At 63.1% G+C, this 114,645-nt stretch carries 97 protein-coding genes, 5 tRNA genes and 1 pseudogene (1 of these 103 only partly in view); 41 read left to right on the top strand and 62 right to left on the bottom strand.

Annotated features, from left to right (window positions below; all coding sequences use genetic code 11):
- The first annotated feature begins 241 nt into the window (after nt 1-241).
- The 3 genes from LQK81_RS20395 (at nt 242) to LQK81_RS20405 (ending at nt 4,165) form a co-directional block, all read left to right on the top strand.
- Entirely contained in the window at nt 242-1,420 is a 1,179-nt protein-coding gene (locus LQK81_RS20395) for a low temperature requirement protein A (RefSeq protein ID WP_230808227.1), read from the top strand.
- 155 nt (nt 1,421-1,575) lie between these two features.
- Nucleotides 1,576-3,528, top strand: coding sequence for an elongation factor G (locus tag LQK81_RS20400; protein WP_230808383.1), 1,953 nt, complete (start codon nt 1,576-1,578; stop codon nt 3,526-3,528).
- Between the two features lie 214 nt (nt 3,529-3,742).
- Complete coding sequence (locus tag LQK81_RS20405; RefSeq protein ID WP_230808228.1) at nt 3,743-4,165, top strand: DUF4864 domain-containing protein; 423 nt, start codon at nt 3,743-3,745, stop codon at nt 4,163-4,165.
- Nucleotides 4,166-4,244: 79 nt separating this feature from the next.
- On the opposite strand, the gene tgt is transcribed toward LQK81_RS20405, so the two are convergent.
- From tgt to coaD, 5 genes are all read right to left on the bottom strand, one after another.
- A complete protein-coding gene (gene tgt, locus LQK81_RS20410; RefSeq protein ID WP_230808229.1) occupies nt 4,245-5,384 on the bottom strand; it encodes a tRNA guanosine(34) transglycosylase Tgt in 1,140 nt (379 codons plus the stop codon).
- Entirely contained in the window at nt 5,381-6,466 is a 1,086-nt protein-coding gene (queA, locus tag LQK81_RS20415; protein ID WP_230808230.1) for a tRNA preQ1(34) S-adenosylmethionine ribosyltransferase-isomerase QueA, read from the bottom strand. The genes tgt and queA overlap by 4 nt, the downstream gene beginning before the upstream one ends.
- Nucleotides 6,467-6,577: 111 nt before the next feature.
- A complete protein-coding gene (locus LQK81_RS20420; RefSeq protein ID WP_230808231.1) occupies nt 6,578-7,087 on the bottom strand; it encodes a peptidylprolyl isomerase in 510 nt (169 codons plus the stop codon).
- 25 nt (nt 7,088-7,112) lie between these two features.
- Nucleotides 7,113-7,682, bottom strand: coding sequence for a peptidylprolyl isomerase (locus tag LQK81_RS20425; protein WP_230808232.1), 570 nt, complete (start codon nt 7,680-7,682; stop codon nt 7,113-7,115).
- Between the two features lie 25 nt (nt 7,683-7,707).
- Nucleotides 7,708-8,202: a pantetheine-phosphate adenylyltransferase gene (gene coaD, locus LQK81_RS20430; RefSeq protein WP_230808233.1), complete on the bottom strand. Its 495-nt coding sequence runs from the start codon at nt 8,200-8,202 to the stop codon at nt 7,708-7,710.
- Between the two features lie 248 nt (nt 8,203-8,450).
- On the opposite strand from coaD, the gene LQK81_RS20435 reads away from it, so the two are divergent.
- On the top strand, nt 8,451-8,591 hold the full coding sequence (locus LQK81_RS20435; RefSeq protein WP_230808234.1) for a hypothetical protein: 141 nt from the start codon (nt 8,451-8,453) through the stop codon (nt 8,589-8,591).
- 2 nt (nt 8,592-8,593) lie between these two features.
- Nucleotides 8,594-8,734, top strand: coding sequence for a hypothetical protein (locus LQK81_RS20440; RefSeq protein WP_230808235.1), 141 nt, complete (start codon nt 8,594-8,596; stop codon nt 8,732-8,734).
- Between the two features lie 180 nt (nt 8,735-8,914).
- On the opposite strand, the gene gyrA is transcribed toward LQK81_RS20440, so the two are convergent.
- Nucleotides 8,915-11,731: a DNA gyrase subunit A gene (gyrA, locus tag LQK81_RS20445; RefSeq protein ID WP_230808236.1), complete on the bottom strand. Its 2,817-nt coding sequence runs from the start codon at nt 11,729-11,731 to the stop codon at nt 8,915-8,917.
- Between the two features lie 239 nt (nt 11,732-11,970).
- On the opposite strand from gyrA, the gene LQK81_RS20450 reads away from it, so the two are divergent.
- On the top strand, nt 11,971-12,600 hold the full coding sequence (locus LQK81_RS20450; protein ID WP_230808237.1) for a MarC family protein: 630 nt from the start codon (nt 11,971-11,973) through the stop codon (nt 12,598-12,600).
- A 113-nt stretch (nt 12,601-12,713) separates the two neighbouring features.
- Nucleotides 12,714-13,049, top strand: a complete 336-nt coding sequence (locus LQK81_RS20455; RefSeq protein ID WP_230808238.1) for a hypothetical protein — start codon at nt 12,714-12,716, stop codon at nt 13,047-13,049.
- A 34-nt stretch (nt 13,050-13,083) separates the two neighbouring features.
- Here LQK81_RS20455 and glcF read toward each other — a convergent pair whose 3' ends face one another.
- The 3 genes from glcF to LQK81_RS20470 all read right to left on the bottom strand — a co-directional run bounded on the left by glcF (nt 13,084) and on the right by LQK81_RS20470 (nt 17,257).
- Complete coding sequence (gene glcF, locus LQK81_RS20460; RefSeq protein WP_230808239.1) at nt 13,084-14,382, bottom strand: glycolate oxidase subunit GlcF; 1,299 nt, start codon at nt 14,380-14,382, stop codon at nt 13,084-13,086.
- 251 nt (nt 14,383-14,633) lie between these two features.
- Nucleotides 14,634-15,824, bottom strand: coding sequence for an FAD-binding protein (locus LQK81_RS20465; RefSeq protein ID WP_230808240.1), 1,191 nt, complete (start codon nt 15,822-15,824; stop codon nt 14,634-14,636).
- Nucleotides 15,821-17,257: an FAD-linked oxidase C-terminal domain-containing protein gene (locus LQK81_RS20470; protein WP_230808241.1), complete on the bottom strand. Its 1,437-nt coding sequence runs from the start codon at nt 17,255-17,257 to the stop codon at nt 15,821-15,823. The genes LQK81_RS20465 and LQK81_RS20470 overlap by 4 nt, the downstream gene beginning before the upstream one ends.
- A gap of 107 nt (nt 17,258-17,364) precedes the next feature.
- Between LQK81_RS20470 and LQK81_RS20475 the strand changes: the two genes are divergently transcribed.
- A complete protein-coding gene (locus LQK81_RS20475; RefSeq protein ID WP_230808242.1) occupies nt 17,365-18,267 on the top strand; it encodes a LysR family transcriptional regulator in 903 nt (300 codons plus the stop codon).
- Nucleotides 18,268-18,270: 3 nt separating this feature from the next.
- On the opposite strand, the gene LQK81_RS20480 is transcribed toward LQK81_RS20475, so the two are convergent.
- On the bottom strand, nt 18,271-19,548 hold the full coding sequence (locus LQK81_RS20480) for a DUF3422 family protein (protein WP_230808243.1): 1,278 nt from the start codon (nt 19,546-19,548) through the stop codon (nt 18,271-18,273).
- A gap of 176 nt (nt 19,549-19,724) precedes the next feature.
- Between LQK81_RS20480 and LQK81_RS20485 the strand changes: the two genes are divergently transcribed.
- The 6 genes from LQK81_RS20485 to LQK81_RS20510 all read left to right on the top strand — a co-directional run bounded on the left by LQK81_RS20485 (nt 19,725) and on the right by LQK81_RS20510 (nt 26,077).
- Nucleotides 19,725-20,534, top strand: a complete 810-nt coding sequence (locus tag LQK81_RS20485) for a FadR/GntR family transcriptional regulator (RefSeq protein WP_230808244.1) — start codon at nt 19,725-19,727, stop codon at nt 20,532-20,534.
- Nucleotides 20,535-20,679: 145 nt separating this feature from the next.
- Nucleotides 20,680-21,189, top strand: coding sequence for an NUDIX hydrolase (locus LQK81_RS20490; RefSeq protein WP_230808384.1), 510 nt, complete (start codon nt 20,680-20,682; stop codon nt 21,187-21,189).
- A 64-nt stretch (nt 21,190-21,253) separates the two neighbouring features.
- On the top strand, nt 21,254-22,756 hold the full coding sequence (locus LQK81_RS20495) for an inorganic phosphate transporter (RefSeq protein ID WP_230808245.1): 1,503 nt from the start codon (nt 21,254-21,256) through the stop codon (nt 22,754-22,756).
- A 12-nt stretch (nt 22,757-22,768) separates the two neighbouring features.
- Nucleotides 22,769-23,506, top strand: coding sequence for a 16S rRNA (uracil(1498)-N(3))-methyltransferase (locus LQK81_RS20500; protein ID WP_230808246.1), 738 nt, complete (start codon nt 22,769-22,771; stop codon nt 23,504-23,506).
- A 172-nt stretch (nt 23,507-23,678) separates the two neighbouring features.
- Nucleotides 23,679-25,052, top strand: a complete 1,374-nt coding sequence (locus LQK81_RS20505; protein WP_230808247.1) for a glutamate--cysteine ligase — start codon at nt 23,679-23,681, stop codon at nt 25,050-25,052.
- A 155-nt stretch (nt 25,053-25,207) separates the two neighbouring features.
- A complete protein-coding gene (locus tag LQK81_RS20510) occupies nt 25,208-26,077 on the top strand; it encodes a DUF937 domain-containing protein (RefSeq protein WP_230808385.1) in 870 nt (289 codons plus the stop codon).
- Between the two features lie 120 nt (nt 26,078-26,197).
- On the opposite strand, the gene LQK81_RS20515 is transcribed toward LQK81_RS20510, so the two are convergent.
- On the bottom strand, nt 26,198-26,494 hold the full coding sequence (locus LQK81_RS20515) for a DUF1127 domain-containing protein (protein ID WP_230808248.1): 297 nt from the start codon (nt 26,492-26,494) through the stop codon (nt 26,198-26,200).
- A gap of 273 nt (nt 26,495-26,767) precedes the next feature.
- Here LQK81_RS20515 and LQK81_RS20520 point away from each other — a divergent pair, with 273 nt between their 5' ends.
- Complete coding sequence (locus LQK81_RS20520; RefSeq protein ID WP_230808249.1) at nt 26,768-27,721, top strand: LysR substrate-binding domain-containing protein; 954 nt, start codon at nt 26,768-26,770, stop codon at nt 27,719-27,721.
- 102 nt (nt 27,722-27,823) lie between these two features.
- On the opposite strand, the gene LQK81_RS20525 is transcribed toward LQK81_RS20520, so the two are convergent.
- Both LQK81_RS20525 and katA read right to left on the bottom strand, forming a co-directional pair.
- On the bottom strand, nt 27,824-28,894 hold the full coding sequence (locus LQK81_RS20525) for a D-alanine--D-alanine ligase family protein (RefSeq protein ID WP_230808250.1): 1,071 nt from the start codon (nt 28,892-28,894) through the stop codon (nt 27,824-27,826).
- 212 nt (nt 28,895-29,106) lie between these two features.
- Nucleotides 29,107-30,591 carry a catalase KatA gene (katA, locus tag LQK81_RS20530; protein ID WP_230808251.1) on the bottom strand — a complete coding sequence of 495 codons (1,485 nt, stop codon included), beginning with the start codon at nt 30,589-30,591 and terminating at the stop codon, nt 29,107-29,109.
- A gap of 195 nt (nt 30,592-30,786) precedes the next feature.
- On the opposite strand from katA, the gene LQK81_RS20535 reads away from it, so the two are divergent.
- The gene (locus LQK81_RS20535) at nt 30,787-31,686 is read left to right on the top strand and encodes a hydrogen peroxide-inducible genes activator (RefSeq protein ID WP_230808252.1); all 900 of its coding nucleotides are present in this window, start codon (nt 30,787-30,789) and stop codon (nt 31,684-31,686) included.
- 120 nt (nt 31,687-31,806) lie between these two features.
- Nucleotides 31,807-33,162 (top strand): FAD-containing oxidoreductase, encoded by a 1,356-nt coding sequence (locus LQK81_RS20540; RefSeq protein WP_230808253.1) that lies wholly within the window; start codon nt 31,807-31,809, stop codon nt 33,160-33,162.
- A 157-nt stretch (nt 33,163-33,319) separates the two neighbouring features.
- On the opposite strand, the gene LQK81_RS20545 is transcribed toward LQK81_RS20540, so the two are convergent.
- The 5 genes from LQK81_RS20545 to LQK81_RS20565 form a co-directional block, all read right to left on the bottom strand.
- Complete coding sequence (locus tag LQK81_RS20545) at nt 33,320-34,066, bottom strand: F0F1 ATP synthase subunit A (RefSeq protein WP_230808254.1); 747 nt, start codon at nt 34,064-34,066, stop codon at nt 33,320-33,322.
- Nucleotides 34,067-34,330: 264 nt separating this feature from the next.
- Nucleotides 34,331-35,212 (bottom strand): dienelactone hydrolase family protein, encoded by an 882-nt coding sequence (locus LQK81_RS20550; protein WP_230808255.1) that lies wholly within the window; start codon nt 35,210-35,212, stop codon nt 34,331-34,333.
- Between the two features lie 175 nt (nt 35,213-35,387).
- Complete coding sequence (gene adhP, locus LQK81_RS20555) at nt 35,388-36,416, bottom strand: alcohol dehydrogenase AdhP (RefSeq protein ID WP_230808256.1); 1,029 nt, start codon at nt 36,414-36,416, stop codon at nt 35,388-35,390.
- Nucleotides 36,417-36,703: 287 nt separating this feature from the next.
- Entirely contained in the window at nt 36,704-38,203 is a 1,500-nt protein-coding gene (gene guaB / locus LQK81_RS20560; RefSeq protein ID WP_230808257.1) for an IMP dehydrogenase, read from the bottom strand.
- Nucleotides 38,204-38,382: 179 nt separating this feature from the next.
- Complete coding sequence (locus LQK81_RS20565) at nt 38,383-39,369, bottom strand: MBL fold metallo-hydrolase (protein WP_230808258.1); 987 nt, start codon at nt 39,367-39,369, stop codon at nt 38,383-38,385.
- 276 nt (nt 39,370-39,645) lie between these two features.
- Here LQK81_RS20565 and LQK81_RS20570 point away from each other — a divergent pair.
- Nucleotides 39,646-41,050 (top strand): annotated as a pseudogene (locus tag LQK81_RS20570) (DHA2 family efflux MFS transporter permease subunit).
- On the opposite strand, the gene LQK81_RS20575 reads toward LQK81_RS20570, so the two are convergent.
- From LQK81_RS20575 to LQK81_RS20585, 3 genes are read right to left on the bottom strand one after another with little or no spacing between them, the layout of a single operon-like run.
- Entirely contained in the window at nt 41,043-41,441 is a 399-nt protein-coding gene (locus tag LQK81_RS20575; RefSeq protein WP_230808259.1) for a VOC family protein, read from the bottom strand. The pseudogene LQK81_RS20570 and the gene LQK81_RS20575 overlap by 8 nt on opposite strands.
- The gene (locus LQK81_RS20580) at nt 41,441-42,172 is read right to left on the bottom strand and encodes an RlmE family RNA methyltransferase (RefSeq protein WP_230808260.1); all 732 of its coding nucleotides are present in this window, start codon (nt 42,170-42,172) and stop codon (nt 41,441-41,443) included. The genes LQK81_RS20575 and LQK81_RS20580 overlap by 1 nt, the downstream gene beginning before the upstream one ends.
- A complete protein-coding gene (locus LQK81_RS20585) occupies nt 42,169-43,818 on the bottom strand; it encodes a Ppx/GppA phosphatase family protein (RefSeq protein WP_230808261.1) in 1,650 nt (549 codons plus the stop codon). Before LQK81_RS20585 ends, LQK81_RS20580 begins: the two co-directional genes overlap by 4 nt.
- A 304-nt stretch (nt 43,819-44,122) precedes the next feature.
- Between LQK81_RS20585 and LQK81_RS20590 the strand changes: the two genes are divergently transcribed.
- Both LQK81_RS20590 and LQK81_RS20595 read left to right on the top strand, forming a co-directional pair.
- A tRNA-Gln gene (locus tag LQK81_RS20590) sits at nt 44,123-44,196 on the top strand.
- 154 nt (nt 44,197-44,350) lie between these two features.
- On the top strand, nt 44,351-46,438 hold the full coding sequence (locus LQK81_RS20595) for a DUF6538 domain-containing protein (protein WP_230808262.1): 2,088 nt from the start codon (nt 44,351-44,353) through the stop codon (nt 46,436-46,438).
- A gap of 226 nt (nt 46,439-46,664) precedes the next feature.
- On the opposite strand, the gene LQK81_RS20600 is transcribed toward LQK81_RS20595, so the two are convergent.
- From LQK81_RS20600 to LQK81_RS20635, 8 genes are all read right to left on the bottom strand, one after another.
- On the bottom strand, nt 46,665-46,979 hold the full coding sequence (locus tag LQK81_RS20600) for a hypothetical protein (RefSeq protein ID WP_230808263.1): 315 nt from the start codon (nt 46,977-46,979) through the stop codon (nt 46,665-46,667).
- Between the two features lie 319 nt (nt 46,980-47,298).
- Complete coding sequence (locus LQK81_RS20605; RefSeq protein WP_230808264.1) at nt 47,299-47,544, bottom strand: hypothetical protein; 246 nt, start codon at nt 47,542-47,544, stop codon at nt 47,299-47,301.
- A 275-nt stretch (nt 47,545-47,819) separates the two neighbouring features.
- Nucleotides 47,820-48,227: a hypothetical protein gene (locus tag LQK81_RS20610; RefSeq protein ID WP_230808265.1), complete on the bottom strand. Its 408-nt coding sequence runs from the start codon at nt 48,225-48,227 to the stop codon at nt 47,820-47,822.
- Between the two features lie 42 nt (nt 48,228-48,269).
- Complete coding sequence (locus LQK81_RS20615; RefSeq protein ID WP_230808266.1) at nt 48,270-49,046, bottom strand: ATP-dependent Zn protease; 777 nt, start codon at nt 49,044-49,046, stop codon at nt 48,270-48,272.
- The gene (locus LQK81_RS20620) at nt 49,043-51,040 is read right to left on the bottom strand and encodes an AAA family ATPase (protein ID WP_230808267.1); all 1,998 of its coding nucleotides are present in this window, start codon (nt 51,038-51,040) and stop codon (nt 49,043-49,045) included. Before LQK81_RS20620 ends, LQK81_RS20615 begins: the two co-directional genes overlap by 4 nt.
- Nucleotides 51,033-51,566 carry a hypothetical protein gene (locus tag LQK81_RS20625; RefSeq protein WP_230808268.1) on the bottom strand — a complete coding sequence of 178 codons (534 nt, stop codon included), beginning with the start codon at nt 51,564-51,566 and terminating at the stop codon, nt 51,033-51,035. Before LQK81_RS20625 ends, LQK81_RS20620 begins: the two co-directional genes overlap by 8 nt.
- A 113-nt stretch (nt 51,567-51,679) precedes the next feature.
- Nucleotides 51,680-52,747 (bottom strand): hypothetical protein, encoded by a 1,068-nt coding sequence (locus LQK81_RS20630; protein ID WP_230808269.1) that lies wholly within the window; start codon nt 52,745-52,747, stop codon nt 51,680-51,682.
- A gap of 332 nt (nt 52,748-53,079) precedes the next feature.
- The gene (locus tag LQK81_RS20635) at nt 53,080-54,324 is read right to left on the bottom strand and encodes a hypothetical protein (RefSeq protein ID WP_230808270.1); all 1,245 of its coding nucleotides are present in this window, start codon (nt 54,322-54,324) and stop codon (nt 53,080-53,082) included.
- A gap of 512 nt (nt 54,325-54,836) precedes the next feature.
- Here LQK81_RS20635 and LQK81_RS20640 point away from each other — a divergent pair.
- Nucleotides 54,837-55,079 (top strand): hypothetical protein, encoded by a 243-nt coding sequence (locus LQK81_RS20640; protein WP_230808271.1) that lies wholly within the window; start codon nt 54,837-54,839, stop codon nt 55,077-55,079.
- Between the two features lie 104 nt (nt 55,080-55,183).
- Nucleotides 55,184-55,615 carry an HNH endonuclease gene (locus LQK81_RS20645; RefSeq protein ID WP_230808272.1) on the top strand — a complete coding sequence of 144 codons (432 nt, stop codon included), beginning with the start codon at nt 55,184-55,186 and terminating at the stop codon, nt 55,613-55,615.
- 284 nt (nt 55,616-55,899) lie between these two features.
- On the opposite strand, the gene LQK81_RS20650 is transcribed toward LQK81_RS20645, so the two are convergent.
- From LQK81_RS20650 to LQK81_RS20660, 3 genes are all read right to left on the bottom strand, one after another.
- Nucleotides 55,900-57,603, bottom strand: coding sequence for a hypothetical protein (locus tag LQK81_RS20650; RefSeq protein WP_230808273.1), 1,704 nt, complete (start codon nt 57,601-57,603; stop codon nt 55,900-55,902).
- Nucleotides 57,604-57,676: 73 nt separating this feature from the next.
- Nucleotides 57,677-60,691 (bottom strand): autotransporter family protein, encoded by a 3,015-nt coding sequence (locus LQK81_RS20655; RefSeq protein WP_230808274.1) that lies wholly within the window; start codon nt 60,689-60,691, stop codon nt 57,677-57,679.
- Between the two features lie 165 nt (nt 60,692-60,856).
- Nucleotides 60,857-62,086, bottom strand: coding sequence for a hypothetical protein (locus LQK81_RS20660; protein WP_230808275.1), 1,230 nt, complete (start codon nt 62,084-62,086; stop codon nt 60,857-60,859).
- Nucleotides 62,087-62,376: 290 nt separating this feature from the next.
- Between LQK81_RS20660 and LQK81_RS20665 the strand changes: the two genes are divergently transcribed.
- Both LQK81_RS20665 and LQK81_RS20670 read left to right on the top strand, forming a co-directional pair.
- Nucleotides 62,377-62,715, top strand: coding sequence for a hypothetical protein (locus tag LQK81_RS20665; protein ID WP_230808276.1), 339 nt, complete (start codon nt 62,377-62,379; stop codon nt 62,713-62,715).
- A 185-nt stretch (nt 62,716-62,900) separates the two neighbouring features.
- Nucleotides 62,901-64,478, top strand: coding sequence for an arylsulfatase (locus LQK81_RS20670; protein WP_230808277.1), 1,578 nt, complete (start codon nt 62,901-62,903; stop codon nt 64,476-64,478).
- Between the two features lie 713 nt (nt 64,479-65,191).
- On the opposite strand, the gene LQK81_RS20675 is transcribed toward LQK81_RS20670, so the two are convergent.
- Genes LQK81_RS20675 through LQK81_RS20700 form a run of 6 tightly spaced genes read right to left on the bottom strand, consistent with a single transcriptional unit; the run spans nt 65,192 to nt 71,662 of the window.
- On the bottom strand, nt 65,192-66,595 hold the full coding sequence (locus LQK81_RS20675; RefSeq protein WP_230808278.1) for a BatD family protein: 1,404 nt from the start codon (nt 66,593-66,595) through the stop codon (nt 65,192-65,194).
- Nucleotides 66,592-68,160, bottom strand: a complete 1,569-nt coding sequence (locus LQK81_RS20680; protein ID WP_230808279.1) for a VWA domain-containing protein — start codon at nt 68,158-68,160, stop codon at nt 66,592-66,594. The genes LQK81_RS20675 and LQK81_RS20680 overlap by 4 nt, the downstream gene beginning before the upstream one ends.
- Nucleotides 68,157-69,161: a vWA domain-containing protein gene (locus tag LQK81_RS20685; protein ID WP_230808280.1), complete on the bottom strand. Its 1,005-nt coding sequence runs from the start codon at nt 69,159-69,161 to the stop codon at nt 68,157-68,159. Before LQK81_RS20685 ends, LQK81_RS20680 begins: the two co-directional genes overlap by 4 nt.
- Nucleotides 69,148-69,678 (bottom strand): DUF4381 domain-containing protein, encoded by a 531-nt coding sequence (locus LQK81_RS20690; RefSeq protein WP_230808281.1) that lies wholly within the window; start codon nt 69,676-69,678, stop codon nt 69,148-69,150. Before LQK81_RS20690 ends, LQK81_RS20685 begins: the two co-directional genes overlap by 14 nt.
- Nucleotides 69,679-70,674: a DUF58 domain-containing protein gene (locus tag LQK81_RS20695; RefSeq protein ID WP_230808282.1), complete on the bottom strand. Its 996-nt coding sequence runs from the start codon at nt 70,672-70,674 to the stop codon at nt 69,679-69,681. It lies immediately after the preceding gene.
- 16 nt (nt 70,675-70,690) lie between these two features.
- Nucleotides 70,691-71,662 (bottom strand): AAA family ATPase, encoded by a 972-nt coding sequence (locus LQK81_RS20700; RefSeq protein WP_230808283.1) that lies wholly within the window; start codon nt 71,660-71,662, stop codon nt 70,691-70,693.
- A gap of 280 nt (nt 71,663-71,942) precedes the next feature.
- On the opposite strand from LQK81_RS20700, the gene LQK81_RS20705 reads away from it, so the two are divergent.
- The 5 genes from LQK81_RS20705 (at nt 71,943) to LQK81_RS20725 (ending at nt 76,744) form a co-directional block, all read left to right on the top strand.
- The gene (locus LQK81_RS20705) at nt 71,943-72,194 is read left to right on the top strand and encodes a hypothetical protein (RefSeq protein ID WP_230808284.1); all 252 of its coding nucleotides are present in this window, start codon (nt 71,943-71,945) and stop codon (nt 72,192-72,194) included.
- Nucleotides 72,195-72,226: 32 nt separating this feature from the next.
- Nucleotides 72,227-73,213 carry an HAD family hydrolase gene (locus tag LQK81_RS20710; RefSeq protein WP_442967167.1) on the top strand — a complete coding sequence of 329 codons (987 nt, stop codon included), beginning with the start codon at nt 72,227-72,229 and terminating at the stop codon, nt 73,211-73,213.
- 77 nt (nt 73,214-73,290) lie between these two features.
- The gene (locus LQK81_RS20715; protein ID WP_442967170.1) at nt 73,291-74,652 is read left to right on the top strand and encodes a DUF3300 domain-containing protein; all 1,362 of its coding nucleotides are present in this window, start codon (nt 73,291-73,293) and stop codon (nt 74,650-74,652) included.
- 25 nt (nt 74,653-74,677) lie between these two features.
- Nucleotides 74,678-75,634 carry a DUF2950 family protein gene (locus tag LQK81_RS20720; protein WP_230808286.1) on the top strand — a complete coding sequence of 319 codons (957 nt, stop codon included), beginning with the start codon at nt 74,678-74,680 and terminating at the stop codon, nt 75,632-75,634.
- Nucleotides 75,635-75,778: 144 nt separating this feature from the next.
- Nucleotides 75,779-76,744, top strand: coding sequence for a formylglycine-generating enzyme family protein (locus tag LQK81_RS20725; protein WP_230808287.1), 966 nt, complete (start codon nt 75,779-75,781; stop codon nt 76,742-76,744).
- A 47-nt stretch (nt 76,745-76,791) separates the two neighbouring features.
- Here the strand turns inward: LQK81_RS20725 and LQK81_RS20730 are convergent, their stop codons facing one another.
- From LQK81_RS20730 to LQK81_RS20750, 5 genes are all read right to left on the bottom strand, one after another.
- Nucleotides 76,792-78,603, bottom strand: a complete 1,812-nt coding sequence (locus tag LQK81_RS20730) for a hypothetical protein (RefSeq protein WP_230808288.1) — start codon at nt 78,601-78,603, stop codon at nt 76,792-76,794.
- Between the two features lie 442 nt (nt 78,604-79,045).
- Nucleotides 79,046-80,971: an adenylate/guanylate cyclase domain-containing protein gene (locus LQK81_RS20735; RefSeq protein WP_230808289.1), complete on the bottom strand. Its 1,926-nt coding sequence runs from the start codon at nt 80,969-80,971 to the stop codon at nt 79,046-79,048.
- Nucleotides 80,972-81,220: 249 nt separating this feature from the next.
- The gene (locus LQK81_RS20740) at nt 81,221-82,447 is read right to left on the bottom strand and encodes an HlyD family secretion protein (protein ID WP_230808290.1); all 1,227 of its coding nucleotides are present in this window, start codon (nt 82,445-82,447) and stop codon (nt 81,221-81,223) included.
- A 3-nt stretch (nt 82,448-82,450) separates the two neighbouring features.
- Complete coding sequence (locus LQK81_RS20745; RefSeq protein ID WP_230808291.1) at nt 82,451-82,891, bottom strand: hypothetical protein; 441 nt, start codon at nt 82,889-82,891, stop codon at nt 82,451-82,453.
- A 374-nt stretch (nt 82,892-83,265) separates the two neighbouring features.
- Nucleotides 83,266-83,592 carry a GYD domain-containing protein gene (locus LQK81_RS20750; protein WP_230808292.1) on the bottom strand — a complete coding sequence of 109 codons (327 nt, stop codon included), beginning with the start codon at nt 83,590-83,592 and terminating at the stop codon, nt 83,266-83,268.
- 196 nt (nt 83,593-83,788) lie between these two features.
- On the opposite strand from LQK81_RS20750, the gene LQK81_RS20755 reads away from it, so the two are divergent.
- Entirely contained in the window at nt 83,789-84,028 is a 240-nt protein-coding gene (locus tag LQK81_RS20755; RefSeq protein WP_230808293.1) for a hypothetical protein, read from the top strand.
- 350 nt (nt 84,029-84,378) lie between these two features.
- On the opposite strand, the gene LQK81_RS20760 is transcribed toward LQK81_RS20755, so the two are convergent.
- The gene (locus LQK81_RS20760; protein WP_230808294.1) at nt 84,379-86,010 is read right to left on the bottom strand and encodes a GMC family oxidoreductase; all 1,632 of its coding nucleotides are present in this window, start codon (nt 86,008-86,010) and stop codon (nt 84,379-84,381) included.
- 189 nt (nt 86,011-86,199) lie between these two features.
- Complete coding sequence (locus LQK81_RS20765; protein ID WP_230808295.1) at nt 86,200-86,991, bottom strand: alpha/beta fold hydrolase; 792 nt, start codon at nt 86,989-86,991, stop codon at nt 86,200-86,202.
- Nucleotides 86,992-87,133: 142 nt separating this feature from the next.
- Between LQK81_RS20765 and LQK81_RS20770 the strand changes: the two genes are divergently transcribed.
- Nucleotides 87,134-87,601 carry a MarR family winged helix-turn-helix transcriptional regulator gene (locus tag LQK81_RS20770; RefSeq protein WP_230808296.1) on the top strand — a complete coding sequence of 156 codons (468 nt, stop codon included), beginning with the start codon at nt 87,134-87,136 and terminating at the stop codon, nt 87,599-87,601.
- Nucleotides 87,602-87,614: 13 nt separating this feature from the next.
- On the opposite strand, the gene LQK81_RS20775 is transcribed toward LQK81_RS20770, so the two are convergent.
- Both LQK81_RS20775 and LQK81_RS20780 read right to left on the bottom strand, forming a co-directional pair.
- The gene (locus LQK81_RS20775) at nt 87,615-88,394 is read right to left on the bottom strand and encodes an SDR family oxidoreductase (RefSeq protein WP_230808297.1); all 780 of its coding nucleotides are present in this window, start codon (nt 88,392-88,394) and stop codon (nt 87,615-87,617) included.
- On the bottom strand, nt 88,394-88,714 hold the full coding sequence (locus LQK81_RS20780) for a nuclear transport factor 2 family protein (protein ID WP_230808298.1): 321 nt from the start codon (nt 88,712-88,714) through the stop codon (nt 88,394-88,396). The genes LQK81_RS20775 and LQK81_RS20780 overlap by 1 nt, the downstream gene beginning before the upstream one ends.
- Before the next feature lie 96 nt (nt 88,715-88,810).
- On the opposite strand from LQK81_RS20780, the gene LQK81_RS20785 reads away from it, so the two are divergent.
- Entirely contained in the window at nt 88,811-89,716 is a 906-nt protein-coding gene (locus tag LQK81_RS20785; protein WP_230808299.1) for a LysR family transcriptional regulator, read from the top strand.
- Nucleotides 89,717-90,405: 689 nt separating this feature from the next.
- Here LQK81_RS20785 and aspT (LQK81_RS20790) read toward each other — a convergent pair.
- From aspT (LQK81_RS20790) to LQK81_RS20830, 9 genes are all read right to left on the bottom strand, one after another.
- Nucleotides 90,406-92,103: an aspartate-alanine antiporter gene (gene aspT, locus LQK81_RS20790; protein ID WP_230808300.1), complete on the bottom strand. Its 1,698-nt coding sequence runs from the start codon at nt 92,101-92,103 to the stop codon at nt 90,406-90,408.
- A 164-nt stretch (nt 92,104-92,267) separates the two neighbouring features.
- Nucleotides 92,268-95,006 (bottom strand): decarboxylase, encoded by a 2,739-nt coding sequence (locus LQK81_RS20795; protein ID WP_230808301.1) that lies wholly within the window; start codon nt 95,004-95,006, stop codon nt 92,268-92,270.
- Nucleotides 95,007-95,432: 426 nt separating this feature from the next.
- The gene (gene aspT / locus LQK81_RS20800; protein WP_230808302.1) at nt 95,433-97,124 is read right to left on the bottom strand and encodes an aspartate-alanine antiporter; all 1,692 of its coding nucleotides are present in this window, start codon (nt 97,122-97,124) and stop codon (nt 95,433-95,435) included.
- A 54-nt stretch (nt 97,125-97,178) separates the two neighbouring features.
- Nucleotides 97,179-98,804: a bifunctional aspartate transaminase/aspartate 4-decarboxylase gene (locus LQK81_RS20805; RefSeq protein ID WP_230808303.1), complete on the bottom strand. Its 1,626-nt coding sequence runs from the start codon at nt 98,802-98,804 to the stop codon at nt 97,179-97,181.
- A gap of 358 nt (nt 98,805-99,162) precedes the next feature.
- Nucleotides 99,163-100,209 carry a porin gene (locus LQK81_RS20810; RefSeq protein WP_230808304.1) on the bottom strand — a complete coding sequence of 349 codons (1,047 nt, stop codon included), beginning with the start codon at nt 100,207-100,209 and terminating at the stop codon, nt 99,163-99,165.
- A gap of 539 nt (nt 100,210-100,748) precedes the next feature.
- Complete coding sequence (chrA, locus tag LQK81_RS20815) at nt 100,749-102,167, bottom strand: chromate efflux transporter (RefSeq protein ID WP_230808387.1); 1,419 nt, start codon at nt 102,165-102,167, stop codon at nt 100,749-100,751.
- Between the two features lie 29 nt (nt 102,168-102,196).
- Complete coding sequence (locus LQK81_RS20820; RefSeq protein WP_230808305.1) at nt 102,197-102,637, bottom strand: YqaA family protein; 441 nt, start codon at nt 102,635-102,637, stop codon at nt 102,197-102,199.
- A 42-nt stretch (nt 102,638-102,679) separates the two neighbouring features.
- Nucleotides 102,680-103,888, bottom strand: coding sequence for a nickel/cobalt efflux transporter (locus LQK81_RS20825; RefSeq protein WP_230808306.1), 1,209 nt, complete (start codon nt 103,886-103,888; stop codon nt 102,680-102,682).
- A gap of 9 nt (nt 103,889-103,897) precedes the next feature.
- On the bottom strand, nt 103,898-104,173 hold the full coding sequence (locus tag LQK81_RS20830; protein WP_230808307.1) for a metal-sensing transcriptional repressor: 276 nt from the start codon (nt 104,171-104,173) through the stop codon (nt 103,898-103,900).
- A gap of 169 nt (nt 104,174-104,342) precedes the next feature.
- On the opposite strand from LQK81_RS20830, the gene LQK81_RS20835 reads away from it, so the two are divergent.
- On the top strand, nt 104,343-104,555 hold the full coding sequence (locus LQK81_RS20835) for a hypothetical protein (RefSeq protein ID WP_230808308.1): 213 nt from the start codon (nt 104,343-104,345) through the stop codon (nt 104,553-104,555).
- Between the two features lie 24 nt (nt 104,556-104,579).
- On the opposite strand, the gene LQK81_RS20840 is transcribed toward LQK81_RS20835, so the two are convergent.
- From LQK81_RS20840 to LQK81_RS20855, 4 genes are all read right to left on the bottom strand, one after another.
- A complete protein-coding gene (locus LQK81_RS20840; protein ID WP_230808309.1) occupies nt 104,580-105,719 on the bottom strand; it encodes an alginate lyase family protein in 1,140 nt (379 codons plus the stop codon).
- 62 nt (nt 105,720-105,781) lie between these two features.
- Complete coding sequence (locus LQK81_RS20845) at nt 105,782-106,042, bottom strand: hypothetical protein (protein ID WP_230808310.1); 261 nt, start codon at nt 106,040-106,042, stop codon at nt 105,782-105,784.
- An 83-nt stretch (nt 106,043-106,125) separates the two neighbouring features.
- Nucleotides 106,126-106,626 (bottom strand): DUF192 domain-containing protein, encoded by a 501-nt coding sequence (locus LQK81_RS20850; RefSeq protein WP_230808311.1) that lies wholly within the window; start codon nt 106,624-106,626, stop codon nt 106,126-106,128.
- Nucleotides 106,626-107,204, bottom strand: coding sequence for a cold-shock protein (locus tag LQK81_RS20855; RefSeq protein ID WP_183808218.1), 579 nt, complete (start codon nt 107,202-107,204; stop codon nt 106,626-106,628). The genes LQK81_RS20850 and LQK81_RS20855 overlap by 1 nt, the downstream gene beginning before the upstream one ends.
- A 193-nt stretch (nt 107,205-107,397) precedes the next feature.
- Between LQK81_RS20855 and LQK81_RS20860 the strand changes: the two genes are divergently transcribed.
- From LQK81_RS20860 to LQK81_RS20885, 6 genes are all read left to right on the top strand, one after another.
- The gene (locus LQK81_RS20860) at nt 107,398-107,838 is read left to right on the top strand and encodes a VOC family protein (protein WP_230808312.1); all 441 of its coding nucleotides are present in this window, start codon (nt 107,398-107,400) and stop codon (nt 107,836-107,838) included.
- A gap of 420 nt (nt 107,839-108,258) precedes the next feature.
- Nucleotides 108,259-109,533, top strand: a complete 1,275-nt coding sequence (locus LQK81_RS20865; RefSeq protein WP_230808313.1) for a YcbK family protein — start codon at nt 108,259-108,261, stop codon at nt 109,531-109,533.
- Between the two features lie 202 nt (nt 109,534-109,735).
- Nucleotides 109,736-109,810, top strand: a tRNA-Glu gene (locus LQK81_RS20870).
- A gap of 145 nt (nt 109,811-109,955) precedes the next feature.
- Nucleotides 109,956-110,030, top strand: a tRNA-Glu gene (locus LQK81_RS20875).
- A 182-nt stretch (nt 110,031-110,212) separates the two neighbouring features.
- Nucleotides 110,213-110,287: transfer RNA gene (locus tag LQK81_RS20880), tRNA-Glu, on the top strand.
- A 47-nt stretch (nt 110,288-110,334) separates the two neighbouring features.
- Nucleotides 110,335-111,063 carry an alpha/beta fold hydrolase gene (locus LQK81_RS20885; protein WP_230808314.1) on the top strand — a complete coding sequence of 243 codons (729 nt, stop codon included), beginning with the start codon at nt 110,335-110,337 and terminating at the stop codon, nt 111,061-111,063.
- Nucleotides 111,064-111,070: 7 nt separating this feature from the next.
- Here the strand turns inward: LQK81_RS20885 and LQK81_RS20890 are convergent, their stop codons facing one another.
- Complete coding sequence (locus LQK81_RS20890; RefSeq protein WP_230808315.1) at nt 111,071-111,556, bottom strand: L-2-amino-thiazoline-4-carboxylic acid hydrolase; 486 nt, start codon at nt 111,554-111,556, stop codon at nt 111,071-111,073.
- A gap of 373 nt (nt 111,557-111,929) precedes the next feature.
- Here LQK81_RS20890 and LQK81_RS20895 point away from each other — a divergent pair, with 373 nt between their 5' ends.
- Nucleotides 111,930-112,769: a hypothetical protein gene (locus LQK81_RS20895; RefSeq protein WP_230808316.1), complete on the top strand. Its 840-nt coding sequence runs from the start codon at nt 111,930-111,932 to the stop codon at nt 112,767-112,769.
- Nucleotides 112,770-112,914: 145 nt separating this feature from the next.
- Nucleotides 112,915-112,989 (top strand) — tRNA-Glu (locus LQK81_RS20900).
- Between the two features lie 62 nt (nt 112,990-113,051).
- Here the strand turns inward: LQK81_RS20900 and recJ are convergent.
- Nucleotides 113,052-114,645, bottom strand: the 3' portion of a protein-coding gene (gene recJ / locus LQK81_RS20905) for a single-stranded-DNA-specific exonuclease RecJ (RefSeq protein WP_230808317.1). 206 nt of this gene lie beyond the right edge of the window; only the last 1,594 of its 1,800 coding nucleotides appear in the window; the start codon falls outside the window, past its right edge; its stop codon occupies nt 113,052-113,054.

Genomic DNA, 114,645 nt, shown 5'->3' on the forward strand with positions numbered 1-114,645 from the left:
TGACATTTCGACTTTGCACAACTACGGACATTTCAACATGGCCGCCACATCTTGCGTTACCGGGTGGGCGCAAGTTTGACGTGCGACATGCCAATGATTTCCATACGCGATCGCCCCTCGCCGATCGGCGAGATGGATCGCCAGCTTGGGCGCCATCGTTCGATGAACCGCTGCAGGTGATCGAACTCTTTCGCTCCCGGCGCCGGACAGGATAGCATGTTGTCGGCGAGCGGGAGGCTTCATGGCGGACGACAGGCGGTATTGGCTGCGCAAGGACGATGCGGAGGCTTCGAGCGCGAGTTTTCCCGAACTCTTTTTCGATCTCGTCTTCGTCTTCGCGCTGATCCAGCTGTCGGAGACGCTGGTGGAGGATTTCACCTTCGGCATTGCGAGCGAGGCCGTGCTGTTCATCCTGGCGCTCTGGTGGGTGTGGATCCATACGACCTGGGTGACCAATCTGCTCGATTCCGAGATCGTGCCGGTCAGGATCTTTCTGTTCGTACTGATGTTCCTCGGGATCGTGCTGGCGATCGCGCTTCCGAAGGCGTTCACCGACATGGGGCTCGTCTTCGCCCTCGCCTACTGTGCGATGCAACTCAGCCGTTCGCTCCTTGCCCTCTACGCGTTCCGCAACGGCGATCGCGCCGCATTCACGACGTTCCTGCGTATCACCGCCTGGCTTGTGGTATCCGGTGCGCTGTGGGTTGCCGGCGGCCTGTCGGAGCCGCATCTGCGCGTGCTCTTCTGGGTGGCCGCGCTCGCCGTCGAATATGTCGGCCCGGTGGTGCGCTACTGGCTGCCGTCGATCGGCGCGTCGCCGCCCGAGGCGCTCAATGTCGATGGCGAGCATCTGGCCGAACGCTGTGCGCTCTTCGTCATCATCGCGCTCGGCGAGACGATCCTGACGACAGGCAAGAACGCCTCGGCGCATCTCGAAAATGCGGCTACGATGCCGGTCCTCGTGCTGGCCTTTCTCACCACCGTGCTGATGTGGTGGCTCTACTTCCACCACGGCCAGGAGAAGGCGGCCGAGAAGGCGGAACGGACGAGCAGGCCGCAGGAAACCGCCCAGCATCTCTTCACCTATGGCCACCTGCCGATCATCGCCGGTATCATCCTGACCGCCGTCGGTGAGGATTTCAGCCTCACCCACCCGTTAGAGAGCGGTTCGGCCAGCAGCGCCCTGGCGCTTCTCGGCGGCCCTGCCCTCTATCTCGCCGGCCTCGGCTGGATGCGGGCGGCTTCGTCGCGCATCGTCCCCTACGCCCATATCGCCGGCATCGCCCTGCTCGGCGCCACCTATCTGCTGGTGTCGAACACCACCAATTTTCTGATCCATCTGACCGCGGTGGCCATCCTCCTCGGCGTGGCCGTCGGCGAGGCGGCGGCCGTGAAACGGTACGGCTCGCGCGCCGCCTGATGCCGCCGGCTGCCTAGGCTGCCGAAGACAGCATTGCGACCGGGCACGGCTTGGGCCTTGAAAGAAAATGCGTTCCCCTCTCTGGCGCTTCCGTCCGCTTCGCGTCATCCTGTTGAAAGGAGAGAGTTGCGATGCTGGCAGAGGGAGGAATGCCGATGCGCTGCTTTGCCGTGGTCGGTCCGTCGCAGGCGGGCAAATCGACGCTCGTCGAAAAACTGGGCGCGCTGGAGGGCGGCGGCAAGAAGACCGCCTCGCCGTCCGGATTGAACATAAGCACCTTCGAATACGGCGGTGAAGCCTGGTGCGCGCTCGATACGCCGGGCTCGGTCGAGGCCATCGCCCATGCGCAGAACGCGCTGCTGGCCAGCGACGCCTGCATCCTGTGCGTTTCGCCGGCGCCGGAGGAAGCCGTTCTCGCCGCGCCCTATCTCAGGGTCATCGAGGCGTCCGGGACGCCCTGCATCATCTTCGTCAACCGGATCGACGAGCCGCGCGGCCGCATCCGCGACGTGATCGCGGCCCTCCAGGATTATGCCGGCCATACGCTCGTCCTCCGGCAGGTGCCGATCCGTGAGGGCGAGACGATCGTCGGCAGCGTCGATCTCATTTCCGAGCGAGCCTGGCGCTACCGCGAGGGCCAGCCATCCAATCTCGTCGCCCTGCCGAAGGACGTCACGGAGCGCGAACAGGAGGCGCGCACCGAGCTTCTCGAGCATCTTTCGGAGTTCGACGACTGGCTGCTGGAGGAACTGATCGAGGATCGCGAGCCGGACGGCGCCGCCCTCTATTCCATCGCCACCCGCATCCTGAAGGAAAACCGCATCACCCCCGTCTTCATCGGCTCGGCCGGCCACGGCAACGGCATGCAGCGGCTGATGAAGGCGCTGCGCCACGAGGCGCCGCCGGTCGAAGCCCTGCGCGACCGGCTCGCCGCGGCGGCCGGTGCCGACATTGCCGCCATGACCTTCCACGCCTTCCATCGCCAGAACATCGGCAAGACCGTGCTGGGCCGCGCGCTCGGCGAAATCAAACAGGCCGCGGCCCTCGGCGAAGGCGGTCTCGGCACGCTGCAGGATCCAATTGCCGCCCGCCCGGTCGCCAACGGCCAGCTTGCGCCGGGAGAGGTGTTCGCCTCGGTCAAGTCGGATCGCCTGCCCGTCCCTGCCCTGCTCGCGGTCGGCACTGCCTTCCCGCCGCCGGACTGGACGGCGCCGCCCTCGCCCATGCTGGAGCGGATCCTCGTTCCGAACAACGAACGCGACGAGACCAAGCTGTCCTCGGCGCTCGCCAAGATCGCCGAGACAGACCGCGGCCTGCGCCTGTCGCAGGAGGAAGGCACCGGCGCCTACCTGATCAGCATCCAGGGCCTCCTGCATCTGCGCGAGGTCGCAAGGACGCTCTCCGACGTCTTCCACATCGTGGTGGAGGACCAGCCGCCGAGCCCGGTCTATCGGGAGACGATCTCGCGGCCGTCAGACGTCCACTATCGCCACCGCAAGCAGACGGGCGGCGCCGGCCAGTTCGCCGACGTCAAGCTCAGCGTCCATCCGAACGGCCGCGGCGACGGCTTTTCCTTTGCCGAGGTCGTCAAGGGCGGCGCGGTGCCGCGCAACTTCATCCCAGCCGTCGAGGCCGGCGCGCGCGAGGCCATGGACAAGGGACCGCTCGGCTTCGGCGTCATCGATGTCGGCGTGACCCTGACGGACGGCCAGCATCATGCCGTCGACAGCTCAGAATATGCCTTCCGCACCGCCGCCAAGATGGGGGCGCGGCAGGCCATGGCACAGGCCGCGCCGGTGCTGATGCAGCCGATAGCTCGCGTCGAGATCCACATCCCCTCGGTCTATACCGGCGGGCTGGTGCAGATCGTGTCGGCGCTCAAGGGCCAGGTGCTCGGCTTCGACCGCGACGAGGCAGCCAAGGGTTGGGACACGTTCCGCGCCCTCATTCCCGCCAGCATGCTCGAGGACCTGGCCCGCTCGCTCCGCTCGGCCACCCAGGGCATCGGCTACTTCTCCAAGGCGTTCGACCATTTCGAGGAGGTCTACGGCAAGGAGGCGGATGCGATCGTGGCAGCGCACGGGCAGCAGATGGCGCACGGCCAATGAAGCGGGGTGCGAGCGGCAACGGGCAGTTCGCCACCATGCCGGCAATCTGGCACGCTGAATCTCAGGCGTCGCATTAGAATTGTTACAGATATAACTGATATTAAATCATAAATATCTGGATTTATTAGCCAGGAGCCCTCCTCCCGCCCTGCCTATGCCCTCTTCCAAATCTCAGGATGTGCGCTAGCTTTCACAGATGGGATCGGAGCGCGCCATGAAGATCGTCCGGGCTGCCCTCGCAGTCTGCACGCTGCTGCTGCCGCCGGCAGGACCGGCCACGGCAGACGATCCGGTCCTGACCGTGCAGAAGGTGATCGCTGCACAGATCGAGGCTTTTCTTGCCGACGATGCGGCTGCGGCCTATGCCTTCGCCTCCCCGGCCATCCGGCAAAAATTCCCCGACGAGACGTCCTTCTTCGACATGGTCAAGCGCGGTTATGCGCCCGTCTATCGCCCCGGCAATTTCGCCTTCGGCCGCAGCAGGGTCGCAGACGACACCGTCCTGCAGGAGGTCCTAATCAGCGGCAGCGACGGCAAGGACTGGACCGCCGTCTACCAGGTCGTGCGCCAGCCCGATGGCAGCTACAGGATCAACGGCGTGCACATGATGCGCTCGGTGGCGGGGCCGGACATCTGAGCGGCCTCATACCCGAACCTGTTTTTCAGGAAATCCAATTATCCTACTGTTTTTAATAATACTCGTAGCATAATCGGTGTCAGGCGTTCTTCTTCGCTTCCGCCTCGCCGCGCGCCCAGCCGTCCTGCGTCTCCGCCATGAAGTCGCTGTAGCGACCCTCTTCGATCGCAGCGCGGATGCCGGCCATCAGTTCCTGGTAGTAGGCGAGGTTGCTCCAGGTCAAAAGCATGCCGCCGAGCGATTCGTTGGCGCGCACGAGGTGATGCAGATAGGCGCGCGAGTAGTCGCGGGTCGCCGGGCAGGCCGATTGCTCGTCGAGCGGGCGCATGTCCTCGGCATGGCGGGCGTTGCGGATGTTGATGCGGCCGTGGCGGGTGAAGGCCAGGCCGTGACGGCCGGAGCGGGTCGGCATCACGCAGTCAAACATGTCGATGCCGTGTGCCACCGATTTCAGGATATCGTCCGGCGTGCCGACGCCCATCAGGTAGCGCGGCTTTTCGTACGGCAGGTGCGGACAGGTGGTGTCGATCATTTCGAGCATGATCGCCTGCGGCTCGCCGACCGCCAGGCCGCCGATCGCATAGCCCTTGAGGTCGAGGCCGGAAAGCGCCTGCGCCGAGCGCACGCGCAGTTCCGCGATGTCGCCGCCCTGGACGATGCCGAACATCGCCTTGCCCGGCTGATTGCCGAAGGCCACCTTGCAGCGCTCGGCCCAGCGGTAGGACATCTCCATCGCCCGCTCGATCTCTTTCGGTTCCGCGGGCAGGCGCACGCATTCGTCGAGCTGCATCTGGATGTCGCTGTCGAGCAGGCCCTGGATCTCGATCGAGCGCTCCGGCGACATATGGTGCAGCGAGCCGTCGACATGGCTCTTGAAGGTCACGCCCTGCTCGTCGAGCTTGCGCAGGCCGGAGAGCGACATCACCTGGAAGCCGCCGGAATCGGTCAGGATCGGCCAGGGCCAGCGGATCAGTTCGTGCAGGCCGCCGAGGCGGGCGACGCGTTCGGCGCCCGGGCGCAGCATCAGGTGATAGGTGTTGCCGAGGATGATGTCGGCGCCGAGGTCGCGCACCTGGTCCAGATACATCGCCTTGACGGTGCCGACCGTGCCGACCGGCATGAAGGCCGGCGTGCGGATCGTCCCGCGCGGCATGGAGACTTCGCCGCGCCGCGCCTTGCCGTCGGTCGCAAGCAGCTTGAATTCGAAGCGTTCGGTCATGGTTCTTTCCGGAAGAGCAGGCTGGCGTCGCCATAGGAGTAGAAGCGATAGCCGGTCTCGATGGCGTGCGCATAGGCCGCCCGCATCGTCTCCAGCCCGCTGAAGGCCGAGACGAGCATGAACAGCGTCGACTTCGGCAGATGGAAATTGGTCATCAGCACGTCGGCGGTGCGAAACCGGTAGCCCGGCGTGATGAAGATGCCGGTGGCGCCCGACCAGGGCTCGATCGTGCCGTCCTCGCGCGCCGCACTTTCGAGCAGACGGAGCGAGGTTGTTCCGACACAGACGATCCGACCGCCGCGTGCCCGCACGGCGTTCAGCGCCTCTGCCGTCCGCCTCGAAACATAACCGATCTCCTGGTGCATGACGTGGTCGTCGGTATCGTCGGCCTTGACCGGCAGGAACGTCCCCGCCCCCACATGCAGCGTCACGAAATGGCGCTCGACGCCCTTGCGATCGAGCGCCTCGAACAGCGCCTCGGTGAAGTGCAGGCCGGCCGTGGGCGCGGCGACGGCGCCCTCCTCGCGGGCATAGATCGTCTGGTAGTCGCGGCGGTCGTCGGCGTCGTCCTCGCGCTTGGAGGCGATATAGGGCGGCAGCGGGATGTGGCCGACCGCGGCGATCGCCTCGTCGAGGATGGGGCCGGACAGATCGAAGCGCAACGTCACCTCGCCGCCCTCGCCCTTCTCCTCCACGATCGCATCGAGCGCGCCGAGCAGGCAGGCGTTGCCGCCGTGGCCGAAGGCGATGCGGTCGCCGACCTTGATCCGCTTGCCGGGGCGGGCAAACGCTTTCCAGCGATCGGCGGCGATGCGCATGTGCAGCGTGGCGGAGACCTGCTGGCCGCCTGCCCCTTCGCGATGGCGGATGCCTTCCAGCTGCGCCGGGATCACGCGGGTATCGTTGAAGACCAGGGCGTCGCCCGCCTGCAGGAAGTCCGGCAGGTCGCCGACATGGCGATCCTCGAAAGGCCGGGCTTCGCCGGGACGGACGACGAGCAGCCGCGCCGCCTCGCGCGGGGTCACCGGGCGTAGGGCGATCCGCTCCTCGGGGAGCTCGAAGTCGAACAGGTCAATGCGCATCGGAACTAGGATCTTCGGGTTCGTCGTGGCGATAAACCATTTCGGCGAAAAAGGGAAACCCGCCCCGGCGCCTGCGCGCAAACGGAGCGGGTTTCCGGCACGTTGCAGCGATCAGGCGTCGGCTGCGACCTTCATCGAGACGATGGTGTCGGGATCCTTCACCGGCTCGCCACGCTTGATCTTGTCGATGTTGTCCATCCCGTCGATGACCTGGCCCCAGACCGAATACTGCTTGTTCAGCCAGGGGGCGTCGGTGAAGCAGATGAAAAACTGCGAGTTGGCCGAATTCGGCATCTGGCTGCGGGCCATCGAGCAGGTGCCGCGGACGTGGCTCATGTTCGAGAATTCGGCCTTCAGGTCCGGCTTTTCCGAGCCGCCCATGCCGGCACGGGCGGGGTTGAAGTCCTTGCCGCCGGTCTTGCCGTACTGGACGTCGCCGGTCTGGGCCATGAAGTCCTCGATGACGCGGTGGAACACGACGCCGTCATAGGCGCCCTCGCGCGTCAGCTCCTTGATGCGGGCGACGTGGCCGGGGGCGAGATCCGGCAGAAGCTGGATGACGACCTTGCCCTTCGAGGTCTCCATGATGATGGTGTTTTCCGGATCCTTGATCTCGGCCATGGTCTTTCTCCTTGGTTTGGAAGGCTTACTTTCCGACGGTGACCTTGATCATCCGGTCGGGCTCGGTGACGGCGCCGTTGTTGGCATCGTCGCCGCGCTTGATCTTGTCGACGTTCTCCATGCCTTCGACCACCTGGCCGACGACCGTGTACTGGCCGTTCAGGAAATCGCCCGGGGCGAACATGATGAAGAACTGCGAATTGGCGGAATTGGGGTCCTGGGCGCGCGCCATGCCGACCGTGCCGCGCACGAAGGGCACGTCGGAGAACTCGGCCGGCAGGTTCGGCTCCGAAGAACCGCCGGTGCCGGCGGCCGAAGCGTCGAAGCCCTGCTCCATGTCGCCGTACTGGACGTCGCCGGTCTGCGCCATGAAGCCGTCGATGACGCGGTGGAAGGCGACGTTGTCGTATTCGCCCTTCTCCGCCAGCGCCTTGAGGCGCTCGACATGCTTGGGCGCGACATCCGGACGCAACTCGACGACGACCGGGCCGTCCTTCAGCTGGATCGTCAGGTATTCCTTCGCCTGGGCCCAGGCGCTGCCGCTGGCGGTAGCAAGAAGGAGGGCGCCGGCAAGGGCGTACTTGAAGAGTTTCATGGTCACTCCGTTTCGTTGAAATGGATCAGGTGCGCCTGCGCGCCTTCAACGCTGCATCGACGACCCTGGGAACAAAGGCGCTGACGTCACCGCCCATTCCCGCGATCTGACGAACCAATGTGGCGGTTATGGGTCGCGATGCAACCCCCGCAGGCAGGAATACGGTCTGGACGTCCGGTGCCATCTGCTGGTTCATGCCGGCCATCTGCATCTCGTAGTCGAGATCGGTGCCGTCGCGCAGGCCCCGGATCAGGAGGTGCGCGGCATGGGACCTCGCCGCATCGACCACCAGCTTGTCGAAGGAGACCACGGTGACGTCGGCAGCGCGCGCGGGCAGCGCCTCGGCGATCGCCTGCCGGATCAGGTCGGCGCGCTCATCGAAGGAGAACAGCGGCGTCTTGCCGGGATGGATGCCGATCGCGACCACCACCTTCGGCGCAATGTTCAGCGCCTGCACAAGCACGTCGAGGTGCCCGTTGGTGATCGGGTCGAAGGAACCCGGATAGAAGGCGACGGCCATGGCGTTTTCCCGTTTTGGCGCGTTGTGTCATGCGGCAGAGCCATAAGCAAGAGAGCGGCCTGCCGAAGCCACCGGTGTCCCCGTCAAACTGACGGGCTCGATGCCACCGACGCGACGTGCAGGACCGGTCCGCCGCGTATGGCTTCGATGTCCATATAGGTGATCGGGAACAAATGTCGAAGCAGCGGCGTTCTGGTTGCAAGTTCAATCAAGGGAATGCGTTTTCCGATAGGAAAAGGAAAAGCACCATGGCACTCGCACTACTCTGCCTGACGATGTTCGTCCTCCTGACCACGGCCAGCATGCGGGCCACCCGCCGCGAAGCGCGCCGGAGCTCCATCGCGGCCAGCCCGCGCGGCAAGTGGATCCGCACCCATCGGGAGGCTTGATCATGACCGCCGTGATGATGTTCTTCGCCATCCTGATCAGCATGATCTTCACCATCGACTTTTCGCGGACCATCCTGGCGCTGCGCCAGGAGCGGGTCGCGATCAGGGCGATGCGACGGAAAGCAGGCGGCTTCGACGTGTAAGGCGCAAGGCCGGTTTCCGGAAAGAAGGCAACACCGGAACCCGTCCCCGCCGCACCTCCCCTTGCCGCCGTCCTCGCAGGCGCTTTCCCCTCAAGCGACCTGCATGAAGAAAGGCCGGCGCCCCGCGCCGGCCTTTCCCCTGTCTATCGCCAAGTCATTGCCGCCTGGTGACGGTCGTGCCTATTCGGGCGTCTCGCCCCCGTCGGTCGAAGGCGGAGCCGTCCCGACCCCTTCCGTACCATTGCCTTCCACGCCGTCACCCTCGACGCCGTTGCCGTCGAGTTCGTCATCGCCGTCCGGCTCGCTGATGCGCTCGACCGAGACGACCTTCTCGTCCTTGGCGGTGGAGAAGATGGTCACGCCCTTGGTGGCGCGGCTGGCGATGCGAATGCCGTTGACCGGCACACGGATCAGCTGGCCGCCGTCCGAGACCAGCATCAGCTGGTCGCCGTCGTCGACCGGGAAGGCTGCGACCAGATCGCCGATCTCGGCGGTCTTGGAGGTGTCGGTGGCGCGGATGCCCTTGCCGCCGCGACCGGAGGTGCGGAAGTCGTAGGAGGACGACCGCTTGCCGAAGCCCTTCTCGGAGACGGTCAGCACGAACTGCTCGCGCGTCTTCAGCTCCTCGTAGCGCTCGTCGGAAAGCTGCCCCTCCTCGGTGACCTCCTCGCCGACCAGCGCGATCTCCTCGGCCTCGCCGCCGGCAGCCCGGCGCTCGGCGGCGGAGCGCTTCAGGTAGGCGGCGCGCTCCCAGGGTTCGGCGTCGACGTGGCTGACGATCGTCATCGAGATGATGCGGTCGCCCTGGCCCATCGAGATGCCGCGCACGCCGACCGAGTTGCGGCCGGCGAAGACGCGAACGTCGTCGACCGGGAAGCGGATGCACTGGCCGAGCGCCGTCGTCAGCAGCACGTCGTCCTGGTCGGTGCAGGTTTCCACAGAGAGGATCTCGTCGCCCTCGTCTTCCAGCTTCATTGCGATCTTGCCGTTACGGTTGACCTGGACGAAGTCGGACAGCTTGTTGCGCCGGACGGTGCCGCGCGTGGTCGAGAACATCACGTCGAGGTTCGCCCAGGTGCTTTCGTCCTCGGGCAGCGGCATGATGGTGGTGATCCGCTCGCCGGGCTCGATCGGCAGCATGTTGATCAGCGCCTTGCCCTTGGACTGCGGCGTACCGATCGGCAGGCGCCAGACCTTCTCCTTGTAGACGATGCCGCGCGAGGAGAAGAACAGCACTGGCGTATGCGTGTTGGCCACGAACAGCCGCGTGACGAAATCCTCGTCGCGCGTTGCCATGCCCGAGCGGCCCTTGCCGCCACGGCGCTGGGCGCGATAGGTCGCGAGCGGCACGCGCTTGACGTAGCCGGCATGCGAAACGGTGACCACCATGTCCTCGCGGGCAATCAGGTCCTCGTCGTCCATGTCCGGGCCGAAATCGGCGATCTCGGTGCGGCGCGGCGTGCCGAACTCATCGCGGATCGCAATCATCTCTTCCTTGACGATCGCCTGGATGCGCAGGCGCGAGCCGAGGATATCGAGATAGTCGCGGATTTCCTCGCCGATCTTGTTCAGTTCCTCGTCGATCTCGTCGCGGCCGAGTGCGGTGAGGCGGGCGAGGCGCAACTCGAGGATCGCGCGGGCCTGCTCCTCGGAGAGGTTGTAGGTGCCGTCGTCGTTGATGCGGTGGCGCGGGTCGTCGATCAGGCGGATCAGCGCGTCGACGTCCTTGGCCGGCCACCGGCGCTCCATCAGCTGCTCGCGCGCCGTCTGCGGATCGGGTGCGCGGCGGATGAGGCTGATGACCTCGTCGATGTTGGCGACCGCGATCGCAAGGCCAACCAGCACGTGGGCGCGGTCGCGCGCCTTGCGCAGCAGGTACTTGGTGCGGCGGGAGACGACCTCCTCGCGGAAGGAGACGAAGGCGCGCAGCATGTCGAGCAGCGCCATCTGCTCGGGCTTGCCGCCGTTCAGCGCCACCATGTTGCAGCCGAAGGAGGTCTGCAGCGGCGTGTAGCGGTAAAGCTGGTTCAGAACCACGTCGGCATTGGCGTCGCGCTTCAGTTCGATGACGACGCGGTAGCCCTCGCGGTCGGACTCGTCGCGCAGGTCCGAGATGCCCTCGATGCGCTTCTCGCGCACCAGTTCGGCCATCTTCTCGATCATCGACGCCTTGTTCACCTGGTAGGGGATCTCGGTGATGATGATCTGCTCGCGGTCGCCGCGCATCGGCTCGACGCGGGCGACGCCACGCATGATGACCGAGCCGCGGCCGGTCTCGTAGGCCTGGCGGATACCGGCGCGGCCGAGGATCATGGCGCCGGTCGGGAAGTCGGGGCCCGGGATGATCTGCATCAGGTCGGGCAGCTCGATCGCCGGATTGTCGATCAGCGCCACGCAGCCGTTGATGACTTCCGACAGGTTGTGCGGCGGGATGTTGGTCGCCATGCCGACGGCGATGCCGCCCGCGCCGTTGACGAGCAGGTTCGGGAATTTGGCCGGAAGGACCGTCGGCTCCTGGATAGTGCCGTCGTAGTTGTCGCGGAAGTTGACCGTCTCCTTGTCGAGATCGTCCAGCAGCGAATGCGCGGCCTTCTCGAGGCGGCATTCCGTGTAGCGCTGGGCGGCCGGCGGATCGCCGTCGACGGAGCCGAAATTGCCCTGACCGTCGATCAGCGGCAGCCGCAGCGACCAGTCCTGCGCCAGGCGCGCCAGCGCGTCGTAGATCGCGCTGTCGCCGTGCGGGTGGTACTTACCCATCACGTCGCCGGTGACGCGCGCGCACTTGACGTATTTCTTGTTCCAGTCGATCCCCATCTCGCCCATGCTGAAGAGGATGCGCCGGTGCACCGGCTTCATGCCGTCGCGCACATCGGGCAGCGCGCGGCTCACGATCACGCTCATCGCGTAATCGAGATAGGACCGCTGCATTTCCTCGATGATCGAAATCGGCTCAATGCCGGGAGGGGTCTTGCCGCCGGGAGTGGTTTGCTCTGTCAATGTCTGTCACGATCTTTGTTCGGAATCAGTCGCGGAATTTATAGCCTAACGGCTTGAACTGCGCCAATTTTGCGGGAAGTTTTGAACAGTCTTTTGCCAGAAATCCGCCAATTGCCGCAATTTGATGGCGGCTTTCAACGGCGACCGCCGCCCGCCCTTCCCTTCCCCGCGTCTGTCGCCTAACAATGGTGCAAAGCGCATCGCCAGAATGCGCATGAACCGGCACAGGGGATCGCCGCATGTACGATTGGAATCTGGTCGTCAATGCCATGGCGACCTTGCTGGTGACGCTGGACCCGCCCGGGCTTGCGCCGATCTTCCTGGGGCTCACCGTCGGCATGAACCGCTCGGAGCGGACCCAGGTCGCGTTCCGCGGCTCCATCATCGCCTTTGCCATCCTCGCGGCCTTCGCCCTGTTCGGGGCCGGGATCCTCGGCGTGCTCGGCATATCCATGGCCGCCTTCCGCATCGCGGGCGGCCTGCTCCTCTTCTTCATCGCCTTCGAGATGGTGTTCGAGCGCCGGCAGGAACGGAAGAAGAAGACCTCGGAGGTGGCCGTCACCAAGGATCACATCCGCAACATCGCCGTCTTTCCGCTGGCCCTGCCGTTGATCGCGGGCCCCGGCGCCATTTCGGCGACGCTGCTTCTGGCGGGCTCGATGTCCTCGCCTGTCGGACGGGTGGCCCTGATCGGCGTCATCGCGCTCTGCGTCGCCATCGTGTTCGCGACGCTCTATGTCGCCGAAAGGATCGACCGCTACCTCGGCGTCACCGGACGGGCGATCCTGACGCGGCTCCTCGGCGTCATCCTCGCAGCCCTTGCCGTGCAGTTCGTCGTCGACGGCACCCGTGCCGCCTTCGTCATCTGACGGGCCGGGTCGCGGCGGACGCGTCGCAAAATAAGTGTTGGCGCCATGCCACTCCTGATTGCAAGTCGGTCGCACCGTTGATACGGACGATCCGTGCAATCGGAGATAGAGCCATGAATCGCACCCGCATCCTGACACTCATGCTTTCCGTCGGCCTCCTCGCGGGCTGTGCGCCCACCGAAAGGGAGTACGAGGCCCTCGTGACCACGCTGCAGGGCAGCGCGAAGGCCCGGCAGCTCGCGGTCAGCGAATGTACGAAGGGCTTTTCCACCAGCCAGAAACGCGCAGCCGCCGTCATCATCGACAGCACGGAAAAGAATGCTGCCCGGTTGGCGTGCACCCGGGCCGTCGAAGCCATGCGGTCTGGCCGACTCACCTATGCCGATGCCGTCGACATGAAGAGGGGCAAGTTCACGCCGAAGCTGGTCAAGATCGTCCAGGGACGATAGGCGCTCCGATCCCCCGGCGGCACCCCGATGCCGCTCACGCGAGCAGTGCCGGCTTCTCCCCGCCATAGGCCCAGTCCAGAAGCTCGATCGTGTGCAGGATCGGCACGTCGGTTCCCGTGGCGATCTGGGTGATGCAGCCGATGTTGCCGGTGGCGATCACGTCGGGCTTGGTCGCTTCGAGGTTCTTGACCTTGCGCGCCTTCAGCTTCGCCGAGATCTCCGGCTGCATGATGTTGTAGGTGCCGGCCGAGCCACAGCAGAGGTGGCCCTCGGCCGGATCGCGGACGGTGAAGCCGGCGGTCTTCAGCAGCGTCTTCGGCAGCTGCGTGATCTTCTGGCCGTGCTGCATCGAGCAGGCGGAATGATAGGTTACGGTCACCTGCTTCGTCTCCTGCTGCGGCAGGTCGAGGGTGGCGAGATATTCCGTGACGTCCTTCGCCAGCGCCGACACGCGCGCCGCCTTTTCCGCATAGTCCGGATCGAGGCGCAGCATGAAGCCGTAGTCCTTGATGGTTGTGCCGCAGCCCGACGCCGTGACGATGATGGCGTCGAGCCCGCCGTTGTCGACCTCGCGCAGCCAGACGTCGACATTGCGGCGCGCCGATTGCAGCGCCTGCTCCTCACGACCCATGTGGTGGACGAGCGAACCGCAGCAGACCTCGCCGGCCGGCGCGACCACCTCGACGCCGAGGCGGGTCAGGAGCCTGATCGTCGCCTCGTTGATCCCGGGCTCCAGCACCGGCTGCGCGCAGCCGGACAGGATCGCCACGCGGCCGCGGCGGGTGCCTGTCGGCGGATGCGTGGCCGGGCGGGCGCTTGACGAGGGCTTGGGGACGCGGCGTGGCGCCAGGTCCAGCATGGCGGCGAAGGGCTCGAGCCCCTTCACCTTCCGCAGCAGCCCGGCGAAGGGCCGGCCGAGGGAGGCCGCATGCAGGGCCAGCCGGAAGCGCGCGGGATAAGGCAGTACCGCCGCCAGCAGGTTGCGGATCATTCGTTCCCGGAACGGGCGCCGGTAGGTGTTCTCGATATGCACCCGCGCGTGATCGACCAGATGCATGTAGTCGACGCCGGACGGACAGGTGGTCGTGCAGGCGAGGCAGGAGAGGCAGCGGTCGATGTGGGTGACCACCTGCTCGTCGGCCGCACGGCCGTTCTCCAGCATGTCCTTGATCAGGTAGATGCGCCCGCGCGGACTGTCGAGCTCGTTGCCGAGGGTGACATAGGTCGGACAGGTGGCCGTGCAGAAGCCGCAATGGACGCATTTGCGCAGGATCTTCTCCGACGTCGCGACATGCGGATCAGCGAGCTGTTCGGCGGTGAAATTGGTCTGCATCAGGCCGAACCCTCTGTCTGTGTCGCATCGTGGGGATCGGCAAGGAAAGTCCCCTCCCCAACCCCTCCCCACAAGGGGAAGGGGCTTGCCGTGCCGCACCGCTCCAGGTTCTGCAGCAAGGTTGCGCCTGGCGCCGACGACCCGTTTGCCGAGGCCGTTCGGCAGTCTAGCCCCTCCCCCTTGTGGGGAGGAGTTGGGAAGGGGTTCCTGTCCACCGAAGAAGAGAAGAAGTTCCAGGCCATCATCGCCCCTCACCGCCCCGCCGGAAACAGGCCGGCCGGGTCGAACTTCTCCTTGATCCGCGCGGTCAGCGCCTCGATCGCCTCGGCCTGCGGCTGCAGCACCGGCGTTGCTGCCATGGCGGCGGCAGATGCGCGCAGCAGCGTCGCGTGCCCGCCACCGAGCGCCTTGATGTAGCGGCGGACGAGTTCGGCCTCCGGATCGGCCTCCATCCGCAGCCAGACGAGGCCACCCTGCCAGTCGTAATAGGCGTCCACGCCCGTCTCCAGGCGCAGGGCGGCGACGAGCTGATGGCCGACGGTCGGGGCAACGGAGACGCGCCAGAGCGGGCGCGCCGTACCGTCGGCATAGGGCTGGACGTCTCGGATCTCGCGCCAGAGCTGCGCGGTCGCGCCGGCGTCCAGCATCGATACCGCGCCGAACGGCGCCATGACAGAGGAAAGCTTCCCGGCACGGGCCGAGACCGAAGCCGCCAGCCCCTCGAGCCGAAGCACGGTCGCAGCGCCATCCGGCAGCCGTCCGCCGAGGATGCGGCCGCGCACGCTTTCGGGCAGGTGAGCGGCACCGGAGACCTCGACCGTCATCGACATGGCGGTCGCCATGGCGGCTGCGGCCTCCGCGTCGTTCAGGCCGGAGACGACGATCGTTGCCGCATCCTCCGGGACCGGCAGCAGCCGGAAGGTGACCTCGGTGAGGAAGGCGAGCGTGCCGCGCGAGCCGGCGAGCAGCTTCGAAAGGTCGAGACCGGTGACGTTCTTCATCACCCGTCCGCCCGCCTTGACGATCCCGCCCGCGCCATTGACGAAACGGACGCCGAGGAGGCTGTCGCGGGCGGCGCCGGCGACGAAGCGACGGGGGCCGGAAGCGTTGGTGGCAAAGACCCCGCCGATGGTCGGGATGCCGCCGGTGCCGAGCGCGGGGCGCAGGTCGAGCGGCTCGAAGGCGAGCATCTGGCGGTGTCTTGCGAGCGCGGCCGTGATGTCCTCGAGCGGGGTGCCGGCCTTGGCCGTCATCGTCATCTCGGCCGGATTGTAGGCGACGATGCCGGAGAGGTTGGCCGAGGACAGGATATCGCGGCCGCCGGCCTGGGCCAGCGTGCGCGTCCCGCCGCCGCGGATCTGCAAGGGGCTTCCGGCCGCCGCGGCGGACAGGACGATCCGCGCGGCGGCGTCTTCGGAGAGAGGATCGTGGATGACGCTCATGCCGCCGGTCGCCCTTCCAGCGGGAAGACCTTGGACGGGTTCAGGATCCATTGCGGATCGAAGGCAGCGCGCACCGCCATCTGCTGGGCGAGATCGGCCTCGGCATACTGGTGGCGCATCAGGTCGCGCTTCTCGATGCCGACCCCGTGCTCGCCGGTCAGGCAGCCGCCGGCATCGACGCAGAGCTTGAGGATCTCGTTGCCCGCCTCCTCGGCGCGGGCGGCATCCTCCGGATCGTTGGCGTTGAAGAGGATCAGCGGATGCATGTTGCCGTCGCCGGCGTGGAAGACGTTGGCGACGCGCAGGCCGTGGCGCTCGACGATCTCGGCGGTGCCGCGCAGCACGTTCGGCAGTTGGCTGAGCGGCACGGTGCCGTCCATGCAGATATAGTCGGCGATGCGGCCGGTGGCGCCGAAGGCGGACTTGCGGCCCTTCCAGATCAGCGCCGCCTGGGTGGCCGACTGGCTTTCCTTGACCACCTTCACCCCGTGGCGCCGGGCGATGTCGATGATCGCATGCAGCATGTCGTCCATCTCGGCCTCGGAGCCCTCAACCTCGACGATCAGCAACGCCTCGACGTCGCTCGGGTAGCCGGCGCCGGCAAAGGCTTCGCAGATGGTAATCGCCGGCCTGTCCATGAATTCGATGGCGACGGGGATGATGCCGGCTGCGATGATGTCGGCGACGCAGGCGCCGGCTTCCTCCGAACTGTCGAAGCCGAACAGCACCGGGCGGGCGCCTTCGGGCTTGGCGATCAGGCGCACCGTCGCCTCGGTGACGATGCCGAGCTGCCCCTCGGAGCCGCAGACGAGGCCGAGCAGGTCCAGTCCCGGCGCGTCGAGCGCCTTGCCGCCGAGTTCGACCACCGTGCCGTCGACGAGCACCAGCTTGACGCCCAGCAGGTTGTTCGTCGTCACGCCGTATTTGAGGCAATGGGCACCGCCGGAGTTCATGCCGATATTGCCGCCGATCGTGCAGGCGAGCTGGGAGCTCGGATCGGGTGCGTAGAAGTATCCGTCGGCGGAGACGGCATCCGAAATCGCAAGATTGGTGACGCCCGCCTGCACGGTGGCGCTGCGGTTGGCATAGTCGACGTCGAGGATGCGCGACATCTTGGAGAGGCCGAGCACGACGGCGTCCTCCTGCGGGATTGCGCCGCCGGACAGCGAAGTGCCGGCGCCGCGGGGAACGACGGGGATGGCGTAGCGATGGCAGTATTTCATCACTGCTGCGACCTGCGCCGTCGTCTCGGGCAGAGCGACCGCCAGCGGCACCCGGCGGTAGGAGACGAAGGCATCGGTTTCGAAGGGGACCAGTTCGCGCGGCTCGTGCACGAGGCAGCCCTCGGGCAGGAGATCCGCCAGGTCGGCGACGATCTCGCGCCGTCGCGACAGCACCGCCGCCCTCGGCGGCAGAAAGCCGATCTGCTCCATCGCGAAGCCTCCCCGATTCCAGAATTGGTCTTTTTTGTTTACCACTTTGCACATGCCCAGGCAAATGCTAAGCACCTTTTCCACTAGGGCGAAAATGGACCGCATTTGTGACGGACCTGGGTGATCTGGACATATTCTCGCGCGTCGTCGCCACCGGCAGCATGTCGGCTGCGGGGCGGACGCTGGGGCTGTCGCCGGCGGTCGTTTCCAAGCGAATCAAGCGGCTGGAGGAAAGGCTCGGCACGCGGCTCCTCCAGCGCACCACCCGGCAGATCTCGCTGACGGAAGCCGGACAGGGCTTTCACGAGCGCATCGTCGCCATCCTTGCCGGCATCGAGGATGCGGAAGCCTTCGTCTCCGGCCGCGCGTCGGCGATGAAGGGGAGTTTGCGGATCTCCGCGCCCACATCCTTCGGGCGGATGCACATCGCCCCGCATCTGAACGGCTTCATGGAAGCCAATCCGGAACTCGTCGTCAACCTCGTCCTGACCGACGATTTCTCCGACATCGTCGGCGAGGGTTTCGATCTCGCGATCCGGATCGGCGAACTGCAGGATTCCTCGCTCGTCGCCCGCAGGCTCGCTCCGGTCCGGCGCGTGCTCGCCGCCGCGCCCTCCTATCTGGAGCGCCACGGAGCGCCGCAATCGATCGGCGACCTTGCCGGCCACGTCTGCATCCCGCCGCACAGCCAGGACGCTTGGCGACTGGAGGGACCGGACGGTACGGTGATCTACCGGCCGCAGGGAATGCTCGTCACCAATTCCAGCGAGGTGGTGCGCGAGGCGGTGATCGCCGGCATGGGGATCGCGCTCCGCTCGACTTGGGACATCGGCGCCGAGCTCAGCGACGGCCGGCTGGTGCAGGTGCTGCCGCAATACGAGGGCTCGCGCAACGTCGTGCTCTCGGCGATCTATGCCAGCCGGCAGTTCCTGCCCGCCAAAGTTCGCGTCTTCATCGACTATCTGGCCGAGCTCTACGGCCCGACACCCTACTGGGAACACGCCCTTTAAGGTTCAATGCGCGTCCTCCTCCGCATGGCGGCGGCGGATCGCGCGGACCAGCAGCCACATGCCGAAGACGACGACCGGAACCGACAGGCCCGTCAGCGTCTCCGGCTTGGCCGGCAGGCCGAGGTCGTGCAGGGCCTTGGCGACGTAGCCGAACAGGCCGACGACATAGTAGGAGATCGCCGCGACCGACAGCCCCTCGACCGTCTGCTGCAGGCGCAACTGCAGCTTCGCGCGGCGGTCCATCGAGTTCAGCAGCGTCGCGTTCAACTGCTCCAGTTCCACGTCGATCCAGCTGCGCAGGAGTGAGGTCGCCCGGGCGAGCTTGCGCGACAGGTTGGCCTGGCGCTCCTCGACGGACTGGCAGGTGCGCATCGCCGGCGCGAGACGGCGCTCTAGGAAGAAGCCGAGCGTCTCGTGGCCGGGAATCGCCACCTCCGCCAGCGTGCGGATGCGCTCCTGCACGATGCCGTAATAGGCGCGGCTGGCGCCGAAGCGGTAGAGGCTGAGCGCGGCATTGGCCTCGAGCTCGGCGGCGAGCCGGGTGATCTCGGCGAGCATCGAATCGGCCTCGTCGCGCGCATGCTGCTTCATCCGCTGGGTCACGGCCGTCAGCCCGTCCTCGATGCGGCGGATCTCCGGCGAGAGCGACTGGGCGAGCGGCAGCCCCATCATGGCGAGCGTCCGGTAGGTCTCGATGTCGAGCAGGCGCTGCACCAGCGCGCCGCGGCCGGCGGGCGTCATGCCGCGGTCGATGACGAGGATCTGCGTCAACCCGTCGCCGTTCTGGCGGAAGTCGGTGACGATCGTCGCCTGCCCGTCCTTGACGTCGCTGTAGCAGAGGCTGGTGGGATCGAAGACGCTGATCGCCTCGCGCGTCTCGGGCGTGTCGGGGCGAAGCTCCAGGCGGATGCCGGCGATCAGCGTGCCGGGCGGGGAGAAGCTGTCGCCGAAGGGATGGACGGGCACCACCTCGCCGAATTTCGCAGGCGCCGGACTGTCCCAGAAATAGGTCGAGAACTCGGTATGGCGCTCCCAGCGCAGCGTCCCCTGCCCCCAGCCCATGGCGTGGTGGTTGGCGTCGCGCGCCGGCGGCGATACCCCGCGCGAACGCGACAGTTCCGCCAGCACCGCATGATCGACCGCAGTCCCCCCTTCGGTCAAAAACGCCAGCTGGAAGATCACGCGCGGCGAGGCCACCAGCGTATAGGGCCTTGCGTGGATCTCGCCGAGCGCCTGTGCGCGCTGGGCCGCCGGCGGAAACGCGAAGCTTCCGTTCTTCATCTCCGCATCGTCCCCTCCTGGCGCATGCTTGCATGTTCAGCTTAAACGACAATTCAGCGCTGCAAAGGGCGCAGTGACGCATCCCCCACGAATTTACAGGCCATTCATTCTTCGCCCCTCATCGCGCAGCTGGACAAGTTTATTGACCAGTTACCGGCGGCTGCTATCCTCAGCGCATGGAAAGCGTCCCGACCCGCCCCGATTTCGATCTCTTCGCGCGCGTCAGCCACAGCCGCACGGCGGACGAGGTCGTGCGACAGATCGAGCTTCTGCTGCTCGAAGGCATCCTGCGCGACGGCGACCGGCTGCCGGGCGAGCGCGAGCTTTCGCAGCGCCTCGACGTCTCCCGCCCGATCCTGCGCGCGGCGCTGAAGGAACTGGAGACGCGCGGCCTGCTCGTCAGCCACCACGGCGGCGGCACCTATGTGACCGACATCATCGGCCAGGTCTTTTCCAGGCCCGTGGTCGAGCTGATTGCCCGCCACCAGCGCGCCACGATCGACTACCTGGAGTATCGCCGCGCACTGGAGGGCATCACCGCGGAGCTTGCCGCACAGCGCGCGACGGACCTCGACCGGAAGATGCTGGTCGGTATCCTCGAGGACATGCGCCGGGCGCATGCGAGCGGCCGGTTCGAGGACGAGCTTGCCGCCGATGTCGACCTGCACAACGCCATCGGCGAGGCGGCGCACAACATCATCCTGCTGCACACGCTGCGCTCCTGCTACCGGCTATTGGAACAGGGGATCTTCTTCCATCGCCATCTCGTCTTCGCCTCCGAAGAGGCGCGGCTGCAGCTTCTCCGTCAGCATGAGGCGATCTGCGAGGCCATCGTCGGCGGCGATCCGGCCGCTGCCAAGGCGGCCGCGCAGGCGCATATCGACCATATCGCCGGCGCGATCCGCGAGGCCGAGCGGACCGGCGAATGGCAGCGTATCTCCCAACTCAGGATGCAGCAGCGCAACGCTTCCGCAAAAAGCGTGTAGCACCACCGCCATTTGGCCCATATTTGTCGCTATCGCAGGGCCTTCGCCCACCGCGGCCGGTTTACAGGGCTGCAAAAGCTTTCATACTTCGATCGAGACGGAACCCGAATCAGCCCGCGTGAAGCTGGAAGGAATGAAGAAGAAATTGAACCTCGTGCACCGTATAGCCAGCGACGTGAGTCTGATGTTCCGGCGGCCTGCGCGCCTGCAGTATGCAGCGCTGTGCTACCGGCACAGGAAGAAGCTCGACGCGCTCGAGGTGCTGCTGATCACCAGCCGCGACACCGGCCGTTGGGTCATCCCGAAAGGCTGGCCGATGCAGGGCCGGGAGTCCTATGCCGTTGCCGAGCGCGAGGCCTATGAAGAGGCCGGCGTCAAGGGCAAGGTGCACAAGGAACCGGTCGGCTACTACATGTATGAAAAGGGACTGGCGCAGGGGATGACGGTGCCCTGCAAGGTGCACGTCTATGCGCTGGAGGTCGACGACCTCTGCAAGAACTTTCCCGAAAAGGACGAACGCCGGCTGGAATGGGTCAGCCCGTCCGAGGCCGCCGAACGCGTGGCCGAACCCGGCCTGAAGTCCCTGCTCGTCCATTTCGAGCGGGACTGGAAGGCCCGGCACCAGGCCGCGCCTGCGAAAAATGCGCGGGCCTGATCGCCCCATCTTATTGCTCTCGCGATCCTGAGGCATTAGTGCCACCGTGACGCTGGAGCATCGGATGGAAAATACCCCCAAGCGGCTGGGCAAGCCGACACTCGACAAGGATCTCGACAAGCTGACGCGGGTCGAGGCGGCGACGCAGTTCGTGTCGCGGGGGCTGATCGCGCCGGGGATCGGCTTCATCTTCCTGGCGCTCGCCATGATCGTCGCCGGTTCCTATGTGATCGACCAGCCGGGGGCTGCCATCGTCGTCGCCGGCGCGGCACTCGCAGCCTACATGGCCATGAACATCGGCGCCAACGACGTCGCCAACAACGTCAGCCCCGCCGTCGGCTCGGGCGCGTTGACGATGGCCGCCGCACTGGTGATCGCGGCCATCTTCGAGACGCTGGGGGCGGTGTTCGCCGGCGGCGATGTCGTCTCCACTATCTCCGAGGGGATCGTCGCGCCTACCTCGATGCCCGCTGCGACGCTCGTCTGGGCCATGCTCGCCGCACTGCTCGCGGCCGCCGTCTGGATCAACGTCGCGACCTGGATCGGCGCGCCGATCTCGACCACGCATGCCATCGTCGGCGCCGTCATGGGTGTCGGGATCGCCGCCGCCGGCCCGGATTCGGTGAACTGGAGACTGATGTCGGGCATTGCGACGAGCTGGGTGGTCTCGCCGCTGCTCGGCGGGGTCGTGGCGGCCGGGACGCTGTACTTCATCAAGGAAACGATCATCTACCGCGACGACAAGATCGAGGCGGCGCGGCGGTGGGTGCCGGTGCTGATCGCGATCATGAGCGGCAGCTTCGCCGCCTATCTGGTGTTCAGCCCGCTCGACCACATCATGGGCCTCGGGCTCGTCGCCTGCCTTCTGGTCGGGCTCGCCATCGGCGGACTGACCTACGTCGTCAGCGTGCCGGTGATTGCCCGGCAATCGGTCGGACTGGAAAACCGCAACCAGTCGCTGCGCAAGCTGTTCCGCGTGCCGCTGATCGTTTCCGCAGCGCTGCTGTCCTTTGCCCACGGCGCCAACGACGTGGCCAACGCCATCGGGCCGCTCGCCGCCATCGTGCATGCCACCCGCACCATGGAAACGGGTTTCGACAACGTCTTGCCGCAATGGGTGATGCTAATCGGCGCGCTCGGCATTTCGCTCGGGCTGCTGCTCTACGGGCCGAAACTGATCGACCTCGTCGGTAAGGAGATCACCAAGCTCAATCCGATGCGGGCCTATTGCGTGGCGCTCTCGGCCGCCGCCACGGTCCTTCTGGCCTCCGCCTTCGGGATGCCGGTCAGTTCGACGCATATCGCTGTCGGCTCGGTCTTCGGCGTCGGCCTCCTGCGCGAATGGTATACGAAGAATTCCCCGCGCCGCCTCGAATACATCCGCCGGCGTGGCGGCATCGTCAGCCCGGAGGACATGGAGGAGCGCAACCCGTACGAGATCAGGCGGCGCCGGCTGGTGCGCCGCTCGCATTTCATGACCATCATCGCGGCCTGGATCGTCACCGTGCCGGTCACTGCGATCGTGGCGGCGATCCTGTTCACCATCCTCCACGCCCTGTTCGGCTGACGGGAGAAGACAATGCGGGCCAACTATCGCATGCAGCGGCTGTTCGTGGAGGCAGACCTTGTCGCCGGGTCCTCGTTCGAGGTCTCCAAGGAGCATTTCCACTATCTCGCCAACGTGCTCAGGGCCGAGGACGGCACGCGACTGCTCGTCTTCAACGGGCGCGACGGCGAATGGACGGCCGACGTCTCCTATCCCACCCGAAAGCGGCTGCTTCTCACCGTGGCCGAGCAGTCCCGCCCGCAGCCGGCGGCGAGCGACCTGCACTATCTCTTCGCACCGCTCAAGGTCGGCCGTCTCGACTATCTCGTACAGAAGGCCGTCGAGATGGGCGCCGGCGTCCTGCAGCCGGTCATGACCCAGCACGTGCAGGGAAAGATCGGCAGCCTGGAGCGGCTGGAGGCGAACGTGATTGAGGCGGCCGAGCAATGCGGCATCCTCGGCATTCCGAAGGTTGCCCCGCCCCGCCGCCTCGACGAACTTCTCCGCGACTGGCCGCAGGATCGCCGCATCGTCTTCTGCGACGAGGGTCATGACAGCCAGAATCCGCTGTCCGTTCTCCAGGCAATCGGCGAGCGAAAGCTTGCCCTTCTCGTCGGGCCGGAAGGTGGATTTTCCGATGCCGAGCGGGCGCTGCTGCGCGGCCTTCCCTTCGTCACGCCGATCCCGCTCGGGCCGCGGATCCTGCGGGCCGATACGGCTGCGGTCGCGGCCATGGCGGTGATCCAGGCCACCGTCGGCGACTGGCACTGAACAGCCGGCGCCAACGTCCCGGAATTCCGCGTCAAAGGCTTGCGACAAAAGAGCTTTCTGTTTTTTTGAAGGCATCTTGAAAGAAATTTGCTTGCACCGCACATAATTACGGTCCAAGCACCTTCACCTGCCTGGCCTTGCGGCCGGGTCCCACCTGCACAAGAAGACGCCCATGGCCCGTGACACCACCGACCAGACGCCGGTTCGCTCGACAGCGGAATTGGCCGAATACCTCGCTTCCGGCTGCAAGCCGAAGGAGCAGTTCCGGATCGGCACGGAACACGAGAAGTTCGTCTTCTTCACCGCCGACAACAGCCCGGTTCCCTATTTCGGCGAGCGCAGCATCTCCGCGCTCCTGACCGGCATGCAGCAGAAGACGGGCTGGGAACCGATCGAGGACGGCGACAACATCATCGGGCTTGCCGGCCCCTCCGGCGCCGGCGCGATCTCGCTGGAGCCCGGCGGGCAGTTCGAGCTCTCCGGCGCGCCGCTGGAAAACCTCCACCAGACCTGCAAGGAATCGAACCAGCACCTGGCGACGCTGCGCGAGGTCGCCGAACCGCTCGGTATCCGCTTCCTCGGCATGGGTGGCAGCCCGAAATGGACGCTGGACGAAACCCCGCGCATGCCGAAATCGCGCTACGAGATCATGACCCGCTACATGCCCAAGGTCGGCACCAGGGGGCTGGACATGATGTACCGCACCTGCACGATCCAGGTGAACCTCGACTTCTCGTCCGAAGCAGACATGCGCCGCAAGATGCAGGTGTCGCTGAAGCTGCAGGCGCTCGCGACCGCGCTCTTCGCCTCCTCCCCCTTCACCGACGGCCGGCCGAACGGCCTGCTCTCCTGGCGCGGCGACATCTGGCGCGACACCGACAACAACCGCGCCGGGCTGATCCCTTTCAGCTTCGCTGCGGATTTCGGTTTCGAGCGCTACGTCGAATGGGCGCTGGACGTGCCGATGTACTTCGTGGTCCGCGACGGCAAATATCACGATTGTACGCACATCACCTTCCGCCAGTTCATGGCCGGTGCGCTGAAGGGCGAGATCACCGACTGGCAGCCCAACATGGGCGACTGGACCAACCATCTCTCCACCCTCTTCCCAGACGTCCGGCTCAAGCGCTTCCTGGAGATGCGCGGCGCCGACGGCGGCCCCTGGCGACGGATCTGTGCGCTGCCGGCCTTCTGGGTCGGGCTTCTCTATGACGACACCGCCCTTGCCGCCGCCGAGGACCTGACGCGCGACTGGACGGTCGAGGAAGTCTCGGCGCTGCGCGATGCCGTGCCGGCACAGGGCCTCGCTACGGTCCATCGCGGCAAGCCGCTGTGGGATCTCGCCCGCGAGGTGATCGCGATCTCGCGTGCCGGCCTTGCCGCCCGCGCCCATCTCAACGGCGACGGCGTGGACGAGACCGTCTTCCTGTCGCCGCTGGACGAGGTGCTGGCCAAGAAGGCGACGCTCGCCGAGGACATGCTGGCGCTCTACAACGGCCGCTGGAAGGGCTCCGTCGAGCCGGTCTTCGCCGAATACCAGTACTGATGCGTTCGTCCTGAAGCGTTCGTCGCCGGCGACAGACCGGCCGGACCGGTCACGGAAGAAACCGGTTTCCGCCGCCGCTATTGCCGTTATAGTGCAAGGTCATGCAGCCGCATGCACCGGCGCTCGACGCCGGCACGACGACAAGGGGAACGGCGATGATCGCACTGTACGACTTGATGCTGAAGGCCCAGAACGGCAGCGCTCTGGACGTGATGGCAAAGCAGTTCGGGCTGGCCCAGCAGCAGGCGAACGAGGCGATCTCGGCGCTGATGCCGGCCTTCTCGGAAGGGATGAAGCGCAGCACTGCCAACCCCTATGATTTCAGCAGCTTCCTGAAGGCGCTCTATTCCGGTGACCACGCGAAATATTTCGAGGACATGACCAAGGCGTTCACGCCGACGGGCATTGCCGAAGGCAACGACCTGCTTTCGCAGTTCTTCGGCTCCAAGGAGGTGTCGCGGGCGATTGCCGCGCAGGCCGCCCAGATGACCGGCATCGGGCAGGAGATCTACAAGCAGATGCTGCCGGTGGTCGCAAACACCCTGATGGGCGGCCTGTTCAAGCAATCGACCTCGTCCTTCTTCCCCGGCATGCAGCAGCAGGGCGCCGACAATCCCTTCCTGGCGGCCATGCAGCAATGGATGGAGGCGACGGGGATGGCCCGGAAGCCGGAGCCGCAGACCAATCCTTTCAGCAATCCGTTCAACAATCCCTTCACCCAGGCCTTCTTCGGCACGGCGCCGAAGAAGGAGACCCAGGACCTCTTTGCCGACAATCCCTTCGCCAAGGCGTTTGCCGACATGATGGGGGCGATGTCGGGCAAGAAGCCGGATGCGGATGCGCCCCCGGAGAAGGCCGAGACGCCGGCCGATTCCTGGTCGAAGTTCGTCAACACGCTGTTCGACACCGGGCTCGAGATGCAGAAGGACTACCAGAAGAACATCGAAGGCATCTTCGACACGATGACCAGGCAGGCCGAGGCCGGCACGCAGAAGCCGAAGAAGGCCCCGAAAGCCCCGGAGTGACAGCCAGGGGCCGGCACCCAGTCCAGAATGAAAAAAGCCCGGCGGAACCGTGAAGGTCGCGCGCCGGGCAAGCGGCAGGGTTATTGGCTCTCACCCTGCGGGGAAGCTTGGAGGGGGACCTCAGTCGGTCCGGCCGCTCCGGATGTGTCTGCGCGCCCGTTCGCGCGCCGTGATCGTCAGGTGCAGGCCGGGATCGGCGAAGAAGGTCGAGGTCATCGCCTCGGCGATGTCCCCGCGCCTGAGCCCGATATCCAGCAACTGATGGTCGTCGAGTTCGTTCAGGTGGCCGATCGCGACCCGGTTACGCCATGTGCGGACCATCCGGACGGCCGACAGGCGGAAGCGGGCAAAAAGCGAGGGGACGGGGCGGCGCGAACCGGCGAGGTCGAGGTCGACATGATGGTCAAAGGTGCGCATGGCACTTCTCCTTTCCGGTGCAACGCGCCATCACGGCAAAAATGCGCGCACCTGTAATCGTTTCGCCAGCCGGGATCGGCGGGCGGCAAAGGTTTTCGGTCTTGCAAAAAGTCCCTCCCGGCTGGAACGCGCCCGGGACGGATCTGTACTCCTCCAGGGCGACGTCCGGCGGACCGTTCGTTCACCCTGCAAGGCCTTTTTCGCAAAATGACATTGATCAGTCCAACGAATGTTTCTAATAGTATTTATCAAACCCTCTGATGGAACATCGCCATGTCCGCTCCGCTGGATATCGATCAGCTGCATACCTTCGTCGCGATTGCCGACACCGGCTCCTTCACCAAGGCTGCCGATCGGGTGTTCAAGACCCAGTCCGCCGTCTCCATGCAGATGCGCCGGCTGGAGGAGCGCATCGGCAAGCAGCTTTTCATGAAGGACGGCCGCGGCAACAGGCTGACGGCGGAGGGCGACCGGCTGCTGAACTTCGCGCGGCGGATGATCCGGCTGAACAACGAGGCGATCGCCGCCTTCGACGACAACCGCCTCGAGGGTTCGCTGCGCATCGGCACGCCGGACGACTATGCCGACCGCTACATGCCCGAAATCATCATGCGTTTCGCCAAGACCCATCCCAACGTCGAGCTCTACATCGTCTGCGAGCCCTCGGTGGATCTGGCCGAGAAGATGAGCAAGGGCGAGCTCGACATTGCGCTCGTGACCCACAATCCGCGCGAGCGCCAATCGGACGTGGTCCGCACCGAGCCGCTCTGCTGGGTGATGTCGGCCAACCATCCCCTGCCCGAGAACGCGCCGGTGCCGCTCGCGGTCGGCCGGCGCGACTGTCAGTGGCGGCAGGTCGCCTGTGCAGCGCTCGATTCGGTCGGCCGCGACTACCAGGTACTCTTTACCAGTTGGTCCTCGACCGTCGTCGCCGCTGCCGTCATGGCCGGCATGGCCGTCTCCGTCCTGCCGGAATCCGCACTGCGGCCCGGCATGCGGGTCCTGACGCAGGCCGACGGCTTCCCGCCGCTCGCCCCCGTCCAGATCGGCATCATGAAGCGGCCGGGGCTTTCGCCGTCGCTGATGAACGCGATCACCAGCCACATCACCGCCTGCCTCGACAACATCTCGCCGCTCGCCGTCAACGACGACCTGCCGGAGGCCGAGGTCAAGACCTTCCCCCGTCTGCCGCGCCTGCGGCCGGGTCATGTGCTGCCGGGGTGGTGAGCCGGCCGCGCGCCGCCTCCCGGTCGTAGCCCGGCGGCATTTGTGCCCGCCAGGCCGATCGTGGGGCATTCAGGACAGTGAAATTCCGTTGCGGCCCCGACGCTAACGCCCGGCGCGCGCCAAGCCGTGCGCCACCAGCCGGTCGATAACCTCGGCATAGGGAACTCCGCTCGCCGCCATCGCCTTGGAATACATGCTGATATCGGTGAAGCCCGGGATGGTGTTGAGCTCGTTGACGACAAAGCCCATGTCGTCGGTGACGAAGAAATCGACGCGGGCCATGCCGTCGCAGCCGACGGCGCGGAAGGCTCTGGCCGCCGTCTCGCGGATCCTGTCCTCGACCTCCGGCGGCAGTTCCGCCGGGACCTTCAGCGCCGCCCCCGCCTCGTCGACATACTTGGCGTCGTAGCTGTAGAAGCCGTGGCTTTCCGCCGGCACGATCTCGCCCGGGCGGGAGACGAAGAGGCCGCCCTCTGTGTCTTCGAGAACGCTGCACTCGATCTCGCGGCCGCGAACGAACTCTTCCGCCAGGAGCTTGCGGTCATGGCGGAAGCCTTCGGTCAGAGCCGCCTCGTACTGCGCGGCACTCGAGACCTTGCTCACGCCGACGGACGAGCCCTGCCGGGCCGGTTTGATGAAGACCGGCAGGCCGAGAGCCGCCTCGACGTCCGCGAAGGCCGGAGCCGCGTCCTGCCGAATCGTCAGCGAGCGTGCAGCCGGCAGGCCAGCCTCCAGCAGCAGCCGCTTGGCGATGTCCTTGTCGAGCGCCGTCGCCGAACCGAGGATGCCACAGCCGACGAGGGGGACGCGCGCGACCTCCGCCAGCCCCTGAACGGAGCCGTCCTCGCCGAAAAGACCGTGCAGGACGGGAAACAGGACATCGATCTTCGCCAGTTCGTGCGGCGCGCCTTCGGTCGGGATCGCCACGATCCGCCCCTCCCCGCCGGCAACGAGGCAGAGTTCGGTTCCCTCGGTGGGACGTGTGAGCTCGGCGCCATCGAACCGGCTGAGCAGCCACAGCCCCTCGCGGGTGACGAAGACCGGCACGGCGTCGTATCTCGTAGGGTCCAGCGCCCGCATCACGTTGGTCGCCGACATCACGGAGACGTCGTGCTCGCTGGAGCGGCCGCCGAAAAGCACAGCGATGCGCAATCTGCTGGATGTGTCTGGCATGCGGTCCCCCGATTGGTGCTGGTGCGATCGGATCGAGCAATTGCGTCGACGTGAGGGCAACCGCAAGGCGGGTGACGCTTTATACAGCGAAATCAGCGAGCGCCGGGAGGACGACAGGCTGTCGGATGGGGACCCCGGTCCCGTCAGGCTGCGATCCCGCCCCGTCGCCGGGGCAGGATCTTCTACTTTGTCAGGGCTCTACCGCCCTCGCCTTACTCGGCCGCCGTGCTGATTGTATCGGCCTCATAGCCGTGCGCGGCCTTCAGCGCGGCGCGCACGCCGGCCTCGTAATCCGGATGCACCTGCCGGTAATGGGCCATCTGGCGCTCGATGATCGCCCCCGGCACGCCGCCCATGGCTGCGGCGATGTTCGAGAACAGGCGACCCTTCTGCTCGTCGTTGAACAGGTTGAAGAGCGCGCGCGGCTGCGAATAGTCGTCGTTGCCGATACGGTGGTTGTAGCGGTCGGCATCGCCGGTGATCGCCAGCGGCGGCTCCTTGGCCGACGGCAGTTCGGCGGCCGAGCCCGATACCGAGTTCGGCTCGTAGTAGGCGTCGACATTGCCGGTCTTCTGGCCGAAGAAGTTCATCTGCCCGTCCTTGTGGTAGTGGTGGACGGGACAGCGGGGGGCGTTGACCGGAAGCGCCTCGTAGTGCGTGCCGAGGCGATGGCGGTGGGCGTCGGCATAGGAGAAGACGCGTGCCTGCAGCATCTTGTCCGGCGAGTGGCTGATACCGGGGACGATGTTCGACGGCGAGAACGCGGCCTGCTCGATCTCGGCGAAATAGTTCTCCGGATTGCGGTTCAGCTCCATGACGCCGATGTCGATCGGCGGATAGTCCGCATGCGGCCAGACCTTGGTCAGGTCGAAGGGGTTGTAGGAAGTCTTGTCGGCGTCGGCCTCCGGCATGATCTGCACCTGGACCGTCCAGCGCGGGAACCTGCCGTCCTCGATCGCGCCGAACAGCGCCTCCTGATAGCCCTCGCGGGTCTTGCCGATGATGCCCTCGGCCACCTCGTTTGTGTAGTGCTCGTGGCCCTGCTGGGTCTTGAAGTGGAACTTCACCCAGAAGCGTTCGCCGGCATCGTTCCAGAACGAATAGGTGTGCGAGCCGTAGCCGTTCATGTGCATCGGGGTGATCGGCAGGCCACGATCGGAGAACAGGATCGTCGTCTGGTGCAGGCTTTCCGGCGACAGCGACCAGAAGTCCCACATCGCCGTCGGCGAGCGCAGGTTGGTCTTCGGATGGCGCTTCTGCGTGTGGATGAAGTCGGGGAACTTGTAGGGGTCGCGGACGAAGAAGACCGGCGTGTTGTTGCCGACCAGGTCCCAGTTGCCCTCTTCGGTATAGAACTTCAGCGCAAAGCCGCGCACGTCGCGCTCGTGGTCGGCGGCACCCAGTTCGCCGGCAACGGTCGAGAATCGGGCGATCATCGGCGTCTCGGCGCCGGGCTGCAGCGCCTTGGCGCGGGTATATTTCGAGATGTCGCCGGTGATCTTCAGCGTGCCGTAGGCACCCCAGCCCTTGGCGTGCACGACCCGCTCGGGGATGCGCTCGCGGTTCTGGTGGGCGAGCTTCTCGAGCAGTTGGTAATCCTGCATCAGGATTCCGCCGCGCGGGCCGGCCGTCAGCGAATTCTGGTTGTCACTTATCGGCGCACCGGCCGTCGTGGTCATCGTAGGGCGATCAGACATGGGATCCTCCTGTTTGCATTCCCTTCACAGGCGCCCGGCCAACGGAGAAGGCGGCGCGTCCTCCGTTCTAGGCCAGGCTTTCGGCTTTCGTGTGAAAGCCGGCCTTCCTGGAATTGTTCTAACGAGCCTTTGTCCCATCCCTGAAAGATAATTTCCAATTGTATTTCCATTCAATATTGATAAGAAAATCCTATCATGACTACCATTCGTCAAATGCGCTATTTCGATGCGCTGGCCGCCACCCTGCATTTCGGCCGCGCCGCCGAGCTGGTCCATGTCAGCCAGCCGGCGCTGTCCCAGCAGATCAAGGAGATGGAGGAGGCGCTGGGCGCGAAGCTCGTCGAGCGCAGCCGCGGCAACACGCTGCTGACCCGCAAGGGCGAGGAGATTCTGGCCCATGTGCGCACGATCCTTTCCGAGCTCGACCGGCTGGAGCATACCGCGCGGCGCAGCGACGGCATCCTCGGCGGGCTGATCCGGCTCGGCATCATCCCAACCGTCGCGCCATACCTGGTGCCGCGGCTGGTGCCGCACCTGCGCAAGGCGCATCCGGCAATCGAGATCGAGCTGAGGGAGGCGGTGACCGACCGCCTCGTCGGCGACCTCACCGAGGGCCGGCTCGACCTCGTGATCGCCGCCTTGCCGATCGACAACGAGGCGATTTCGACGCGACCGCTGTTCCGCGACCGGTTCTACATGGCGATGGCGGAGAACGACAGCGAGGTGCTGATGTCGCCGCTGTCGGAATCGGACGTCGACCCCAACCGCCTGCTGCTGCTCGAGGAAGGTCACTGCCTGCGCGACCAGGCGCTTGCCGTCTGCGGCACGGCGGGAAAGCGCAGCCTCGTCAATTTCGGCGCCACCTCGATGGCGACGCTCCTGCAGATGGTGTCCCACGACATGGGCATGACGCTGATTCCCGAGATCGCGGTGCCCACCGAGACGCTGCGCAACGCGATCCGCATCGTCCCCTTCGCCGATCCCCAGCCATCCCGCGAGATCGGGCTCGCCTGGCGCCGGGGAATCGTCGGTGCGGAGGAAACCGACGCGATCGCACAGGCCGTGCTGGCCTGCGTGGAGACACAGAACGGGTGAACCGCTGCGTGATCGCGGCGGTTGTGCTATGCTCGCGCCGACTTGCGGCCGAAAAGGGCGAAAAGCCTCTGTGAGGCGCAATGCCCCGGACGTCGTGCACGGATCCTCCGGAGCGGGCTGATGCGAAAGTTCGATGCCATTGTTGTCGGCGCCGGCCAGGCCGGGCCATCGCTTGCCGCACGCATCGCCGAAGGCGGCAGGACAGTCGCAATCGTCGAACGAAAGTTCCTTGGCGGAACCTGCGTCAATGCCGGATGCATGCCCACGAAGACGCTTGTGGCCAGCGCCCGCGCGGCGCATGTCGGTCGGCGAGCGGCGGACTTCGGCGTCAGGGTTTCTGGCGACGTCACGGTCGACATGAAGGTCGTCAGCCGGCGGGCGCAACGGATCACCCTGGATGCGCGCAACGGATTGGAAGACTGGCTCGGCAAGATGGAGCGCGTGACCATCGTCCGCGGCCATGCCCGTTTCGAGGCGAGCGACAGGCTCAGCGTCGATGGCGAGCCGATGATCGCCCCCTGGATCTTTCTCAATGTCGGCGCCCGCCCCGCAATTCCCGACATGGAGGGCCTCGACGGCATCGATTTCCTCACGAGCACCTCCATTCTGAGCCTCGACACCCTGCCCCGCCATCTGGCCATTGTCGGCGGCAGCTACATCGCCCTGGAGTTTGCGCAGATGTACCGGCGGTTCGGCGCAGAGGTCACCGTGATCGAGCGCGGTGCCCGGATCGCTCCACGCGAGGACGAGGATGTCTCTCGGGCCATCCGCGAGATCCTCGAAGCGGAGGGCATCCATGTCCTGACCGGGGCGGAGCATCCGGCCTTTGCGCGGAGCAGGAGCGGCACGCGGATAACCGTCGGAGAAACCGAGATCGACGCCAGCCATGTCCTGCTCGCAACCGGACGCAGGCCCAACACGGATGATCTCGGTCTCGAAGCGGCCGGGATCGTGGTGGATCGCAAGGGCTATGTCACGGTCGACGACAAGCTTGCGACCAGCGTGCCCGGCATATGGGCACTCGGCGACTGCAACGGGCACGGCGCCTTCACCCATACCTCCTACAACGACTTCGAGATTGTCGCAGCCAACCTGCTCGACGGAGAGGATCGCAAAGTCTCAAGCCGCATCCCCGCCTACGCGCTCTATATCGACCCGCCGCTCGGCCGGGTGGGAATGACCGAGCAGGAGGCCCTGGCTTCCGGCCGCAAGGTGCTGGTGTCAAAGCGGGCGATGAGCCAGGTGGGGCGCGCCAAGGAGCGCGACGAGACCAAGGGCTTCATGAAAGTGGTCGCCGATCCGCAGAGCGGAAAGATCCTCGGCGCCGCCATTCTGGGCATCGAGGGAGACGAAGCCATCCACGGCATCGTCAATGCCATGAATGCCGGGACCGGCTACCGCGACCTCGAATGGTCGGTCCCGATCCATCCGACGGTTTCGGAGCTGATCCCCACGCTCCTGCGCGGTCTCGCCTAGAGCATTTCCGACGATTATTGAATCGCCGGCAATGCTCTATCTCCTTGGTTTTACGCAATTCCAGACGCAAAATCGGTTCCCACTTTTGCTGGAATTGCTTTAGGCGTGTCATCGCGGTGCCCACCGGGACGCGGATGGCCCTGCGCTGCGGCCTTCTTCAATGTCCGGGATGCAGCGCGTCGTTCAGGTACATGCAGGCCAGCATGGTGAAGACGTAGGCCTGGATTAGCGCCATCAGAAACTCCAGCGCCGTGATCGCCACAGTCATCAGCAGCGGCATGATGGCTGCGACGACCCCAAGGGTCCCCAACCCGCCGAGGCCGACGACGAAGCCGGCAAACACCTTCAGCGTGATATGCCCCGCAAGCATGACGGCGAACAGACGCACGGAGTGGCTGACCGGCCGGGACATGTAGGAAATGATCTCGATCGGCACGATGATCGGAACCAGGATCGCGGGCACGCCGGCCGGTTTGAAAAGCCGAAGAAAGCCGAGGCCGTGCCGGAAGAGCCCGTAAAGGGTCACGGTCGCAAAGACGATGCCCGCGAGCGCGGCGGTGACGACGATATGGCTGGTGACGGTGAAGGCGTAGGGAAACATGCCGATCAGGTTCGCCACGAGGATGAACATGAAGAGGGAGAACACCAGCGGAAAGAAGCGCATGCCCTGTTCTCCGGCATTGTCCCTCAGCGTCTTTGCGACGAACTCGTAGAGCATTTCGGCGCTGGATTGCCAGCGCCCGGGAACAATCAGCCCCTTCGCCGTCGCCAGGACCAGAAAGCCGCTGGCTATGGCGACCGTTGCCACCATGTATGCGGACGCATTGGTAAAGCTCAGGTCCAGGGATCCGATGCCGAGGTTCACCAGCGGGTTGACTTCAAATTGTTCAATGGGACCGGCCATGACTTTCCTTCGACAGTCTGCGGGCGCGAGGATGCATGCACGCGACGACGCCTGCGCGCCGCGGCGCGCTTACGGATCGCGAACCTGGTGAAAATTCTGAATTGGGGAACGTGTTCATTCCGGCGGCCCGTTGATCCCGATTGCGAGATGCGGGGCCGTCCCCGGAACGTTTCAAGGCGCAGGTCGTCCTGCGCGCGTGTTCTTTAGCCGGACCGCCCCTGCATTGCAAGAACCTCCCGGTCCTGCGCGTCGCCGGAAAGCAGGCTATCCGTTCAGGTTCTTCTTCAGGAACTCGACCGTGCGCTGCCAGGCGAGTTCGGCTGCGGCCTTGTCGTAGCGGGCGGCCGAGGTGTCGTTGTTGAAGGCGTGGTTGACGCCCTCGTAGAGGAACAGTTCGTAGGTCGCACCCGCGTCGTCGAGCGCCTTCCTGTAGGCGTCGATGCCGGCGTTGATGCGCTCGTCGAGGCCGGCATAGTGCAGCATGACCGCCGCCTTGATGCCGCCCACGCCCTCGGCCGGCGGCTGGGCGCCGTAGTAGGCGACGGCCGCCTTGAGGTTCGGGTCGGCGACGGCCAGCTGGTTGACCAGCCCGCCGCCCCAGCAGAAGCCGATCGCGCCGACCCTGCCGTTCATCCAGTCGAGCTCGGACATGTAGGCGACGGTGGCGACCGCGTTCTCGACGGTCACGGCACGGTCGAGCTTGCCGAACATCTCGCGCGCCTTGTCCTCGTCGGGCGGCGTGCCGCCTTCCAGCGAGAGAAAATCGGGGGCGAGCGCCACGAAGCCCTCGAGCGCCATGCGCCGCGCCACGTCGCGGATATGCGCGTTGAGGCCGCGGTTCTCATGGATGACGATGACGCCGCCGAGCTGGCCCTGCGCGTCCTTCGGCCGGGCGATATAGCCACGCATCTGCCCCTTGGGTGCCGCCCAGGTCACCTCCTCCGTGGTCAGCCGCGTGTCGCTTTCGGCGACGATCTGGGCGCTGGCGCTGTTGGCGGCCAGCAGCGGCGCGATCGCTGCGGCACCGGCGGCCGATCCGGCCAGCGCCGTCAGCCGCTCCATGAAGCGGCGACGGTCGAGCGTCAGGTGCGTGTATTCGTCATAGGCGTCGATCATCGCCTGGGTGATCTTCGGCATGCGTTCCATGACCCCGTCCTCCCGTTCGTTGACGCCTGCCCGGCGCAGGTTCCGGCGAGGAAGGATAAGTCAACAGGCGCAGCATTTCGAAGGCAACCCTATCACGAACGCGTGATATCGGGTCGCGCGCGCCTTGCAGCCCGCCGGCGCCACCTCCACGCCGGCGCGGAGGACGCGTCGCGCCTCAGGAACCGAGCCCGAGGACGATGCGGCCGTCGATCTTTCCCTGCTCCATGCACTCGAAGATCGCGTTGATGTTTTCGATCCTGTCCATGGAGTAATGCGCCGCGACCTTGCCCTCACCTGCAAACTCCAGCGCCTCCTCCAGATCCTGGCGAGTGCCGACGATCGAGCCGCGCACGGTGATCCGCTTGAGTACGGTATCGAACACAGGAAGCGAGATGAAGCCGGGCGGCAGGCCGACGAGCGCCATCGTGCCCTTCGAGCGCAGGAACCCGTAGGCCTGCTCCATGGCCTTGGGGGAGACGGCGGTGACCAGCGCGCCGTGGACGCCGCCGATCTCCTTCTGCACGGTCGCGACCGCATCGGGCTTGCGCGCGTCGACGACGAGGTCGGCGCCGAGATTCTTGGCGAGCGCCAGCTTGTCCTCGAAGAGGTCGGCCGCGACGACGTTCATGCCCATCGCCTTGGCATATTGCACCGCCATGTGGCCGAGGCCGCCAATACCGGAGACCACCACCCATTCGCCCGGCTTCACTTCTGCTTCCTTCAACCCCTTGTAGACGGTGACGCCGGCGCAGAGCACCGGGGCCGCGGGTGCGAATTCGAGATTGGCCGGCAGGTGGCCGACGAAGGCCGGATCGGCCAGGCCAAACTCGGCAAAGGTGCCGTCGACGGAATAGCCGGTGTTCTGCTGTTCGGCGCAAAGCGTCTCCCAGCCGGTGTTGCAGTAGCTGCAGCAGCGGCAGGCGGTATGCAGCCACGGCACGCCGACGCGGTCGCCCTCCTTCACGCGCCTGACCTTGGCGCCGATCTTGGCGACATAGCCGACGCCCTCGTGCCCGGGAATGAACGGCGGGTTGGGCTTCACCGGCCAGTCGCCCTTTGCCGCGTGGAGATCGGTGTGGCAGACGCCGGTCGCTTCGTACTTCACCAGAATCTGGTCCGGGGCGGGCTCGGGAACATCCACTTCCTCGATCGTCAGCGGCTTGCCGAACGCCCGTACGACGGCTGCTTTCATCCTGCTTGCCATGGCCATTCTCCCTTCCCTTCCCTTGCGTGCCGTGCCGGTCGGAGTGCCCCGCCGGCGCGGGTGTTTCCGTTTGCCCAGGCGGATCGCACGGGGCGGCGGCCGCCTGTCGCTGGCGCCGCCGGCCACGCCGGGGGTACCCGAAACACTATGGCCAATGCGCCATAGAGGGAAGTTGACCTCGGTCAAACGTGTCTTCGCGCCTGTCGCAGAAATGCGACGGCGGCCGTCGATCTGACCGACGACCGCCGCGCCAACGGCTTCTTTCCGCGGAAGGTCCCGTCAGTCGATCAGCCGACAGAGCCCGGATAGTTCGGGCTCTCGCGGGTAATGGTCACGTCATGGGCGTGGCTTTCGCGCAGGCCCGCGCCAGAGATGCGCACAAAGGTGGCGCGGTCCTGGAACTCCTTGATGTCGCGGCCGCCGACATAGCCCATCGAGGCCTTCAGGCCGCCGGCGAGCTGGTGCAGCACGCCCGAGACCGGCCCCTTGTAGGGCACCTGCCCCTCGATCCCTTCCGGGACCAGCTTCAGCGTGTCGCGGACCTCCGCCTGGAAATAGCGGTCGGCCGAGCCGCGCGCCATCGCGCCGACAGAGCCCATGCCGCGATAGGCCTTGAACGAGCGGCCCTGGTAGAGGAAGACCTCACCCGGGCTCTCGTCGGTGCCGGCTAGCAGCGAGCCGACCATGACCGCCGAGGCGCCGGCGGCGATCGCCTTGGCGAGGTCGCCGGAGAACTTGATGCCGCCGTCGGCGATGACGGGGACGTCCTGCGCCTGGCCCGCCTCGACGGCGGCCATGATGGCGGCGAGCTGCGGCACGCCGACGCCGGCGACGATGCGCGTGGTGCAGATCGACCCCGGGCCGATGCCGACCTTGACCGCATCCGCGCCCGCATCGATCAGCGCCCTCGTGCCGTCCGCGGTGGCGACGTTGCCGGCCATGATGCGAACCGAGTTGGAGAGCTTCTTGACGCGGCTGACGGCGTCGAGAACGCGCTGCGAATGGCCGTGCGCGGTATCGACCACGATGAGGTCGACGCCGGCATCGATCAGCCGCTCTGCGCGCTCGAAGCCGTCGTCACCGACGGAAATCGCAGCGGCGGCGCGAAGGCGGCCCTGTGCATCCTTGGAGGCGTTCGGGTTCAGCTGCGACTTCTCGATGTCCTTGACGGTGATCAGGCCGACGCAGCGGCCGTCGGTGTCGACCACCAGCAGCTTCTCGATGCGGTGCTTGTGCAGCAGCCGCTTGGCTTCCTGCTGGTCGACGCTTTCCTTCACCGTGATCAGGTTTTCCCGCGTCATCAGCTCGTAGATCTTCTGCTTGGGATCGGAAGCGAAGCGCACGTCGCGGTTGGTGAGGATGCCGACGAGGCGGCCGGCGACGCCGGCCTTGGCGTTCTCGACGACCGGGATGCCGGAGATGCCGTGCGCCTTCATCAGGGCCAGCGCATCGGCGAGCGTGGCGTCGGGGCCGATCGTCACCGGGTTGACGACCATGCCGCTCTCGAACTTCTTGACCTGGCGGACTTCCTCGGCCTGCTCGGCCGGCGTCAGGTTGCGGTGGATGACGCCGAGGCCGCCGGCCTGGGCCATGGCGATCGCCAGCCGCGCCTCGGTGACGGTGTCCATCGCGGACGAGAGGATCGGCAGGTTAAGGTCGAAGTCCCTGGCGATGCGGGTGGCGATGTTCGTCTGCCCCGGCATGACTTCGGAGTGGCCGGGCTGCAGCAGCACGTCGTCAAACGTCAGTGCTTCCAGTCCGGTTGCGGTTTCAATGATGCGCGCCATGGCCAAATCCCTTCGGTGAACAAGCTACGGTCCAGGGGACCCCTTGGGAATGGTCCGCCTGGTGGCTTGCAAGATAAGTCTTGGAAGTTGGCGAGGGCTCGTAACACGTTCGTGACGGATTGGAAATAGCAAAAAGCCCGGGATCGCTCCCGGGCCGGTTCGCATGGCTCCACCTGGCCTCAGAGGTCGAACTGATAGCTGGCCGGGACGAAGCGATAGCCCTCGGCGCCCTTTTCGGCAAAGCCCACCGCCGGGAAGGGCATGTGGTAGCCGACGAAGGCCAGCCTGTCGGTGGCGACCATGTCGAACACCTTCTTGCGGGTCGCAGCCGCGGCCGCCTTGTCCATGTCGAAGCGCACCTCCCAGTCGGGACGCTGCAGCGACAGCACGTAGTGGTTGGCGGTGTCGGCCGTCAGGACCAGCGGCTTGCCGTCCGATTCGATCCGGAAGATCATGTGGCCCGGAGAGTGGCCGAAGGCGTTGATGCCGGTCACGCCCGGAACCACCTCGCCGCCATCCTCGATGAAGGTGATCTTCTCGGCGAGCGGCTTGACCTTGGCGAGCACGCCCTTGTGGCCCTGCTCTGCGCCGGTGCCGACCCGGTCCGGGCTGACCCAGAAGTCGTATTCGGTCCTGCCGGTGACGTAGCGGGCGTTCGGGAACGCCGGGGCATCCCCTTCCGTCAAGCCGCCGATATGGTCGCCGTGCATATGCGTGATGACGACCACCGATACCTGCTCCGGCGTGTAGCCCAGCGCCTTCAGGCCTTCCGCAAGCCGGCCGAGGCCGCCTTCGCGCCCGCCCTCGCCGAGGCCGGTGTCGAAGAGCACGACCTCCGATCCGGTATCGACCAGCGTCGGCGCGAAGCTGTTGACGAAGTTGTCCGTCGGCAGGAAATTCTCCGTCAACAGGGCGGCGACCGCCTCCGGCGACTGGTTGGTGCCGAAGGTCTCGCTGGGCGCACCGGATGCACGCATGCCGTCGCGGATGACAGCGACGCGGAACGTGCCGAGCTTGAAGCTTCTGGTCTCGACGGGGGATGTTGTCATTTTTGCTTCCGTTTCCGAGGCCGCGAGGACCACGGAGCTGTTCAGGACGAAGGGAGCTGCCAGCGTGCCGATGCCGGCCGCCTGCAGGAGCGATCTGCGTGTGATGTCCGTTGCCATGCCAATCCTCCCGCCAGCCCGGGCCTGCCCGCCCATCGCCGCATTTCGCGCAGGCGGCGCGGGATCATGGCACGAAACGAACGCCGCCTCCCCTCACGAATGACGGCACCACCATCACGGGTTTGTGAAACCGCGACCAAGGCAGGCGTTTGACACTGCGGCGAAGCAGGCGCACAAGCGTGCCGATCGCAGGCGCGCCTGCCCGCCCGGTCGCCCACCGTCATCGGCTGGGTCCTGCTTCCGTTCCGTCCAGGCCGTCGTCCAAAATCCGTCGTCATGAGCCGTATCGTTCCCCTCATTCTCGCCGTTGCCCTCTTCATGGAGCAGATGGATTCGACCGTCATCGCGACGTCGCTTCCCGCCATCGCCCATGACCTCGGCGTCGGCCCGATCACGCTCAAGCTGGCGCTGACGACCTACATGGTGGCGCTCGCGATCTTTATTCCGCTCAGCGGCTGGATGGCAGACCGCTTCGGCGCCAAGCGCATTTTCCGGCTGGCCATGGTCGTCTTCATCATCGGCTCCATCCTCTGCGCCGTCTCCGACAGCCTCATCGCCTTCGTCGTCTCGCGGTTCATCCAAGGCATGGGCGGGGCGATGATGACGCCGGTCGCCCGCCTCGTGCTGGTGCGCAGCACCTCGCGCAGCGAGCTCGTCTCGGCCATGGCGACGCTGACGATCCCTGCCCTCGTCGGACCGCTGGCGGGCCCGCCGCTCGGTGGCTTCATCACCACCTATTTCTCCTGGCACTGGATCTTCCTCATCAACGTGCCGGTCGGCATTGTCGGCTACGTGCTGTCCGGCATCTACCTGCCTGAGGTGGAATCCGCGCCACCCGGCCCGCTGGACTTCAAGGGCTTCCTGCTGGCCGCGGTCGCGGCCGCGGGCACCATGTTCGGCCTGTCCGTCATCAGCCTGCCGGCGTTGCCGCCGGAAATCGGCTTCGCCACCACCGCGTTCGGTCTTTTGTGCGGATACCTCTACCTGCGCCATGCCCGGCGCCATCCACGGCCGGTGCTGGACCTGAAACTGTTCGAGGACAGCGCCTTCCGGGCGGCTGCGATCGGGGGAACGCTGTTTCGCATCTCGATCGGCGCCGTTCCGTTCCTGATGCCGCTGATGCTGCAGCTCGGTTTCGGCTTCACGCCGTTCCAATCGGGCCTGATCACGTTTACCGGCGCGGTCGGGGCGATCATCACCAAGTTCCTCGCCCGGCGCGTCCTCAGCCGCACCGGCTTCCGGACCACGCTGATCGTCGCCAGCATCACCGGCGCCATCCTCACCTTCGTCAACGGCCTGTTCACGCCGGCGACGCCCGTGGTCGTGATCGTTCGTGCTGCTTCTCGCCGGCTTCGCGCGCTCGTTCTTCTTCACCAGCGTCAATGCGCTGTCCTTTGCCGATATTTCCGACAGGGACGCCAGCAAGGCCACCTCGATGAGCGCGGTCCTGCAGCAGATGAGCCTCGCGCTCGGCGTGGCGGTCGCCGGCACGATCCTGGAAGTCGAGACGATGATCACCGGCACAGCACTTCAGCTGCGCGATTTCCACATCGCCTTCATGATCATCTCGGTGCTGACGCTGGCGGCGGTCATCCCGTTCCTGACGATGGCCAAGAATGCGGGCGCGGCCGTCTCGGGGCACCGGGTGGCATCGCGGGAGGAGGTCGCGGGCGTCAAGTAACGCCGGCCGGCTCCGGACGCTCGCAGACGATCGAAAGCTTGTTGCCGTCCAGGTCGCGAACGAAGGCGGCGTAGAAATCGGGATGGAACGGCCGGATCCCCGGCGCGCCCTCGTCCGTGCCGCCATGGGCCAGCGCGGCCGCATGGAAATCGTCCACCGCCGCCCGGCTCGGCGCGTCGAAGGCGATCGTGACGCCGTTGCCGTAGGTGGCCGGCTCGCGGTTGAACGGCTCGACGATCCAGAACCGGCAGCGCACGTCGCCGTCCGCGCTGTATCCGATCTCCCCTTCCGCCTGCTTCTGGCGGCGATAGCCGAGAAGCGGGAGCACCGCGTCGTAGAAGCGGCCGGCCCGATCGAGGTCGTTGGTGCCGACGGTGACGTAGAGCAGCATCAGGCGTCCGCCTCCGCCGCATCGTCCTCCAATACCGGCCTGCGGCCCTTGAAGCCCTTGGCGAGCAGGAACATCTCGACCGATTCGGCGCGCGAGGCCCCCGGCTTGACATGGATGACCTGGCGGAAATTCTGCTTCAGCATGGCGAGCAGCTCGCGCTCCGCGCCGCCCTGGAAGGTCTTGGCGAGGAAATGCCCGCCGTCCGCCAGCACCTCGACTGCAAAATGGGCCGCGACCTCGCAGAGGTGCATGGTGCGGATATGGTCGGTCTGGCGGTGACCGGTCGTCGGCGCCGCCATGTCGGACAGGACCAGTTGCGGCGCCCCACCGATCGCCTCCTTCAGCTTCTCCGGCGCCAGCGGATCGAGGAAGTCCATCTGCAGGATCCGCACTCCGGGCAGCGGGTCCATCTCGAGGAAATCGATGGCGGCGACGCGCGGGTCGGCATCGGTGGAATTGGTCATTTTGGCGGCGATCTGCGACCAGCTGCCAGGAGCGGCCCCCAGGTCGATGATGCGCCTGGCGCCGTCGAGGATCTTGTGCTTCTCGTCGATCTCCAGAAGCTTGAAGGCCGCGCGCGCGCGATAGCCCTCGAGGCGGGCGCGCTGGACGTAGGGGTCGTTGATGTGACGCTCGATCCAGCGCCGCGAGGACGCCTTCAGCTTGCCCTTCTTGACCTTCTGGCCGAGCTTTCGCCCGGTCCGGCTGCCGCCGGCAGGTGGCTTCGTCATGTCTGTTGTCCCTCCGGCCGGCCGGGGTGGCGGAAGCCGCTGCGGTTCTGGCGACGGTGGCGGCCGCGCCGCCAGACACCGTCGTCGGCCATCATGTCGGTGAGGAGGCCCTCGCGCAGTCCGCGGTCGGCGACGCGCATGCGCCGCGACGGCCAGCGGTTGCGGATCGCCTCCAGGATGGCGCAGCCGGCAAGCACCAGGTCGGCCCGGTCCGGACCGATGCAGGGATTGGCCGCGCGGGCGGAAAAGTCCCAGGACAGAAGCCGCGCCTGCATGGCGCTGACCTCCGCATCGAGCAGCCAGACGCCGTCCACCTGGCGGCGGTCGTAGCGCGGCAGGTCGAGATGGACGCCGGCGAGCGTCGTCACCGTTCCGGAGGTGCCGATCAGGTGGAAATCCGGCGCCTCGCGGCCGCCATGGGCGGGGCAATCGAAGTCCGCCAGCATGCCCTCGACCTCGCGCACCATGGCGGCGAAGCTCTCGGGGGTGACGTCGCGGCCGCCGTGGCGCTCCGACAGGGTGACGACGCCGACCGGCAGCGAGGTCCAGTGGGTGATGTGGTTGGCGAGCCGGTTGGAGCGGTTGTCGTCGATGCGGATCACCGCGATTTCCGACGAGCCGCCACCGATATCGAACAGCACCACCGACTTCGTCTCGCGACCGACCAGCGACGAGCAGCCGGATACGGCCAGCCGCGCCTCGGTCTCCCGGTTGATGATCTCGAGGTCGAGCCCGGTCTCGGCGCGGACGCGGGCCAGGAACGCCTCGCCGTTCTCCGCCCGGCGGCAGGCCTCGGTGGCGATCAGGCGGCTGCGACGGATGTCGCGACTCTTCAGCTTCGCCGCGCAGATCTTCAGCGCCTCGATCGAGCGGTCCATCGCATCCTCGGAGAGCCGCCCGCTGGCGGCAAGCCCCTCGCCCAGCCGGACGATGCGCGAAAAGGCATCGACGACGCGGAACTGGCCGGGACGGGTCGGCTGGGCGACCAGCAGCCGGCAATTGTTGGTGCCGAGATCGAGGGCCGCATAGAGCGGTGCGTCGTCAAGGCGCGGTTCGCTGCGCGCCAGGCCGCCCGCCGCAGGGTCGCGTCCGTGCGGATGGCCGCCCCTCGGTGCGCCATGCGGGTGACCGTAGCGCTGGCCCCGATCCTGACCCGGTTGATGGCCCTGATTCTGGCCGTGACTCGGCCCCTTGGACGGACCTTGCTGCTGCGCCTGCGCCGGTTTTCCCGCCGATGCCACGAATTCGGGCGTCTTTTCAGGCCCCTTGAGCGGCCGGCCCTGCAGGCCCCGCCCCTGATGCCGCCTGTCGCGACCGGTACGGCCCTGCCCCGCCTGTTCGGCAACGGGCGCGGCGACGCGTTCGGTCTCGGACGGAAGCTGTTGCGGCTTGGCTGCACCGCCCTTGCCGCGGCGACGACGCTTGCGCTTGCGGACGGCATCGCCATCCTGCGTGCTCTGGTGGGGGCGTGGCTCCTGGCCGTTGCGGCCGGTGTCGCCGTTGCGCGGGGTAAGGGAGCCGGAGGACGGATTTTGAGCCCGCTTTTCCTTTCCCTTGCGGCGGCGCGACCGCTTCGGTCTTGCCTCTCCGCCCGTGCCCTGCGCCCCTGATACGGACGGCCCAAGGCCGCGGTCGGGGTCGTTCACGTTTCTGCCTATCGCGCCGCGCAAGGCCGTTTCGGGCCGCAGCAGGCGCTGTCTCGAATTTTCGTTGCCGCGACCTTAACAGCGGCCGCCACGTTCGACAAATTCTTTTTGCGCAGCGTCTTGGCGCGCCGGCTGCCCCGCGCAACATCCGCCAGCAAGCCGGCCGCTTGCCGCGAGGCCCAATTGCCCACGCGCGAAATCCACAACCGGCCGGCAAAAAAATTCTGCAGGCCTATTTGCATCCGCCAGGCTTTTGGTTATAAGCCGCCCACACCGACAGGGCGCCGCCTGCGCCGCCCATCGTTGGGGAATAGTTCAATGGTAGAACGGCGGACTCTGACTCCGTTAATCTTGGTTCGAATCCAGGTTCCCCAGCCAATTCTCGCTAAAATCCCTTAATTCCTTGATTTTCCAGTCGTGCCGGATATCGTTTTGGCATCATTGGCGACCTGATGCCCAGAACTGATGCCCACAGGTGATGCCCACGCGAAAAATTGCGTGCCGTCGCCGGTGGCGAGCAAGGGCAGTTCCCATGGCGGTCCGCCACGACGTCGAGAACCTCATTCGCCGCGGTAACATCTTTTACTGGCGCGCGCGTGTTCCACTCTCCTTCATCCGATGCACACCAGGCAGCCGGCTTTCACTCAGTCTTCAGGTATCCGATCATAAGAAAGCACAGATGATCGCGCGGCAACTCAACATGCGGCTTGCCGAGATGAAATTGAAACCGAAGGAAATCATGGCTGACAGGGAACAGCTCCAGAAGCTTTTCGAGCGTGTCCGGAACGCCATGCTCGAGGACCTTGACGACGTCAATGTGCTGGCCAAGCGGAAGGGCCGGGCGGGTCATGTCCGAGAGATGGAACTCGATCTGGAGGCAGGCTGGGCCTACAACCTTATCGCCAAATTCGGCGCAGCCAAGGATCTCACCCTGGCGGGCGACTGCACGGGCTTGAGCTTCCTGCTGAGGAGCGGAGTACCGATCTCCCACGTGGATGCGATCCGGGCAAATCATATCGCTGGATTGAAGCTGGTACGAAGCCCGGATGTCCAAGAAGCTGTCCGAGGCTTGATGGTCACTTTCGGCATCCCTGACACCCCGCTAAATCGGGAGCGGGCCATGACTAAGTTCTGTGAAGCCCGCGCCGCAGCCCTGCTTGACATCGACGACCGCCACGAGCTCGTCGATAGAAGCCTCAGTGAACTCACAGGCGGCGGCAGAGCCAACAAATCCTCGACCGAGGTGAAGCCTGCAGGGGTCGAACCAGCGACCCCTGCTTCCCCGACACTGGCCGAAGAGAGCGTACCGGCAACGACTGCGCCGGATATCCCGGAGGAGGAGGCATTCGCCCACCTCGACTTAACGCCAAGCCCCGCAACTGCCAGGAAGGCTTCACTCAAACCTCAGGAAGCTGAACAGCGCGTCGTTGTCGTATCGGAGTTTGAGGAGGAATGTGAAAAGCTCATCAAGAACATGGGTGAAGATTGGGAGCCGGCAACAGCTCGAGATGCAATGGCGCTGGTACGGATGTTCAAATCGGTGCTCCATGAACATGGCGTCGAGCATTCCGGGCAGATCGAGCAATACCACATTGGGCTGCTGCGACAGCATTTCAACGACATTCCGACCAACTGGGGCAAAAGCGCCCGGATGAGAAGCATGTCGGCGCCGGAGCTTCGTGCGGAGGGTGAGAAATTGCTCAAGGCGGCTGATATCGCGGGCACTAAGGCGAAGGTTGGTCTGGCCCCAACAACAATCCGCAAACACTTCGGGAACCTGCAACACTTTCTCACACACCTGAAAGGCCACGGGTTCGAAATCGAGAGCTGGACATTTGAGGGCCTGCGCCCGAGAAAGCCCAAAGCCGGAGACGTCCGTCACCAGCAGTACAAGCCAAAGCCTCAGGACATCGCTCCGATTTTCTCAAGTCCCGTCTATATGGGCTCGCAAGATCACCTGCGAGGAAAACGGAGGAAGCCAGGCAAGCGCGTCTTTCACGATTCGCTCTACTATCTGCCGATCCTGTTCACCTATCTGGGCCCCAGGCGCAACGAGTTTGCCGGGCTTCATGTCAACGACATTGCAAAGGAGGAGGACGGCTACGTCATCATCCTTCAAACGAACAGCATTCGTCGACTGAAGAACGCACAGTCCAAACGACTGCTGCCAATGCCTGAGGAATTGGTTCGGCTTGGCTTCATCGAATACGTGCAGGCCATCAAGAGGCTGGGATATGAGGCACTTTTCCCGGATCTGTTCTCAGACAAGACCGACAACAATCCGGGCGATCGGTTCTATGATACGTTCGTGCCCGTCATGCAGGAGGCACTCGGTGAGAAAATGTGGGATCGAGCGATCCACGCCTTTCGCCACGGCATGGCAGATACCCTGAAACAAGCAGGTGTCTCTCCGGATGTCATTGACGACATCTCCGGACGACTGACCGAGGGGAGCGAAACAAATACGCGCTACACCAATCCGGCTGGCCTCCCATTGATGCGGAGCGCGCTCAAGCACTATCCGATCATTACCTCCGCCGTCGAGCCGAAACCGTTGCAGCTCCTGCCGTGGATCGAGAACAAGCAACCACCTTCATGGGCGCGCAATGGCAAGAAATGAGAAGATTGAGGCGGAAATGATTTCCGCCCGGCTTGCGGGGGGTGGCCGAGCCGAACGACCTGAAGAAGTGGGCCCATCTACCCCTCAAAAAATCCGATTCAGAATCAAACGGCATTCTATGAAGTAATGGGGGGAGAAACCGCAAACCAACCAAACGCCGTTAGGCGTTTACCCGACCCGTTTAGTAAGCCCATTTGGCAACGATAGACCAGGCGGACGGGAACGCTCAGACCTCTTGGTCGGCGCCGTCGGGATAGAGCAGATGGATTTTTCGGCGGAACGGCGAGCCGCCCGTCCGGTATCGCGCGATCAGATCGTCGAACACCGCATCGCTTTCGTGCTCATCGAAACCTTGATCGACCAACATCGAAACGATCTTGGCCCGGAACTTCTCAAGCTCGGCTTGCTGGCCCTTTTCGATCGCTCGCCGGATTAGCCAGAACAGCGCCACGCGAGCCACGTCATCTCTATCTGGCCTCCTGGACATTCGATTGGCGTCGCGAAGTGCCTTCTGTCGCTGCCTTGCTGCCTTCTGGTTCATGATGCTCCTGCCGATCCTCAACCTCTTCAATGATCATAGGACCGGCCTGCCGGCGCAAGCCTTGCCCGGCTGAATCGGAAATTTCAGACTTTGAATCGGCTGCGCAGAACAATGAATCAAATGACCGCAACTTGTTTCGAGTTGCGCGCACGTTATCTCACGTCAAGACGACCTGTTCGACCGCGAACGGCGTTGGTGAATCATCGTATTCGAGTTCCGAATCAAAAATCCGGTGTTCGGAATCAAATGAGCGCAATTTGTTTCAGGTTGCCGGAGACTTGATGTGAGTTGCCAACAACGTGGCACACCTTGTCTCAAATCATGTCGCATCATCGCGATGGTGTCCGAGGATCCAGCCCTCCCATTTGCGGACGGCATCGATTGCCGGAATGCCTTTACCCCGCCGGCCGTCAACGACATCAAGCATGCCCAGCAGTCCGATGACAGCATCGAAACGATCCTCGCCTGCCTTGTCCGAGCCGAAGCCATCGTTGATGGCGGAAAGGAGCAGATCGGTATCGAGGCCCGGGCGCGCCGCAAGCCAAGGCAAGATATTCTGTCCCATCCGTAGCCGGTCTACGTGACGCCGCTTGCTCCAGCCACTTCGTGGCATGCCGAACTGACGGTACACGTCGCCAGGATAGGTTTCTACAACGACGACTGGTTTTCTGTTAGCGAGTTCAGCCAGCCTTCCATCGAAGGGCCACAGTCCAATCTCGGCACAATGACTTCCCGCCATCCCGAGATCGCGCCTTTGCCGACCTGATTGCCGCCAAGCGTCCAGAACAACATGCAGGCAGCCTGCCGATCGGCAGTCGCCCGTTCGCAGACACGCAAGAGCTATGACGCACCAGAAATCCCAAGGGCATCGAAGAGATGGGCACGCGCCGTGCCACCAGGGCGGACGGGATAGAACGGGCGCTGCAGCGAGATATGGTCGCGATGACTGGCGACATTGTACCAATCCGACCAGATCCCGGAGCCGAATAATGTCAACGCCTCCTGGAAAGAACCGAGGCCGATTGCTCGCGCATAGGCCGCCGGCAGGCCGATCGGGAAGTCGAAGCCGATGAGAAGCGCGCCAGGATCGACGGCACGACACTGTAGTCGGTCGAACAAGCTCGATGTGTCACCGACGAGTTCCGGAGGCTGAACATGCCAGTGTCCGTCGCGTTGGATGGCCACAGCCATCCAGCGCTTTTTCTGCTCCATGCTCCAATCGGAATGGGCTACGACTGCAACACTCATCCTGCACTCCGTTTCTCCTCATCGGCCGCATGACCATCAGCTTCAGGGCGGCAGATCATCGTCTCTCAGTATGTGCATCACCGCGTTTTCATCCATTGCCTGGGCATCGAACAGCGCCTTGGCGAGGGCATGAAAGACCGGCCTGCGCCTCCTGAGGATCGCGGCGGCTCTATCGAGCGCCACCTCCAACCTGGCGTGAACGCATGCAGCGAGTTCTGGGTCCCGGTCCAGAACCGCGCCCGGATCGCGACGCGGGCGATAGAGCAGTGGATGCTCAGCGCCAAAGCCAAGCGTCCGCTCCATGTCGAACGCGACCCGCGTGGCCCGCGCCAAATCACTTTCGTCGGCGCCCGCCGAGCCGCTGGATACCCGCTTCAGCGCCAGTTTTTCGGCAGCCCTCCCGGCCATCAACACGGTGAGCATGTTTTCGTACCAGGTGTAGGTATTGGTTCCGGATGCATGGAAGCCGAGCAGATTATAGGCGCCCTCCCCGGTGTCGATATTGAGACCTCGGACGGGGCCGAGATCGAGCGCATGATGGACGACGGCATGCCCCGCCTCGTGGAATGCGTAGCGCCAGCGCAAATCGATGGGTAGGGGTGGGCGATTGCCGCGAATCCCCTCTTCGAGGTCCTCGTAGCGGATCGCGCGCTTGCCGCGGCGCGCCCTCAATCGCGCCTCCCGTACGATGCGCTCGATATCCGCGCCCGTCAGTCCCATCGCCCGCGTGGCGAGACGCCGCAGGATCGCGTCGACCGGATTGCCCTGCTGCGCGGCTGCCGGTGTTGCCGTCGTGGTGTTGTTCTGCGGCTCGGTCATCGGCCTGCTTCCTTCCGTTCGTCTTCTGCCTCTTCCTTCAGATGGTCGGCGACGATCTTCCTCAGCGAGAACCCATCATCGGCTTCCGACCGGGTGTCAGGTACCGGCTCGCCGATCAGCGACGTCACATCGTCGCCGAGATGATGAGCGAGGATCTCCGCAAGCGTCGGCACATCGGGTTTCGGAATCTCGATATGCGTTTCCAGCCTCCCGGACCGCTTGATGGCCTCATCGATATGGTCAGGGCGGTTGGTCGCGCCGACGACGATCAATCCCTCGGATTTTACGGCGCCATCGAGCAGTTCCAGCAACTTGTTGACCACGGCATTCCAGTAATCGGAATACTCACGCTCGGCAGGTTGCCGCTTGCCGATGCCGTCGATCTCGTCGATGAACAGGATCGCTGGCGCGATGGCACGGGCCTCGACAAAGGTCTTGTTCATCTTGTCGATCACGTCATTGAGATGGCCGCCCTGAAGCCAGGTCGAGACCGAGGTGACGACCAGCGGAACCTGCAGGCTGTTGCACAGCGCACGGGCAAACGTCGTCTTCCCGGTTCCGGGTGGGCCGGACAAAAGCAGCTTGGTGCTCATTTCCGACCAGGTGAGGATGCTGGCTCGGTAATCGTCCAGGTCCGCCTTGAGATCGAGCGCCCAGTCTTTTGCTCGGCCGTATCCGGAAAGGGTCTCGACGGTCATCGGTGACCTGTCGCCAAGTTCGACGGGTGTCGGCAATAGCTCCGGCTGGATCACTTCGGCACCCGACGGCTTGTCCTTCTTCAAGCGGCCGTTGCTGTCACTGTCGGAGGCCTTCGGCTTTTCGCCCGACCCCGAGGGTTTCTCGGTAGAGGTGGAGGAAGGCTTGGATCCGGATCCCTTTGTCTTCTCGCTCCCAGCGTCTTCCTCGCCATCGCCTTCCTCGAAGTCGCTGCGATTGCGTTCGATGAGCGAGGCAAGGACATGCAGCGCGTCCCGAACATGCCGTCCCGGCCGAAACGCAAGGACCAGATCCTCCAGCGACAGCCACCGCGCATCCGAATCCGATGGCAGGGGAACGCTTTCAATTACCGTGTCCGGATAGAGCACCTCGATCAGGTCAGCGACAAACCTGCGGTCAAGCTTTCCCGTCTCCAGCGACAGATCGGCGGAGATGCGCAAGAGCGAGGGAATATCCGATCGCTTCTCGGCGATGGCAAGGATGGGCAAGTCGCGGGACAGCGCGCTGATCATCCGCCGACGCAGGGCATTGCCGGTTACGCGATGCACGCCAGCGCCTGAGAATGCCACAAGCCGCTTTCGAACCTCTCCTTCATGAACGTCGAAGTGGTTGTCATCGAACATATGGTCGGCATCGATGATGGCGAACGGACCGCCAGGCACCAGCCGGGATTTTTCCAGGAGCCTCACCCCCTCCCGTTCGAAGCCATCGAGCGGCGCATGGAGCGTGATGACCGGTGTCACATGGATCAGGGTGTGAACAATCTCCCGCAGCGACCGTCCGCTGCCGCGCGCCGCGCGCGCCAACACCAGGGCCGCCACGACATGACTGACCAGCGTCGGCGCTGCTGCGCTGTCCACAAGACGAAACGTGTAGGCACGGCGATCGAAGCCTTTGCCCAGCACCGTATCTTGCGCGATTGAACTGCGACGCTTCCGGGGAAAGGCAAGCAGCGGCGAAACGGGCGTCATGTCGATGACCTCCATCGTCACGACACCGCCGCCGTCTCCGCCGGGACCGGGGCCGGAACCTGGTTTGCTCGCCTCCTTCGGTGCAATAAGCCCTCCGCCAAAGTTTTGTCGGAACCAGAGACCATCGCGAACCGGATCGCCGGTCAGCCTTGTCGTGTCGAAAGCCGGGCTGTAGCAGCAAAGCAGATGACCATCGACATCGGCGACTTTCCCTTCCAGCAGACCATTGCGCAGCGCGGTCCGGCGCGCCTCGCGGCGGGCAAGATGCCGGAGGCGGCGGATGAACAGACGAGCCAGTTTATCCATCGACGCGCCCTCCCGTCTCCGCGGCAATAATTGCCGTTTCGAGGTTTTGCACCGGATCGCGCGGACGCGTCCGACCACGCCGCCGTTCGCCCCTGGGGCCGGACCTCGCGGAAGCCGCCAGCACACGCTCGCGCGGCGAACGGCGCGGCAGATGGATGTCAGCCGCCACCGCTACCGGGGTCGGTGAGATCAGATGCTCGTTCCGGGACCAACCGAGATCCCGGTTGCGGCTTCGCAGCCAGTCAAGCAGCAAGCGGCAGGCCGCATTGCCGCCGTCTGCGAGCGCATTCAATCGACGCATCAGAGGCTCCGGCACAGGACCATCCAGCAGAGGGCTTTGCCGCGCAAAGGCGAACGCCAGGCCGATCAAAACGGCGGGGTCATCCGCGACGCGATCGATGCCGGCGGGTTTGGCATGGGCGATAGTCGCCAGCCTGCTGTGAAGGCAAGGCGACGTGATGGTGTCGGTCGTGACCGCTTCGCAACGGAAGCCTGCCACAGACGAGCGGTGGGTTTCGATGGACATGACTGTCTCCTCGCCGGAGCGCGTTCGCCTCCGGCGTTCATGGAAATGGAAGGATGAGGGAAGCCGGCCACACACGGCGCGGCCGCGATCGGTGACGCTAGGCCAGTGGCGCGTCAGTGCCGGCGGGGACGACGGGCAAAGCCGACCCGGATTCGGACCGGTTCCGGTTCGTCATCCTGATCCTCGTCGAAGCAGCCAAGATCGCAGTGACCATCGTCCTCGTCCTGCGCGGCCATCGCCTGCTCTTCTTCATAGCTCCGCGCCGGACCGTTCAGGGCGATGAGCGGCCTGTCGGCGATGGCCGAAGCAGGCGCCGTGTTGGAGACGGCCGCCTCCGGAACACCGAGCGCTTTGCGCGCTTCCGCTTCGAGAAGCTGCTGGACGCGGCGGCCGAAGCGCAGGCGCAGTTCGGCCATGCAGGCGGCGACACCGTCGATCTCCAGCAAGTCGTCGATTTCGGAAAGCGCCCAGATGCCGGTGGCATGATCGCTCGGACGGCTGGCGCCATCGACAATCGCGACCTCGACGGTGTCGACCATCATGCGCTTGTGGTGCTTGTAGAGCCAGTCGGGCAGCACCATGGCGCCGGCCATCATCTTGAACTTCAGCTCTTCGAGGCGGCTGGTGTCACCGTACGAGGCGAGCGAACGCTTGACGTCGAGGATGTAGGCGGTATGCCGTGCGCGGTTTACGACGATCAGGTCCGGCGTGTAACTGCCCTTGGCCGGCGCCTCGCAATCGAGCTTCACGCCGTCGAGGCAAGACCAGTCGTTTCCGGAAACGGCTTCAAGCGCCGCCTTGACCAGCGGCAGTTTGAGCGACTGCGTCAGCACGGTCACATTCGGATTGGCTTTCGCCAGACGATCAACCGCCTGCTCGAGCAGTTTGCCTTCCCGGAACGACACGGCGCGGACAAGCGAAGCAATGTGAACGTAGTGGCCAAGGATTTCGTCCTCGACCGGCTCGCCGTCGGCGATTGCCGCAATGGCGCGATCGATCAGCAGGTCGAGATCGGCCTCGACGTCGGCGAAGCGAATGATGTGCGGATGGCGGCGCAACGCGGCCGGTTCGTTGATGCTGTTGGCACCAAGGCCGAACGGACGCTGAGAGAACATCGAGGTCGAGACGGCGGTCGAACGGAGAACTTCCCCGGCGGGGACAGAGAGAGTATGCGTGGTCATAGCCCGATTCCTTTTGCATAAGGCTTGAGGGTCAGGCCCTTGGTAGCGTTGGCGCGCTGCCTTGGGCCGTTTTGTGTTCGGTCATCCGAACGCCCCCAACCTGGCAGGACCGGCGACCGGGCTCAAGGACCCGGAACAGTAAAAAGGAACAAAGCCGGTACGTAGTTAACGGTGGGCTCACGAAGCCCGAGACCGGTGAAGGCTTACGGCGATCGGCACCATTCGCCTGTGCGTTTCCACTCGGCATCCGAAGGCAAAGCAAAAGGGCCGACATGCGGCCCTCTCGAGTTTGGTGGGAAGGTCGGTTCACAGCCTCCAAGCCCGCGCGATCACTAGGCGGCAGATGCAGCTACATCGTCGGCTTTGTTGGCGGCCGGCTTGACGCGGTCAAGGAAGGCTGGCCGTCTAAAGGCCTTCGGGGGCTCGGCCATAGATTCTGCCAGAGACGGGATCGAGTCTTCCGGAAGAATCTGCCTGGATGTCGCCGACTGCTCCATCGTGACTTTGGCCCCGAATGGCGCAAGCATGGCCTCGAGCCGCTTTACAGCTTCCGCTTCGACAGAGTCCCTTTCGGAGCCGGCAACGACCGAGACCCCGTCATCCTGGTGCCGCTGCTGATTGGCAGCCAGCAAGCTTGTGTCGACCAACAATGTGGCTGCTGGCGAGATCGACGCCTTGTCGGCCTTCGGCCAGACAGGGTCCTTGGTTTTCGCCGAAGCCCACTCCAACAATGGCAAGACTTCGTTTTCAAGCCATGTCCGGAGTTCTCCCTTTTCCGGCCAGGTGTCCGTGCCACCGATCTTGTGAAGCAGATTCCCGACGTCGTTCCACCGGGTTTTCGCCGGAAGCTTGGTCTCCCAGATCACGTAGTGATAGTGCGGATTGGGCATGACAAACTGGGCAAGACTTTCAAGCTCCTTGCGGGCAAGGCGGGCAGTCAAATGAATCTGAGCCGCAAGCGTCTTTTTGATCAACCGCTTCTCCAGAACCGCCTCACTGACATGCGCGCGGATCTCCTCGAGGTGACCAATGAAGGATTTGACGCCATCCCGGACTTTGATCGCGATGATCGCCTTGAGCCCGTCAAGGCCGCCGACATCGTATGGATCGATCTGCGGCCCTGCCTCTGTCTCGTTTTTCGAGCCGGCCACAATCGCTACGACGTCCTGAACCCTGAGTCTGCCGTTCTGGGCGGCAAAGCCAATGGCCTGCTCGATCTGCTCGGGCTCGAAGGCACTCAACTTTCCAAGAACCGTCGGACCGACGGCCAGTTCCACCAGAATATCCTTGTAGCGAGCCAGATTGCGAAACACCGCGCGCTGGGTCCGGACATGGCGCGCCGTGTAGCCGCAGCGCTCCACGGCCCATTTTTCGAGTGTTCCTTCCGGGAGCAGCCCGGCTGCGCGCTCAAGATGCTCGCCCAACTTGAAAGTCTCTTCGGTCGAACGGCGCGAAACGCCGATGAGGAACATGGCCGTCTCTTCGAGCTGGCTCTTAGTGTCCTCGGCGAGCGAATAGGCTTCGTAGAACGTGCGAGCGGCGGACGGGAGGGTGAATGCGTCGGTAGTCTTGGTCATGGTTATCTCCATGTAAGAGGAATGTCAGTAAAAGCATAACCGCCTTTACCCCTCTATTATCTCAGAACACGCACCAAATTAAAGCAATCGTAAGTTTTGCAATAAATTGTGGCAAAGAATAACTATGACTAATACATCGAACAATTCCTTACGATACTATCGATCACTTAAAAAATGCGGCGAATCAAAAAATTTTCATTTCCATGAAAACAAGCAACGTCCACAATTAATACGTGCACGCTTTCAGCTAAAACGAGGACTGACGCGTCGGGAGTGTCCGGGCCTTTTCAAGTCAGCCTTCCGCCTGGTACCAAGATGCAGGCACCTGATCTCCGGAGTGAGAGCGAGTCCATCCGATGGCAAAGGCCATACTCACAACCAAGGTCGATCCGACATACGACGACCTTCCGGAATAGCGGTATCATTTCCCGCGCACCTATCTGCGTCAGGTCGAGGCGGCTCGCGGGGACTGGATCGTTTATTACGAGCCCAGACGTCCGAACGGCGACCTGATGAAGACAGGCGGCAAACAGGCGTATTTCGCGACCGCCCGGATAACGGACATCATTCCCGATCCATCGAAGCCTGATCACTTTTACGCGCTCATCGCGGATTTCCTGCATTTCAGTCATGCCGTCCCGTTCAAGGAGGCCGACCTTACTACGAGTGCGGCCTACGCAAGGAGGACGGCTCGACCAACAAAGGTGCGTTCGGCCGCGCTGTCCGCAACATTCCCGACGCCGAGTATGACCTGATCCTCGCTGCCGGCTTTGCGCATGTCATTGGAAACCGTGACCGCGAGAGGCCGACGCCGGATCCGGCCGAGGAAGCCCGGATCGGATTTGGCGACAATCCGCAGGTGCCCTACGAGATTGATCGTGTCGATCGTAGGCTCGTGTCGCAGGTTCTGCAGCGGCCCTTCCGCGATCGCGCCTTCTCCGCGGCCATCAAGACAGCCTATCATGACACCTGCGCCGTCACCGGCCTCAAGCTAATCAACGGCGGCGAACGCTCAGAAGTCCAGGCCGCCCACATTCGTCCGGTGGCAGATCGAGGGCCGGACAGCGTTCGCAACGGGCTTGCGCTTTCCGGCACGGTGCACTGGATGTTCGACCGCGGGCTGATTTCGGTCGATGACGATTACGGCCTGCTGATTGCGTGTGGCGGCGTGCCGGATACGATCACGCGGCTCATCAATCCCGAGCGGCGCCTGCTCGTCCCATCACGGCCGGACGAGCGGCCGCATACGCAGTTTTTGCACTACCACCGCGAGAAGGTGTTCAAGGGATAAGGACGCGGAAATGATTTCCGCCCTACACGCAGCAGCTCAGTCCTCGCTGAAAAAGTCCTCGTCCAGCCGCTTGAATTCGACAGTGCGGTAGCTGCGGACGCCGACGCCGTGTTCGATCATCAAGTCGGCCAGTTCCTGTCCATCGATGAGGATCACCCGGTGGACCAAGTGCTTGACGTAGTCGCGCGCCGGCTGGCGGCAACGTTCGTGCCCCCCACGCCTTCGTTCGCTCGCGAAGGCGTGGGGGGCCGCCGCGGCTGGGTTCCATCCTCGTCCCACGGGCATTATGTTTCCCTTTGCCTGGCCATCCTTCGCCTTATCCGCACGACATTGTGCAGGTACAGGCAATAGCCCGAGATGAAATGCTCGACGTCGTCGATGCGGACGCGGAAGGCGTGGTGCCTGCTGAAAAAACTTCCAGCGATTTTTTGCGGCGCTTTGAAGTACATGGCGATCTCCGGATAGAAGCAGGCGAACCGCTGATGTTCGGCACGGTGATCGATCGCCTCGACCAATGCCCGGACATCAAATGGCGGCGGGAGCGGATTGCCGGTGGTCTTCATTGTGTCGACGAGCAACAGCGTCGCCATCAACAGTTCCAGAAAGGTCGGATATGCCGTTTCTCGCTCTCGAATGAATGGCAGGTTGCCGAAACCGTTTTTCAACCCGAACTCGAAATATCGTTGTTCCGGATGGTAGCGCGTGATCTCATTGGCGCAGTAGGCGAGCCAATGATCGTGATGCTTCCAGTGATCTGTGCGAATGAAATGTTCGAACGCCTTGATCGCCGACGTCAGCCAAAGGGGATCTCTGTCGATCTCGTGAAGACGAAGAAGCGCCAATACCGCCTCTCCGTCATAGAAGACGATGCGGAAGCGATCCTTGACAGTGAGAGTATCGCCCTGAAGAACATGCACAAACGCGCCGCTTGCTGCATCGAGGAACCGGTCGACGATGCCTTTGGCCAGGGCGCGCCCAACGGGGAGATAACGAGCATCGCGCGTCAGCGACGCAAATTTGGCAATCGTGAGGACCAGAACCGCCTGCGCACCGAGCTTGATCTCGCCGTGGTTCGCGTGATCGACGACGAAGAGCCGCTCGCCATCCCGTCGCATCGCAGTGCGCAGCACTTGGTCGATACCCCGCGGCACGTGACGGCCGATCTCGCCGTTTCCGGTTGCCTCCCACGCCTCGAGCATCGCATAGAGTGTCCCGCAATGACGAAGTATGTTGTAGGTGGGAATGACCGCGTCATATGCGGGGAAGTAGCCGTAGACGAAGGAACCGTCATCCCGCATTTGCCTAGTGAGGTACATGCCGGCATTGTCGATGAGGTTTTCGATCTCGTCGGCGACCATCGGTGCGGCCCGGAGTCCTTGGCCGAAGCCGCAATCGGCAAGGATGCGGACCTCGCCCGTCCGATCGCTAAACAGGCTCTTCGTATCGAACAGGTACCATGCGGGCAGTTGCTGCACGCCGCTGGAAAGCGGCGGCTGTTTGCGTGACGTCTGCAGGTACCGGTTTATCCGTTCAAAGTTCAGTCCGAGCGGACGGCCGGCATCACAGACCCAGGCCGCGATACCGTTCAACTCCTGTTCAAGGAGAGCGGTATTGAAATTCGGGTCGAAAGCGATGCCGTGGCGGAAATAGTTTCGCCGTCGGCCGGACAACTCAGCAAGGACCTCCGGCGGCGTGGCGACACGAATGGAGTGTAATACGTCGATCTTGATCCATCGCCAGCGATTTTCATCGGGGATTCGCTTCCTGAGGTGTGCGATGGCTGCGCGCCAGGCGGTGTCCAGCGAGTTTCCAACGCCCGTGGCGCAAATCGCCCGGGTTCGGGCATCCGAAACAGATGCGATCAGGACGAGCTTGGGCTTACGCCCAAAGTGCGACGAAGTGGCGTCAAGGGCTTCCCCCTCGAGAGTGGCGGCGGCTTGGCGAAGGTTGGCGAGCACTCTCTCAGTCGGAACTTGCAGTTTGGTCATCCTCCAGATTCCAACCGCGCACCCTCTCCGGCATATCTCACCCCATCACAGGCGGCAGGGAACGGCAGCGGCGTCACCACCTGATACGCAGGCCCACATTCCCCTCAATGCCGTGGAAGTCATTTCCCGAAACGTCCGTGTTGTATGACACACTTGCGTAGATACGGGTGTTCTGGTCGAAATCCGCTGTAAGCCCGGTGCCAAGCTCCAACGTGGTTGCCTCTCGCGTCGAGGTGAAACCAGTGGCGTTGAATGCGACTGTACTGTCGGCGCCAAATTCGTGCCAGAGGTTGGCGAGAAGGAATGGATTGACCTTCGCGCCATTCACATCGTAGCTGCCGAGGAGGCGCGCACCGATGCGCCCCGTCCAGGCATTTTCATCGTCGATGGCGATGCGCCCGCCGGGATCCTGGACTGTGTCGAAGTCCTGATGCTGCCAAATCAACTGCGCTTGCGGCTCGATGGACCAATTCTCATGAACGTCAAATTTCGTCCCAGCCTCGAGCGAAGCCGTGATCGCAGTTCCGTCGACATTGGACGTGTATCGGCCGATTGAACTCGTGTCCGCGTCCAGCCAGGAATGCATGAGGACCGCGTCGACATAGCCTCCGCCGGGCCACGTGTGGGTCCAGTAGCCGCCAATGCTGTAGGCATCGATATCCAGGGTGCCGACGGTTATGTCGAAGCGACCCAGTGCAAACCCTTCGATCTCGCCGCTGGCACGACTATAGCCCAGAAAGAGACCCAACGTATCCTCCTGGCTATTGGCATGCTCAACCTTATAGACAGGAGCGCCGGCCTGGATACCCCAGGTCGTCCCGTCGAAACTGGGGTTCAGAATTCCTTCCAGATCCTGACTGTAGCTTTCTCCGAACATCCGCGTCCAAACGAGATGCTTCGGATTCTCGCTGTCGAACCAGTTCTGCTCGCCATGACGTTCGTGGAACGTCCCGAGCGTCGAGCGGAGCAGACCGCGTGATACGCTGGGGAGAACGGTGAAAATTGGAACTTCCGGCCGGTAGGACGGTATGAACCCACTCCCGCCGCCATCATCCCCGTCTCCATCTCCGTCCCCGTCTCCGTCTCCATCTCCATCACCGTCGCCATCCCCGTCGCCATCACCGTCGCCATCCCCATCGCCGTCCCCGTCGCCGTCCCCGTCGCCATCACCGTCGCCATCACCGTCGCCATCACCGTCGCCATCTCCATCCCCGTCTCCGTCACCGTCGCCGTCTCCGTCACCGTCGCCGTCACCGTCGCCGTCTCCATCGCCATCCCCATCACCGTCGCCGTCTCCATCGCCATCCCCATCGCCGTCTCCATCACCGTCCCCGTCTCCATCACCGTCGCCATCCCCATCGCCGTCCCCGTCGCCATCCCCGTCTCCGTCGCCGTCGCCGTCGCCGTCTCCATCGCCATCACCGTCGCCATCCCCATCGCCGTCGCCGTCACCGTCGCCATCCCCATCGCCGTCCCCGTCGCCATCACCGTCATCGCGGAGATGATTGCGCAGGTACCAGTTTTCGGCCGTCTCATCCTCTTCGCCGCCTCTGAACAATAAGTACTCGTAGGCCCCGGCGGTGACCCGGTGGAGCAGGCGAAAGGATCGTGGCGCGGTAGTGCCGCCATTGGTCGCTTCCACGACGAGGATGCCATCTTCCTGGGTTCGCGCGCCCTCACCGCCAACATTCTCAACACCCACTCGGGTCACACCGGACGCTTCACCGCCAGAGACGACGAGCTTGTCTGCCGGCGAAGTGTCATCGCCCAGCACCGATTGGAGCAGCAACTGCCCGGAATCGCCAAGGTAGTCGCCCTGTATCGTCAGGCTGTCGGTCGTCGAGTTGGAGCCGGATGCCAGGTCGATCACGCCGCTGTTCTCGACGCTCACGAGGGCAGATCCGAAGGGCAGGACCGACGTTTGACGCCCGCCGCCGAAGAGCGTGCTCGTCTCGTCGATGGTCAACGTTCCGGTCGCCGTCCCGCTATCCCCGAGCGTAAGGTTTTCCGTCATCTGCAGGGACGAACTCTCCGTAAGGGCAATGAGCTCCCAGTTCACAAGTCTCTGGGGACCGGCGCCTTGGGTATCTTCCCATGTCAGGGTGTCCCTGTTCATTCCGCCGTCAACGCGGATTGTCTTGAGCTCGGCGTCGTCAAGGCCCCGGAACAGCGCGCGGTCGCGGTTGTCGCCCATATCGATGCCGCCGATCAGACCGCCGGTCCACACCATCGTATCCCGCCCGGTGCCCGCTTCCAGGTTGCCGGTGACCTCACCACCGATCAGCCGAAAGGTGTCGCGGCCGGCGGCCTGCTGAACACTGGCGCTGACGCGGCCACCTTCCATGCGGAAGAGATCGTTGCCGCTCCCTTGGTCGACGCTTCCATTGATGGAGCCCGGATCGTAGTTGATGATCGTATCATCGCCGCTTCCAAGTGCGACCGTGCTCTGAATGGTGCCGTAGTTGGTTATGTCCGTCTCGCTTGCGCCGATGACGAACACCCCGTTGTTGATGAATGCGCCCGAATTGTTGACGATCCCTGTCGTGCCGTTGCCGTCGATCGTTACACCGTTGTTCAGCGTTCCGCTGTTGGCGATGCTGTTATCGCTGTCACCGGTAAAGCTGAACGGTGAATTGATCGCAGAACCGGCATTGTTCACGACGGAGTAGTTCCCATCTCCGGTGATGACGAGCCCGTTGTTCATGTTGCCGGAATTCTCGAAAATCACGACATCGTTGTCGTCGAGCGTCACACTGTTCAGATTGCCGGCACTGGTGACGTCAAGCAGGCCTGTGTTCGAGGCGCTGAACGGCCCGTTGAAGTTTGTGCCAGCGAGGATGTCAACATAGAGTTCATCGAGGCCGTTGGTGGTGTATCCGGCCGGATTGCCATCGCAGACGACCGTGTCTCCCGAGGAAGGAGCCGCCGGATTGCAGTCCGCGAGCGCAATGCCGGCATCGGGAAGTAAGAAGATACTCGCAAGGGCGGCCTTGCGCAGCGGATGGGGCGACTTCCGGCGTGCGATGGAGGGCGGCCTGCGATGGCGTCGCTGGAACGTGCTCCTTTTGCCAGACCCGCTGTTCGACATGGCTCTCTCCCCGATCCTTGCAGTCCTTCGAGATGCTATCGATGGTGATTTCGTTCGATGTTCCAAACGCTAACAGAGTGGAAGGTTAACGCTTGATGCCGCCGCCATCGCCAGCGCCGAAGCAGTGTCCCCAATTGGCTCCCGCCCGTGAGTTTCTCGGGCAAATCAAAGAAGGAGGAGCTTCTTCAGGACGGACACGACCTCCTTGTATGGCAGCTTCGTCGCTCCTGCGACGGCGAATGGGATGAGAGCACCCGCGGCAACCGGAACCACTGCTGATCGACTGACCAGGACGACCGAAAGCTTTCGCGATGCCTCATAATGCTTTGCCGGATCCGACATCTCACTGTCAGGTTCGGGTGTGGGATCAGAAAATACGTTTCGCCCGATTGCCTTCCGTTCTGCCGTTCTGCAGTATTGGGTGGCCTGTGCGCCAAGCAGCGCCAGCCCCTCTTCCCTGAGGCGCGAAAGCGGAGGCGTAAACGCGGACAGCGGATAGGCGAAGAAGCTGATAACGATCGCCAGCCAGCCGCTCATCACCATGGTGAAGGTGGTCATCGTCAAGCCTTCGTGAAGAAAGTTCTTGGCAACCGCTGCGGCCACGGCACAGCTCATCCCGAAAACAAAGAAAACATACGCATTGGGGTATTGCGCAAGAAAGGCCAGCCCGCCCTTGCCGTCAGGATGGGTAGCGACCAGGCGCAAGTCCAGCCTTGCAAGCCCACGCAACAATTGCGCCCATACGAAATGCCGCCAGATCCCGCGCAAGAAGAGGAAGACGAACAGCGGCAGGCTGAAGCATATCGACCACCATCCTGCCGCCGAGATCCTGTTGCCTGCCGGGAGGTGTTCAACCGCCCAGGAAGAGGTACCGACCGTGTGGAAGTTGAGATAGGAGAGACAGGACGCAAAAATCGCAATCAGCAAGCACATGAGTTCTGCTACGCGCGAATCGCGCTTCCGAAGCGCCGCCGAAACAATCGCCGCAGCTTCTGGAATGGACGCCGGCGCAATGATCGGTGCGCGGACCATCTGCGACAATTTCGCCTGTAACCCTCGTTCCACTTGCTGCTCGGCGAGAACAAAAGCGCCGATTCCGATGAAGAACTTCGCCCACACCCCGAGATCGGCCAGATAGGCACCGCGGCCGTGGTCCAGCGAAAAGCTGCGCGGAAGGCCGAGCAGGAACGGCACGCCCCATGCCAGCGCCACGAATAGCGCAGCACGCGCGGGCGCACGGAGCGCACTTTGGCGCAGCAACTTGAGTTGCTCCTGCAATTCGAAGAACGGACCGCCATGCGAGGCAAGAAACTCGCCAAGCTCCGTCGCATTGGAGTCCGTCCGGGGATCTTTTACTCTCAGGTCAGAGAGGGGCTCGGAGTGAGCTTCGTTCATCGCTTCGGTTACTCCCATGGGGAAGCAGATCTTGGGGCGAAACGCCGACGCAGAGAAAGCCTATCTTGCTGATGGAACTGCGCAAGTCGTTCGCCCGGGAGAACATGTTCGTACCTGTTCGCACCTGTCGGTTTTAGGTGATTGAGCGAGTATGTATCCGTCGCACAGCCGCGGGAGGCGAACCCATCGGTGAGTGCAGGAGTGGCGGGAGTTACATCCGCGACAATCCAGGCAGCGACCGCACCGTCAGAACGGAACGCAAGGTTTCTTGCGAGCGCCAACAGGGAGACTTGTCGAGATCAATTCCTTTCCCATCACCCATTTTGGAGCATCGGTCGACGGCGCCCGATATCGCTCTGACCAACGATCAAGTTCCTGCGCTAATGGACCCGGCCGATGGCCCTCAGGCTTTCCAAATATTCAAGCTGATCAAGGAGCAGAGAATGAGCTTTCCAGATGCCGAAACTTCCAAGGCCAACCGTCCGCTGAATATCAATCGTCGCGATCCGCTGCTTGGCGGCACAGTGCTCGTGGCTGCCTCTGCAGCCATTGCATCAGGTGCCCCGGGCACGGCCCGAGCGCAGGAACAGCCGGCCGGCGGCGGCACAGATCAGCGTCTCGCCTCCTGATGGAAATATTGACCGCGGCGGCAACGGGTGCAACCGATCGCGATCGGCGGTCTTGGTCCTATCAAGTCCTGTCGCGTTATCAACTGCTGCTTGTCAGGGTCAAGTCAAGCTCTATTTCAAGCTCGGCACCACTGCGGTCGGGCAGCCATTTTCACAGTGTCACTGGAATTCGATGGAGGTTGTAAATGCGAATTGGGATGAGAATAAGCCTACTTCTTCTTGCTGCCAGCGCGTTGACGGCAGCAACACCCTCACTGGCCCAAGAGGCAGCAGCGGAAAAGCCAAACATCCTTGTCATTTTCGGCGATGATATCGGGCAGACCAATCTATCCACATACAGCTTCGGGCTCATGGGGTACACCACCCCAAATATCGACCGAATTGCGAACGAAGGTTTGAAGTTTACAGACTACTACGCCGAGCAAAGCTGCACCGCCGGACGCTCAACTTTCCTGACCGGCCAGGCCACGCTACGTACCGGACTTTCCAAGGTCGGCCTGCCCGGCGCCGATGTTGGGCTGCAACCCTCCGACGTAACAATCGCATCAATCCTCAAGGATCAGGGTTACGCCACGGGCCAGTTCGGCAAGAACCATCTTGGCGATAAGGACGAGTTCCTTCCGACGGCACATGGTTTCGACGAGTTCTTCGGCAATCTTTACCATCTCAATGCCGAAGAAGAACCCGAAAACTTCAACTACCCGCAGGACCCCGAGTTCCGCAAAAGTTTCGGGCCGCGCGGCGTCATCAAGGCCTCGGCTGACGGCAAGATAGAAGACACCGGAGCTCTGACGCGCAAGCGGATGGAAACCATAGATGATGAAACATCGGGGGCGGCGATAGACTTCATCGACAGGCAGGTGAAGGCAGACAAGCCGTTTTTCGTGTGGATGAACACGACACGGATGCATTTCCGCACACACGTCCGCCCCGAAAACCGCAGCAAACCAGGTCTGACAGCCTTGACCGAGTATGCCGACGGCATGATCGAAACCGACAAGCTTGTTGGCACCGTCCTCGACAAGCTTGACCAACTTGGAATTGCTGAGAACACAATCGTGGTCTATACCACCGACAATGGCCCGCATCAGAACTCGTGGCCAGATGCCGGCACAACGCCGTTCCGGAGCGAGAAGAATACCAATTGGGAGGGTGCTTTCCGCGTGCCAGCGATGGTTCGTTGGCCCGGACACATCAAACCCGGTACCATCGCCACTGGCATCTTCTCGGGCCTTGACTGGTTGCCAACCCTGGCGGCTGCCGCTGGCGACGGCAACATAAAGGACCGGCTGCTGAATGGGACGACGATCGCCGGGAAGCAGTACAAGAACCATCTCGATGGCTACAACCAGCTCGATTATCTGACAGGCAAGACCGATCAGAGCGCCCGTAAGGAGTTCTATTACTTCAACGACGATGGCGATATGGTCGCAATGCGCTACGAGAATTGGAAGATCGTCTTTTCAGAGCAACGTGCGACAGGTACCCTTCGGATCTGGGCGGAACCGTTTACCCCCCTTCGCGTGCCGAAGCTTTTCGACCTCCGCGCCGATCCTTATGAACGCGCGGACGTTACCTCCAACACCTACTACGACTGGTTGATAGACCGCGTGTTCCTGCTCGTTCCGGCCCAAGCGATGGCTGGACAGTTCCTGGCCACGTTCAAGGACTTTCCGCCAGCCCAACGTGCAGCAAGCTTCTCCATCGATCAGATTCAGGAGAATCTCAACGAGTCATTTAAGAATGCGGGCGGCGGACAGTAAGCTCGCTAGTTCGAACTGAAATGAAGAGATGGCTCGGAACCCCGCGAGCCATCTCAGGGTGCCTAGATTGCCGCACGACCCCAGCAGTGTTCGCCTTTGCTTATGCGGCCGCTGTGGATTGAATAGCCGGAGTGGTTGCCGCTCTTTCCACCCGACGATTCCTGTTGGAGGATCGTCGGGCTAATCGAATAGGAGGGAGGACGGCGAGGATGACGACAGGGACAATGATCGGAATCGACCTGGCGAAGAACGTTTTCCAGGTGCATAGAGCCTCAATGACCGGGGAGTTGCAGTTCCGCAAGAAGCTATCTCGGCTACAATTCCGCAAGTTCATGGCGGACGATCCTGTGGCAACCGTGGTGATGGAGGCCTGCGGAAGCGCGCACTATTGGGCTCGGGAGATGGCCAGACTTGGCCGATCGCACCGCAGTATGTGCGGCCCTTCGTGAAGCGCCAGAAGAACTATGCTGCGGATGCCGAACCGATCGTTATCGCCGCGCAGCGACCTGAGATGCGCTTTCATCACGCAGAAGGCAGAGGAACAGCAAACGCAAGCGCTTCTGTCCCGCGCGGGAGAGAACGACTTGTGCGTCCGCGTACGGAGCTGGTGAACGCGCTGCGCTCAATCCTTTAAGAGTTCGGGCATCTGAACCGCCCTCGCGGACTTCAGGAGAAAACTTGTTCGTCGTCTTGCTTGTCATAGACCCTACTTCTCACGAGTTAGGGTCTCCGGCAAATCCGGGGCGGTTCAGTTTCGACTTCCGGCGGGCATACTCCACCGGATTGAGGGGCGGCAGTGCCGGTGACTCGGGCGCTTTTCGATTCTTGCCGGCAGCGGCTAGCCAAGCAATCCGAGCTTTGCCAAGGCCGGCCAAAAGCACGCTTGTGGTCGCCAGCGACTCGCACGCTGTCGGAACTCCATAGATAACCTGCAGATGGGCGTTGTAGGCCTTCAGTGTCTCCTCGTCGGCGAAGCGCCCGAGCCAGGATTGAAGCGGAGCAATTCCCGCCTTGCGCGACCATGCATCGATCGCCTTCTCGATCCCGGACGGCGAACCGTCGTTGCAGGCATCCACGACGTGCCGGAAATAGGCTTCCTCCGATTGTCGCTGCTGTGACCGGCGCTCGGCCCACCGTGCCTCGAGCCGGGACAGGCCGCGCGCGAGAAGGGCCAAAACGAGACCGGTGGCCAATGCTCCCACGACGACGGCAACAAGGCGGAGCCAGTCGAACGGCGGCTCATCGGATGGCGAGGCGGGCGGCGCGATTGCCGGCGGCGATGCGAGTGCCGGGGCGACCGTCACAGTCACCTCCGGAGTTCCCGCCGATTGATTCTTTTCCGTCGCCGGGTCGAACCAGCTCAGTTCGATCGCCTGCAGCACATAGGTGCCGGGATCGGCAAAGAGATAGCTCACCACATCCTTGCGTATGCCTGCGACCGCCTGCCCGTTGCGGTCCGTTTCATCAGAGAGCGACGGGTCCCGGTGGTAGATCCGCACGCCGTCGGGCGCCGGAAGGTCCGGCTCGGGGATCATCATGGCACGCATGCCCTCGGCTCGAACGGTAATCGTGCGCACGAGCGTGTCGCCGGCGCTCAGCTTCGACGGGTCCTGATCGAGTTCCTGCGTAACGCTGACCTTGGCAGCCACCACACCTGGGCCGCCTTCGGCACCAGGAGCTGCCTGCACGGAAAATCGCAGCGGAGGAATTGCGACCCTGCCCTGCGACACCTGCCCCGGCACTGCGGCGTAGCCGAACGGGATTTCAGCCGGCGGCAGGGCGAACGCGCCTGCGCGCTGCGGCGTGACGACATAGGTGCGCCGAATTCCCGAATATGCGGTTCCGTCGATCGTCTCGTTGAGGTTCAGGGCCTGGCCGTCCTGAAGCGTCACGATCGCGCCCGGAAGATCGATCGGCGGGAACTGCGGCGGCTGCAGGAAATAGTTCGGAACAAGAACGTCGACGTCGACCAGGACCTCCTGACCGACATAAAGTGTCCGCTTGGATTGCAGCGCAGCGCGCGCAAGCGGATCGGCGGCCTGGCTGGTGGCCGCTCCCAGGAGCAGGCTGAGCAGCAACGTGAGAAGACTAGCGAAGAAGGACGGGATCAAGGTCATTGCTTTGCCGCTCCGGATGCTTCGATTGCGAACTTGCGCGCCAGGAGATCGGCGGGAGACACCTGGATGTTGCGCATCCACAATTCCGCCGATTGCGCACCGCCTTCGACCCTGCCCTCCTTGCCGCGCTTGCCTTTGTCGTCGAACTGGATCTCGTCTGGCGAGAAATCCGCGGCCTCCTGCTGCTGCTCCTGTTCCTCGTCGTCCTTCTGCTTCTTGCGGCGCTCCGCCAGCGCCAGGTTGGCTTTCGCCTCCTCCCATTCCGGGCGTTGCTTCAACGCTTGCTGATAGGCCGCAATTGCTTCATCCGCCTCGTCCAAGTGCATCAGGGCATTGCCCTGGTTGAAGTAGCTTTCGGCGGTGGTCGATCGCGCGAACGCATCGATCGCGTCCTGATAGCGCCCGGCGCGGTAGAGCGCAGTACCCAGCCAGGCCGGATCGGTGAACTGTTCCGCCGCAGCCTGATAGTCGCCGCGGTCTAAGGCCCGCCGCCCCTGCTGGTCCGGTGTCAGCCAGAGATCGGCAAAATCGGCAGCCTGCGCCGGTGGCGCGCCTCCAAGTGAGAGAAAAAGGAAGAGAGCACCAAGCCAGTGGATCTTCTGCCCGCGGCGGAAAGTGAGCGCGGTGAGAAGGGCGACAGGGATGGTCAGGTACCAGCCGAAATCGCGCCAGCGCGTCAGCCCCTCCTCGGACTTCTGCGCGAACGAAGTCTGGATGCGGCGGACGATCCAGTCGACGTCGCCGTCATCTAGCGTCACGGTCGCTACCTGCGCAGGGGACGACGATTGAAGTTCCTTCAAGGCGTCGACATCGAATTGCGCCAGGACGCGCGCACCCGTGCCGTCGGTCAGATACTCGCCGTCTCCGATTTTGACAGGGCCACCTTCCGGCGTACCGATGCCAAGGACCATCAGGTCGTTGCGTCCCTTGTAGCCACTGAAGGCGGGGAGGGCACCGCGCTCGACCCCATCTGTCAAGAACAGGATCGTGCCGGGGGCCGTCTCGTCGGCGAGTGCTGCCTCGACGGTTTCCAGGGCGCTCGCGGTATCCTTGCCGGGAACCGGCATCACCGCAGGCGAGAGGGCGACGAGATAGGTGGCGACCAGCGAGGCGTCGTCGGTCAGCGGCAGCGCCATATGCGCAGAGCCGGCATAGGCAAACAGCGCCGTGCGCGCGCCCTGCCGCCGCGCCATGATGTCCTGGACCTTCAGCTTTGCGCGCTCGAGTCGGGTCGGCGTGATGTCGGTGGCGTTCATCGTCGGGCCGAGATCGATCACCACCGCCAGCGGTGCCGTATCCTCCACGAAGGGCGGGCGTTCGCGCTCCCAGGTCGGTCCTGCAACGGCAATTCCTGACAGCGCGATCAGGAAGGCGACGTGGTGGATGGGTCGCAGGCCGCGGACCCGGTCGCGGCCGACCAGAAGATGATCGAGCAGATTTGGAGCGATGAAGTTCTTCCACCTCGACCGCATGTCGGATTGCCGATCCAGCAGCCATATCAGGAGGAGCGCTGCCGCTACCGTCAGAAGCCACCAAGGCCGCAGGAAGTGAAACTCGGCGATCATGCCCCCGCCTCGCTGTCCCGGCGGTGGAACGCACCGACCGACAGGAGCCACATCACGACGTGATAGGCGAGCACCAGGAGCACGGCAGCGCCGAGCGGATAGTGGAACAGCTCTATGCGTGGCCGCCAGCTCAGGGTCTTTTGGTTGGCCGGCGTGATCTGGTCGAGCAGCGTGTAGATGTCGGCGAGCGAATTCTGGTCCTGGCCGAAGAAGTAGCGCCCGCCGGTCGTGGCTGCGATTTTCTCCAGAACAGCCGCATCAAGTTTCTCTTCCCCTTGCGCGGCCGGATCGCCAATCCCGACAGTGTGGATGCGAACATTATTGTCTTTCGCAATCTCTGCGGCCTTGTCCGCCGGCATCTTGCTGGCCGTATCGTTGCCGTCCGTCAGCACGATCAACACCTTGTCCGGTGCCTGGCTCTGTTCGAACATCTTGATCGAAAGGCCGATCGCATCGCCGAGCGCCGTTCGCGGCCCGGCCATTCCCGGCAGCGTGTCGGCGAGCATGGTGCGCACGGTGCCGTGGTCCATCGTGAAGGGCACGAGCGGGTAAGGCGCGTCCCCGAAGGCGACAAGGCCAAGTCGATCGTTCGGGCGGCGCTCTATGAAGTCGGCGACCACCGTCTTCACGGCATCGACGCGGGCTTGCAGATTGCCCTCGGGATCGCGGAAATCACGCGTGTCCATCGACTGCGAAAGATCGAGCGCCAGCATCAGGTCGCGTTGAGGCTCGGTCTTCTCGATCGGCGGCTCGACAAATTGCGGCCTTGCCAGCGCCAGTACGACGAGAACCCAGCAGATCAGGCCGATGATCTTCTGCAGCAGGTTCGCCCGCGGCACGACGGAACCTTCGGTCGGGCCGATGCCGGCAGCCTTGGTGATGTCTTCGAAGAAGGGGATGCGCACCGCCGCGGTCTGCTCGCGGTAGGGGGGCAGGAGCCACCAGACGAGAAACGGAAGCGGGAGAAGGAACAGCAGCCAGGGATGGTCAAGAGTGTACATCGTGGCCCTCTATCCATCGGCGCGCGCCGGCAAACGCCCGCCGGGCCATGTCTTCATTCGCAGGTCCGGCCGCCGGCAGGCGATATTCGGTTTCGGCAAAGAAGCGATAGGTCTCGTCGTCGAGGACGGCCTTGCCTGCGTATGTCCTGAGGAAGTCCGACCATTGCTGTCCGGCCAATGCCGCCACTGCGTCGCGCGGCCAGACGGCAAGCGCCGTGCGCTTGATCAGCGACGGCAGGCGCTGCAGGGCGTCCGCACGGCCCGCTGCCTGTCCCACGGCTGCCTCCAGCGCTGCGAGTTCCGCAAGCGCTTCGCGTCGATAGCGGTTCTGCGTCCGATGACGACGCCAGCGCCAGAGGACGAAGGCAAGCGCCAAGGCAATGAGTGCGGCAAGTGCTGCCCATCCCCATGTCGCCGGCATCATCGATACCGGTGGCGGCAGGGCGATGTCTGCCAGTTCGCGCAAGGTGGCTGCCAGCATGGGGTCGGTCGGCGGGGACGCGGTGGTGGACTCCATTCAACGCCTCCTCTGCCGCCATGCGAGCTGACCGAGGAGCGTGCGCAACTGCGGGGCAACCTCCTCCGCAGCGGAGACCGGCAGCATCGGCAGCCCCATCTCCTTCTGCCAGGACAAGAGGTCCCGGCCCCGATTGCGGGCGAAGCTGTCGACGGCATCACGGACATTGCTGCGGCCGAACTGCAACTCCGCCTGGAGCGCCCCGCCGCTGATCACCATGTCGCCTTGGCGCGGAAGCTCGAGCAGGAAAGGATCGTAGATGAGGATGGCGATCACATCGTTTGCGACCGACATCTTCAAGAGAAGGTCCCGTGTTGCCGGCCCATGCCCGTCGAAATCGCTGACGACGATCACCAGATGGTCGTGTCGGGCGACTGCGGCAACCTTCGAGAGGACGGCGTCGAGTTGTCCGGGCGCCCGCGTTGCGTCCGACGTCGCGCTGAGCACCCTGTTCTTGACCGATATCGCATCGGAAAAGCGAATGACGGCTTCGCGGCTGCGATGCGGGCGCACGGCTTCCTGCTCCCCGTCGTTGAATACCAAGCCGCCGACCCGGTCGCCCAGCGCCATGACACGCCAGGCACAAAGGGCGGCGACTTGCGCCGCCGCAACCGACTTCATCAAACGCCGGCTGCCGAAGAACATGTTGACGCGCTGGTCGACGACGATCAGCGCGGGTCGATCCTTCTCCTCGTCATAGACCCGCACGAAGGGCTGCCCCGTACGGGCGGTAACGCGCCAGTCGATGGTGCGGATGTCGTCGCCAGGCATGTAGTTGCGCAGTTCCTCGAAGCTCAGGCCGCGACCGCGCATGCGCGACTCGTGCCGGCCAGCGAGCAGCCGGCGGACCGGTGCCTTCCGCAGGAAGGTCAGGTCGCAGGCGATGGGCTCGAGTGCGGCGAGATCGTCGACCGTGACATAGACACCTTCCGCGCCCTTCGCAGCCGGCGGCGCCATCCCTTTCGTCCTGCCGAACGCGGGTAGAGAAATCGCCATCGCAAGTCCCTCCCTGTCAAGCCGTCGCCACCTTCTCTACTATCCTGTCGATCGCCTGGTCCGCAGTCGTCCCGCCAGCATGCGCCTCGTAGGAGAGCACGAGCCTGTGGCGGAAGATGCCGTGGACGGTCGCCTGGACGTCGTCGGGCGTCACGAAATCCCGGCCGTCCATCCAGGCGTGGGCGCGCGAGACGCGGTCCAGCCCGATCACGCCGCGCGGACTGACGCCGACCTGGATCCACTTTGCCAGGTCCGCATCGATCTTGTCAGGATATCGCGTCGCCATCACGAGTGCTACGATATAGTCCTCGATGGCCTTGGAGACGTTGATTTCGGAAATTTCCCGGCGCGATGCAAGCACGACATCGGCGGCGAGTTTCTCCGCGGCGGCCGCCTTGCCATGGGTCGTCTTTTCCTCCGAACGGACAAGCTTCATGATTGCGGCCTCCGAGGCCGCATCCGGATAATCGACGCGTATGTGCATGAGGAAGCGGTCGAGCTGCGCCTCGGGCAAGGGATAGGTGCCTTCCTGCTCGATGGGGTTCTGCGTCGCCATGACGAGGAAGAGTTCCGGTAGCGGATGGCTCTCGCCACCGACCGTGACCTGCCGCTCCTCCATCGCCTCCAGCAGCGCCGACTGGACCTTGGCCGGTGCGCGATTGATCTCGTCCGCCAGGATCAGGTTGGCGAAGACGGGACCCTGCTGGAACTTGAACTCGCCCTTCCCGCCCTCGCTGTAATAAACCTCGGAGCCGGTGATGTCGGAGGGGAGCAAGTCCGGCGTGAATTGTATGCGCGAGAGATCGGCGTCAAGGTTCTTGGCGAGGCTCTTGATCGCGCGGGTCTTGGCAAGGCCGGGCAGCCCTTCGACAAGCAGGTGGCCATTCGACAGGAGGCCCAGCAGCAGGCGCTCGATCAACCCCTCCTGCCCGATGATCGATTGTCCCATTCTCGCAGCAAGTTCGCGGATGTCGTCTCGATTTCCCATCGTTTAGTCCTTCGACCGTTGGCATATGCATGGAGCACAAAGGTGCGTCTGAGACGGCTACAAATCCTCGCTGTCGGAGAATGCGCCAAAGAGCGGTTGGCACAAGATCTTCGCGGCTTCGACACCTGACAGATCACCACCGGGCGGCGAGGGCTGCAACAGAATTCTCGCCGGATACCGCTGCGCAACCCTATGAACATGTTCGTACCTGTTCGCACCTAGCGTGTTTCGAACAAGGCGCGACTATTGTTCCATCGAACGTCCATCCGGGTTTGCCGTCATGTCGGACTTGACCGCGGTGATTGACCACTTTCCGGCCCATGAACTCACAATCCGGCGGCTCTATGCGAACGCACCGGATTTCCGGGTGCTTTGCGAGGACTACGAGGCCGCCCGGCGTGCGCTCGAACACTGGTGCTCCGATGGAACGAAGGCCGAAGACTTTCAGCGACTGCTTGCGGAGATCGAAGACGAGATATCCGAGGCCCTGCAGAACTCGTTCAACCGGATCCGACGCAACCCGGAAACCTGAACATCCGGCTTCATCACCCTGGAGGTCCCGCAATGACAATACTCCGCCATGTCGCCGCCTGGACCGCGGCACTCATCTTGCTCATCGCTCCCATCGTGGCCATGGCGGATGACCTGCCGTCTTGGAACGACGGGCAATCGAAGCGGAACATCATCGAATTCGTGACGGCTGTTACGACCGCAGGCGGTCCGGACCATGTCGCGCCTGCCGATCGCGTGGCGGTCTTCGACAATGACGGCACGCTCTGGGGCGAGCAGCCGATGTATGTCCAGCTAGCCTTCGCGCTGGACCGCATCAAGGCGCTTGCCCCCGATCACCCGGAATGGAAGGAGACCGAACCCTTCAAATCCGTGCTTGCCGGCGATCTCGCAGGGGTTGCGGCTTCCGGCGAAAAAGGGCTCGTCGACCTCGTCGGCGTCACCCATGCAGGCATGACCAGCGACGAGTTCACCAGGATTGCCGGCGACTGGATCGACACCGCCAGGCACCCGAAGACCGGGAAGCCGTATACGTCGATGGTATTTCAGCCGATGCTCGAACTGATCGCCTATCTCAAGGCAAACGAGTTCAAGGTGTTCATCGTCTCCGGCGGCGGGATCGAGTTCATGCGGCCCTGGACAGAACGGATCTACGGAATTCCCGCCGAGAACGTCGTCGGGTCATCGATCAAGTCGCGGTACGACGACAAGGACGGAAAGCCCTCCATCGTCCGCCTGCCGGAAGTCGACTTCATCGACGATGGCCCGGGCAAGCCGATAGGGATCTATGGCCACATCGGCCGACGCCCGATCGCTGCCTTCGGGAATTCGGACGGCGACTTCCAGATGCTGGAATGGACGACGTCGGGACCGGGGCGGACCTTCGGCCTGATCGTCCATCATGACGACGCCGAAAGAGAATACGCCTACGACCGCAACTCACACTTTGGGAAGCTTGATAGAGGTCTGGCGGAGGGCCCGAAACGCGGCTGGAACATCGTCAGCATGAAGAACGACTGGAACAAGGTGTATCCGCATTAGCCGCAAATGCCGCGTTCGCAGTGCCTCACAGCTCATTTCTATTCGTATTTTTACCCCGGGAGCATCTGACAGTGACCATTGCCTTCAGCCTCGTCGGCCGCACAGTCGGTTCGTTGATCGTCACACTCCTTCTTACGAGTAGCCCGCTTCTGGCTTCCAATGCCAGCGCGCAAGACAGCTCTCATAGCCAACCTGCCGTCGATGGCAGCGAGAACACGCCCGACCTGCTCACGGAGGAAGAACTCGAAGTGCTCGTGGCACGGATCGCGCTCTATCCTGATGAACTCGTTGCGGTGATCTCGTCTGCTTCGCTGTTTCCCCTCCAGATCGTGGAAGCGGATCGGTTCCTTCAGCAATCAAAATCAGACAAGGACCTGAAGCCGAAGGAAAGCTGGGATGGCAGCGTGATCTCGCTGCTGAATTATCCCCAGGTCGTCAAGATGATGAGCGACGACCTCGAATGGACCCAGGCGCTCGGCAGTGCGCTGTCCTTCCAGCAAAAGGACGTGTTGATCGCCGTTCAAACCTTGCGCGACAAGGCCGTGGCGGGCAACGTCATCAAGAGCGACGACAAGATCACTGTCGTGAACGAGGGCGACAATGTCGTCATTCAATCCAAGGACCCGGAGAAGATATATGTTCCGCAGTACGAGCCGCAGATGCTCTACGAGCCAGGCTATCCCCCTGCCCCGGTTGCCTATTATCCCGATCCCTATCCGAACTACTATTATCCAACGGCACCCTTTTTCGCTGCCGCCGTCACCGGCGTCGCATGGGCATCCGTGATGGACTGGGACGACTGGGGCGTGTGGGGAGGCGACTGGCACGGAGGCGACGTCGATATCGATTGCGACGGCTGCTTCAACCACATCGACATCGATCGGGACAAGCTGAAGTTCAACGACGTCGACTGGAAGAATGTCGACCGATCCAAGATCAAGTTCGACCGGAACCAGTTCAACAGGATCGACCACAACGCGTTGAAAAGCGACTTCAAATCGAACCGGAACAACAACATCTCCGCGCGCGCAAAGAATGTAAGGCGCGGGCACGGGGACACGATTTCTGGCAATCATCCCAAAGTGTCGGTCGGCGACATCCGGAAGAGCAAGGTCGATGCGGACAGAATTCGTAATCGCGAAAGCAACATCAGGCCGGCGAACGCGAGGCAGGCTGCGGGTTCCCACCGACAGGGCGCTTCCGATACGCACATCGGTTCGAAGCACTCGCCCCAGCACGTGACGCGCCATGCAAAACAACCGAAACCGGGGGCACATGCCCAAAGACATGCCACCGGAAACCATTCCGTGCTCGGCCATCCGGGAAATCGCCATCAGACCCACCTCTCGTCAAATCGAGGACGGCACTCCATGGGTGGCGGGCATCGCGGCGGCGGCGGGCACAAAGTCGTCAGGCACGGCGGCGGTCGCCACCGCTGAGGAAGGTGCAAAGGAGATGTTCACGATGAAAGCACTTCGCAACGGTATCGCCGCCTCCCTGTGCGCCCTCCTGCTCGGCACCACGGCACTGAACGCGGTCGCGCAGGTCACAGATTCCGGTACCGAATCCTTGAACGCGTACGTTGCCTCCGGGGAGCCGCAGACGTTTGCAACAGCAGAGGAGGCCGTCGAGACCTTCAAGTCGACAGTGGCTGGAGGGGACTTCGACAAGCTAGCCACTCTCCTCGGGCTCGAAGTCGCCAGAACAAGGCACAGCGACGGCATAATGGATGCCTACACCGACATCCAGTCCCGTGTGAAGGAACATGTCGGCGTTCAGGACGTCAACGGCAGAAAGGTGATCGAACTTGGAGGCGAGCGTTGGCCGTTTCCGTTCCCGATCGCAAAAGGCGCCGACGGCAGATGGGCTTTCGCCACCTATGTCGGCCTGGAAGAGGTCGCCAATCGCCGGGTCGGCGAGAACGAGCTTTCGACGATCGCGACCCTGCATGCCTATGTGGAAGCGCAGGAGCGGTATGCCCTTGCGGACCACGATGGCGACGGCGTTCTCGAATACGCGCAGAAGCTCATCAGCTCGGACGGAGCGCAAGACGGGTTGTACTGGCCGGCTGATCAATTTGGCGGCGAGGAAAGCCCTGCCGGGCCTGCGTTGGCAGATGGCGATGCGTTGCAATCTGCCAAAGCGGGAGACGGCTTCAACGGCTATCACTATCGCATCCTAACCCGCCAGGGAGATGCAATTGCCGGCGGGGCGCACGACTACCGTATCAACGGCAACATGATCGCAGGCTTTGCTCTGGTAGCATGGCCGGTGAACTATGGTGTGAGCGGTGTCAAGACCTTCGCCGTCGACCGGCATGGGATCGTGTACGAGGCGGACCTCGGTGAAAAGACCAGCGAAATTGCGGCAGGGATAGAAACGTTCAACCCAAACGACGATTGGGATATCGTCGACGACTGAGACTGACTATGCCTGTTCAGCAGTAGCTCGTCGCCTCTGCTCTCCCGCGGAAATTCGGCTGCGGCAGCAAGGCATGGTAGGCATTGCATCGACTATGAAGCAACTTCTCCGCGCTTCACGACCGCCAGCACCAGGGAAGCACGCATGCATCCACAGAAACGTCTCATTGAGGAGCACGACAGCAGCATCAAACCAGGAATGGTTTGGATTCCCGGAGGGACCTTTATCATGGGGTCCGACGGGCACTATCCGGAGGAGGCTCCTGCCCATCCCGTAGCTGTCGACGGGTTCTGGATGGACGAAGCGCCGGTAACGAACCGACAATTTTTCGCCTTCGTCAAAGCAACGGACTACGTCACCTTTGCCGAAAAGAGGCTGCTCGCCAGAGACTATCCTGGGGCGCCTCAGAAGAACCTAAGGGCTGGTTCCCTCGTATTCACGTCACCTACCGTGCCCATTCAGGGGAGCAGCATCTCCCAGTGGTGGATATTCACTCGTGGAGCAAACTGGCGACGACCGCTCGGGCGCAAGAGCAGTATAGGCAATATCCTCGACCACCCCGTCGTGCATGTCGCTTACTGCGACGCGGAGGCCTATGCCGCATGGGCAGGTAAGGCGCTCCCCACTGAGGCGGAGTGGGAATTCGCCGCGCGCGGCGGTCTCGACCAGGCGGAGTTTGCCTGGGGAAACGAACTCATTCCCGGAGGCCGTCACATGGCGAATATCTGGCAGGGCAGCTTCCCGCTTCAAAACCTGTTGTCCGATGGCTACGAACGAACGTCCCCGATTCGATCATTCCCCCCGAATGACTATGGCCTCTACGACATGATCGGCAATACTTGGGAGTGGACGGCGGACTTCTGGACTACACGACACCCCGAAGCAGCGGCGAAGGCGTGCTGTATCCCTTCAAATCCTCGGAGTACCGACATTTCTGGAAGCATTGATCCCGCACAGGTTGAACTCGGCATTCCACGGCGGGTCCTGAAGGGGGGATCACACCTTTGTGCGCCCAATTATTGTCGCCGTTATCGGCCAGCAGCGCGTCATGCCCAGGAGATTGACACGACCACCAGCCATGTCGGTTTCCGCTGCGTCATACGCCCGTGACATCGCTCCGGCTCTAAGCACCCTGAACAGACGCGGCGCCAAACGCTTCACGGAAGGCCGGTAATCTCTTCGGGTTCCGTCCATCCTGCTTTGCGGAGACCTGCCACAACGGCGACAATAATGGAATCAATTGCCTGGTGTCGGCGGTACGCCGCCGCAGGGTCCCTGTAGAGCATCGGCGAGATCTCGGCCATCTTTGCGAGAGCCTCCGCTGCGGCTGTCTTGTGGCCCAGGGCACCTTCGGCAATTGCCACGAGAGACCAGCTTACGCTCGAGCCGTCAATGCTCGAGGCCCTGGCGGTTTCGAGCATCTCCTCGTATCGCCCGTTCAGGTAGTGATCGATTGCAAGAAGGTGCCGGTACCAGCCAGGCGGATTGACCGTGTTCGCGATCGCTTGCCGGAGGTAGGGAACTCCCTCTTCGAAACGTCCGCGCACTGCAAGCCGCCAACCGAGTTGAGCCAGCGTGTCGGGATCGTTCGGATTGAGTTCCAACGCCCGCCGCTGGATGCGCTCGCTCTCTGGATAATTGCCCATGTAATGATGAATGGAAGCTTGGGCCTTAAGGGCGGTGATGTTGTTAGCGTCCAGCGACAGGGCGTGAGCGACCGTCGACAGTCCACGCTGGAAGGCCCTCCAGGCGTCTCCATCGACTGCCCAGCCAAAGCGCCCGGCATCCATGTGCAGCCAGCCAAGCATTGCCCATGCGTCAGCATACATCGGGTCTCGAACGACGGACTGCTCAAGGCAGGTCATGACAGCCTTGTGCCCGGCTGCCGTGAAAGATCGCCGATAGGCGAAGGCACGCAGAACGCATTCATGGCTTGACGTGCTCGGCGCGGCTTCATCCCGCAATCGGTCGCTTTCTTCCTTCCGGATGACGCCGTAGGGTTGCCCAAGCGCCGACGCCACCGCCGAAGCGATTTCGTCCCGAATTGCAATTAGCGAGCGCGCTGATCTGGGCCGTTCGAAAGTGCCGATCCAAATGATCCGATGCGTGTCGACCTCAAGGAGGCGCGCCGAGATCCGTATGGAATCGGCCCCCGCATCAAAATGGACGCTACCGTCCACAATATAGGTCAGGCCGAGCCGATCGCCGATTTCCATAGGATCACCGGTCATCGTCCCACTGGTCGTTGCCGGCGGCAAGTACAAGCGATAACCGGAAAAGCGGCTCAGGTCCGCCATGATTTGATCGGCGAACCCGCTTCCAAGCGCGGCATGCTCGGCGTTGCTACCATCCGTCGCAAATGCCATCACTGCAAGTGCGGGACCGTGACTACTTTCCTGACGGACCAATCCCGACCGCGACCAGTAGACATAGCCGGTACTAACAACGAGGAGCGTGAGAACGAGTGCTACGCCCCATGCCAGCCGCCGTGATCGAGCCAGCAAGCCCAAAGGTGCCCGTGGAGAGGGATCGGTAGCAGCGACTTGCTCGGCCTGCAGTGAAACAGTTGTCGCAACCTCCCCGATGTCCTTTTCAGACCATTCGATGGTCGGTGCATATTGCCCTTTGGGAATGGAGATACGTATCGCATTGTCGCGTCCGGATGACGCATAGTACCCGTCGAGGTCGTGCCGCAGCCTGCGCGCTTCAAGACGCACGATGGGATCGGTCTGGGGGTCGAAATCGTCGTCACGGCCGAAAACGACTGTGGCGATTGTATACCCCTTGAGCTCGCGATCCCTGCCCGCAAGCATCTCTTCAACGAGATATCTCAGCAGCTTTCGGCGACGGGGTGTGCCCTTGAAATCAGAACTGTCGAGGATTCTTTGAAGCTCATCCTGCACCGTCTCCGGGGGCGGGCACGAACTCGACGACGCTTCGGCATATTCTTTCTGCCATCGTGTTGGCATACGGACCTCCCGCGGGGCGTGCGACGCATTCAACGTCGTAACCACAGGGAAATCCAGTGCAAAAAGTACACTGGGTATATTTTCCGTTCCAACGCTAGCGCTGTCCTGGTGATTTATGCTGCGAAAGCTTCGCGCCAAAAGCTCATTCGTGCTCACGGATGGTGCGGCCCCGGCGAGCGCCCTGACGACGGGATTGGGTAGCGAAGGGGAAATCATTTCCGCGTTGGGGCCGATGGCCGACCGTCCGCTGGTAGGACACCAATACGAAGAGCGGACATCAAAGTCCTTGCCGCCAAGCTCTGGGATTGGCCCAAAGCGGCTTCTCTGTCCTATGCTTGACGCGATTGGAACGTCACCTCCTCGACTGCCAATTGCAAAGGTCTCGGCGTAGCGGCCACCACGACCACCGCTAGTTGCCGGAGCCTCGATGCCAGGCCAACGCTCATGCTGTCAATTCATAGACTCGCACCGCGGCCTCGAAACCTTTCGGCGTCACGGTATCGACAGCTCTGAAGGCGAACCGATCCGCTACCTTTTCACGGACGGCGTCGCTGGTGAGGATCTCGGTGCCGTAATCCTTGTTCAGCGCCTCCAGCCGGGCCGCCATGTTCACAGTTGCGCCGAGAACCGTGTAGCTCATTCGATCCGACGAGCCAACATTGCCGACGACGGCCTCGCCCGTATGAAGACCGAACCGAGTTCTGTAGGCGGGCCAGCCCTCCCGTTCAAACTCCTGAATTAGCATATGGCTCGCGTCACGACATGCGAGCGCCGCGGAACAGGCATGTGCTACATGATCTGGGTCCTCTGCCGGGGCATTCCAGATCGCCATGACCGCATCGCCGACGTACTTATCAACCGTGCCATTGTTTGCCATGATCACCTCGGTCAGCGCGGCAAGGTAACGGGAAGTGTAGAGCATGAGTTTTTCGGGATCTGCGTGCTCCGAGATATGGGTAAAGCCCGCGATGTCCGTGAACAAGATCGTGATCTCTCGGCGGGAGCCGCCGAGTCGCAACGCTGTTCCGCTCTCGATGAGCTGTTGTACAAGGCGCTTCGGGACGAAACTGGCAAAGGTCTGTACCACCGCCCGCATAGTCGACACTGATTGGCCCAGGTCGTCGATCTCACGGATCGAAGAGTGCACTCGCTTGCCCTCTCCCTGTACATCAAAACGCTGGATCTGATCGGTTTCTACCGCCAGAGCATTCATGGAGCGGGATAGCAGCGAGCCGATCCACCAGACCACGGGCAACGAGGCAAAAACGAACGCGAGGGCGAGCAGGAGCAACCTGCGCCTTCCTGCCTCTACCTCCGAAAAGAACTCATCAAGCGGCGCCACGACAGCTAGGCGGAGATTAGCCGAACCGGCTGTCTCAATCGAACGGAACGCTGCAACGTAGGTCCGGCCGTCCCGGGCCTCAAAGAACTGCTGGGCAACACCGCTCTGCCTCCACGCCATCAACGGAACGCCGACATCGATGGCCTCGACTTGATCAAGTCGAGGCAGGTCCGCAGTGCCGTCCGAGGATGCGGCTTTCAAGAACTCGGTCATCCGCGGATGGGCGATCAGCCGGCCGCTGTCGTCGAACAGGAAGACTACACCCGACTGCCCTAGTTTCTGCGCGCGCAGGAAGGCATCAACGTCGGCGAGCAGTATGTCGCCAGCGACTATGCCGAGCCGCGGCGCCGTGAATGGCGCCCGCACGGTGTACCCGATCAGGTTGGCAACCTTGAATACGTAAGGGTCGGTAATCGCGCCGGCGCCGGGCTCGAATGCGCCGAGATACCATGGCCTGGTCCGAGGATCGTAGTCCGCCTCGCGCTGCGCCTGAGTCAACGTCGTGAGGTCTGTGGAGAGAAAGTAGGTGGTCCGTATCCGTGTCGACGATCCAGGCGGTCGGTCCATCACGGTCAACCGGAAGGCTGAATCCGCGGGCGCCCCAAGTTGCGCCCGGACGGCAGGCCCGGCCCGGTCAAGGGCGTCGAGCTCGATAAAAGCTCCGTCGTCGTACCCGACATACAAGTTGTAGAGCTGTTCGTGTTGCCGAAGAAGCACCGCTAGGATTGCATTGAGGGACTGGTTGTCCGAGATCGCCGCGGTTTCCACGGAAGGGAGTTGCTTCAGCACCGCCAGGGCGCCCTGGACCTCCTTGAATTGCCGGTCCACCCGCTCCGCTGTGTGTTCTGCGACCCGGTCGATGAAGGTCAGGGCGGCGGTACGGGTGATCGCCTTCGCCCGGTCGAAGCTGAGGAAGACGAGGGCTAGGCCGACGCACAGGACGACCGCAACAAACAGCGCGGTGATTGAGAGCTGGAATCCGATCCTGACGCGGTAGCGCGCTTTTCCCGTCGGCGTTTCCGGCATCTGCGAGCCTCTTGAGCGGGAAGTCCCTAAAATTGTGAATGTTAAGGGTAGACCCTGACCCGTACAGTGTCGAGCGTACGCGGTGGCTCTCCACGGTGACGGCTTAGGGCCCTGGAGCCACTAGTAATCTTGAGAGGTCCGAAAAGACTCATGGGCGTGACGTCGGCAGAGCACGAGCGAACTTCCGCAGGGATCGTTTCTAAGCATTGACCGGAATAAGTGGGGGTCCACGCCCACAAGCTGCCAACTTCAATGACCGGCCAAGACGAGCGTCTGCACTGGGAGCAGCACTGCTTGCATCCTTAGGATCATCGCATGCACGAGCCCAACGGCATCGACGGCGTGCAAGAACAACCAACGGAGCGTACCGATATCCTGATCGGCGAGCGCGTCATGATTATTAGTGTATGCATTGGCGATGCAACTGCTTCCCGGCGGGATACCATCCAGGCCGCCAGGAAATAGTGGTTGCAGGAAGACGGTCAGCGTCCCCGGCTGCCCCATTTGCTGAACATCAATCAGTTGATCGTTCGCGCGCAATTGTCCGGCCGCGATGACATCCTGAACATCGGTCACCACCATGGGAATGATGGTGAAAGGCTTTCCTACACAAGTTGCTTCGGCGATCATTCCTCGCTTGATCACCTGCGCTTCGATCTGCCCAAAACCAGCGACAAGGGTGGTTCGCCCGGCATTCTCCGGCACCAGAACACCGGCGGGGCGTAGCATTGCGTTCACAACGTCGCCGGGGCGTAACGCAAACTGTTGCACCGTACCGGCGACGCCAGCCCGGACGAGCGTCTTGTCCAGTTCGACCTGCGCTTCCGCCAGGGCTGCTTCGGAGCTTGCCTTTTGGGTTGGGAATAAAACCCCGATCTGTGTCTCCAGGGTCTCTTTCTTTGCGAGCGCTGCATCTACCGCACCTTTGCGGCTATCGATTGCTGTTGCCAAGCGTTCGACTTCGCGCCTGGAAACAGCACCACTGTCCACAAGTTGTGCCTTCATCTCGTGTTCGTCGACCGCCATCTGATAGGCACCCTGAGCCTCCTGGATCAGGCCATCCACGCCCGCAAGTTCGGTTTGCGCGACAGTCGTCTCCGCGACGATTTCGGCGATGCGCCGGCGAGCAGTCTCGAGGGCGGCTTTTTGCGCGGAACCGTCGAGGCGGAAGAGCGGTGCGCCTGCTTCGACCTTCCCGTTTACCTCAACATAAACCTCTTCGACGCGGCCGATCGTCTCCGGCAGAATCGTGACCGTCCGGAATATCGCCGTGACGTTCCTGGTCGAAGGGTGGAAGTAGAAAATCATCGTGATCAGCAAAACGGTCAGCAGTAGACAGGCGGTAATGCCCCAGCGTAGCTCGTACCACATGCTATAAAGAGTGATTTCGCGGCCAATCCGCTTCCCCTGAGCATAACGTCGATAAAGATAGTCGGGGAGGATCGTAAGAATGGAGCAGAGGAACAACTCGAACATCGATCAGATACCCTCTCCGGGCGCATCCGTCTTGGGCGCTGGCTCAGCCGGCACGACCGGTTCTTCGGATATCAGTGCAGGATCGCCTGTCGATTCCGCATCCCGGCCGGAAAGCTTCGCCAGGGATTGCGCGATGGAGTAAAGCGGTGACGAAAAATCTGGGATGTGGATAAAGGCCAGTAGCAGGCCGGCAATCCAGAAAAGGTGGTTGTGCGTAAAAAGCGAAATCAAAGCCAGGACGGCCACGACTTCCATCTGCACCATGCTTGTGCGATGCGCCATGCGCTCGGGGACGGCATGAAGTTGAAAGTACAAATTGCCGATGACAAGCACTGCCAACAATAGGAAAATGGCAACGGCAACGAACAGATAATCGGTTTGCCCCGGCGGGCTTATGAAGACAGGCAAGTGCTCAATCGCGGCTGGATGAATCGTTTGTTCCATTCCGGCATGCTACCTCAAGAAAGAGTACGGCTTATCAGCGCCGTGCGATTCTGGCGTGAGAGTACGGCTTCCTGCAGCTTAGGCAAGCGGCTTCGGGCGATTTTTGTTTCCGCGTCGCGGCAAGGAAATGCTGGTTAAGGAAACCGCGCTGACGTCGGCCCTCATTCGCATGGCCTTGAGTTGCCGCAGAATTCGGTAGGCGGGCGTCCGCTGTTCGCGCAGAGCGGACAACGAGCGTCGACAGGACCATGGGCACCGTACTGATCCGGCTTGTGTGGGGCCAAAGTCACGTCCTGTATCGCTCATCCCGCACGTTCTTCTTTTTGAAATAGGCACCGCTAGGCATGCCGAATTGGATGGGTGCGAGACGACACCTACGCTCCTGGCGATCGATAACCAACCGTTCTAGCTAACTCCATAGCCACCAGTGTTTCCTCCACCGTAAGCAATGGCGTCGTCTCGTACTTTGACACAGCGCCACCGCCTCCAATCGCGATTGCGACGGCGGCCATCGAGACGTTGTCGGGTGCCTCCCACAGGGTATACCCGTCGTGCGATCCGAATGCGTACCAAAAGCCGTGAAGCTTACCCCCGACTGATTCAATGTAACTGCGCGCGGCATCCCGACGGTCTTCGGGATTTCTTGTCAATCGGTCCCAGGTTTGGGGTGTGTAGCTGAAGCGTGTCAGGTAGAGTGCCATTGCCGATGCTCCTCACTCGTTACCAGATCATTTTACAGCATAGTCGGGATACAATCGTATCGACAAAACGGCCTCCGTGTCGCTTTGCGGCAATACTTGTCTTGGTCGCCCGCCATTGGCGCTGGGCCGATGCTGGGCTATAATCCATCAGTTGCCGGAGAGGCATCCGCGCTCTGGCTTTGGAGGAGCGACGCCCATGATTGTCAGGATTTCAACTGCCCTTTTTTTGGCGCTCGCGCCTGTGAATGCCTTCGCCAACCAGTGCCCCACCATGATGACGGCAAATGACGCAGCCCTCCCGAACGCCTCCTTGTCTGAAGCCGACATGGCCAAGGTCAAGCAGCTACGACAGCAAGGCGAACAGTTGCACCAGTCCGGCGACCACACAGGCTCGGAGGCAGCACTCGGGGAAGCGAAGAAAATGCTCGGACTCTAAAGAGCCGGATCGCCCCCGGCCTTTAAGCTTCGAAAAGTTCGAACGGTCGGCAAGGCCGCTCGGCTACTCTTCCGTTTTGTGGTCTAGTGGCCGAAGATCAACGTTCGCTTGTGGCGCAATCAAGCCGTCGAGCCCTGTTGCTGGCGACGTCTGCTTTCGGGCGGCGGCCAAGTTGGTCTCTACGGCCGATATGCGGGCGCTTAGCAGACGACACCTGACGGCCGGTTTGAGGGCGCAAAGCGGACGCTCGCCGAGTGCTCCGTAAGTCTCAAGCCAGGCCGAACCTAGAACGCAGTTGCGGAGAACTCGGCGACCCGCGCAGCAGGACGCCAAGCTCCTCACAAACGAGTTCACATGGACTGGGCGACAGGTTCGCTCACAGCTATCAGACCGTGTGTGTTTCGGATCAAATCGGCGGCCCGCTCTCCGATGACAACGCACGGCGCCATCGTGTTGCCAGTGGTGATCCGGGGCATGATCGAAGAGTCCGCGATACGGAGCCCGTCGATACCGTATACCTTGAGCTCATTGTCGACCACCGACATGTTGTCGCGTCCCATCTTGGCTGTGCAGGACTGATGCCAATAGGTGACTGCTGAGCGCCTGATAAAGTCGATCATTCCTGATCTGTCGCGCTGCCCCGGAGCGGTTTCGCCCGTCACCAAAGGTCTAAAGCCATCGCTGTTTCCAAGTTCGCGGCATAATTCCACTGCGGCCAACGCGGCTGCCATGTCTTCCGGCTCACTGAGTGAGTTCGGTTCAATCAGGACGGGGTCGTTCATATCGGGGCCAGAGAGCCTCAATCGGCCGCGGCTTTTCGGCTGTGCGAGACCATTGAACATGGTCCAGCCGTGCTCCGGTGTTTCGAGACCGGCCTCAAGCGGCGACGGGACGGCGAACTCCAACTGGCACTGGAGGACGTCAGGCTGGGACAGACGTGCGTCACTCTTCCAGTAGAGGTTTGCCTCGCAGCCGCTACCGCCCACTGCTTCCGGTTTTCGGTAGGCCCAGGTGCAGCCGAAGGCGAGATGATCCTGATGATTGCGACCAACACCCGGCAGGTGTTGCACGACTGGGATGCCATGCGATTGCAGTTCGTTTTCCGGGCCGATTCCGGACTGCATAAGGACCTTCGGCGTATTGATCGCGCCAAGTGACAGCACCGTTTCGCAATGCGCCATGAACTGGCGTCGCCGACCATCGATCAGAGCTTCCACACCTCTTACCCGCTTACCATCGAAGATGAGACGCGTAACCAACGCCTCGGTGATCACCATCAAATTTGGACGCGACAGCAGCGGTTCAACATAGGATTCAAACACGGTTTCCCGCTTACCCTCCCGGATACGCAGTTCAGCAATCGATGCACCGCCAGATGCCTCCATCATTTCGCCGTTCGTGGTATTATAGAGAGGTATCCCTATGGCAGATGCCGCGTTCAACAGGGCCTCCGCCACTGCCTGCGGAGAAGTAGGCTGCGCCACATATGCAGGCCCACCTACCCCGCGACGAGTAGGGTCCGGAGCGCCTTGCCAGTTTTCGATCCGGCTATAGTAGCCAAGGATCGACTGATAGCCCCAGGCGTCATCCCCGGCCTCTGCGGCAAAGTGATTCCAGTCTTCCTTATGTCCCCTGGCCCATACCATGACGTTGATGCTCGAACCCCCGCCAAGCCCTTTGCCCATGCTGAGATGAAGTCGTCGGCCATCCAGACCAGGTGTCGGTTGTCCAACGAAGCCCCAGTCCCGGCGGGAGCCAAGATTCAACGGCCATTGCGCAGGGTTCGATACTGTCTCGGATTTATGATCTCCACCTGCTTCGAGCAGGAGAACGCTCGCGTTTCCATTCTCTGCCAGGCGCGCTGCAACAACCGAGCCGCTGGACCCAGCGCCGCAGACGATGAAGTCGAAGACATCGCCGACCGGGTTGTGCGCGAAAGACGTATTTGCAGGTACATTTTCATCATGGATATACAGTTTCACGTGAGTTCCTCCGTGAATTAATTTCTGGTAAATTTGCTAAAGTCGTGGTCGCGAAAGACGAGGAAATGCTCATGGATCTTGGAAGGATCCGACGCCCTACCGGCATCTCGCTCGGGCCTGCGGTCTGTTTAACAGATTTGTTTCAGCGTCATCGGGAGGGTCTCGACCTTCCCGATGACGCGAAGTCGATCATTGCTTTTTCGCCGACACGGTCTTGGCGGCCTGATCAATGGTATCGGCGATGGCCGCAGGCTGCGTCATGAACAAGGCGTGGCTTGCCGACACCTTGGTGATCTTCGCCTTGATGCGCTCAGCCATGTGGATCAGCATGGCCTGATCAAAAGCTTTGTCCTCGGTGGCAATAACAGCCCAGCTAGGCTTGGTGCGCCATGCCGCATTCTCGAGCTTCGTGGCGAACGCCGACATGTTGATTGGCACCTGCGCGTCCCTCATGAACGCAACATCGGCATCGCTGACGTCATGAGCGAACCCAGCCTTGAACTTTGCCGGGCTGACATATCCAAAACCATCCTTTGTGGTCTCGATGACGAATTCCGCTGCCGGAGCAAATCCTTCGTATTGCTGAGCCGTCGTTTCGCCGGCATCGGGTGAGAGAGCGGAGACATAGACGAGACCGGCAACCTTCGGATCGATGCCAGTCTCCGTGATAACAGTACCGCCCCAGGAATGTCCGACGAGAATGACCGGACCATCCTGCCGCTCGAGCGCACGTCTGGTGGCAGCAACGTCGTCTTCGAGCGAGGTCAGAGGGTTCTGGACGATTGTGACGCGATAGCCGCGCTTCTTAAGATTGTCGTAAACGCCCTTCCAGCCAGAGCCATCAGCAAATGCGCCATGGACGAGCACAACGTTTTTGACGGCCTGGCTTTCAGGGATGGTGTCGGCGGCGTTTGCGGGCATTGCGGCGGATATGGCGGCGGCTGCGATAGCGGCAACGGTGGTTGTGGTCGTGCGTGTCATGGCTTTTTCCTTTCGGTTTTAGCGATAACTATTATCACGATATATAAATTGTCAGATCTTGAACTGCTCGTCAACATAATTCTTATCGCGATATTGGTTTTCGCTGTAACCTTGATTATATTGGTGCGCAAAGGAGCCCAGAATGACCAAACCCCATAATGATCCACCGCCATTGCACGATCAGTTGTGCTACGCGATTTACACTGCTGGCATCGCCATTCAGCGCGCCTACAAGCCCCTCCTCGACGAATTGGGCCTGACTTACCCGCAGTATCTCGTGCTCAACGTTTTGTGGAGCGAAGACGAGCAAACGGTCGGCGCCATTGCCAACACCCTTGCACTGGAATCCAGCACGCTTACACCACTCTTGAAGCGCCTTGAGACATCCGGCTTGTTGCGCAGGAGCCGAAACCTCAGCAACGAGCGGCAAGTGGTGATCGCGTTGACCGAAGAAGGTCGGGCATTGCAGCACAAGGCAGGCTGCCTCAGCGACACGTTGCTTGCAGCTTCGACCCAGACGCCCCCGGAGTTGGCCGCTTTGAACCGCGACGTGCGCTATCTCCGCAACGCGATCTACTCCCAGATTGGCGGGTGGGACACACCCGCCTGATCTGCAGGGGCGCCTACGCCGTGGGCACCGTACCTCCGTCGATCGTGTATTCGGTACCCGTGATCGAAGACGCGCGGTCGGAGGCGAGGAATGCGATCAGATCTGCGACCTCTTCAGGATTCGCCGGCCGACCAAGCGGAATGCCACCCAGTGCATCCATGATGATCTTCTTGCCGCCTTCCAGATCAGTACCGGCTTGCTTCGCCAAGCGCTCGGCCAAACGGACTGAGGCCTCCGTTGCGATCCACCCAGGCGACACCCGCACGACCCGGATACCTTTGGGCGAAACTTCCTTCGATATCGACTTGCTGTAAGTCGAAAGCGCTGCTTTTGCCGCTGCATACGCGGTCGTCGATTCCGGAAGCGGCATGACCCCCTGGATGGATGTCACGTGCACGACCACCCCGCATCCTCGGGCAACCATGTCCGGGACAAGGAGCCGATCAAGTCGAACAGCCGGAAACAGATTGAGTGACAGCTCCTTGTCCCATTCGTCTTCGGATAGCGCCGCAAAGCCACCCCCGGCTGCTGAAGAGCCTCCAAGCATGTGGACAATGATATCGACGTCACCCAGGCGCTGACGCGCGGCGTCAGCAACAATTGCACATCCTTCTTCGGTGGTCAGGTCAGCTTCTACGAACAACTCTTCCGGGAGGCTTTCCGGACGCGCCCGCGCCGTCGTCAGCACCTGTGCACCGCGTTCGCGAAACAGGTTGACCGTCGCAGCGCCGGCGCCTTTCGTTCCAGCGGTGATGAGAGCGCGTTTACCTCTAAGATTGAGAAAATCGATCATCACTTGATCTCCAGTCTGGCGATTTTGTCGTTTTTGGTGGTGAAAGGGAGGGTGAGCGTCACCGGACTGCCGGGGAACTGACCGCTTACATTCGCGCGGACGAGCGCTTTGTCGCCGTCGCGTGTGGCTTCGACAGGGTCAGCGACGTAGTTGGTCGCTGTTTTCACAGCCGCCCACCATTGGCGAATTGCGGCAATGCCTCGGTGGCGAGCGTCTTCGTCTTCGACAACTGCGTCATCCAAAAAGGCCTCTGAAAACGCTTCCACATCATTGCGGCGGTCGGCGTCAAAGTACGCGGCAACTGTTGGGGGCATATCCATTGTGTTTCTCCACATGATCTGACCAGAAACTTACCCCTCGACCATTGCGCAGATAAGTGGGATAAACCGGCATGCGATAGTGAACAAGTCGGGACAATGGAACAACCCAATCTCAAAGAGCTGGAAGCGATCATCGCGATTGCACGGCGCGGCACATTCCGCGCAGCGGCCATCGATCTCGGCATGTCCACGACAGCGCTGAGCCACACAGTAGGCAGACTTGAAGCGGGACTCGGCGTCCGATTGTTCAACCGAACCACGCGCAGCGTCTCGCTGACGGATGCCGGCAGGCTCTTTATGCAACAGGTCGCGCCTTCCCTTCAGGATCTCCGTACCGCTCTGGAGACCGTGCGCTCGCAACGCGAAACACCTTCCGGAACGATACGTATCAACGCAGCACCCTTTGCCGCGCGCGCCATCATCTCACCTCTCGTACTTGAGTTCCTGCGCCGCTATCCAGACATGCACGTTGATATCGTCACCGAGGGAAGATTGGTGGATGTCGTCGGCGACGGATTCGATCTAGGCGTCAGGGTTGCGGGCCTTGTACCCACCGACATGATTGCCGTTGCGCTCGGCAGGCCACAGCGACATGCGGTGGTCGGCTCTCCCGAGTATTTCGAGAAGTATGGAAAGCCACTGGCTCCCCCCGACCTTTTCAATCACAAATGCATCCGCGTTCGTCTTCCCGATGGATCACTGTTTCGGTGGCGCTTCGAAAAGGACGGGGAACAGGTGCAAATTGATGTGCGCGGCCCGATAACGTTGGATGAAGCGAGCCTTACGAGAACCGCCGTTCTCGATAGTGCCGGCGTAGGATACATTTTCGAACAAGACATTCTCCCGGACATCGACGCTGGGCGCGTCATCCGTATTCTGGAAGACTGGACGCCGCCCTATCCGGGGCTTTGCCTCTACTATCCTGGGCGGCGCAATCTATCGGCTGGGGTCAGGGCTTTCTTGGAACTAGCTCGTGAACTCTCGCGACGGGCGACCGGGTGACCCGTCGATGGAGCGCCACACTGCGCCAACTGCGTCGCCTTGAAGGTATTAGCACTCCCGACCCAGCGACTAACGCACAAGGATTGGTAACTGTGACAGCGCCTTACGCAGGTTCTCGGCATTCAATGGCAGGTGTTCGGCGACAGTCAGTTCGACGACATCTGACACCTCAGCGACTTTCGCGAGAAGACTGACGACGGTATGAAGTGTGAGCCAGTCCGTCGACGATACTCTCAACTGCCCAGATAGGCCTTCGGGGTTGCTGTCTTCGCACGGCGCACGCGCCTCCTATTGCGCGTTCCGGACGATCATTACGAAAGCAGACTGACTGCTTCCCAGAACCCAAGGGGGGTGGTGTGAACGACCGGAGTGCGGGCGCGAAGCGGAAATCATTTCCCGTGTGGGGCCGGAAGCGGAATGTCGGCTACTAGGACACTCAACACCGTAGGCAGCGGACATCGCAGTTCTCGCCGTAACGGTCCGGGATCGCCCCCCAAACCGGACGTTATCGGATCGTCAAACCCCGCTATACGCCACGGGATTGTTCGGATGTCTGGGCGCGTCTTAGAAGGTTGCAGACTTTTTCAGCCGGAATGCGAAGGCGTCGCCGTGCTGGTTGAGGCGGTCGGCGTCGGATGGCGCGGCCGCCGTTGTCGACACGATCTTGCGCCGCGTTACGGCCACTCCCTTCAATTACTTCCAGCGACGATACCGACGATGACCGTTCCCCACGTGGTCAGCATGATGTGTCCAATCGGGACCGCCGGCGTGTAGCCGAGAACGGCAACCGTGCTCCCCGATCGATCCTGGACAGCCGCCATGGCGGCCGTCATGGTCTGCGCCCCGGCGAGCCCGCCAAGCAGCAAGATGGGGTTCATGCGCAGTATGTATCGCCCAAAGTAAAGCCCGACAATCATCGGCATGATGGTGACGATCATACCGCCGAACAGGAGCCCAATGCCCGCCTCGGCTATGGCGGAGGTAAACACAGGTCCGGCATGAAGGCCGGTCATCGCAACGAAGGCGGCAAGACCGAGCGCAGTCATCAGTGAAACGGCGGCATCCGGTATCCGGCCAAAGAGCGGAAAGTGCGTGCGCAAATGCCCCACCAGCAGGCCCAGCAGAAGCGTGCCCACGCTCGTGCTCAACGAAATTCGCATATTGCCGATAGGAAAGGTTACGAGAACGCCGACAAGGCCGCCCAAGAATATGGCAAGGCCGAGAACGAAGAAGTCCGTTGTCGTCGTCGGTGCAACGACTACGCCGATTCGCTTGGCGGCGTTCGATACGACCGCTTCGGGTCCCACAAGGCGCAGAATATCACCCCGGTCGAGCGTAATCCCTGGAGCGAGTGGAATTTCCTGCCCTCCGCGTGTAACCGTGCGTAGATAGAGGCTCCGCGCCCAGCCCTCGTTGGCGAGGTCCTCGATGCTGCGGCCGGCGACTTCACGGTTTGCCAGCAGCACGTCCGAGACCGATATCGGTACATCGAGCAGTTCGCGATCCTCTACTTCCTCGGCGCGCGGGCCGAGCACGTCGACCAAAGTCTGCCGTGTCCCCGACACGGCAACGATGTCTCCCGGCCTCATCAATATCTCCGGAGCCGCTTCCAGGATGGAATCGCCTCTGCGGATGCGTTGGACGAAAAGTCTGTTCCCCCGAAATCTCGCCTCCGCGTCCGCTATGGACACGCCGGCGATCGGCGCGTTTTCCGCGATCCGGTAGGCACGCATTTCGAACCGATGCCAGGCCGAAGCGACCCCCACCGCCTTGCGGGTCATTCCGAATTCCTTCTCCAGATTCAGTGCCTCGGCAACCAGGTCTATGCCGAGCAGCTTGGGCCCGACGACACTGCAGAACAGAATGACGCCAACCGCGCCGAACACGTAGCAAAGTGCGTCGGCGACTGCGACGTGCGCAACGAAACGTACACGGTCCGCCTCGGGCAGTGGCAATGCATTGATCGCCTCGGTCGCCGTGCCCATTGCCGGGCTCTCGGTCAGCGCCCCGGACAGGAGGCCCGCGGCAAAACCGGGATCAAGGCCAAGGAGCTTGGCAACCACGACTGCGGTGAGAAGCCCCGTCACGCATACCACGACCGCGAGGAGTACGGGTTTGATACCATCCCGCTTCAATGCCTGCAGGAACTGTGGTCCGACCGAATAGCCGATACCGAAGAGGAACAGCAGAAACAGAAACGATTTCGCCATTCCGGAAACCGGAACTTCGGCGAACTGCCCGATGAAAATCCCGGCAAACAGAGAGCCGGTGACTGGACCGAGGCTGAAAGTCCCGAATTTGATGCCACCGATCAGGTATCCGATGCTGATGGCGAGGAATACGGCGAGTTCAGGATACTTGATGAGGAAATGCTCGACCCAAACCATGACCAGACTAGCTCCCACCCGCCCCGCCGTAGGGGCCCTCATTCTCGGCCTGAACACTGCAACTTGAGCTATGAAATGGGCCATGCGCGCGCGGCTCGTCTTCCCGCCCCGCAAATTTGCCGTGGCAGCGACAGCGCGCGAGCAGGACCCGAAGGCGCGGGAGCTTACCGCGGCGTTGCTCGCGCCGCCGGTCGCCGTTTTGCCTTGGCTGCAACCGCGTCGGCCTTGACCAGCTTCAGCCCACGGGCTTTCTCGTAACCATGGATCTCCTTGACATCCAGTTTGCGCATAAAGTCGATCGTTTCCTGTGTCAGCACCTGGCCCGGCACCATGATCGGAAACCCTGGCGGATAAGGAATGACGAAGTTGGCGGAGACCATCTCCGGCCCGTCCTTGAGCCGACGGTCGGATTCGGAACCGATCAGCGGAACGTATTCGCAAACCGAGGCATCATACGCATTGAAGAAGGCGGTGCGGATGTCACCCTCCGGCGTCGTGCGCCCCGCATCGCCGCGGAACACCTCGTGGAAGTGGCTGAAGTTCGGAAGGTCCGGCACGTCGGTCATCAGCGACTTTACCCGCGCTGCGAAGGCGGCCCGTTCCTCCTTGCCGCCGTCCGCCAGGCGCTTCTCTATCCCATGGCAGATCTCGACAAGAACGCGGACGAGATGGGCGACATCACTGCGCGTGTTGTTGATGTTCGACTGCAGCAGCACACTGTTGCGCGACGTTTTGTTCAACTGGATATCGTACTCGTTCGCCAGCAGCCCCTTGAATTGCGTTCCATCGAAACCGGCGGTTCCGCAAACCAGTGTCATGCGCGTGGGATCGAGATAGAACTCGTCCTCCCGCATTGCCTTGACCGCGGTTGCCCATGTCGAGCCCGGGGCCAGGAAGTCCTTGAAGCCTGACTGTCGATACGCAGCCGGGATCATTTCGTCGGCGCCGAGGACACGGAAGTATTTCGAGATCAGCTCGTGCTCGTTCACCGCTTGACGGATCTTGAGCGCAATCTCGATTGCGTTCATCACCAGCCCGTAGCCATCGAGCTCCATCTGCCGCCGCGCGACGTCGAGGCTGGCGATCAGTTGCTGGTTCGGACTGGTCGAGGCGTGCGTGAACACGGCCTCGTGGAATTGCGCCTCCACAGTGTGAAAATCCACGTCCTTGACCAACAGCATGGAGCCCTGCCGGATCGCCGACATTGATTTGTGCGTGGAGTTGGTCTGGTAGACACGAAGTCGTACGAGGCGAGGGTCAGGGATCAGCCGCGCCGCAAGCAGTGTCTCGTCAGAGGGGTCCTCGCCGAGGTCCGCGCGTTGTTTTTCATAGGCCTCGGCCGAGGCGGGATCCCGCAGCCATTCCTCAATATCTGCGGCGGCCCCCATCGCCGTGCGCGGGCGCAGGAATGGCGAGAAGCGGGCAAATCCCGACCACGCCTCATCCCAGAGAAAGACAAGGTCCGGCTTGATTGCGAGACATTCCTCCATCACGCGCCTGACATTGTACATATGCCCGTCGAAGGTGCAGTTGGTCAGGTCGAGCAATTTCAACCGGTCGAGACGACCCTCAGCCCTCAGCGCCAGCAGCGCGCGCTTGATGGCGTCGAGCGGCACCGCGCCGTACATCGAATATTCCGTCATCGGGAATGCCTCGACGTAGTAGGGCTGTGCGCCCGTGAGGACCATGCCGTAATGGTGCGATTTGTGGCAGTTGCGGTCGACCACCGCGATGTCGCCGGGGGCCAGGAGCGCCTGCACCGCCATCTTGTTGGAGGTGGACGTTCCGTTCGTCACGAAGAAGACATGGTCGGCACCGAAGGCACGCGCGGCCATTTCCTGCGAGCGCTTGATGTTGCCGGTCGGTTCCAGCAGGCTGTCCAGCCCACCCGTCGTAGCGCTGCTTTCCGCCAAAAACAGGTTGAGCCCATAGAATTCGCCCATGTCCCGGATCCAGTCGGACTTGAAGACCGACTTGCCGCGGGCAATGGGCAGGGCATGAAATGTACCGATCGGACGCCGCGCATACTTCTTCAGATTGTCGAAGAATGGCGTTTCGTACCGGTCCTGTACGCCTTCAAGAATGGCCAGGTGCATCTCGAGCGGCTCCTCGACCGCGTAGAAGATGCGTCGCACGGCATCTGCCGCCGGATCGCCGGCAAGCTTCTCCACCTGGCGGTCGGAGAGGAGATAGACGTCGAGTTCCGGACGAACCCGCTTCAAGCTACGGGCCAGGCGAAGAGCCGATGCATCCGGCCCCTCGGCTTCCCCGAGCGGATCGAGCACCGAGCGAAGCACGGGCGCGTCGTGGCGCGAGCGATAGGGAAAACCTTCGGCGAGAACGACCGCAATGATATCGGGGTTCAACGCGGCGGCGCAGAACGCATCCTCGAAGGATCCGACCAGAATGGGCTCATAGACGAAGGCATCCTCCGGCCGGCGCAGCCGCCGGATTTCAGCGGCGAAGGCGGGCCACCGCGCGGCCGGCTGGCTGTTGACGAACAGGACCTCGAAATACGGCCGGCGACCGCCCGTTTCGCCGGTTCCCGGCGGCATGATATCGGCCACTTCGGTGTCCGACATCTCGTCATGGACGTCCCACTCGCCTGGGCGCGCGCGATAGGCGTGCGTGAGGAGCCCGTTTGAGATGCGACGCGCAAGTCTTGCCGCTCCGCCCGCGTCGTTGGTGGCGACGCGCTCCTTCAAGGCTGCGAGCAGTCGCACACCCGGATAGGCGTGGTACTCCTCCGCCGGCTCCACGGCGGCGATCGCCGTTTCCAGCGCGGACCGCTCGCCGTGGCTGGCGGCCCACGCATCGGCCAGCGCCGTGATGTCGCGCCAGTTGTCGGCGCGCGAAGAATGGATGAGCAGAAATTGATCGATATGTGTGGTCTTGCTTGGCATCGCACGCTCCAATTCAATTCCGAATGAACCATCCGCACGACCAATTCGCATGATGATTTGGCCCCGGCTAAAACAAAGGTTGAAAATGACTCTGCAGCATTTGGAGACTTGGCCCCGGCATTGCCCCCTGCGCAGCTTCAAAGACAATCCACTGCGGCCGGGGCCAGGCGCTGGGTCATCATCATTACAAGTACCATGCCCCAGATTGTCAGCAGCGTATTGCCGACCGCATAGGTGACGGTATAGCCAAGCCGTGGGATCTGGCTCGGGCACGATCGTTGATCATGCCAAGTTCACGAACGTCGACCTCTTCCGCCGTCTGGACTGTTAGGCTCACCGGCATCACGCCGCATGCAATTGCGGAATGGTGAAGGACCGGCAACGAAGAGGCATCTTGCCCTTAGTGCGCCGGCTCCGAAGTGCGGGTCAGGCAAGCAACATGACGACGACCATCCCCCAGATCGTCAGTAGCGTGTTGCCGATGGCATAAGTTACCGTATACCCGAGTGCCGGCACCTGGCTCTTTGCAGCGTCCGTGATCATGCCGAGCGCCGCCGTCGTGGTCCGGGCACCGGCGCAGGCGCCGAACAGGATCGCCGGGTCGAACTTGAACAGGTACTTTCCAGTGTACATCGCAAGGATCAGCGGAAGCGTGGTCGCAAGGACGCCCCAGAGGAACAGACTTATTCCAAGCTCCTTCAGCCCTGCCACGAAGCCCGGACCGGCACTGATGCCCACCACGGCGATGAAGACATTGAGGCCCACCGAATTCATGAACCAGACCGTCGATGACGGAATGCGCCCGAAGGTCGGGTGTACCGAGCGCAGCCAGCCGAACACGAGGCCGGAGATCAGCGCCCCGCCGGCAGTGGAAAGTGTCAGCGGCACACCGCCGATCGTCAGGACCAGCGAGCCGATGATCGCGCCGAGCGTGATCGCAGCGCCGATGAAGGCGACGTCCGCCACGTCGGTGGCGCGGTCGAGGTAGCCGATGCCTTTCGTGGCGGCAGCAATGTCCTGCGGGCGGCCGACAAGTGTCAGGATGTCGCCACGATGGATTTTTGTGTCCGACAGGATGGGGATAACCGTCGCGGTGGCGCCGCGCACGATCTTGCGCAGAAAGACGCCGCGAACGCTTGGCGACTTGGAAAGCTCGGCCAGCGTCCTGCCGTCGATCTCTTTGCTGGTAACGTAGACGTCCACACCCTCGGCCGGGACGTTCTGCAGTTCTGGGTCGTTCACTTCCTCGGCCGCGTGGCCGAGCACCTCGACCAGCACCTCGCGCGGACCTGCGACGGCGACGACGTCACCGGCCTTGAGTATCGTATCGGCGGACGCCTCCTCGATGCGACCGTCGCGGCGGATGCGCTCGACGAAGACGCGCGCATCCGGGACCATCGCCTCCGCCTGTTGGGCGGACATGCCCACGACGCGGCCCTCCGGTTTGATGCGGTAGGCCCTTAGTTCGAAGCGGTGCCAGGCGGAACCCGCGCCACCGAGTTCCTTGGCGGCGCTGTGTCGGGTTTCATAATCCTTGCAGGCTGCTGCGAGGTCGATTCCAAGCAACCTTGGGCCGATGAGCGCTAGGATGACCGCCGATCCGGCTGTGCCGAAAATATACGTCACCGCGTAAGCGATCGGCATCGCATTGAGCATCGTGTTGGCCTGGTCCGCCGGTAGCCCGAGGCGATTGATGGCGTCCGTGGCAAGTCCCATCGACGCGGAGATCGTCTGCGAACCAGCATAAAGGCCCGCGGCAGAGCCGACGTCGTAGCCGGCGAACATTGCCAGGCTCACCGGGATCGCCAAGCAGTAGATGCAGACGAGCACGGAGAAGGCGGCCTGGGGCAACCCATCCGAGGCGATGCCGCGCACAAATTGCGGCCCGACCCCATAACCAACTGCGAAAAGGAACATCAGGAAGAAGATCGATTTGACGTTCGGCGAGACGGTGATGCCGAGTTGCCCGATGATCACGGCTGCGAGCAGGGTCGAGGTGACGGCACCAAGTCCCAACCCCTTATAGGTGAACTTGCCCACGAAATAGCCGATCGCCAGAGACAGGAAAATGGCGATCTCGGGATATTTTTGAAGCGTTCCGGCGAACCATTCCAACATGCAAAGTTCTCCTGCTGCAGGGGGAACATTCAAGAGGCACGAAGGCAGTCCAGATTATGGTTGGGCCAGTTCGCCCTTCGCGGCGCGGTATGCCTGAAGATAACCGCGCGCCACCGCACGGATCGCCCGCCCGATCGAATCGTAGGCCTCGTCCGGCAAGTTGGCGAACGACACCCGGACCGACCAGTTCGGTGCGTCGAAACCCGAGCCGTTGAGCACCACGATGCCGTGGTCCTCGGCAAGCTTGAAGGCGATGTCGAGTGGGTGCACGTTCTCCTTCACCCAGTCCGTCACCTCCTCGCCCACATATTTGCGTGCCCAGTATTCGTAGTCGATGATGCCGTAGTAGCGATCGAAATAGGGCCTGGCCTTGAACTCGATCCCCATGCCGTTCATCAGCTTCTCGAACCGCCGCTGGCAGATGGCCATGCAGGCCTTCTGATAGACCTTGTCCTGGTCCATCATCTCGACAAGGCCGAACAATGACATCATCACCTGCTGCGGCAGCGACAGGCCGGCCGTATGGTTCAGTGCGACGTCGCGGCTGTCGGCGACAATGCGGTCGATGAACTTGAGATCGCGCGGGTGCGGTGTCATTGCCTTGTAACGGCCATCGAACAGCTTTTGCGTCGCCTCCGGCATCGCGCGTATCTTCTTGTCGAAAATGTTGTCTTGGGCGACAGCGACGACGCCGAGACGCCAGCCGGTGCACCCAAAGTACTTGGAATAGGAATAGACCCCGATCGTGTTGTGCGGCAGATGGCCCATGACCGATTCGAAATTCGGCACGAAAGTGCCGTAGACGTCATCCGTCAGGATCATCAGGTCCGGCCGTTTCGACTTCACGAACTTGACCAGCCGGTCCATGCTCTCCGGGTCGATTGCCACGGCCGACGGATTGCCAGGGTTGACGATGAAGAGAGCCTTGACGCTCTTGTCCTCCAGCGGCTTGAGGTCTTCGTCGGTGATCTGAAAGCGATCCTCGGCCTCCACCGATACAGTGATCTGTTTCAGCGCGTAGTCTTCAAGGTGCGGCATCTCCAGGTAGGGCGTGAAGATCGGCGTGACCAGAGCGATGGTGTCGCCGGAATTGAGCAGTCGGGCGTTCTTCAATGCCTTGAAGATGTAGCACATCGCCGCCGTGCCGCCTTCGACCGGGTAGAGGTCGAATTTGTCGTTCGGGCGGTGGCCCGCGCACATGGCCCACATGAGATACTCGTGCGTGATCGCTTCATTGTGCACGAGCGCGCGGTCCGGCACGGGGTAATGGTCGCCGATGATCGAGTCCGTCAGTTCGTTGACGAATTTGTCGGGATCGAAGGAGAACTTGGCAATGGCGAAGTCGACCGCGGCATCGAGCGTCTCGGCGCCGGGCGTGTCCGGATCGCCCTTCCGCCGGTCGACCCATCCTTTCAGGCGTTTGTAGCAGCCATCGGCGGGCGGCATTCCAGCAAGGCCGGCTTCCTCGTCAAACATGACGCGCTTGGACTCGGTCAAGGCAAACTGGCCGAGAAGAAAGAAGGCTTCGCGCGCCTTGGTCGCGATCCAGTTGGGATTTCCGCGCCCTGCATTGAGATACGCCCGTCCTGACTTGTCGGCCTGGGCCAGTCGGATGAGTTCGTCTTTGATCTCGAAAGGACTGAGGTCTACAAATTTTGCATAGATACCCGCATTAGTCATCATCATTCCTCCCCAAATCTCATGCCTGGCGGCAATCGACGCTGAAATGTGGACTTTACGCTCGGTCGAGGCATCGTACGTCGTGCTCGACTAAAAAGACAGATACATTCTTTGGTGGAGTGGGCTATTCGGCTTTATACTAAAAGTTCTCAAGCATGGCACGCCGTAGTTGATTCTCAAACTGGCACAATCTAGCACTGTCTGTGCGGTGGAGGTTACGCAAGGTGTTCCATCGTTCTCCTGTTCAAAAGCACCTGAGGGCACGCCGCCTGCGCGGAAGTGACCAGGAATGACCTGGAAGATAGGATTGACGGCTCGAATCTACGGCGGCAATTGCGTGGATAAAACCGTGTGGCATTCAGAAGTTCCTCTGGAACCTCACGACGCCACCCCAGTTCTTCGCCTCGGGCCCGTCTTTTTCATCCATGTCGTTTCTGTAATTGAGCTCAGGCGTGACGGTAAAGCCGGGCACCACCGTGTACGCAATGTTGAGTGCCCCTTCGGCATCGCCACCCTCGTCGAAGTTGGCCGAGATGTTGATGGCTGCCTTCTCAGTCAGTTCATAGGTTCCGCCAACCCATAGCGCCCAGTCACCATCCCAGTTGGTATAGACGTTGCGCTCGTCACCATCGGTGTTCCACCCGCCCATGGCGAAGACCGAAATCGGTCCAAACGTACCGTCCAGGCGGAGCTTCAACGCGCCCGATTCGGTTTGGTCGACATACGCCCCGACGAAACGGGCCTCGAAGGCATCGGCCTTGTAGCCGACCGCGCCAACCATATCCGGCATATAGTTGTCGTCGCCATCTGTGGTCGGTTCGTCGTCGCTGTCGTCTTCCACCGATGCAGCAACGGACCAGCCCGCGCCACTCTTGTAGGTATAGCGGATCTGGTTGCGGCCGAAATCGCCATAGTCGACATCGTACCAGTCGTTGATCGTGTTTCCGGCATCACCCATGAATTCCGTATAGAGCGTATCGGAGAAGCCGAGCCGGAAGCCTGCTAGCTCGATATACATGTTCTCCATGTTGATGCTGGGGCTGGTGTTGTCGTCTCGATTGATCTCCGCTTCCGAATAGGTCTTCAGCGCACCGTACTCCGTGTCAGCGGCCGTACTGATACGCAAAGTGAAGCGGGTGCGGGTAAACCAGGAATCACCGCCGCCGCCGGGGTAGGTGTTCTGTGGATTGACGTCACCACCCTCGACGTCGAGGCGGAGATAGCCGCCGAGCTTGAGACAGGTCTCCGTGCCGGGAATGTAGAAGTAGCCGTCGCCGAAGGCGTCACAGACGCGCACATATTCCATCGGCTCGGGCTCGGCGGCAATGATCGCATCGGCAGCTTGCGCGCCGGAAACTGCTGCCAGTGCCGCGCCCGTCCCCAAAAGCAAACGCTTCAATTCCATGGCTGCTTCTCCTCCCGGCACCCGTCGTCGACCATATTCCGCTTATGATTAAGCACAAGCTCGGAATCGATTTTGACGAACGCGCGTCCGTCCGAAACAATTGCAGAGATGTAGGATGGTCACTAAAGACCTCCCACAGTCATCCGATTCGTGCCGCTACCTTGCCGGCCCTGGCAAGCCGCTGATAATACGGGAAATGGGGTGCGGCCATCCCTGTTTTCCGCGCTACAAGCTACCTCGGCAGTCCTTCGCATGTCCGCTTTCGAGACTTCGCGAGGGTGGATTCTATGGCCGAGATGAAGGCGCAAAGCTGCCGCACGCTCCATCGCTGCGGCACCACAAACGTGAGATCCGAAAGCGGAAATAATTGCCGCTCGCCCGTCGTGTTGACTGATGCCCAAAGCCAGGGCACAAATGTGGCATCCATGGTCGCTCGCGGCAGGAGAATATAGGGAAATCAAGGTATTTTTTCTAAGCCATTGAAATAATGTGAGAATCCAGGTTCCCCAGCCAATCCCCCGCTAAATCCGGCCTTCTCCCTACCCTCGCCCCGCCCCCGCGACGTGCCAGGCCATGCCGGCGAGCGCGCAGCAGGCGATGGTGGCGATGACCGGGAGCTTGAAGCGGAAGATGGCGAGGGCTGCGGCGGCGCTGAGGGCGAGCGAGGGGAGCGAAAGGGTGGACCAGACGGGCAGTTCCAGCCATAGCGGGCCGAGCCGCAGAATGTCCGTTCCGGCGAACAGGAAATGCAGGCCGAACCAGAGCGCGAGATTGACGATCACGCCGACGACGGCCGCGGTGATCGCCGACATCGCGCCCGCGAGTGCGGCATTGCCCCGCAGCCTTTCGATGAACGGGGCGCCAAGGAAGATCCACAGGAAGCACGGCAGGAAGGTGACCCAAGTGGCCAGCACGGCCGCCAGCGTCGCTGCGGTCATCGGATCGAGGCTGCCGGGATTGCGGTAGGCGCCCATGAAGCCGACGAATTGCAGGACCATGATCAGCGGTCCCGGCGTCGTCTCGGCCATGCCGAGGCCGTCGATCATCTCGGTCGGCTTCAGCCAGCCATAGTGCTGGACCGCCTCTTGGGCGACATAGGAGAGCGCCGCATAGGCGCCGCCGAAGGTGACAACGGCCATCCTGCTGAAGAACAGGCCGATCTGCGTGAACACGTCGTCGCTGCCGAAAAGGACATAGAGAAGCGCCACGGGGCCGAGCCACAGGAAAAGCAGCACGGCGCTTATCCGCAGCGACCATCGAAGGTTCGGCCTGGCGTGGTCCGGCGTGCCCTCCCCCAGCACCGAATCGTCATCGGAAAGGCCCGCGCCAGCGCCCGCCCTGTCGCCGGCGCCGGGCTTGAAGAGAGTCGCGCCGGACCGCGAGCCGACAAAGCCGGCAATGGCCGCGGCAATGATGATCAGCGGAAAGGAGATGCGGAAGAAGAAGATCGCGACGAAGGCCACCGCAGCGATCGCGATCATGGCGGGGCTGCGCAGCGCGCGGCTGCCGATGCGGATCGCGGCCTGGACGACGACCGCGAGCACGGCCGCCTTGAGGCCGAAGAACATGCCTTCGACCACGCCGACGTTCCCAAAGGCGACGTACAGGTAGCTGAGGGCGAGGATGGCGAAGAAGCCCGGCAGCACGAACAGCACACCGGCGACGAAGCCGCCCGCGGTCCTGTGCAGCAGCCAGCCGATATAGACGGCAAGCTGTTGCGCCTCCGGCCCGGGCAGCAGCATGCAATAGTTCAGCGCATGCAGGAAACGGCGTTCGCCGATCCACTTCTTCTCGTCGACGACGATCCTGTGCATCAGGGCGATCTGCCCGGCGGGCCCACCGAAACTCAGCGCCGCCACGCGGAGCCAGACATGGAAAGCCTCGCGAAAGGAGATGCCATGCGCCATTCCACCGTCCTTCTCGCCACGACGCGCGCCGCGGGCGACGGCAGCAGACATCTTCATCGAATCATTCCCCTCCACCACCGTCAGCTCCAGGCACCGGTCGCCAGCGCAAGCACAGCATAGCGACCGACCTTGGCGACCGATACCAGCACCAGGAAGGTCGCCAGCGGCACCCTGAGGATGCCGGCTGCGACCGTGATCGGATCGCCGATGACCGGCAGCCAGCTCGCCAGCAGCGACCACTTGCCATACCGCCCGTACCAGCGCCCGGCCGCATCGAGGCTTTTGGCGGAAACGGGAAACCAGCGCCTGGTCCGAAAGCGGGCTATACCGCGCCCGAGTGACCAATTGACGACGGAACCGAGGATGTTTCCGACGCTTGCAACGGTGACGAGCGCGACGACGGGATAGTCCCCGGTCAGGATCAGGACGACGAGCGCGGTCTCCGATTGCGCCGGAAGGACGGTCGCGGCCAGGAAGGCTGCCAGAAAGAGGCCGAGATAGGCGCCGACTGCTGCGGTCATGTCACCGCACCCGACGCGGAGGGAAAGGACCTTCGGCGCGCTTCATCCCGGCTCCGTCGCCGCCGCCGTTTCCGCCTGCGCCGACAGGCCCTGCAGGCCGTGGAAGCCGACATAGAGCCCGACCAGCACGATCAGAAGGCCGGAGACATAGGGCGCCCTGCGGGCGAGCGTGCCGAACCAGCTCCAGCGCGTCGTCGCATGGCGGACGCTGAGGGCGGCCAGCGCCCCGACCGTCACGAGCGTGATGGCAAGGCCGATCGAGAAGCAGAGGACGAGGGCGAAGCCGAGGGTGAACTCGCGCAGTTGCAGGCAGAGAAGCAGGACCGTGATCGCGGCCGGGCATGGAATGAGGCCGCCGGTCAATCCGAACAGAACGATCTGCCAGGTCGTCACCTTGCGATCGGAAAACCTGCGGCGGATGTCGTTCGCATGGGCGCGCTCGTGCGCATCCTGGTAGCCATCCGCGTCGACGTCCGGCCCCTGATCGTGGTCGTGGTCCTCGACGAAGGAGACGTCGTAGTCGTGGCTGTGATTGCCATGCCCCAGCGAGAGGCGGGCTATGAAGGCGTGCGGCTCGGCGATCTCCGTCGTCGATTGCAGGCAGGCGCCGCTGTCGGCGAACTGGAAATCCTGCCGCGTCCCGTCCGGCCGCTCGATGGTGACGGTGACGTCAACTGCGCGCCAGGCATGACCGCCAAGGGTTCGCAGCCGGAAGACCGGAGGCACGCCGTCCTCGAAGATGGCGAGTTCCACGACGCCGTGCCCGGTATCGATCCGCCGGGTGTCGCCCTGGGCCGCAGGGTCCGGCCGGTCATGATCGTGGCCGTGCGCCCCGTGATGGTGGTGGGCGTGGTCATGGTGGTGATGATGGTCGTGCGCCATGCCGGCGGCCGATTTCGCCTGCCTCTGGTCCTGCCATGTCCGCCACAGCATCCAGAGCGCGATCGCGATGATGATCGCTCCGGATACAAGCTGGAAGTAGGGTTCGAAGACCTCGGCATCGACGTCCCGCCACAGGTACATGCCGGCAAAGGCTATGCCCCAGACGACGGCCGTGTGCGAGACCGTGGCGGCAAGGCCGAGGAGCACCGCCTGCGCCACGGTTCCCCGGACAGCAACGATGAAGGCGGCCATCATCGTCTTCGAATGGCCGGGCTCAAGGCCGTGCAGCGCGCCCAGCAACACGGCGCTCGGAATGAACAGCCAGGCGTGCGCCGACCCCTGTCGGATCAACTCGGCGAAATCGGGCATTGTCTGACCTCAGAGATATTTGGTGATAGCCTTGAACTCGTCGATGGACCGGCGCTGATCGCGCGCCAGCGATCCGACAGCGTCCTCCAGGCAATGATCGAGATGATCCTGGATCAGCGTCCGCTTGGCGTTGGCGATCGCCTTTTCGACGGCATGGAGCTGCTGCGCCAGATCGAGGCAGGGCTTGCCGTCCTCGATCATGGCGATCACGCTCTTCAGGTGCCCCTCGGCGCGGCGCAGCCGCTTGACGATCTCGGGATGGGTGTCGTGCTTGTGTTCCGTCATGTCTATTTCCTATCCCCCCGGATAGGATGTTGCAAGAGGCGCATGCGCGGTTTCTCGCCGACGTCAACGATCGGCGGCGACCGCCCGTCATCGTGGTGGCGAAAGGCGCGTTCCGGCACTATCATCGCCTTTGCCGTTTCCCTCTCGTCGCACCGAAAGGACAATGGTCATGGAACAGGCGACTGCAGTTGAACTGGCCCGGGAATACATGCGGCTCGGCGGCCACAGGCTGTCGAAGATTGACGACGACCACGTCGCCACGCGGACGTGGGAGCACGATACGCCCGAGGCCGAAGCCTACTGGAACGAGAACATCGAGCCGCTCGACGAACGCCACAAGCGCGAGGTGATCACGCTCCTGCCCTCGATCAACCAGGTCTAGTTCAGACGGCGAACGCGCCCGAAATCACGGGCCTGCCGATTGCGAACCGTCGTCGCCGTGGGTGAACTCCGTGCCTTCCGGGAAGAGCCCAGACATGCGCTGCTGGACGCGATCCATGGCGCCGTTCAACTTCTTGGCCTGCACCTTGTTGTCGTTGGCATAGAGGCGCTTTGCCATCGGCGCATAGCCGTCGAGCAGCCTGCCGGTGCGGCAATCGCGGGCCTCGGAGCCATCGGTCAGGGCGCGCGACATGTATTCGATGCCTTCCATCAGGATCGGCTGGATGTCGCCCTTGTGCCTCATCGACAGCAGCGTGCTCCGGCCCGACTGGTTCATCTCGATCTGGGCGGCCTGGGTCAGCCCGATCAGCGAATATTGCGGATGGACGCAGTCCCTGTCGCGCAGCTCCTTCACTTCGCCATCGTCGGCGACAATCTCCGGCAACTGTCGCTGCGCCTCCCTGAGACCGGCCCTGTACAGCCGCTCGTCGTTGTTGAAGACCCCGAGCGTCATGTCCGCCAGCGCTCCAGAGACGCCCTGGTTGTCCGAGCGGTTGCGCCGCATCTCCTGGCGCTGTTCGTGCAGCCGCCCCAGGAACGCGCGGAACTTGCGGACGTCCTTGTCCTTCCACTCCGGCCCTGGCGCACCGTAGGGATGCTTGTAGTAGAGGATGATCTCGGCGGCATTTGCCCAGATCGGGATCGCCCAGGCCGCCTCCAGCGGGATCTGCCCGGGCCCGGTCTTGGTGCCCTTTTCGCGGGTCAGGGCCACGAACTTGTCCGCCCAGGCGTTCATGATCTCGATCGATTTCGCGCGGTAGCGGTTGTCGCCCGTCTTCACCCAGCGCAGGGCGGTGAAATAGGCAGCCGCCATGTCGTTGCGGAAGCGCTTCTCCGATTCGTTGCTGGTTCGCGCCACCACGACGACATAGTCCATCGGCCTCGGCTGGTAGTCGGCCGAAAACCGCCTGTCCTTGTCGAGAGACGCATAGTAGGCCTGCCGCCGATCCGACGAGCGGGCATCCTTCTCCAGCCGCGACAATACGTTCAGCCGTCCGGCGGAATTGATCAGGCCCGGATGCTTGAATTCGGCGGCCAGGGCATTGGCTGCAAGCAGAATGGCTGCCGCCAGCGTGAGGGCCGCGTGGGGAATGCGAAGGTTCATCTGTGTGTCCGCTCTTTTCTGCCGCCTGATTGGAAAATGCCGGTCGAAACGCCGATAGTGCGTCAACGGCCCCGGGCCGGTTCGCCGCCCGGCGCATAATAGGTCTTCTGCTGGAAGGCGAACACGTTGCCGCAGCGGCAGCGCACCATGTGCCTCGCCGGATCGCTGGAGGCGCGCTCGGTGGAAAAGCCCACCGGCATCTCGTCGATCCTGAAACCCGGGGTCTTGCGCCGCGGGTCGTCGTCCTCGGAGACCTCCGCGAAGCCCGTGCGCCCGCATTTGGAGCATTCCAGCTTCCTCGAATATCGATCCCGTGCCGCCATGTCCGCTTCCACCGTCCGTTCCTGCGGGGCCTGCTTACACGGATTCGGCGCCGGCCCCAATCCGCTCCTGCCCGCCGTCGCGCTCAGCGCTGCCCGCCGCCCCCCGATATCACCGGACTTTCGACGCGGTCACCGGTGCGGATGCCGAGCTTGCGCGCTGTGCCGCCGTTGAGTTCGAGGACATAGGCCACCGGCACGCGCGAATCGATGATCGCCTCGGAATGCGGTTCGGCGTTTTCGCGGATGGTGCGGATCGCGCCGCCCTCGTCGATGAAGAGCATATCCAGCGGCAGGTAGGTGTTCTTCATCCACATCAGCACCTGGCGGGTCTCGCCGAAGGAGAAGAGCATGCCGCGGTCGGCCGCCATGGTGCGGCGGTTCATCAGCCCCTGCGCGCGCTGGCGGGGCGTCAGCGCCAGTTCGACCGTGAACGCGTGGCGGGCGCCGCCCTGCGTGACGATCGAAAGCTGCCCCTCCTGGAAGGTCTCTTCCGCCAGTGCCGGCGCCAGGCCGGCAAGCAACAAAAAAAGCGCCACGAGGGCGCTATGGACGCGGCGAAGCGCCGGGCGGACGGCCGTGGCCATCAGTGCGCCCGGTTGCCCGGCATCGGGTTGTCCGGATGGATCTCGGCCGCCATCAGGCCCTTCTCGCCGTCGCCGAAGCGGACGAGCACGACCTGGCCCGGGCGAAGCTCCGTCAGGCCGAAGCGGCGCAGCGTCTCCATGTGGATGAAGATGTCCTCGGTCCCCTCCCCGCGGGTCAGGAAGCCGAAGCCCTTCGTGCGGTTGAACCACTTGACCAGCACCCGTTCCAGCCCGCTCGTCGCGGTGACCTGCACATGCGTCTTGACCGGCGGCATCTGCGAGGGATGCACCGCGGTCGACTGGTCCATGGAAAGAATGCGGAAGGCCTGGAAACCGCGGTCGCGGCGCTGGATCAGGGCCACCACGCGGGTGCCTTCCAGCACCGTCTGGTAGCCGTCCCGGCGCAGGCAGGTGACGTGTACCAGCACGTCCTGCATGCCGTTGTCCGGCACGATGAACCCGAACCCCTTGGCGACGTCGAACCATTTGATAACGCCGGTGATCTCGATCAGGTCGACCGCCTCGCCACCCTGGTCATCACGCTCCGTGATTTCCTTCGTAGACATCCTGTCCGCCATGATCTGCCCAGCCCCTCGATTACGCGTCACATTACGGTTAACTGATTCTTGCCAATCAGAATAACATCGTCCCATTGCGGTAGGGCAAGCCTTCACGAAAAGTTTTGCCCGTAACCCTCCATAGACCACGAGGCTTGCCTCTGGCTGACAATCTCCTATCTTCCCGCCCATTCGTTCACTGAGGATTTGAGGCATGCGCTACCTACACACCATGGTCCGGGTCACCAACATCGAGCAGTCGCTCCGCTTCTATCGGGACCTGATGGGTTTCGTCGAAACCCGCAGGATGGAGAACGACAAGGGGCGCTTCACCCTGATCTTCCTCGCAGCCCCCGAGGACGTCGCCTCGGCAAAAGCGAGCGCCGCCCCCTGTATCGAACTGACCTACAACTGGGATCCGGAGACCTATTCAGGCGGGCGCAATTTCGGCCACCTCGCCTACGAGGTCGACGATATCTACGGCTTCTGCCAGAAGCTGATGGACAACGGTGTGACGATCAACCGGCCGCCCCGCGACGGCCACATGGCCTTCGTGCGCTCGCCCGACGGCATCTCGTTCGAGATCCTGCAGAAGGGCGAACGCCTGCCGCCGGCCGAACCCTGGGCCTCCATGGCGAACACCGGCAGCTGGTAAGCCTCGCACAACGCTTGCCCTTTAGCACTCGTTATCGATCGCAGGCGCCTGCCTTCCGGTCGTCGCCCCGGGTCAACGGCCCGGGCACGGCCGACTGCAACGCCTGCGCGCAATTTCACCACGGTTTCGCCGTCTTTTGCCCGGAATATGCCGCGGCTGTCGGCGGGTGGATGATTCCTGAGGGAGGAGAGCCCCGGCGCCGCCCCGATGGCTCATTCCGGTGGAATTTCGAGCAAGCGGCCCGCATTGCCATGCGGGCCTGCGGGGGAGCCACGACGGGCCATTCCTTCCCGAGGAGCTTCCCGGATGCGGACAAGCACGGCCGATCCCTTTCGGCCGGCGCAAAAATGCAGGGATCCGAACCTCATGACGACGTGCGGAATGGGTAGACATGCGACAAGGTTGCGGAACGGGCTGCTGATGGCCGTCTCCGCACTGGTCCTGAACGGCTGCGTATCGGCATCAGGCGACCTGCAATCCGAGGACGACGCCGCCCTTTCGCAGGCGACCCCGGGCCAGCAGGAGCAGGCGCAGGCCGGCGAAGACGGAGCCGTGGACGGCTACCGCGACCCGATGGTCAATGCCGGCCGGGGTTCTGTCGCGGGCGAAGGTCCGTCGGCGCGCTCCGCGACCGGGAGCGATCCGTCCGAGCCGTCGAGCTTTGCCGATGCGGTCATGCAGCCCGCCCAGGTGAATGCCAACCAGACCAGTATCTTCGCCTCCGCCGCCCCGGCGGTCTCGTCCGGCGATACGCCCGCGGGCGCCGATCCGGACCCGTCCGGCCGCGCGATCACCAATCTCTATCAGGCCAATCCAGGCGCCATTCCCGCCGGCGGCGCCACCACGGGCTCGATTCCGGGCTCACCGGCCGCCCCCGGCACACCTCCTGCCTTCGACGAGGAAGCGTCCGTCGTTCCCGACCACGTTCCCGTTCCGACCAGCGTCCGCTCGGCCCTGGTGGCCGAGGGCGAAGGCAACGATGCCCAGCGCGCGCTGGCGGCGACGGTGACCGATGACATTCCTGCCACGGAGACGGCAGCCGGCACCGCTGACGACGGCAAGCCGGCCGATGGTTCCGAACCGCGGCTGACGCTCGCCGCATTGTTTGCGGCCAAGCGCAAAACACCCAACGCCGATCCGACCGGCAAACCGGCACCGGCGCGGCAGGCGCGGCTTCTCACCCGCGAGACCGCGGCCGCCCGCCAGACGGCCGCGCTGGTGCCCACCGCCCTGCCCGGCGTCCTGTCGACCGCAGCTCCTGTCGACCATTCCGAGCTCGAGGAGGACGGCCCAGACGAGGACGACAACGGCGTGACAGAGATCGCCTCGCTTGCGGGGCTGGCCCGCCTGTCACCGAACGGGCTTTGGCTGCAGACGGAAAAGGTCAATACCGGCTGCTTCAAGCCGGAACTGCTGGCTGTCCTGAAATCGGTCGAGCAGCACTACGGCAAGCCGGTCATCGTCACCTCCGGCGTCCGCGCGATGAAGCGCAACCGGGCAAAGCAGTCGCTCCACACCCGCTGCGAGGCCGCCGACATCCAGATCGCCGGCGTCAGCCGGTGGGAACTCGCCGAATACCTGCGCAGCAGGCCGGGTCGCGGCGGCGTCGGCACCTACTGCCACACCGAATCCGTCCATATCGACATCGGCCCGGAACGCGACTGGAACTGGAAATGTCGCAGCCGGCGCAAGTAGCCGTCCTCCTTCGCCGAGGACCACCGACGGGCGCTTTTGGGCGCCGCGACCGGACCAGGCTAACAAGAACTGTCCGCAACGCATTGATTGCAAGAGGATTTTCGGTCGGGGCGATTCGCCGGGGACAGATGACGTTTTTTTGACATCCCGCCCGTTTGGCGCTTGCGCAACCGCAAGGCGCCCACTATAAACCGCCCCGCACGCGCCCTTCGTCTATCGGTTAGGACGTCAGATTTTCATTCTGAAAAGAGGGGTTCGACTCCCCTAGGGCGTGCCACCTCCTTCCGTCCGTCCACGCCAACGGCAGCGCTGTCCCGCAAGGCCGCATTTCCACGACCGCACAGGCCTTGTGAATTATTTGCCGGAGCGCGCATTTTTCGCCTTGCGCAAACCGGGGCGCCTGAGTAGAAGTCGCCCCGCACGCGCCCTTCGTCTATCGGTTAGGACGTCAGATTTTCATTCTGAAAAGAGGGGTTCGACTCCCCTAGGGCGTGCCACTTCCCTTCTCCGCGTTCTTTTTTCTTATACTCCGGCCGGCTCGGCTGCGATCTGTTCCGCCGTGCGCGAATCTCCGAGAGGCGCTTCGGGCCCAGTGCGAGAATCCCCGGAAATTTGCGCCGAATCATCATTTTAGGGCTTGCGCGGCACGGGGGTGCTGGCTAGAAGACGGCCACCGCACGCGCCCTTCGTCTATCGGTTAGGACGTCAGATTTTCATTCTGAAAAGAGGGGTTCGACTCCCCTAGGGCGTGCCACTTCCCTGACAGAACCAGCGACAATCCATCCTGGCAAGACACGTCAAATGGCAATGCTCCTGATTCCGGGCTTCATGCTCGATGCCGATCTATGGCGCGACGTGGAGCCGGCATTGGCCGAATTCGGCCCCATACGCCACGCCGATCTCTCGCAGGATGGCACGGTGGACGATATGGCCCGCCGCGCATTGGCCGAGGCACCGGAGAAATTTGCCCTCACCGGTTTTTCGATGGGCGGCTACGTCGCACGACAGATTGCGCGGCAAGCGCCTGAACGGGTGACTGCCCTCATTCTCATCGCCACCTCCGCGCGGGGCGACAGCGATGTTCAGGTCCAGCGAAAGGCTGCCATTGCCGCGCAGGACGGCAGCGCAGTGTTCAAGGGCCTCAGCACGTCGGCCGTTGCGTCCTCCCTGCATCCGGACAATGTCACGCGGATGGACCTCATTGGGCGTATCCAGGCGATGGGCCAACGGCTCGGGGCCGAGGTGTTCCGTCGCCAGTCCCTTCTCGACCGACGGGACGAACGCGGCGACCTGCACTCGATCCGGTGTCCGGCACTCGTCATTGCCGGAGAGAAGGACAGGCTCAGGTCGAGAGCCGAAGCCATCGAGCTTCACCACGGGCTGGCCGGCTCGTCACTTAAGATTGTCGAGAACACCGGGCACATGATCCCCCTCGAGGCCCCGGATGCCTTGGCGCAGGTCATGGGCGATTGGCTTCGTCCCCAGCAGCGCGCATCGCAGGGCGCGATCGCAGGTAAGGCGCCCAGATAGGGAAACGTCACCCCGCCTTCCGGTACCGATAGCGGAAGGTGCAGCAGGGCGCGCCGGCCATGATCGTCTGCTTGCGCTCCAGTTCGATGTTCGGATCGTAGCCCTGGCAGAAGGTGCCGTCGCGATTGCACGACATCAGGTGGCCAATCTCCGCCAGCCCCATCTCCCGGTAGGTCTCGGCATAGCGACATCGGGTGACGTTGAAGTCGTAGGTCTCCTCGGTCGCCTCCAGAACCTCGACCTCGAGCGCGGAATCGGCAGTCCACAGATCATAGAGCTTGATGAAGCTCGCCATCGAGGTCACCCCGCCCGGCTCGCGCGCCGCAAACGCCTTGCCCTCGGCAATCGCGGCCTTGCGCACCGCACTGTCGATGATAGCGTCGGCCGTTTCCCGGCCCAGCACCGCCATCATCTCCGCATGGATCGGCCCGATCACCTGCGCCTGCAGGCGGCGCTTCACCAGAACCGGAATGTCCAGCGTATCCTTGGTCATGCGAAAATCCCCCGGTACCTCTGCCGCTCGCCATCCAACTAGGACGGGCGGCAGCTCTGCAATGCATGCATATAATATCACGGCATCGGTCGCGTTATGCCGGAGAAAATCGAAGGACTACAACGACAGCCATGTTTGCGTGTCCGTTCGCAGTTCTTGGGCGCATGACGTCGTCGCGGAAGACGACGTCCATGACCCGATGCGGCCTTGTTCACGACGCCCCAACGAGCACGTCCGGCGCAGGCGGACTGGGCCGCGGGGAGCTTTGCAGAGCAAGGGATAACGTACCGTGGGGCGCGATTGACGCCTACGGCCGTTGTGATATGAGCGCGGGACGCAGACGCCGCGCCGGCAGGGTTGGAGAAGCAACAAAATGCAATTGGATTCGCGCAAGAAGGTCGATGGCGTCGTGAAAAGCCAGCCAACCGTAATCCCGACCTATCAGAGCATCGATGAACTGCTGCAGGCAGGCTTCGGCACATGCGGCCATTACTTCTTCCAGAACAACGAACGGAAGAGATACATCCTGGTCTTCTTCAACGGAGCGATGAACGGCAGGCACCATTCGGAAACGCCCCTGTTCAACCGTTGGTCATGGGCCAAGAAGTGCCGGTTTCCCGTCGTCTGCGTCAGCGATCCTGCGGTCGCGCCTTCGACCGGCCTGCATATCGACTGGTATCTCGGGCGCAAGGACGATTGGACGCTGGAGAAAATCTGGGCGCAGTTGCACCATATCCGGTCGGTGATCGCGCCAGAGGCCGAGTTCATCGTCATGGGCTCGTCCGGAGGCGGCTTCGCCGCTCTGCAGTCCACCATGATGGGCCACGCCAAGGAATGTTACTGCATCAATCCGCAGGTCGAACTGTGGCGCTTCCAGAACCAGCCCCGCTATTTCGCGTCGCTCAGCAAATACAACGGCGACGATTCCGGCCAGATCCCGCCGGAACACCTGCACCGCTTCTCCGTGATCGAGGCAGGCAAGAGCGGCGCCCACCGCGGGTCGAATATCTTCTACGCGCGGAACAATGCGGACGTGTCCCATGTCCGCGACCATTACCTGCCGTTCATGGCAGAGTTTTCCGCCAAGCCTCACAATCGCACCAGGAAGATCCACCATATCTCCTTCAGGGACGCCACCCTGAAGCACAAACCGCCGAGCTACGAACAGACGCTCAAGATTTTCGGTCAGCCGTTTCAGCGGCTCATGAAGTAATCCGCCGCACAGTCCAGGGCAATCGCTTGAAGGCGCATGGAATCTCCTCCGTTCTCAGCCGATCGCCCTGGCGTTCGGCGTGATGGGACTTGAAGATCGACAAGCGTTGCACTATTTGCTTTTCCAGCATTACAGCCACCCGCAAGCGCCCATCGTCTAGCGGTCAGGACATCGCCCTCTCACGGCGAAAACACGGGTTCGATTCCCGTTGGGCGTACCACCCCCGGTTCCAACACTCGATCCATTCTGCGGGCAGTCCGGCAGAGCTCGCACGACGCCAATTCAGAACGCGTTTGCCGCATCACTGATGCGGAACTGCACGCGTCTGGTGCCCTGCCACTGATCGGCCGAGACGGTGCCGGCGACGTGTAGCGCCTGGCCGCGGCGGCTCAGGCAGAAGGCGCCGAGCGGTGCGTCGGCGGCGCGAAAGGCCATGCCGTCGATGCGGCTGCGGTCGGGGCCTTCCAGCGTCAGCTTCAGGTGGTTGACGCCGACCTGGCGTACGTCGACGAGCCGGTGGGCAGCGAGCGCGAAGACGGGCTGGGGATGGCCGGCGCCGTAGGGGCCTGCCTGCTCCAGCTGGTCGGCGAGCGCGATCGTGGCGCCGGAGGCCGAAAGCGCTCCGTCGATCTTCATCGTCCGCGTCGCCGTCAGTTCGCGCACGCTCTTGTCCGCCCGTTCCTCGAAGAAGCTCCTGAGCCGCCCGAGATTGGCGCGCTCCACCGTCAATCCTGCCGCCATGCCATGGCCGCCGCCCTTGACGAGGATGCCCTCCTCCACGGCGGCGCGCACCATCCGGCCGAGATCGAAGCCGTTGATCGAACGGCCCGAGCCGGTCCCCTTGCCGGAGGCGTCGAAGGCGATCGCAAAGGCCGGCCGGTGGAAGCGGTCCTTCAGCCGCGAGGCCAGGAGACCGACGACGCCCGGGTGCCAGCCGTCGCGGGCGGTCACTATGACCGAGGCGTTCTCCCCGGTGCCGTATTCCGCCGACGCCTCGGCCTCGGCTTCGGCCAGCATCGCTACCTCCAACGCCTGGCGCTCGCGGTTTAGCCCGTCCAGCTGCATCGCGATCGCCTCGGCCTGGGTATCGTCCTGCAGCGTCAGGAGCCGGCTTCCGAGAGCTGCGTCGCCGATCCGCCCGCCGGCATTGATGCGCGGTCCGACGAGGAAGCCGAGGTGATAGGGCGTCACCGGGCCGCCGATGCCGGCCTGTTTCAAAAGGGCGGCAAGACCCGGATTGGCGAGATGGCGCGCTGCCACCAGCCCCTTGACCACATAGGCGCGGTTCAGCCCCTTCAGCGGCACCACGTCGCAGACGGTCGCGAGCGCCACGAGGTCGAGCATGGCGAGAAGATCGAGGCTGCCGGCCCGGGCATCGCGGCCGCGCATCAGCCTCTGCAGCGCCACCAGCACCAGAAAGACGACGCCTGCGGCGCAAAGATGTCCCTGGCCGGAAAGGTCGTCCTCCCGGTTCGGGTTGACCAGTGCGGTGCAGGCCGGCAGGTCCTGGCCGACCTGGTGGTGGTCGATGACCACGACGTCGATGCCGCGTTCGCGGGCATGCGCGATCGATTCGAAGCTGGTCGATCCGCAGTCGACGGTGACGATCAGCTTCGCGCCCCGATCGATCAGGGTGTTGATCGCCTGCGGGTTCGGGCCGTAGCCCTCGAAGATGCGGTCGGGAATGTAGATCTCGGCATCGACGCCGAAATGGACGAGGAAGCGGTAGAGGATCGCCGAGGCACAGGCGCCGTCGACGTCGTAGTCGCCGAAGATCGCGACCCGCTCGCGCCGGGCGATCGCCGCCGCGATGCGCTCGGCCGCCGCCTCGCAGTCGGTCATGCGATAGGGATCCGGCATCAGCCGGCGGAGCGTC

This window comes from Rhizobium sp. GN54, from assembly GCF_021026345.1.
In the GTDB taxonomy this organism is placed as follows: domain Bacteria; phylum Pseudomonadota; class Alphaproteobacteria; order Rhizobiales; family Rhizobiaceae; genus Mycoplana.

Excerpts from the sequence above, each read along its gene's own strand:
- queA (WP_230808230.1), bottom strand. The coding sequence starts at position 6,466 with ATGCGCATTGACCTGTTCGACTTCGAGCTCCCCGAGGAGCGGATCGCC.
- LQK81_RS20750 (WP_230808292.1), bottom strand. The coding sequence starts at position 83,592 with ATGGCACTCTACCTGACACGCTTCAGCTACACACCCCAAACCTGGGAC.
- LQK81_RS20895 (WP_230808316.1), top strand. The coding sequence starts at position 111,930 with ATGCAATTGGATTCGCGCAAGAAGGTCGATGGCGTCGTGAAAAGCCAG.
- LQK81_RS20830 (WP_230808307.1), bottom strand. The coding sequence starts at position 104,173 with ATGACGGAACACAAGCACGACACCCATCCCGAGATCGTCAAGCGGCTG.
- adhP (WP_230808256.1), bottom strand. The coding sequence starts at position 36,416 with ATGGCAAGCAGGATGAAAGCAGCCGTCGTACGGGCGTTCGGCAAGCCG.
- chrA (WP_230808387.1), bottom strand. The coding sequence starts at position 102,167 with ATGTCTGCTGCCGTCGCCCGCGGCGCGCGTCGTGGCGAGAAGGACGGT.
- LQK81_RS20770 (WP_230808296.1), top strand. The coding sequence starts at position 87,134 with ATGACCAAACCCCATAATGATCCACCGCCATTGCACGATCAGTTGTGC.
- LQK81_RS20705 (WP_230808284.1), top strand. The coding sequence starts at position 71,943 with ATGTCGGACTTGACCGCGGTGATTGACCACTTTCCGGCCCATGAACTC.
- LQK81_RS20850 (WP_230808311.1), bottom strand. The coding sequence starts at position 106,626 with ATGGCCACGGCCGTCCGCCCGGCGCTTCGCCGCGTCCATAGCGCCCTC.
- LQK81_RS20805 (WP_230808303.1), bottom strand. The coding sequence starts at position 98,804 with ATGACTAATGCGGGTATCTATGCAAAATTTGTAGACCTCAGTCCTTTC.
- LQK81_RS20730 (WP_230808288.1), bottom strand. The coding sequence starts at position 78,603 with ATGCCAACACGATGGCAGAAAGAATATGCCGAAGCGTCGTCGAGTTCG.
- LQK81_RS20485 (WP_230808244.1), top strand. The coding sequence starts at position 19,725 with ATGGAAAGCGTCCCGACCCGCCCCGATTTCGATCTCTTCGCGCGCGTC.
- LQK81_RS20400 (WP_230808383.1), top strand. The coding sequence starts at position 1,576 with ATGCGCTGCTTTGCCGTGGTCGGTCCGTCGCAGGCGGGCAAATCGACG.
- LQK81_RS20775 (WP_230808297.1), bottom strand. The coding sequence starts at position 88,394 with ATGATCGATTTTCTCAATCTTAGAGGTAAACGCGCTCTCATCACCGCT.
- LQK81_RS20700 (WP_230808283.1), bottom strand. The coding sequence starts at position 71,662 with ATGGGAAATCGAGACGACATCCGCGAACTTGCTGCGAGAATGGGACAA.
- LQK81_RS20635 (WP_230808270.1), bottom strand. The coding sequence starts at position 54,324 with ATGACCAAGACTACCGACGCATTCACCCTCCCGTCCGCCGCTCGCACG.
- LQK81_RS20505 (WP_230808247.1), top strand. The coding sequence starts at position 23,679 with ATGGCCCGTGACACCACCGACCAGACGCCGGTTCGCTCGACAGCGGAA.
- LQK81_RS20670 (WP_230808277.1), top strand. The coding sequence starts at position 62,901 with ATGCGAATTGGGATGAGAATAAGCCTACTTCTTCTTGCTGCCAGCGCG.
- LQK81_RS20650 (WP_230808273.1), bottom strand. The coding sequence starts at position 57,603 with ATGACCAAACTGCAAGTTCCGACTGAGAGAGTGCTCGCCAACCTTCGC.
- LQK81_RS20720 (WP_230808286.1), top strand. The coding sequence starts at position 74,678 with ATGAAAGCACTTCGCAACGGTATCGCCGCCTCCCTGTGCGCCCTCCTG.
- LQK81_RS20565 (WP_230808258.1), bottom strand. The coding sequence starts at position 39,369 with ATGGCAACGGACATCACACGCAGATCGCTCCTGCAGGCGGCCGGCATC.
- LQK81_RS20455 (WP_230808238.1), top strand. The coding sequence starts at position 12,714 with ATGAATCGCACCCGCATCCTGACACTCATGCTTTCCGTCGGCCTCCTC.
- LQK81_RS20675 (WP_230808278.1), bottom strand. The coding sequence starts at position 66,595 with ATGACCTTGATCCCGTCCTTCTTCGCTAGTCTTCTCACGTTGCTGCTC.
- LQK81_RS20465 (WP_230808240.1), bottom strand. The coding sequence starts at position 15,824 with ATGAGCGTCATCCACGATCCTCTCTCCGAAGACGCCGCCGCGCGGATC.
- LQK81_RS20745 (WP_230808291.1), bottom strand. The coding sequence starts at position 82,891 with ATGGAACAAACGATTCATCCAGCCGCGATTGAGCACTTGCCTGTCTTC.
- LQK81_RS20610 (WP_230808265.1), bottom strand. The coding sequence starts at position 48,227 with ATGAGTGTTGCAGTCGTAGCCCATTCCGATTGGAGCATGGAGCAGAAA.
- LQK81_RS20740 (WP_230808290.1), bottom strand. The coding sequence starts at position 82,447 with ATGTTCGAGTTGTTCCTCTGCTCCATTCTTACGATCCTCCCCGACTAT.
- aspT (WP_230808302.1), bottom strand. The coding sequence starts at position 97,124 with ATGTTGGAATGGTTCGCCGGAACGCTTCAAAAATATCCCGAGATCGCC.
- LQK81_RS20865 (WP_230808313.1), top strand. The coding sequence starts at position 108,259 with ATGGCCGTCTCCGCACTGGTCCTGAACGGCTGCGTATCGGCATCAGGC.
- LQK81_RS20615 (WP_230808266.1), bottom strand. The coding sequence starts at position 49,046 with ATGACCGAGCCGCAGAACAACACCACGACGGCAACACCGGCAGCCGCG.
- guaB (WP_230808257.1), bottom strand. The coding sequence starts at position 38,203 with ATGGCGCGCATCATTGAAACCGCAACCGGACTGGAAGCACTGACGTTT.
- LQK81_RS20440 (WP_230808235.1), top strand. The coding sequence starts at position 8,594 with ATGACCGCCGTGATGATGTTCTTCGCCATCCTGATCAGCATGATCTTC.
- LQK81_RS20525 (WP_230808250.1), bottom strand. The coding sequence starts at position 28,894 with ATGCCAGACACATCCAGCAGATTGCGCATCGCTGTGCTTTTCGGCGGC.
- LQK81_RS20765 (WP_230808295.1), bottom strand. The coding sequence starts at position 86,991 with ATGACACGCACGACCACAACCACCGTTGCCGCTATCGCAGCCGCCGCC.
- LQK81_RS20640 (WP_230808271.1), top strand. The coding sequence starts at position 54,837 with ATGAAGACAGGCGGCAAACAGGCGTATTTCGCGACCGCCCGGATAACG.
- LQK81_RS20725 (WP_230808287.1), top strand. The coding sequence starts at position 75,779 with ATGCATCCACAGAAACGTCTCATTGAGGAGCACGACAGCAGCATCAAA.
- LQK81_RS20840 (WP_230808309.1), bottom strand. The coding sequence starts at position 105,719 with ATGAACCTTCGCATTCCCCACGCGGCCCTCACGCTGGCGGCAGCCATT.
- LQK81_RS20690 (WP_230808281.1), bottom strand. The coding sequence starts at position 69,678 with ATGGAGTCCACCACCGCGTCCCCGCCGACCGACCCCATGCTGGCAGCC.
- LQK81_RS20510 (WP_230808385.1), top strand. The coding sequence starts at position 25,208 with ATGATCGCACTGTACGACTTGATGCTGAAGGCCCAGAACGGCAGCGCT.
- LQK81_RS20605 (WP_230808264.1), bottom strand. The coding sequence starts at position 47,544 with ATGGGACAGAATATCTTGCCTTGGCTTGCGGCGCGCCCGGGCCTCGAT.
- LQK81_RS20885 (WP_230808314.1), top strand. The coding sequence starts at position 110,335 with ATGGCAATGCTCCTGATTCCGGGCTTCATGCTCGATGCCGATCTATGG.
- LQK81_RS20495 (WP_230808245.1), top strand. The coding sequence starts at position 21,254 with ATGGAAAATACCCCCAAGCGGCTGGGCAAGCCGACACTCGACAAGGAT.
- LQK81_RS20575 (WP_230808259.1), bottom strand. The coding sequence starts at position 41,441 with ATGCTGCTCTACGTCACCGTCGGCACCAACGACCTCGATCGGGCCGGC.
- glcF (WP_230808239.1), bottom strand. The coding sequence starts at position 14,382 with ATGCAGACCAATTTCACCGCCGAACAGCTCGCTGATCCGCATGTCGCG.
- LQK81_RS20655 (WP_230808274.1), bottom strand. The coding sequence starts at position 60,691 with ATGTCGAACAGCGGGTCTGGCAAAAGGAGCACGTTCCAGCGACGCCAT.
- LQK81_RS20535 (WP_230808252.1), top strand. The coding sequence starts at position 30,787 with ATGACTACCATTCGTCAAATGCGCTATTTCGATGCGCTGGCCGCCACC.
- LQK81_RS20710 (WP_442967167.1), top strand. The coding sequence starts at position 72,227 with ATGACAATACTCCGCCATGTCGCCGCCTGGACCGCGGCACTCATCTTG.
- LQK81_RS20405 (WP_230808228.1), top strand. The coding sequence starts at position 3,743 with ATGAAGATCGTCCGGGCTGCCCTCGCAGTCTGCACGCTGCTGCTGCCG.
- LQK81_RS20480 (WP_230808243.1), bottom strand. The coding sequence starts at position 19,548 with ATGAAGAACGGAAGCTTCGCGTTTCCGCCGGCGGCCCAGCGCGCACAG.
- LQK81_RS20795 (WP_230808301.1), bottom strand. The coding sequence starts at position 95,006 with ATGCCAAGCAAGACCACACATATCGATCAATTTCTGCTCATCCATTCT.
- LQK81_RS20625 (WP_230808268.1), bottom strand. The coding sequence starts at position 51,566 with ATGTCCATCGAAACCCACCGCTCGTCTGTGGCAGGCTTCCGTTGCGAA.
- LQK81_RS20810 (WP_230808304.1), bottom strand. The coding sequence starts at position 100,209 with ATGGAATTGAAGCGTTTGCTTTTGGGGACGGGCGCGGCACTGGCAGCA.
- LQK81_RS20855 (WP_183808218.1), bottom strand. The coding sequence starts at position 107,204 with ATGGCGGACAGGATGTCTACGAAGGAAATCACGGAGCGTGATGACCAG.
- tgt (WP_230808229.1), bottom strand. The coding sequence starts at position 5,384 with ATGACCGAACGCTTCGAATTCAAGCTGCTTGCGACCGACGGCAAGGCG.
- LQK81_RS20500 (WP_230808246.1), top strand. The coding sequence starts at position 22,769 with ATGCGGGCCAACTATCGCATGCAGCGGCTGTTCGTGGAGGCAGACCTT.
- LQK81_RS20580 (WP_230808260.1), bottom strand. The coding sequence starts at position 42,172 with ATGACGAAGCCACCTGCCGGCGGCAGCCGGACCGGGCGAAAGCTCGGC.
- LQK81_RS20845 (WP_230808310.1), bottom strand. The coding sequence starts at position 106,042 with ATGGCGGCACGGGATCGATATTCGAGGAAGCTGGAATGCTCCAAATGC.
- LQK81_RS20595 (WP_230808262.1), top strand. The coding sequence starts at position 44,351 with ATGGCGGTCCGCCACGACGTCGAGAACCTCATTCGCCGCGGTAACATC.
- LQK81_RS20540 (WP_230808253.1), top strand. The coding sequence starts at position 31,807 with ATGCGAAAGTTCGATGCCATTGTTGTCGGCGCCGGCCAGGCCGGGCCA.
- LQK81_RS20680 (WP_230808279.1), bottom strand. The coding sequence starts at position 68,160 with ATGATCGCCGAGTTTCACTTCCTGCGGCCTTGGTGGCTTCTGACGGTA.
- LQK81_RS20695 (WP_230808282.1), bottom strand. The coding sequence starts at position 70,674 with ATGGCGATTTCTCTACCCGCGTTCGGCAGGACGAAAGGGATGGCGCCG.
- katA (WP_230808251.1), bottom strand. The coding sequence starts at position 30,591 with ATGTCTGATCGCCCTACGATGACCACGACGGCCGGTGCGCCGATAAGT.
- LQK81_RS20435 (WP_230808234.1), top strand. The coding sequence starts at position 8,451 with ATGGCACTCGCACTACTCTGCCTGACGATGTTCGTCCTCCTGACCACG.
- LQK81_RS20890 (WP_230808315.1), bottom strand. The coding sequence starts at position 111,556 with ATGACCAAGGATACGCTGGACATTCCGGTTCTGGTGAAGCGCCGCCTG.
- LQK81_RS20785 (WP_230808299.1), top strand. The coding sequence starts at position 88,811 with ATGGAACAACCCAATCTCAAAGAGCTGGAAGCGATCATCGCGATTGCA.
- aspT (WP_230808300.1), bottom strand. The coding sequence starts at position 92,103 with ATGGTTTGGGTCGAGCATTTCCTCATCAAGTATCCTGAACTCGCCGTA.
- LQK81_RS20685 (WP_230808280.1), bottom strand. The coding sequence starts at position 69,161 with ATGTACACTCTTGACCATCCCTGGCTGCTGTTCCTTCTCCCGCTTCCG.
- LQK81_RS20825 (WP_230808306.1), bottom strand. The coding sequence starts at position 103,888 with ATGCCCGATTTCGCCGAGTTGATCCGACAGGGGTCGGCGCACGCCTGG.
- LQK81_RS20835 (WP_230808308.1), top strand. The coding sequence starts at position 104,343 with ATGGAACAGGCGACTGCAGTTGAACTGGCCCGGGAATACATGCGGCTC.
- LQK81_RS20620 (WP_230808267.1), bottom strand. The coding sequence starts at position 51,040 with ATGGATAAACTGGCTCGTCTGTTCATCCGCCGCCTCCGGCATCTTGCC.
- LQK81_RS20420 (WP_230808231.1), bottom strand. The coding sequence starts at position 7,087 with ATGGCCGAGATCAAGGATCCGGAAAACACCATCATCATGGAGACCTCG.
- LQK81_RS20630 (WP_230808269.1), bottom strand. The coding sequence starts at position 52,747 with ATGACCACGCATACTCTCTCTGTCCCCGCCGGGGAAGTTCTCCGTTCG.
- LQK81_RS20660 (WP_230808275.1), bottom strand. The coding sequence starts at position 62,086 with ATGAACGAAGCTCACTCCGAGCCCCTCTCTGACCTGAGAGTAAAAGAT.
- LQK81_RS20470 (WP_230808241.1), bottom strand. The coding sequence starts at position 17,257 with ATGGAGCAGATCGGCTTTCTGCCGCCGAGGGCGGCGGTGCTGTCGCGA.
- LQK81_RS20600 (WP_230808263.1), bottom strand. The coding sequence starts at position 46,979 with ATGAACCAGAAGGCAGCAAGGCAGCGACAGAAGGCACTTCGCGACGCC.
- LQK81_RS20395 (WP_230808227.1), top strand. The coding sequence starts at position 242 with ATGGCGGACGACAGGCGGTATTGGCTGCGCAAGGACGATGCGGAGGCT.
- LQK81_RS20860 (WP_230808312.1), top strand. The coding sequence starts at position 107,398 with ATGCGCTACCTACACACCATGGTCCGGGTCACCAACATCGAGCAGTCG.
- LQK81_RS20450 (WP_230808237.1), top strand. The coding sequence starts at position 11,971 with ATGTACGATTGGAATCTGGTCGTCAATGCCATGGCGACCTTGCTGGTG.
- coaD (WP_230808233.1), bottom strand. The coding sequence starts at position 8,202 with ATGGCCGTCGCCTTCTATCCGGGTTCCTTCGACCCGATCACCAACGGG.
- LQK81_RS20780 (WP_230808298.1), bottom strand. The coding sequence starts at position 88,714 with ATGGATATGCCCCCAACAGTTGCCGCGTACTTTGACGCCGACCGCCGC.
- LQK81_RS20520 (WP_230808249.1), top strand. The coding sequence starts at position 26,768 with ATGTCCGCTCCGCTGGATATCGATCAGCTGCATACCTTCGTCGCGATT.
- LQK81_RS20515 (WP_230808248.1), bottom strand. The coding sequence starts at position 26,494 with ATGCGCACCTTTGACCATCATGTCGACCTCGACCTCGCCGGTTCGCGC.
- LQK81_RS20755 (WP_230808293.1), top strand. The coding sequence starts at position 83,789 with ATGATTGTCAGGATTTCAACTGCCCTTTTTTTGGCGCTCGCGCCTGTG.
- LQK81_RS20545 (WP_230808254.1), bottom strand. The coding sequence starts at position 34,066 with ATGGCCGGTCCCATTGAACAATTTGAAGTCAACCCGCTGGTGAACCTC.
- LQK81_RS20820 (WP_230808305.1), bottom strand. The coding sequence starts at position 102,637 with ATGACCGCAGCAGTCGGCGCCTATCTCGGCCTCTTTCTGGCAGCCTTC.
- LQK81_RS20550 (WP_230808255.1), bottom strand. The coding sequence starts at position 35,212 with ATGGAACGCATGCCGAAGATCACCCAGGCGATGATCGACGCCTATGAC.
- LQK81_RS20735 (WP_230808289.1), bottom strand. The coding sequence starts at position 80,971 with ATGCCGGAAACGCCGACGGGAAAAGCGCGCTACCGCGTCAGGATCGGA.
- LQK81_RS20425 (WP_230808232.1), bottom strand. The coding sequence starts at position 7,682 with ATGAAACTCTTCAAGTACGCCCTTGCCGGCGCCCTCCTTCTTGCTACC.